The following is a 112,840-nucleotide window of genomic DNA, read 5'->3' as shown; positions in this document are numbered from 1 at the left end:
AGCCCAGAGCCTTCTTGACGATAGCGCTCACAGCAGCCAGTGCCTCGTCGATCTTGGTCTCGTCCTTCAGACCGGCCATTGCAAAGTCCGGCTTGCCGCCGCCCTTGCCGCCTGCGATAGCGGACAGTTCCTTGACCAGCACACCGGCCTTGAGGCCCTTTTCCTGTGCCAGCTTGTTCACGGTAACGGCCATGGTGATCTTATCCTCAGCCTTGCCCACCAGAACAGCCACCACGGGGTTCACGGCCTTGTCGCGGATGCTGTCGCACATACCGCGCAGGGTGTCGCCGGTGGTACCGGTAAAGTATGCAGAAGCGATCTTCACGCCGTCTGCTTCCTCAGCATTGTCGAACAGGCTGTCCACCTTGGAGGCGGCGATCTTGGCCTTCATCTCCTCCAGCTCGCGGCTCATGGCCTTGTTCTCAGCCATCACAGCCTCGGCGCGGGCGGGCAGTGCAGCCACGTTGTTGGCCTTGAGGGTGTTGGCCACATCATGCAGCATGGCCTCCTGCAGGTTTGCACGGATCAGCAGGTTGCGGCCGGTGACGGCTTCGATACGGCGGATGCCGGCCGCCACAGAGGACTCGCTGACGATCTTGAAGCCGCCGATCTGGGCGGTGTTCTTGACATGGGTACCGCCGCAGAACTCGGTAGACCAGCCCTCGATATCCACCACGCGGACCACCTTGCCGTACTTTTCGCCAAACAGCGCCATTGCGCCCAGCTTCTTGGCCTCTTCCACCGGCATCTCCTGCACGGTGACATTCATGGAGTCGAAGATCTTATCGTTGACGATCTTCTGCACCCGTGCCAGTTCCTCGGGGGTCACGGCGCTGAAGTGGGTAAAGTCGAAGTGGGTGATGGAGGCATCCTGATAGGAACCAGCCTGATGCACATGGTCGCCCAGCACCTCACGCAGGGCAGCCTGCAGCAGGTGGGTAGCGGTGTGGTTGCGGGCAATGGCCATGCGGTAGCCCTTGTCCACCTGTGCGGTCAGCACATCGCCCACCTTCACGATGCCGCTTTCCAGCACGCAGGTGTGGACGTAGTAGCCCTTGGGGGTCTTTTTCACGTCCAGCACACGCAGGCTGCACTCGGCACCGTTCAGCACGCCGTGGTCGGCAGCCTGACCGCCCATCTCAGCGTAGAAGGGGGTCTTATCCAGCACCACCAGCACGCCGTCCTTTGCCTCCTCGTCGGTGGCAATGGCATCGGTCAGGGTCTCTTCATCGCTCAGCGCCACAACGGTGCCCTTGTCGGTCAGGGTGTCGTAGCCGGTAAAGACGGTGGGCTCGGCCTCCAGTGCGCCGAACAGATCCTCGCTCCAGCCGGAGATGTTCTTCTTCAGACGCTCGGCGCGGGCGCGCTCCTTCTGCTTCTTCATCTCTGCGTGGAAGCCGTTCTCGTCGATCTCCAGACCCTGCTCGGCGGCGATCTCCTTGGTCAAATCCAGCGGGAAGCCGAAGGTATCGTTCAGCTTGAACACGTCCAAGCCGCTCAGCAGCTTCTCGTGTGCCTTCTCCAGACGGTCGATCATGTTGTTCAGGATGTTCATGCCGGCATCGATGGTGCGGGCAAAGTTTGCTTCCTCGGTGCCGATGACCTTCTTGATATAGGCGTCATGCTCGCGCAGTTCGGGGTAAGCGGACTCGCTGGACTGGATGACGGTCTCCACCAGATCCACGAGGAAGGGGTGGTCGATGCCCAGCATCCGGCCGTGGCGGGCGGCGCGGCGCAGCAGACGGCGCAGCACATAGCCGCGGCCTTCATTGGAGGGCAGGATGCCGTCAGACACCATAAAGGTGCAGCTGCGGATATGGTCGGTGATAACGCGGATGGAGATATCGGTCTTGGGGTCCTGCAGGTAGGTCTTGCCAGCGATGTGCTCCACATGGTGCAGCACGCTCTGCACGGTATCCACCTCGAACAGGTTGCCCACGTTCTGCATCACGCAGGCCAGACGCTCCAAGCCCATGCCGGTATCAATGTTGGGGCGTGCCAGACGCTCGTAGTGACCCTTGCCGTCGGCATCGAACTGGCTGAACACGAGGTTCCAGATCTCCATATAGCGGTCGCAGTCGCAGCCCACACCGCAGGTCGGCTTGCCGCAGCCGTACTCGGGGCCGCGGTCAAAGTAGATCTCGGAGCAGGGGCCGCACGGGCCGGAGCCGTGCTCCCAGAAGTTGTCCTCCTTGCCCAGACGCACCATGTGGTCCGGGGCAATGCCGACCTTCTTGGTCCAGATATCGTAGGCCTCGTCGTCCTCCTCATAGACAGAGATGTGCAGACGATCCTTGGGAATAGCCATCCACTCATCGCTGGTCAGGAACTCCCATGCCCAAGGGATGACCTCGTCCTTGAAGTAATCCTGGAAGGAGAAGTTACCCAGCATCTCAAAGAAGGTGCCGTGGCGGGCAGTGATGCCCACGCGCTCGATATCCGGGGTGCGGATGCACTTCTGGCAGGTGGTCACGCGATGACGGGGCGGCTCCTCCTGTGCCAGGAACCACTTCTTCATGGGGGCCATGCCGCTGTTGATCAGCAGCAGGCTGGGGTCGTTCTTGGGTACCAGGGGGAAGCTGTCCAGACGCAGATGACCCTTGCTTTCAAAGAAGCTCAGGTACTTTTCGCGCAGTTCATTCAAACCGGTCCATTGCATAGATCTTTCTCTCCTCAATCGTCTTTGGCGCATGTGCGCCGTTTTTTATGCTGTTATGGCAGAGGGGCGGCACGGTGAAAAAACAAAAAACAGCCCTCATCCCAAAAGGGACGAAGGCTGCTTGTGCATCAAACTCCGTGGTACCACCCAAATTGCAAAGGATAACGTGTCCCCTGCCGCTTTCGGCGCATTAACGCTGCGCAGCGTCCGGTTTACATTCGCCGGAAGCTCCGGGGTGGCGCGAAATGATCCCGACCGGAGCGCCTTACAGCCGTGGGCGCTCTCTCTGGACGGTGGTGTGTGCATTTCTGACCCCATCATTGCCATCTGTCATAATTTTACATTCCGCAAGGCAGGCGAAGTGCCCCTTTGCGTACAGCTAAATTATAGCATACGCAAAACGTTTGTCAACGGTTTTGAGCAAAATTTACGGCACCCAGATGCGGCGCACCTCCAGCACCTTGCCGCCCTGCACCACCAGCGTGGTATTATAGGTGGTCCAGTTATCGGGGTCTGCATTGATCGCTGCTGCCACCGCCTCCGCGCCCGTAGTCTCCACGGCTTCGGCCTGCGGGTCGGCAGAACTGTCCTTCAGCACTACATCCTCTGCCAGCGGCATCGTCTTTTCTCCCATCTCATAGTAGACAGGGTAATCGTCAAAGGTCATCGTCCGGTAGGCATCATCTTCCAGCTTCAGGTCAAGACCGTACTGCTCCTCCATGCCGCCATTGATGGTGACAAGATGGTACTGATCGTTTTTCTCGATACTCTCCACTGCAACGGTCACAAACTGGTTCCATGCAGCCCCCTCTTCGTGGAGGGTGATCTGATCCCCAACGGCAAGTTTTTCAACATCTTCTTTTTTATAAAGGTCATAGCTGAAGATTTTTGCAGTCAGGTTGCCGCCCTGCACACCGGAGGTGATCTCCGCCGGAATAAAGGTGACCGTGTCCTCCCTGTCGAGGTCATCCAGCGTCCACGTCAGCATGTTGATGGGCTCCGTGACCCCTTCCTCTGCCACATGGGACGAGGCCGGCACTGCACTGGATGCGGGGGTGCTGGCGGGGGTGCCGGAGCTGCCGCAGGCCGTCAATGCGATGCCCGCAGCCAGAACAGCCAGAATCTTATATTTCAGGTTCATAAAAATACCTTCTTTCTTGACGCGGTAGATTTATTCCGCTACAATAAAAACGAATCAAGAACCCATTCTATTGCAACTGATTTTAAGATAGAGAGGAATTTCCCGTGAAAATTTTAAAAGTAAAATGTCTTGCCCCCACCCGGCTGGACAATTATCTGACCCAACAGTACCCCGCCCTGACCCCCGGCCGACTGAACAAGGCGCTACGGGAGAACAAGATCAAGCTGAACGGCAAAAAGCAGCCGCTTTCCACCCGCGTGATGGCAGGCGATGAGATCAAGCTGTTCATTCTGGACGATGTGCTGGACGCCGACCGCCGGGTGGAAGGCCCCGCGTGGAAAAACGCCCGCACCCCGGCGCAGGTGGTGTACGACTGCCCGCAGATCCTGATCGTGAACAAGCCCGCCGGCGTTGCGGTGGACGGTCCGGAGGACGATACTCTGCTGAACCGCGCGCTGCTGTACCTGAACAAGCAGGGCGAGTACAAGGAGAACGACCTGTACACCCCCGCCTTGTGCCACCGGCTGGACACCGGCACCAGCGGCCTTGTGATCATTGCCAAGACCCCGGAGGCTGAGGAGCTGTTTCTTTCCGCCATCAAGAACCGCGAGGTGCAAAAGACCTACCTCTGCGTCACCTTTGGCCGTCCCATGCCGCCGGACGCCACCTTGGGCGGCTATCTGCTCAAGGACGCCGACCGCGGCATCGTGAAGATCGTGGAGGACAAGCAGCCCGGCGCAAAAGAGGTGGAGACCCGGTACGAGACCATCGCCGTCTCCGGCCGTCTGGCACTGCTGAAGGTGCAGCTGATCACCGGCCGCACCCACCAGATCCGCGCCCACATGGCAAGCATCGGCTGCCCCATCCTTGGCGATAGCAAGTACGGCAACAACAGCGCCAACCGGGAGCTGAAATTAAAGTATCAGGCGCTGTGCGCATGGGAGCTGACCATGCCCCGCTTCACCCAGCCGGACTTTGCCTTCCTCAGCGGCAAGACCTTCCACGCCCCGAAGCCGTGGTATTACCAGCAGGTGCTGGACGGCACCTTGAAGTAACAAAAAGCTCAGACCCGCACCATATCCGGGGTGATCTCAGCCAGCGTATGGGCACCACACATCTGCATGGTGTCGGCCAGTTCTCCGGCAAGCTTATCGATGTAGCACTTCACGCCCTCTGCGCCGCCGCCGTAGACAGCAGTCACGAAGGGGCGGCAGATCAGCACGCCGTCTGCGCCCAATGCCAGCGCCTTGAACACATCCACGCCAGTGCGGATGCCGCCGTCCACCAGCACCTTCACGCCGGTGCCCTTGAGGGCTGCGGCAATCTCCGGCAACACCTCGGCGGTGGCGGGGCACTGGTCCAACACGCGGCCGCCGTGGTTGGACACCACGATGGCAGCGGCACCGGCCTGCTTTGCCTTCAGTGCACCCTTAACGGTCATCACGCCCTTGACGATGAAGGGACGCTCTGCCAGCTGCACGATCTCGGCCAGCTCCTCCACGCTCTTGCTGCCGGCGGGCGGGGTCATGTTCTTCAGGAAAGGCAGACCCGCTGCGTCCACATCCATGGCCACGGCAAAGCAGCCGCTGGCCTTGGCCTGTGCCATCTTCTCGCGGATGGTGTCGATGTTCCACGGTTTGATGGTGGGCACACCGCAGCCGCCCGCAGCGCCGATGGCGCGGGTAGCCATCTCCATCACGGTGGGGTTGGTGCCGTCGCCGGTAAAGGCCGCAATGCCGTTTTCGGCACAGGCGCGCACCAGCACATCGTTATAGGTCATATCGGTGTAGGTATCGGAGTAGTGCAGGTTCACCGCGCCCACGGGGCCCGCAAAGAAGGGATAGCGGAAGCTTTTGCCAAACAGTTCCAGCGTGGTGTCCGGTGCACCGCCGGGGCACAGGGTGTCCATGTTCACCCGGATGTCTGCCCACTTATTATAATTGCGGATGGCGGTATCGCCCACGCCCTTGGCACCCGGGCCGGGGATCTGGTTTTTACAGGCCACGCCGTTGCACACCGGGCATGCCTTGCAGTATTGACCAATGCAGGTACGGGCATTGGCAAGCACTTCAGGATAAGTCATAAAAGCATCCTCCTTATATTTCCCGCCGCTGCGGCACAAAATGACCCGCCGCAGCGCTCTTTGCCCTCAATATAGACCTATTTTAAAGGTGCGTCAAGGGCTTTTTGTGCTTTTCATCCATGCGGCAGAATACTTTCTCTCGTTTTTTCGTCATTTTTAAAAAAGTCTGATTTTTTTCAAAAAAATCCTTGACAAAAAGCCTGCTTTCAGGTATTATAGTGGAGCGCCAAGGGCACCCGCCCAAAGGCAGAACAGAAGATGTGGAAAGATGGCTGAGTTGGTCTAAGGCGCACGACTGGAAATCGTGTAACGTGTCAAAAGCGTTCTGGGGTTCGAATCCCCATCTTTCCGCCAGAAGCCTGAAACAGAAATGTTTCAGGTTTTTTGTTTTGTCTGCAGTTTGCGGCGCTTGACATTTGCGGGCAGTTCCGTTATGCTGAAGCAAATACGTTTTACCGGAAGGAGAGGTTTTCCCATGGCATCTTCCCACAAAAAGCGCACCGGCCTGCGTGCGGCGCTGATCGTTCTGCTGTGTCTGGTTCTGGTGTGTGTGGTGGCTGCGGCAGTGCTGTACAGCTTCGTCAGCCGCAAGATCAAGGCATTCCAGAGCGGTGCCAGCTTCGCGCTGGACTACACCATCACCTCCACCGAGGCCGAGCCCCCCGCCCTTTACGCCCTGCTGGATAAGTTCGGCGGCACCACCGGCAGTCTGACCGGCCAGTACACCCCCCGTGCGGTGCAGCTGGCACTGTACCCGACGGGCACCAGCACCGTCAACGATGCCCCTCTGACCCGGATGTACATCAGCGAGGAAGAGACCCTGTACGACGCCGGACAGCTGTATAACAAGCTGCGCAGCACGGTCGTGGCCGAGTATCCGCTGGCAAGCCTGCTGCTGCCGGGCTGGTCGCTGGGCAGCTACATCTCCCAGGACCAGCTGGCCACCCTGCTGGGGGTAGACCCCGCCGCCACCAGCTTGCAGCAGGTAAACGACTTTCAGCTGGACCTCAAGCAGCTCAAAACCGTACAGCCCGCCAACGCCAAGGAGGGTTACCTCTACCTGCAGCTGCCAAACCTCGCCGCCGGGGAGGATGCGCCGCAGTTGATTCTTGGCATTGAAAAGCAGGGGTTGCTCAAGACCCTGTCCCCCAAGGTGCACATCCTGCTGGATGTGCCCGCCCACCACATCCATGCAGAGCTGACCGGCACGGTGACTGCCGCCCAGACCGTGGTGACCGCACCCACCTCCCGGATGCAGGATTCTGACGTGGAAAGCCTTGTGCAGCTGCGCCAGACCATCGAGAGCATCATTCAGTTCGTGCAGACCGCCGCCCAGAGCGATGCCGCCTCCCCTGCTGCATAAAGCAGGACTATTTTGAATGGTCTCCGCTTCGCTCTGATCATCTTCAGCGGAAAAATTATTTTAAAAAGCAAAAAATCGGACAGACTGCGGTCTGTCCGATTTTTTATGTTCACAGATGGGGTCGTAACGGAAAACGGCATTTGCAGCGCCTGTTTCCTTCGGAAACATTTGCGCTGCGGGGGAAATCTCTAAAAAGCAGAACAATGATTCTGTTTTTACTTCTTTACAGTCTTTTTGCAGGGTGCACGCTTTGCCTTGGGCTTTGCGGCGGCAGGGGCAGTTTTAGCTTCCGCAGCGGGAGCAGCCTTAGCAGCCGGTTCAGCCTTGGCTTCCACTGCGGGCGCAGCCTTCACCTCTGCAGCGGGAGCAGCAGGCTCTGCCTTTGCCTTAACAGCTTTCTTCGCGGCGGGCTTTTCTGCCTTGACCGGCTCTGCGGCCTTTGCGGCAGGCGCAGCGGGCTTCTCCTCCACCTTCTTGGTGGTGCGGGGCTTGCGGGCTGCGGGCTTCTTGGCGGGAGCCCCTTCCTTGGCCGGAGCGAGTGCTGCCTTGGGCTCGGCAGCGGGTGCTGCTTGCTCAGCCTTAGCGGCGCGCTTTACGCGGTCCTTTACCTCAGAGATGACCCACAGCTGGTCGCCACCGCCGGGCACTTCCTGCCAGATCTGCAGCACTGCGCCCACCTCGGCACCGATGCCCACGGTGTCCACGCACTTGCCGCCTGCCCAGGAGGAGCGCAGACGCACGGTACCCTCCGGGGTGTGCTCCACCTTCCACATCTGGGACGTGCCGCCCACGTCCTCCCACAGGTGCAACCATGTGCCGTTGGCAGTGCCGGTCATGGTCAGATCCAGCAGCTTGCCGGAGGCGCGGTTGCGGATGCGGTACACGCCATCGCCCTCGCGGACAAAGCTCCACTCCTGCTCGGGCTTGTGGTCATACTTGCCCAGACGGACAGTGCCGCCGTCCTTGCTGCCTTCCACTGCCTGAATGACATTGCCGGTGTGAGCGGCAATGGTATAAAAGCGGTCGGCCTCGATCACAGTTTGTGCTACGGATTTCATGTATAAATCCCTCCCAATCATAAAATGCACAGATTTTTCCAATTCCTTCTTATAAAGAATACCACATATCGTGATTTTTCACAAGCAATTCGACAATTCTTTAGCACTTTATATAGAAACCATCCTGTTTTCGCCTGCTTTTTCGCCCCTTCGCAGGGGAGAAATGCCGTTTTTTCTCCCTCTCGACATTTTGCCGAAACTGCGTTATACTGTTTCTATTAGGACTATCTGCCGCTCTGGAAGGGGCGGCTTTCTCGTTTTTGAAGGAGGATATTTGCCCATGACCCAGCAGGACCGCACTGCGGTGCAATATCATAAAATGACCGAGACCCCTATCCCCCGGCTGATCCTCAGTCTGGCCGCGCCCACGATTTTAAGTATGCTGATCACCAGCATCTACAATCTGGCCGATACCTTTTTTGTGGGGCGCATTTCCACCAGCGCTTCCGGTGCGGTGGGCGTCGTTTCCAGCCTGATGGCCATCATTCAGGCGCTGGGCTTTATGCTGGGGCACGGCTCCGGCACCATCATCAGCCGCCGCCTGGGCAGTCAGGATACCCACGCCGCCACCCGCTTTGCTTCCACCAGCTTTTTTACGGCACTGGCCTTTGGCGTAGTGCTGGCGGTAGTCGGCCTTGCAACCCTGCCGGACTTTATGATGCTGTTGGGCAGTACCAAGACCATCCTGCCCCATGCCTGCGCCTACGCCCGCCCCATCCTGCTTGCCGCACCTCTGATGATCTCCAGTCTGGTGATGAACAACATCCTGCGGTATGAGGGCAAGGCGAACCTTGCCATGGTCGGGCTGGTCACCGGCGGGCTTTTGAACATCGCGCTGGACCCGCTGTTCATGTTCGTTTTAGGGCTGGGCACTGCCGGTGCCGGGATTGCCACCGCCCTTAGTCAGACCATCAGCTTTGGCATTCTGCTGTATATGTTCCTGTGGGGCAAAACGGTCAGCCAGTTCCGGCTTTCTGCCATCACCCGGGAACCGCGCGAGTTTTTGCAGATTCTTGCAGGCGGCGCGCCCAGCTTTGGCCGTCAGGGGCTGAACAGCATCGGCGGTATGCTGCTGAACATTGCCGCCCGCAGCTACGGCGATGCCGCCGTGGCGGGCATGAGCATCGTGTCCCGCATTTTTCTGTTCATCCTCTCGGTGGCCATCGGCGTAGGACAGGGCCTGCAGCCGGTGGCGTCCTTCAACTACGGCGCGCGCAAGTACCACCGGGTGCAGCAGGCTGCCGTCTTTACCCTGAAAGCCGCCTTTGTGCTGCTGGTGGTGCTGATCGCGGTGTGCTGGTGGAACGATGAGACTTTGATCCGCCTGTTCCGGGACGACCCGGAAGTCACCGCCGTAGCACTGCCCGCCTTCCGCTACCAGTGCTTTGCCGTCCTTTTGCAGCCGGTGATCGTAGTGGCCAACATGACCTTCCAGAGCGTTGGCAAGGCCGGGCGCGCCACCTTTCTGGCCTGCTGCCGACAGGGCGTGTGCTTTATCCCGCTGATCCTTGTACTGCCCCGGGTGCTGGGACTTGTGGGCGTGGAGCTCTGCCAGCCCATTGCGGACACGCTCACCTGCTTCATTTCTCTGCCCTTTTTGCTGGCCTTTCTGCGGCAGCTGGAGCAGATGGACAAGGGAGAAGCGTCCCATGCCCCGGCACAGCTGTAATGCAATTGTAACCGTTTTTAGCCGCATTTTTCTGCAAACTCTGCAATGAAAAATGCGGCTGTTTCGTATTCTGAGTGAACGGAAAAATTTTCCTCCCTGTTTTTTGCAAAGGAGTGGTTTTTATGAAGCGTGTTGTCTTGCGTATCGGCTGTGGGGCGGTCTGCGCCGCCCTTGCCCTTACTTTAGGCTGCGGTTGCGCCCTGCTGCCGCCCGCTACCGGCGTGCCGGGCGCTGCAAGCTCTGCCGTTTCTGTACCCACGGACGACAGCGGCAAGCCCCTGTACGACCCAGCCGTGCTGAACGATGGCCGTCTGCGGGCGCTGTACTGCTACGGCCGTTCCGGAAGCAGCACCACCATCCTGTGCGGCAGCACCCCGCTGCACCAGTCTACCCGCAGCGAAAACGTCTCACTGGTGCAGGACAGTGCCACCGGCACCGCAGACTACTGGCTGCGCAGCTGGTCCGACTCCACCGGCCGGGGCGGGCGCCGCACCGCCCTGTACGACAAGACCGGCACCGAAGTGCTGTCCTTTGAGGGCGAGCAGAGCGCCACTCTGCAAAACGGCCTGCTGGTACTGCAGGAGAGCCGCCTTGTTGATGGCGGATACGTCCCGGAATCCGGTTATGGCACCTGTCAGGTCATCGACCTTGCCACCGGTGCTGCGCTGCCGGTACCGGAGGGCGCATACAGCTGCACCCTATGCGGCGATAAGCTGGTGTTCAGCTGCTACGCCCGCCCGGAGGGACTGGACAATTACGACTGGGATACCGACTACCAGCAGAACAGCTGGGTGGTGGTGCAGGAGAAGGACGGCACCCCCGTCTACCGCGCCGAGGCCGCCTCGGCCTACCGCCTTTTCTACGACAGCGACACCCTAAGCGACTGGGTGGAACTGGACGTTGCCGCTGGGGCTGAGACCACCGACCAGATTTTGTACAACGTCCTGACCGGCGAGCAGTGCACAGGCTTTTTGCAGGTCTATCCGGGCGGTCTTGCCAGCTTTTCCACCGGTGACGGCCGGTACGAGCTGCGGGATATGACCACCGAGGACCGCGGACTGATCGCCGCCTTTGACGAGCAGCCCAGTCAATATTTCCCGGGCTATGTGGTAACATGGCACAGCGGCGAGGATCACGGCTACGAACTCTATGATCTGGAGACCGGCGCAAAGACCCCGCTGTACGATGTAGACGCCACCGACAGCACCGTAGCTGTCTACGCGCTGGACGGCAGTCTGCGGGTGTACAGTAAGGACAACGGCAAGCTGCTGACCGACACCACCGTAGAACCGGTAGAGCACCAGCAGCGGGTACGGATGAGCAACTGCGGCAGCGGCTATGTCTGGCTGGAATTGCAGGATAACGACCGCTACGAGACCACCGCCACCCGGCTGTACGGCCCGCAGGGGCTTGTCAGCGACCTGACCGCCCTGCAGGGCAAGTACAGTTACATCAACTACCTGACCACCGACCCCAGCGGCAGACCCATGTTCTACGGCAGCCGCGCCGCTGCGGGCAGCGCCTACGGCAACGTATGCGATGTGCTGGATGCAGACGGCAAGGTAGTATTACAGGGGCTTGCCAGCTGCACCGGGTACTATTCCAACAGCCTGAACGCCCTGCCCGACCATGTGTTTGCCGCACAGCGGGGCTTCTATGTGGGCTGGATGGACACGAGCGGCAACTGGCTGTACTGCCAGAGTATTTTCTCGTCTGCCTCTGCGGACGATGAACCGAGTTACGGCTATTGAGTTAGGAGGGCTTTCTTATGAAAAACGCTAAAATTTCCCGCCGCAGCTTTCTGCTGGGGCTGGCTGCCTGCTCCGCTGCCGGGGTACTGACCGCCTGCAAGGGCACGGATGCGCCCTCCGGCAGCACCGCTTCCTCTGCCGCAGAGCAGCCCGCATCCTCTGCTGCTTCCCCGACTGTGCAGCAGCCGGAGCCTTTTCTGACCGTGGAGGAGTTTCCCCCGCTGGACGGCAGCACCGCCTGCATCCCCCTGATGGCGCAGATGCTGGCCGATACCACCGGCATGGACTTGGAAGAAGCCCGCAGCAGCATTACCGTGAGCACCACCGCCTACGCATGGGAAAACTTTGGCCTGTACGACACCACCACCCGGATGCTGGTGGTGTACGAAGCGCCGGACTATGTAAAGGAAGAGCTGCAAGAGGCCAACGTACAGCTGGAACAAAAGCCCATCGGGGTGGACGCGCTGGTGTTCATCGTCAACGAGGACAACCCTGTGCAGGCGCTTAGCCAGCAGCAGCTGCGGGACATCTACGCCGGGAAGATCACCAACTGGAAGGATGTGGGCGGCAAAGATCAGGCTATCGTCGCCTTCCAGCGCGGCGAGGACTCCGGCAGCCAGACCCTGTTCAAAAAGCTGCTCATTCAGGGCGGTGCGCTGATGACCCCGCCCTCTGAGTTGGCTCCCGCCGCCATGGGTGAGCTGGTGGACAGCATTGCCGATTACAACAACAGCGCCAACGCCATCGGTTTTTCCGTGTATTACTACATCGACCAGATGTACTCTAAGCCCGGGCTGCGGCTGCTGGCGGTGGACGGTGTGACCCCCGGCAACGACACCCTTGCCGACGGCAGCTACCCCCTGTGCAACGATTTTTACGCCGTCATCCACCCGGATGCCGCCGCCGACAGCCCGGAGCGCATCCTGTATGACTGGCTGGACACCGACGCCGGGCAGGACTGCATCAAAAAGTCCGGCTATGTGGCCGTCGGCCCGCAGACCACCGTCACCATCGTGGATTGAAATTGACAGACCTTCTCTCGTCTGCTACAATAAAGGTAGGATTTTGTCGATCTTTATGCAGCAGAATGCCGAAAGGAAGGTCTTACTATGGAACATCCCTCTCACCCGGTAGAAAGCCACTGGCGCACCTCCCTGCGCAACCGCATTATTCAGGCTTCCAGTCTGCTGGAAGTGCTGTTGTCCGGGCTGGTGCTGATCGGTCTGCTGCTCAGCGTTGTGCCCCTGATCCGCTGGATGCCCGGTCTGCTGTTCGATGGCAACGAAGCAGAGATCCGCACCTTTCTGGAGCGCAGTCTGGATATCGTGATCGGCATCGAGTTCATCAAGATGCTGGCCAAGCACAGCCCCGGCAGCAGCCTTGAGGTGCTGCTTTACGCCATTGCCCGCCATCTGGTGGTGGGGCACGATTCCGCTGTGGAGAACCTGCTCAGCGTGGGTGCGATCGCGCTGATCTTCATTGTGCGCAAGTTCTTCTTTGTCCCGGCCTTTGGCGCACACCTGCCGGACGGCCACCCCGCGCCGGATCTTACCCCCGCCCAGAGCGGCATCCCCGCCGACTGGTTCCGTCGGCGGCATTCCGAAGCAAAGCCTGAGGAAGAGACCGAGACAAAGGAATAATCATACACAAAAAACCACCCCGCAGTGGCCGGTAAACGGCTGCTACGGGGTGGTTTACTATTTTTTGTTACTTTTTGCCGTGACGGCCAAAGCGGTACTCCTTGCCCTCGCGGATGCGCTGGATGTTGGAGCGGTGCATATAAATGACCATTGCGCCCATGATCACCGAGCCGATGGCGCACACGGTAAGGTCGGCGGCAGAGTAGCCCCGGAACACGCCGTACAGAATGGTGAGCACCGGGTAAAGTGCCGCCATGGTCACGCTGCCCAGAGACACCATGCCGGTGGGCAGCAGGCAGGCCAGAAAGATGACCGCCAGAAAGGGGATCAGCACCGGCTGGATGGCCAGAATGGTGCCGCCCGCCACCAGCACACCCTTGCCGCCCTTGAAGCCGAAATACAGGGGCTTCAAATGGCCGATAATGGCAAAGATGGCAGCAAGGTACACCGCAAGATACGGCGAGAGCGTAGTGCTCTCCGGCATCAGGGTGAACAGCCAGCGGCCGATGCACACCGCCAGCACGCCCTTGAGCACATCACCGAAAGCGGTAAGTGCCGCTGCCTTTTTACCGAAGGTGCGCAGCATATTGGTCATGCCTGCAGCGCCGCTGCCGTACTTGCGTACGTCATCGTGGTACAAAAACTTGCTGACGAGGATACCGGTGTCGATGCTGCCCAGCAGATACGCCTGCACGGCGGACACCGCAGCGATGAGAACAGATTCCATCATCTGAGCCCTCCTGACGTGTTATACGTCCTTGGCACCCACTTCGCCGGAGCCGCGCTCCCGCACGACCAGACGGATGGGCGTGTGCTCCAGACCAAAGTTTTCGCGGATCTGGTTGATGAGATACCGCTGATAGCTGAAGTGGAACAGGTGCTTTGCGTTCACGAAGGCCACGAACGTGGGGGGACGGGTAGAGGCCTGCGTCAGGTAGTAGATCTTCAGGCGGCGGCCCTTGTCGCTGGGGGGCTGCATCCGGGCGGTCGCGCGGGCCAGCATCTCGTTCAGCACGCCGGTGGGCACGCGGGCATCGTTCTCGGCGTCCACATCCCGGATGAGCTGCATCAGCTTGTTCACGTTGTAGCCGGTCTGGGCAGAGATGAAGATAATAGGTGCATAGCCCATAAAGCTGAAGCACTCGGCATAGCCGCGGCGCTGCAGCTCCATGGTGTTGGTCTCCTTGCCTTCCACGGCATCCCACTTGTTCACCACAATGATGCAGGCCTTGCCCTGCTCGTGGGCGTAGCCAGCCACCTTGCTGTCCTGCTCGGTAAAGCCGACGGTGGCATCCACAAGGATCAGCGCCACGCGGCTGCGCTCCACAGCAGCCAGGGCACGCACCACCATGTAGCGCTCCAGACCATCGCTGATGTTGCTGCGCTTGCGCAGACCGGCGGTATCGGTAAAGATGAACTTGCCGTAGGCGTTGTCCACCGGGGTGTCGATGGCATCGCGGGTGGTGCCGGCCTCGTTGGCCACGATCATGCGGTTCTCACCCAGAATGCGGTTGGTCAGGCTGGACTTGCCCACGTTGGGGCGACCGATGATGGCAACAGGGATACGGTCCTCCTCCACCACGGTCTCGCTGAAGTCCAGATGGGCGCACACTGCATCCAGCAGATCGCCTGTGCCGTGACCGTGCACGGAAGAAATGGGCATCACCTCGTCAAAGCCGAGGTTGTAGAACTCGTACAGCTCCATGGGAGCCTCGCCCACCTTGTCGCACTTGTTCACGGCAAGAATGATGGGCTTGTGGCTGCGGCGCAGCATGTGCGCCACGTCCTCGTCGGCTGCGGTCAGGCCGTTGCGCACGTCCGTAACCATGATGATGCAGTCGGCGGTGTCAATAGCGATCTGCGCCTGCTCGCGCATGTGGGCCAGAATGCCCTCGGTGGCCTTGGGCTCGATGCCGCCGGTATCCACCAGCAAAAACTCGTGGCCGTTCCACTCGCAGTTGGCAAAAATGCGGTCGCGGGTAATGCCCGGGGTATCCTCCACAATGGCAAGGCGCTGGCCGCACAGCTTATTGAACAGGGTGGATTTGCCCACGTTGGGGCGGCCCACCACTGCTACGATCGGTTTGCTCATGGGGTCTCCTCCTTTCTTAAAAGGGGTAAAATACTATAAAAATGGCGTTATCAGCTGCCGCTCTTTCTTCTGCGGGCGATGTGCAGGCCGCTGCGCAGCAAGGCGCGGGCTTCGTCCCCGCCTGCCGTAGGCAGTACCTCCACTTTTACGCCCAGCCGCTCCCCCAGCTGCTCCACCGTGATATCGTCAAGGAAGGTATCCTTTTCCTCCCGCAGCATCACAGCCGGGATGCCCAGCGTTTTTGTAGCAAGTTTGCCAGCACACTGGGCAATGATATCGGTGGCGGTGATCAGACCGGTCACACCCACATTGCCGCCGAAAAAGCGGTTCTGGATGGTGTGGACGTGCACGGTGATCATGGGGTACTGGCGGTGCAGCTCCTCCATCATGCGGGTGATGAGGGGTGCTGCCATGGTGCCGGTGACCACGTCCAGCTCCTTGGTGCCGTAGATACGGTGGGGCTTGTCCAGTTCTGCCAGAAATTCTTCCTCAAACAAGCGCATCATGCCCACGCCGTTTTCCAGCTGGTCGTAGTCCTCGTAGAACGCCGCCGCGGGGATGGGGCGGCCCGCCTTGAGGTACCATTCATCACTGGGGTAGATGATGCGCTTGCCGTGGCGGCGCTTACATTCATCGCCGAATTCTTCCATAATGTCGATGACCTCGGCGCTGGTCCTTGCATCGTAGGGCACCTGCGGGTACAGATTTTTGCGGTAATCCGTAATGCCGCAGGGCACGGCTGCAATGCTTTGCACCATGGGGGTCAGCTCCAGCAGGTCGGCAAGGGTGCGGCGCAGCTCGTCGCCGTCGTTGATGCCGCGGCAGAGCACCAGCTGACAGTTGACGGCAATGCCGCCCTCCACCAGACGGGGCAGGTACTTGAGCACCTCGCCGCCGCGCTTATTGGCCAGCATCCGCACCCGCAGCTGGGGGTTGGTGGTGTGCACCGAGATATTGATGGGCGAGATGTGCATCTTGATGATGCGGTCGATCTCGTGATCCTGCATATTGGTCATGGTGATGTAGTTGCCGAACAAAAAGCTCAGCCGCTCGTCATCATCCTTAAAATACAGGCTCTCGCGCATACCCGGGGGCATCTGGTCGATGAAGCAGAACATACAGTGGTTGGAGCAGGTATGTTTTTCATCGCCCAGATAGGTCTTGAACCCGCAGCCAAAGGGGCCGCGCTGCGGCCGCTGCACCTCCCACTCCCGGATGCCGTCTGCCACGCGGGCCTTCAGGTGGAAGCTGCTGCTGTCGGTATAAAAATCGTAGTCCAGCGAGTCGTTCAACTCGTTATCGTCCACGCTCAGCAGTTCGTCGCCGGGGGCAAGGCCAAGAGCCTCGGCCTCGCTGCCGGCATCCACCTGCTCGATCCGTATCGCCATCTGCATCCACCTCCTTTAAAGCACAAGAAGGGGAAGGCTTTGCGCCCTCCCCTTCTGTACATAACACCATTATGCCACCAATTACGCGCAAATTAGGCCTTCTTGATGACTTCCTCGCCCTTGTAGTAACCGCAGTTGCCACATGCCTGGTGGGGGAGCTTCAGAGAGCCGCAGTTGCTGCACTTCACCAGTGCGGGGGCCTCCAGCTTCCAAACATTGCTGCGACGCTTGTCGCGGCGGGCCTTGGAAAGATGTCTCTTAGGTACTGCCATATTTTTGCACCTCCTTGATGGGTTTATCTGTTCAGCAGTGATTTAAGGATCGCGAGCCTAGTGTCTACGGGGTCATCGGTCTGCTCTGCCGGTGGGCAGGTGCATTCCGCCTTTTTCTTACCGCACTGCGGGCAAAGCCCGGCGCAGTCGGGGCTGCAAAGCAGCACCGTGGGGATCTGGAACATGAACTCCTGATTGAGCCATTCGTCCACGTCCAAGTGTCCTTTTTCGTCCAGCGGAAGATCGAAATCCGGGTCATCCAGATCCCGCTCCTTGACGATCCACTCCGTATCGACTGTCTCTTCCCGGGTGACCGGGTCCAGACAGCGGGCGCACTCTCCGTGCACCGATGCCTTTGCCCGCAACGTTATCTGGACCTCGTCGCCATCGGTCTGCGCGTCAAAGACGGCTGTGACCGGCTGCGGGATCCTTGCGCCGGCATAATCATACGCAGATAAATCACACTGAAACTCTGCATGGTACGGTTTTGCGCCGACTGTGATAAACTTTCTCAGGTCAAATTGCATAGTACACCTCTGAAAAGGCTGCTTTGTTAGTATAGCGCCAAAGCAACCCTTTGTCAACACCAAAACAGGCAGAAAACCGAAAAAATTTATTTTTCTCCGGTCTTCTGCCTGTTGGAAAAGCCTTTAGCCCTGTTCTTTTATCAGATCACAGGTACTTCTTCACATCATGGGGCAGTGCGGCCTCGTCTGCGCTGACGGTCACGGTGACCTTGACGCTGTCGCCGGCAATGGCTGCCATCTCGTCCAGCACAACGCCCAGACGGTTGATATCGTGATCCAGCACCTTCAGGATGCCGTCAATGTACAGGTCGGTGATGTCGTAGTTGCTTGCCATCAGGCCGGCCACAAAGCCGTACAGCATTTCGCCGCCGAAGATCTTGTACTCGTCCAGATCGATCAGACGTGCTGCAGGAGCGATGTCGTAGGTGAGCTTCATGCCCTTTTCCACGACGACCACGTTGCCTTTGGAGGTCTTGACCGCGTCGTTGATCTGGTCGATCATAGCCTTGGTCTTGCCGGAGCCCTTGGTACCAACAATCAGTTTAATCATAGTTCAGTCCTCCTGTATTTTCCACGCCTTGCGGCGGGAGATCATTTTTAACGTTCGGCTTTTACTTCAGCTTTGCTTCCAGCTCTGCGGTCAGGCCCTCGTAGCCGGGCTTGCCCAGCAGGGCGAACATATTCTTCTTGTAGCTTTCCACGCCGGGCTGGTTGAAGGGGTTCACGCTCAGCAGGTAGCCGCTGCAAGCGCAGGCACGCCAGAAGAAGTAGATCAGGTAGCCCACATTATAAGCAGACAGGTCGTCCACCTCGATCAGCACCTCGGGCACGCCGCCATCGGTATGTGCCAGAATGGTGCCCTCCATGGCCTTGCGGTTGACCACGCTCATGTTCTGGTTTGCAAGGAAGTTCAGGCCGTCAAAGTTGCCCTCCAGCGGGTCGATGAACAGATCCTGCGCGGGCTTCTTCACGTCCACGATGGTCTCGAACATGATGCGGGCACCTTCCTGAATGAACTGACCCATGGAGTGCAGGTCGGTGGAGAAGATGCAGCTTGCGGGGAACAGGCCCTTGTTGTCCTTGCCCTCGCTCTCGCCGAACAGCTGCTTGTACCACTCGTTCATCAGGGTGAAGTCCGGCTCGTAGCACTCCAGGATCTCCACAGCCTTGCCCTTGCGGTACAGGATGTTACGGATGGCGGCGTACTTATAAGCATCGTTGTCGGGGCTCAGCACGGAGAAGCGCTCCATAGCGTCGGCAGCGCCCTGCATCAGAGCGTCGATGTCGATGCCGGCAGCGGCGATGGGCAGCAGACCCACAGCGCTCAGCACGGAGTAGCGGCCGCCCACGTCATCGGGAACTACAAAGGTGGGCCAGCCCTGTGCGTCAGCCAGCTGCTTCAAGGTGCCCTTGGCACGGTCGGTAGTGGCGTAGATGCGCTTGTTGGCTTCCTCCACGCCCATCTCCTTTTCCAGCAGCTCGCGCAGCACACGGAAGGCCAGAGAGGTCTCGGTGGTGGTGCCGGACTTGGAGATGACGTTGATGGAGAAGCGCTTGCCCTTGCACAGGCTGATGATGTTGTTCAGGTAGGTGGGGCTGATGCTGTTGCCGCAGAAGTAGATCTTCAGACCATCTTCCAGCTCGTTGTGGTACATACCCTTAACGGCCTCCACAACAGCGCGTGCGCCCAGATAGCTGCCGCCGATACCAGCCACCACCAGAACGTCCGAGTCCTCGCGGATCTTGGCAGCGGCTGCCTTGATGCGGGCAAACTCTTCCTTGTCATAATCCCGGGGCAGAGTCATCCAGCCCAGAAAATCGCTGCCGGGGCCGTTCTTGGCTTCCAGCTGCTTATGGGCGGCTTCTACCTGCGGGTAGATGGCTGCATATTCCTCTTCGCTGATGAAGCTGGAGAGGTGTTTCGTGTTCAGTGCGACACTCATTTTATTAAAACCTCCAAACGATCTGCCGGGCCTTTGCCCTGCGAGGAAATATCTTGGTATAAGTGTACCGTTCCCTCCGGGTAAAGTCAAGGTCAAATTCCTTAGATTTCATACAATTTTAATAGTGTTTTTTTGTTTCTTCATCCAGATTTGTTCAGGTATCCAACAGTCCCGCCGGGCGTCCGGCTCACTTTTGTGCGCTGAAGCGCCTTTTTCGGCACAGGGTCAGGCTGCTGTCCCCCGCAGGCTGTCCCACAGCATCTGCAAAGCGGTGTCAAACTCCATGCGGGGCGCATCGGCGGCGGCGCACACCGGGTACTCCCCCTGTACTGCTTCGCCGCACAGCAGCTGCGCCTTGCCTACCGTCTGTCCCCGGGTCACCGGGGCCTCCAGTGTCTCGGGCAGTTCCAGCTGCACGGTCAGCTGACCGGCGCTTTCGGCGGGCAGTAACGCGGTCTGCGGCAGAGCTGCGTAATCCAGCGGCACGGTCTCCTCCGTGCTGCCCTTTACCTTTAATTGCAGCGGACGTTCCTGCGGCAGGGGCACCGGTGCGGCGCGGTAGGCCGCAAAGCCGTAGTCCAGCAGGGTGGTGGCGGCTTCGAACCGTTCCTTGCTGGAGGGTGCCCCCAGCACCACTGCAATAAGGTTCAGCCCGTCCCGGGTGGCGCTGGCGGTAATGCACACCCCCGCTCCGCCGGTGGTGCCGGTCTTGAGCCCGGTGATGCCGTTGTACCGCCGCAGCAGCTTATTGGTGTTCACCAGCTGGGTCTGCCCGCCCCGCAAAGTGTCCGTCCAGATGCCGGTATAGTGCAGCACCTCCGGGCAGGTATTCAGGATGGTGCGGCTCATGATGGCTACATCCCGTGCGGTGGAAAGATGCCCTTCTGTGTCCAGCCCGCAGGCGTTGCGGAAGGTGGTGTGCTCCATGCCCAGCTCTGCGGCGCGGGCGTTCATCTGCTGCACAAAGGCAGGCTCGCTGCCGCCCACCAGCTCCGCCACTGCCACCGCCGCGTCATTGGCCGAGGACACACAGATGGCCTTGAGCATCTCGTCCAGCGTGAACTGCTCCCCGGGCTCCAGCCAGATCTGACTGCCGCCCATGTGGTAGGCGTGCTCGCTAACCGGCACAGCGGTGTCCATGGTCAGCCGCCCGGCGTGTACCGCTTCAAAGGTGAGCAGCAGGGTCATCACCTTGGTAATGGAGGCGATGGGCATGGTCTGGTCGGCGTTCATCTCGTAAAGCACCGTGCCGCTGGTCTGGTCTATGAGCATCGCCGCCCGGCAGGGCAGGGTAAGCTGCGGCGGGGTGACCGTCAGGGTCTGCACAGCCGGTTCCGCCTGCGTTTGCACCGCCGGCTGGATGCGCAGCCCCTTGCCCTGCGCCGTGCCGAAGGCCAGCGCAAACAGCCAGAAGCAGACCACCCCTGCGCACAGCAGCGCCAGATTTCTCCGTTCCATTCCTCATACCTCCCCGCGCAAACTCTCTTTTTGCAGTGTATGCCGCCGCCCGCGCCGGTATGCCGCTGGGCAGTTTGCTCAGTTTTGGCGCGTAAATTCAGCATTTATATACAAAGTATGAACGCATCTGTTGCAAAACGCTTTATTTTGCGGTATGCTATGCTTAACAGGAGATTTCCTGTATTTTGGATGTATTGATTCAATTTTGGAGGGATTTTTATGAGCACGATTTCTCGCCGTTCTTTTCTGAAGCTGGCCGGTGTTACTGCGGTTGCCACCGCCGGTGCTTCCATGCTGACTGGCTGCTCTCTCGTCAAGTATGTCACCATTATCCCCATTCTTAATGGTGAAGTCATTCAGGGGGAGAGCCTTTCGGTTCCTTTGCCCGGCTTCATTGAAAATTACGATTGGGCATTCGATATGGTGATGCCCATTGTAAAAAAGAAGTACGCCAACATTCCCGGCTTCAACGAGGTTCAGTTCGAGTTGGATAAAACCTTCCGCGATGAGAACAACATCCCCGCTTGCCGCGTTTTCACTGATTCCGAGACTGGCAAGGATATGATGTATCTGGCCGTGAAGTGCAACGTGATCAACGGCACCATCGCCATCCGCAGTACCGATGGCAAATACACGAAGTTTATCTCCGATGTTTCCCTGCCGGATACCCTGAGCGAGCTTCCCAAGGAATATGTTCAGAAGCTGCTGGATAAAGAGGCCGCAAATCAGCCTAATTGCACCATCACTCTCGCTGACCGCGCCGACAACTGCAAGGTCGTCAAGAGCTTTGATGGCAAGTCCTTCAACGTTGACATTTATGTTGACATAAAGGCAAAGTAAGTATTTTCTCCACCGTTTCCCGGGGATGGACATTTGTCCATCCCCTTTTTGCTGCCGTTTTTCCACCTTCTGCCGCCGGGCGGTGCAATTCCGGTCTTGCGTGCTGCCGTTGTTTTGTTATATAATAAGGAGTGAACCCTATTTTTATCCCATTTTGTGGAAAGGAACCCCTCTCATGCGAGTTTGTTTTTATACCTTGGGCTGCAAGGTCAACCTGAACGAGACCGGCGCGCTGGAACAGCTGTTCCGCGCCAACGGCTTTACCATTGCGCAGGAAGGCGAAGCAGCGGACGTGTTCATCGTGAACAGCTGCACCGTGACCAACTTCGGCGACCAGAAAAGCCGCAAGTGGCTGCGCCGCAAAAAGCGCGAAAACCCCGGTGCGGTGACAGTGCTGACCGGCTGCTACCCGCAGGCCTTCCCGGAGGAGGCCGCACAGTTCATGGAAGCCGACCTTGTGTGCGGCAACGGCGACCGCAAGGCCATCTTGGAGAACGTACAGAAGCTGCTGGACGGTCACGAGCGCATCGTAGCCATTGCCCCGCACCAGCGCGGCGAGCAATTCGAGGAGCTGCCGGTGGAGCGGTTCGAGACCCACACCCGCGCCTTTATCAAGGTAGAGGACGGCTGCAACCGGCAGTGCGCCTACTGCGTCATCCCCCGCGCCCGTGGGCCGGTGCGCAGCCGCGCCGAGGAGAGCATTCTGGCCGAGCTGCACCAGCTGGCCGCCGCAGGCTACCGCGAGGTGGTGCTCAGCGCCATCTCCCTGCCCAGCTACGGGCTGGACACCGGCACGAACCTTGTGGAGCTTGTGGAAAAGTGCGCACAGGTGCCGGGCATCGAGCGCATCCGTCTGGGCAGTCTTGACCCCGATATGCTCACCCCGGAGTTCATCTCCCGCTTGGCAGCGGTGGACAAGCTTTGTCCGCAGTTCCACCTGAGCCTACAGAGCGGCTGCACCGCCACCCTGCGCCGGATGCGCCGGGTGTACACCGCGCAGGAATATGCACAGGTGGTGGAGCAGATCCGCGCCGCCTACAGCAGCCGCCCGGTCAGCTTTACCACCGACTGCATCTGCGGCTTCCCCGGCGAGACGGCGGACGACTTTGAGGAAAGCTGTGCATTTTTGAAGAAGATCGGCTTTGTCAAAGTGCACGTGTTCCCCTACTCCCGCCGCAGCGGCACCCCGGCCTACGATTTCCCGGATCAGATCCACGAGCGGGAAAAGCAGGAGCGCAGCCGCCGCATGAACGCCGTAGCCGAGCAGGTACGCTGCGAAGCACTGGCTGCCTTTGAGGGCACCGAGGACGAGGTGCTGTTGGAAACGCCCCTGTCCGGTACCCTGTTTACCGGCTACACCCGGCTGTACATCCCGGTGGTGGTCTCTGCCCCCGGCTGCGAGAGCGGACAGATCGTGCGGGTAAAGCTGGGCCGCTACGACGGCGAGCGAGTGCGTGCAGCACTTTGCTGAAAATTTTTCATTTTACTTGTACATTCTGTGCATCCGCATGAATACAATAAATTTTTAACAAATTTTGTATTTTGCCCTTTCCATACGCACGTCTTTATGTTAAAATGAAGATGGATTTATCGGGTCCGGCGTGCTGTAAGCAACCAGCACGGTACCATCCGTGCCCGTATAGCGCCGCTTTTATGCCCTGCACACAGGGCAGGCGGCTCCGTTTTTTGGCTGTTTCTGAGCAAGGAGAGATTGGAATGAGTTTCAGAGGAATCAATACTACGGTCATCCAGATCCGCCGTCAGGTGTTTACCGAGGTCGCCCGCATGGCTTACGCCAACGTCAAGGGCGAGCAGGCCAACCACCTGATGCGCAAGATCCCCTATACCATCATCCCCGGTGAGGAGGGCAAGCTGCGCAAGGACATCTTCCTGGAGCGCGCCATCGTTGAGGAGCGTGTGCGTCTGGCTATGGGTCTGCCCACCCGCCGCATGGACGAGCACAACAGCGTGGTCTCCGGTCTGGAGGATGCTTCCATCGCCGATAAGTACTATGATCCCCCGCTGGTCAACGTGATCAAGTTTGCCTGCAACCGCTGCCCCGAAAAGCTGGTCAAGGTGTCCGACCTGTGCCAGGGTTGCCTTGCACACCCCTGTATGGAAGTGTGCCCCAAGAAAGCCATCACTTGGGAGAGCGGTCGTTCCACCATCGATCAGGACAAGTGCATCAAGTGCGGCCGCTGCGTCACCGTCTGCCCCTACAACGCTATCGTCAAGACCGAGCGCCCCTGCGCCGCTGCCTGCGGCATGGGTGCCATTCACTCTGACGAGCTGGGTCGTGCCGAGATCGATTACAGCAAGTGCGTCTCCTGCGGTCAGTGTCTGGTGAACTGCCCCTTCGGTGCCATTGCCGACAAGGGCCAGATCTATCAGCTCATTCAGGGCTTCAACCGCGGCGACCGCATCTATGCGCTGGTCGCTCCCGCCTTCATCAATCAGTTCCCCGCTCTGGCTTCCACCGGCAAGCTGAAGGCTGCCCTGAAGGCCATCGGCTTCTGTGATGTGGTGGAGGTTGCCATCGGTGCCGACCTGTGCACCGTGGACGAGGCACACGACTTCCTTGAGGAAGTACCCGAGAAGCTGGACTTCATGGCTACCTCCTGCTGCCCGGCATGGAGCATGATGGCAAAGACCGCTTTCCCCGGCCTTGCCAAGAACATCTCCATGACCATGACCCCCATGGTGTTCACCGCCCGCATGATGAAGCAGGCCGATCCCGATGCCCGTATGTGCTTCATCGGACCCTGCGCCGCCAAGAAGCTGGAGGCCTCCCGCCGCACCGTCCGCTCTGACGTGGATTTTGTGCTGACCTTTGAGGAGCTGGCCGGTATCATCGAGGCAAAGGATCTGGATCTGGACAGCTTGGAAGTCGATCCCGCCGAGATGGATCTGTGCTACGCTTCCGCTGCCGGCCGCGGCTTTGCACAATCCGGCGGCGTTGCCAAGGCCGTTGCCGACAAGATCAAGGAATGGCGTCCCGACATGGAGGTGAAGATCGCCTCCGCACAGGGTCTGGCCGACTGCAAGAAGCTGCTGATGCTGGCCAAGGCCGGTAAGTACAACGGCTACCTGCTGGAAGGCATGGGCTGCCCCGGCGGCTGCATCGGTGGTGCCGGTACCATTGCCGACCCCGTGCGCACCGCTGCTGTGCTGAACAAGTATGTGAAGGATGCCGAGTTCACCGACCCCGAGCAGAGCGCCTTTATGTCCAACATTCACATGCTGAAGGATGACCCCAACTTTGAGGTCTGAGCCGCTATAACGTAACCACCCAAAAGGACGCTGCATCGTCGCAGCGTCCTTTTTATCACACTTTCCACATTTTGTGGTGAATTCGCAACATTTTTGTGAAAGGTTGCCAAGGCGCATTGACAAGACCGTCCGGTCATGTTATGTTAGCATTGACAAATCAGTACCTTATGGGGCATCATATACTCTGTTTCGCCATGCCGCAATTGCGGCAGAAAGGATAAAACATGACTACTGCCTTAAAACGTACCGGCGCTGCCCTGCTGACACTGCTGATGTTCTGTGTGCTCACCTTGGGCGCTTCTGCCGCCGCTAACACTCCCGTGGGAGTCAAATTCTGGAAGGAAAAGTCCGATAAGGAATCCATGGCCAACTCCGGCATTGATTCCGACCGCGAGGCCTCCCTTACCCGCCAGTCCAACGGCACCTATACCCTGACGCTGCCCGTCAAGCAGGTGACCAAGCTCAATGTGACCGGCTACCTGTCCGGCCTGACCATCGGCGATGTGACCTACACCGGCACCCTGACCGGCGAGATCGAAAAGGGCACCGGCATTCTGACCATCAAAAACCTGCCCGGCTCAGTGCTGACCGGCAGTGATGTGAACAAGTCGCTGACCGTGACCTGCAACATCCAGATGGATCTGAGCCTGCTGGGCGAGATCAACACCACCGCCCGGATGTGTATCTGGGCAAAATAAGACGCACGATAAAAAGCGCCGTTCCATCCGGGACGGCGCTTTTTGCTGTTCAGCAATCGATGTGCTTTTCCACAAAGTCGGTGGCCATCTTATCCAGCTGCATCACCGCGTTTTCCGCACCTTTCATCACCTTGCGCACGTTGCGGCGCATCTGGCGCTTACTCTGAGTGGCCATCATGGCACCGGCAGCCCCAAGGGCTGCACCGGCGGCCATGCCCACCACCATGCCTGCGGCAGAATTTTCTCGCTGTTTCATCCTGAATTTCTCCTTTCAGCCTGTCATGACAGGGCTTGCAGTGCTATTATTTCCGTAAAAGAATCTGGTATACGCTTTTTTTATGCTGCAATTTGTGGTATACTGTTGCATGATGCTTTTTATAAGCCGCTGCGCGCGGCTTTTCAGCAAGGAGGTTTTCCTATTTGCAAAAACCCGTTGAACCAAAAAAGATCCTTTGCATCCACGATTTGTCCGGCGTAGGCCGGTGCAGCCTTGCGGTGATCCTGCCCGTGCTTTCGGTCATGGGCTTCCAGCCGGTAGCGCTGCCCACGGTGGTGCTTTCCACCCACACCGGCGGTCTGGGCACCCCCGCCCGGATGGACGGCAGCGCCTACGGCATGGCCGCGCTGGAACACTATCAGGCGCTGGAGCTGCAATTTGATTGTATCTATACCGGCTATCTGGGCGGCGAGGCACAGGTAGCGCTGGCTGAAAAAGCCTTTGCCCTGTGGCCTGCCGCCTACAAGGTGGTAGACCCCGTGATGGGCGATAACGGCAAGGCCTATTCCACCGTTACCCCGGCGCTGATCGAGCGCATCCGCAATCTGTGCCGCGCGGCAGACCTGATTTTGCCCAACTACACCGAAGCGCAGCTGCTTTTGCAGCAGCAGCCCGTCACCGATGAGCTGGACGATGCCGCCGCGCAGGCGCTGGCAGATGCCCTGCAACCGCTGGCCCCCAGTGCGGTGGTCACCGGTCTGCCGCTGGGCAAGTACATCGGCTGTGCCGGTACCGGCACCGACCGCTTCGTCATCAAAAAGCTGCATATCAGCCGCAGCTTCCCCGGCACGGGGGATCTGTACGGTGCTGTGCTCATCGGCTCGCTGCTGCAGGGCAACGCCCTGAGCGCCGCCGCCGATAACGCCGCAGAGTTTGTTTCGCTGGCCATTCAGGGCACGCCTTATACGCAGGACACCCGCTTCGGCGTGTGGTTCGAGCCGCTGCTGCCCCGCCTGTGCCCCCTACGGGAGGAACCTGAGGACATTTTATGATGGACAAGCCGACTTTGAATATCGTTTTGGTAGAGCCCCGCATCCCCCAGAACACCGGCAACGTGGCGCGCACCTGTGCCTGCACCGCCTGCCGTCTGCATCTGGTGGGGCCTATGGGCTTTGCCATTGACGACAAAAAGCTCAAACACGCCGGGCTGGACTACTGGCACTATCTGGACATTACCTATTACGATGGCCTTGCGGACTTTTTTGCCCGCAACAACGGCCCCTACTACTACTTTACCACCAAGGCGCCCCAGCGCTACACCGATGTACAGTACCCGGACGGGGCTTATCTGGTGTTCGGGCGCGAGGACGCCGGTCTGCCGGAAGCGCTGCTTGCGGAAAATCAGGAGCACTGCATCCGCATGCCCATGCGGGACACCTGCCGCAGCCTGAACCTTTCCAACAGCGTGGCGGTGGGCGTGTACGAGGTGCTGCGGCAGTGGGATTTCCCGGAGCTGCTGGATCACGGCCACCTACGAGATTATGAATGGAAATGAGGGAAATTATGAGCAAGATCGCAATTCTGACTGACTCCTCCTGCGATATCCCGCAGGAGATGGCCGAAAAATACGGCATTGATATCATGAGTTTCCACATCCTGCTGGATGATGTGGACTATGTTGAGCGTGTGGACTGCACCAACACCGAATTCTACGATAAGATGCGCGCGGCAAAGGGCGTGCCCTCTACCGCCGCCATCACGCCCATCCAGTTCTGTGAAAAATACTGCCAGTATGTGGACGAGGGCTACACGGATGTCATTCATGTGCCCATCAACAAGTCCGGCTCCTCCACCTACAACAACGCCCTGATGGCACAGGGGATGCTGCGGGAGGAGCGCCCGGAGCATCACCTGAACATCCATCTGCTGGATCCCCACACCTATTCTATGGTGTTCGGCTGGTATCTGTGCGAGATGGCACGCAAACTGCAGAACGGCGCAGAGATCCGCCACGTCATCCACGAATTTGAACAGCAGATGAACTGCATGGAGGTCGTGCTGGGGCCTTACAGCCTGAGGCAGATGAAAAAGAGCGGCCGCATCTCCGCCGCAGCAGCCGTCATGGGCGAGCTGATGGGCATCCGTCCCATCATTACCCTGATCGACGGCAAGACCAAGGTAGAGGCCAAGGTGCGCGGCGATGAAAAAGTCGTGCCCGCCATGGTGGAGCTGTGCCAGAAGCGCGCCGGGGATGTGGAGGACTTTGAGTATATGATCGGCCACACCAACATCCCGCAGGCCGCAGATCTGGAAAAGGCCTGCCGCAAGGCCTTCGGCAAGCCGCCGCTGGCCGTGTTTGAGCTGGGCGGCGTGGTCTCTGCCAACACCGGCCCCGACACCATAGCGCTGACATATACCGGCCACCCCAGAGGTTAAAACCATTTGGAATGGCCGCCGCTGCGCTTTGGCCATATTCAGCGGTAATTCTATTTTTATTTTGAGGTTTCGAAAAGCCTGTGGGCTTTTCGAAACCTCTTTTTTACCGGAAGGGTCCAAGCCAAACCCTACATCTGTTCCCAATTCTGCAATAATTCATTGCAATCCGCCCAAAATTATGATATACTCCCTTGTGCTGTGTTTTTTCACGGCTCCTTCAGAGCAACTTAGGATTTTAGGCTCCCCGGCACCACTCGAGCGGCGCCGGGCAAAACCCACAGGAGCTGGCGGTTCCTGTGCGGTCAAAATCAAACCGCTGGAGTATTATCATGAATCAGAATTCTTCCGTCCGTAAGCTGGTGCACTGCGGTGTAGTGGCAGCTATCTATGTAGTGCTGTGTCTGGCATTGCAGCCCCTCTCCTATGGTGCTGTGCAGGTGCGCGTGGCTGAGGCTCTGTGCCTGCTGCCCGTGTTCGGTGCCGAGTACATCGTGGGTGTTGTGCTGGGCTGCTTCCTGGCAAACCTGCTGGGCTCCACCATCGTGGATGTGATCTTTGGCACGCTGGCCACCCTGCTGGCCTGTCTGGTCACCTACAAGCTGCGCAATGTGCGCTTCAAGGGTCTGGCCATTGCCGCCAGCCTGCCCCCGGTGCTGTTCAACGCCGTAATCATCGGCATTGAGATTGCCGTGATGTTCCCGGACCCCACGTCCAGCGCACCCATCTGGCTGGCCTGCATCACCAACGGCATCTCGGTGGGCATCGGCGAGCTGATCAGCTGCACCGTGCTGGGCGTTGTGCTGGTAAAGCTGATCGAGAGCAACGCCGCACTGCGCAAGGTGTTTGTGACGGAATAACACAAGGAGGTTTCCATGCAGCCAAACGGTATGATCTTCTGGGACTGGAACGGTACCCTGATGGACGATGTGGACTTTACCCACAGCTGCCTAAATTGGATGCTGGAGACCCACGGCTACCCCCAGCGGTACGATCTGGCTGCCTACCGGGAGCTGTTCGGCTTTCCCATCGAGGACTACTACCGCTGTGCCGGGTTCGACTTTGCGCGGCACCCCTACCCGGAACTTGCCGCACGCTTTATGAAGCACTACAACGCCGGTGTGTCCGGCTGCGCTGTAACGGCACACGCCGTTGACACCCTGCAAACGCTGGCCCGCATGGGCTGGCAGCAGGCTGTGCTTTCCGCCTCCCGCCGTGATTACCTGATCGAGCAGGTATCCGCCCGGGGTCTGCAAGGCTTTTTTACCGAGTTGCTCGGCCTTGCGGACATTTACGGCGTAAGCAAGGTACAGCTTGGCACCGATTATCTGCGCCGCACCGGCATCGACCCGGCTGCCTGTGTGATGGTCGGTGACACCGACCACGACGCCGCGGTGGCCGCGGCCATTGGTGCGACCTGTGTGCTGTACACCGGCGGGCACCAGTCCCGCGCCCGGCTGGAAAAGGCCAGTCCCTACGTCATCGACGACCTTGCCCAGCTGCCCGCACTGCTGGAGACGATATGATATTTAGTGGCTCAGAAACGCCGACAGGCGTTTCTGAGCCACTTGTTTTACAGCCTGTTCGCGCAAAAGCAAAAAAAGACCAGTACACAAATGTGTACTGGTCTTTTTGGTCGGAGCAGCGGGATTTGAACCCACGGCCTCCTCGTCCCGAACGAGGCGCGCTACCAACTGCGCTATGCCCCGAAAATACCGCAGCTTATTCGGCTGCGGTAACTGGTTGGGGATGAGAGAATCGAACTCCCACAAGTAGAGTCAGAGTCTACCGCACTACCACTATGCAAATCCCCAATATTCGGTTCTGTCAGCCGCGCCGTGCGTTGCTGACAAGGGATATTATACACGCCAGCGGGCTGCTTGTCAACCATTTTTTCAGTTTTTCTGTAAAAGTTTTTACAGCAGCTTTCCGTTGCACACAGGCTTGTAAATTTTTGGTTTTTCTCTTGACAGCACTCCCCTTTCGGAATACTCTAATACTATAAAGAGGTAGGATCCCGGTCAGCCCGGCACCCTTTGCCGGACCGTTCGGCTTTGCCTGAATGATAATGAAAGAGGGTATTTGAATGAAAAAACGTGTTGGTATCCTGACTTCCGGCGGCGATTGCCCGGGCCTGAACGCCACCATCCGCGGCGTTGCAAAAGCACTGTACGCCCGCATGGGGGATAACGTGGAGATCGTGGGCATTGCCAACGGTTACAGCGGCCTGATCAACGGCGACTACCGCGAGATGAACGAAGACGACTTCCGCGGCATCCTGACCTTGGGCGGCACCATTCTGGGCACCAAGCGCACCCCCTTCAAGCTGATGCGTGTGGTGGAGGACGACAACATTGATAAAGTCGCCGCCATGAAAAAGACCTACAAGGCGGCGAAGCTGGACTGCCTGCTGTGTCTGGGCGGCAACGGCACCCACAAGACCGCCAACCTGCTTTCGCAGGAGGGGCTGAACATCATCGGTCTGCCCAAGACCATCGACAACGATATCTACGGCACCGATGTGACCTTCGGCTTCCACACCGCTGTGGATATCGCCACTGACGTCATCGACCGCATCCACACCACCGCCGGCAGCCACAGCCGTGTGATGTGCATCGAGATCATGGGCAACAAGGCCGGCTGGCTTACCCTGTACTCCGGCATTGCCGGCGGCGCGGACATCATTCTGTTGCCTGAGCTGCCCTATGATATCGACCGCGTGTGCGAGGCCGTGGAGCGCCGTGCCAAGAAGGGTTCCAACTTCTCCATTCTTGCCGTGGCCGAGGGTGCCATCAACACCGAGGAAGCCCGCATGAAGCGCAAGGACTGGATGGCCAAACGTGCCGAGGCAGGCCTTGGCACCACCGCCACCAACCGCATTGCACAGGCCGTGCAGAAAAAGACCGGCATGGAGACCCGCGTGTGCATCCCCGGTCACATGCAGCGCGGCGGCAGCCCCAGTGCCTACGACCGTGTGCTGGCCACCCAGTTCGGCAGCTATGCCGCACAGCTGGTGGAGGTGGAGCGCTACGGCGTGACCGTGGCCATGGTGAACCGCCGGGTGACCGAGAACCGTCTGGCAGATATTGCCGGTAAGACCCGCAATGTGCCCGAAAACTGCGAGCTGCTGAGCGTGGCGCGCCGCATGGGCGTCTGTCTGGGCTGAGTTTTTTATCGATCTGTTCAGGACACAGGAGCAGCATAGCTGCCCCTGTGTCCTATTTTACAGGCAGAGGACGGCATTTTTCCTGAAAGCTATTGCCGCCGCTCTGGCTGAGTAAACTGCTGCTTTAGGGCAAAAATCAACGCAAACAAAAATCGGGCAGACCGTGGTCTGTCCGATTTTTGCATTTTATGGTTTCTCAGCGGTCGGTCACATCATGCCGGGTGGGCGAGCCCTCGGCAAAGGCGGCGGCGCTTTCCAGCACGCCGCGCACCATGCTCTTTACGTCTTCGTAGGTGTAGAAGGCTGTGTGGTCGGTCAGGATCACGTTGGGCATGGCGCGCAGAGCAGCCAGCTCCGGATTGGGGATCACATCGCCCATGCGGTCGTAGTAGTACAGGCCGTTCTCGTTTTCCAGCACGTCCAGACCGGCAGCACCCACCTGCCCGCTTTCCAACGCAGCCAGCAGAGCGTCGCTGTCGATCAGCTTGCCGCGGGCGGTGTTCACGATGGTCACGCCGGGCTTCATCTTGGCAAAGGCCTCGGCGTTGAGCAGGTGGTGGTTCTCCTCGGTAGCGTTGGTGTGCAGGGTGATAACATCGCTCTCGGCAAGCAGGGTCTCCAGCGGCACATACTTTGCGATCTTCTTCACCTCGTCGTTCTGGTACAGGTCGTAAGCCAGCAGCTCGCAGCCAAAACCGGACAGGTGCTTCAGCACGGTCTGCCCGATGCGCCCCGTGCCGATAACGCCCACGGTGCAGTTGGAGATGTCACGGCCGATCTTGCCCTTCAGGGAGTAGTCCTGCAGCTCACCGCGCTTGAGGATATGCCCCGCCTTGCGCAGGCTCATCAGCATCAGCATAATGGCAAAGTTCGCCACGCCATTGGGGGGATAATCCACGTTGGACACCTTCATGCCCAGCTCCCGGGCCTTTTCCAGATCCACATGGTCGTAGCCGATGGAGCGGCAGCAGACCGCCTTTACCCCAAGGTCGTGAAAGCGCTGCAGCATGGGTGCGCTCATATCACAGGGGGTCAGCGATACCGCATCGTAGCCTGCGGCCAGCTGGGCGTTCTCCATGGTAGGATACGCCTCGGTATAGCCGTACTCAATGCCCCGCTGCTTTGCCAGATCCTCCAAGATGCCCTGTTCATCGTAGGGGCGCAGAGTATAGAAAAACACTTTGACTGCCATAAAATTCTCCTTCCGATCCTTCTTTACTAAAATGCGTGCCTGTGCAGCGCGTCCTGCACCGAGCGCCTGCACCTTTATAAGTATGCCTTTATTGTAGCACGTTTGCAGCACGCGGACAGCTTTTTTAAGGTGAATTTTGTTCATTTTGTTGTTGAAGCTGCGCTTTCTGTCCCAAGTGCGCAAAAAAGGTTGTCAAAACAGAAAAAACAGGGTATGATAGGAGATGGATCGCAGGCTGTGATCCTTTAATACTGCTAAAGGAGTGTGCTTTGTTATGCGCGCCTATGAACGACTGCTTGATTACGTCAAGGTCTACACCACCTCGGACCCGGAGTCCGGCACCCATCCTTCCGCTGCTCGGGAGTTTGATCTGGCTCACAAGCTGGTGGAGGAACTGAAGGCTCTGGGCGTGGAGGATGCCCGTGTGGACGAGCACTGCTACGTCTACGGCTCCCTGCCCGCCACCCCCGGCTGCGAGGAAAAGCCCGCACTGGGTCTGATCGCCCACATGGACACCGCCCCGGATGCCAGCGGTGAGAACGTGAACCCCATCCTGCACGAGAACTATGACGGCGGCGACGTGGTGCTGCCCGCCACCGGCAAGGTGATGAAGGTCTCCGCCTTCCCCTTCCTTGCCTCCATGAAGGGCGAAACCCTCATCACCACCGATGGCACCACCCTGCTGGGCGCAGACGATAAAGCCGGTGTTGCTGAGATCATGACCGCTGTGGAGACCGTCATCCGCGAGGGCCGCCCCCACGGCAAGCTGTGCATCGGCTTTACCCCGGACGAGGAGATCGGCGAGGGTGCCGACCTGTTCGACATCCCCGGCTTTGGTGCAGACTTTGCCTACACGGTGGACGGCGGCGATGCCGGTGACATCGAGTATGAGAACTTCAACGCCGCTGCTGCCACCGTGACCATCCACGGCTTCTCGGTGCACCCCGGCTCCGCCAAGGACACCATGATCAATGCCTCCAACGTTGCCATGGAGTTCCACGGCGCTCTGCCCGTGATGGCACGTCCCGAGACCACTGAGGGGCGTCAGGGCTTCTACCACCTGTGCCAGATGTACGGCGATGTCACCACCGCAAAGCTGGGCTACATCCTGCGCGACCACGATGCCGCCAAGCTGCAATTCAAAAAGGACAACATGCAGGACATTGCCGATTACCTGAACGGCAAGTACGGTGCAGGCACCGTAGAAGTGGAGATCAAGGACAGCTACCGCAATATGCTGGAAAAGATCAAGCCCCACTTCCACCTCATCGAGACCGCCCGCAAGGCTGTGCGCATGGCCGGTCTGGAGCCGGTGGAGGTGCCCGTGCGCGGCGGCACAGATGGCGCTACCCTGAGCTGGATGGGTCTGCCCTGCCCCAATTTGGGCACCGGCGGCTTCAACTTCCACGGCGTGTGCGAGTGCACTACCGTGGAGCGGATGGACCGCTGCACCGAGATCGTGCTGAATATCATTTCCCTGTACGCAGAGTAATTTTTAGATGCCATAGAACCTTCCGCAAAGAGCAATGCCGGGCAGCCCAAAGGTTGCCCGGCATTGCTTTAGCTAAAATCCTTTCCGTGAAAATGGGCTAATGGAGCGTCCGCGTTTGCGCAGCAATGAAAGCCCCAGTGGGGCTTTTAAGCGGCAGAGCGGTCTGCATTAGCAGATGGAGGGGCTTTGCCCCGACAAGCTCCGCAGACGCACCGTCAGCCCGAAGTAAAAAAATAATCTTCCTTAAAATATGGCCAAAGCGCACGCGGAGGCCATTCAAAATCGTCCCACGCTAAAAAACAGGCGGCTGCACAAAGCACAGTGCCGCCGCCGCTTTTTTATTTAACCTACGTTGATATGCCCCACCGGCATGATCTTGCGCTTGTTGTCGTCCGGTTTGGCGGTCAGGCTCATGGCAAAGGCCACCGGGCCCACACGACCCATGAACATGACCAGCATATACAGGATCTTTGCCCCGTTGTTCAGCTGGCTGGTCACGCCCACGGAAAGTCCCACCGTGCCAAAGGCCGAGCAGGACTCGAAGATGGCGTCCACCACCGACACTGCGTCCGAGGTGTTGTAGTACACCACGATGGCCGAGCCGATCACTGCCGCCGCGCCCAGCACGATAATGGTCAGCGCACGGTAAACGGTCTTGGACTCGATATGATGGTCCGCAATCACGCAGTCGTCGCGCCCCTGCGCCACGCTGCGGATGGTCAGGATGATGACCGCGAAGGTGGTCACCTTCACACCGCCGCCGGTAGAGCCGGGCGCTGCGCCGATGAATTGCAGCACGCTCATAAGCAGCTTACTCAGGGTGCCGCAGGAGGCCAGGTCCACGGTGTTCATGCCGGCGGTACGGGTGGATACCGACTGGAACAGCGAAGCCATCACCTTGCCGGGCACCGACAGTCCGCCCATCGTGGCGGGATTGTTCCATTCCATCAGTCCCAGCCCCAGCGCGCCGCCCAGCCACAAGATCACCGAGAAGGACAGCACCACCTTGGCGTGCAGGGACAGGCGGCGCTTCTGGTACCACTGGCACAGCTCCACCCAGACCATAAAGCCCAGACCGCCGGAGATGATCATGAATATGATCACCGCCTGCACATAGTAGTTGTTGACATAGGGCACCAGCGAGGAGTACGCCCCGAACCGTCCGAACAGGTCAAAGCCCGCATTGCAGAAAGCCGAAATGGCGGTGAACACGCTGATCCAGACACCCTCCAGCCCGAACTGCGGCACAAAGGCGAACAGCAGCAGCAGAATGCCGATGCCCTCAAACATTGCTGCCAGCCCTACCACGATCTTCAGCACGCTTTTGGCCTGATCGTAGCCGTCTGCAGAGACGCTCTCGCCCAGCAGCCGCAGATCCCGGAAGCCCATGCGCCGGCGCATGGCCAGCGCAAAAAAGCTGGTAAGAGTAACAAGGCCAAGGCCGCCCACCTGAATGAGCAGCAGCACCACCGCCTGCCCGAACCATGTGAACTGCGTCCATGTATCCCGCACCACCAGACCGGTCACGCAGGTGGCGCTGGTGGCTGTAAACATGGCATCGAGCACATCCAGCCGCCCGTGCCTGCTGGCAATGGGCAGGGTGAGCAGGAGCGTGCCCAGCGCGATCACGATGATAAAGCTGACGCAGATGATCTGGGTCGGGGTGCTCAGTCCCAGCTTTCTTCGCCGGACCGACCTCTGGTGCCGCAGCTTTTTGCGGATATTTTTTATCTTTTCCATAGCATCCTCCCTGCGCAGCACACGGCCGCTTTACATTCTCTTATAGCATACACCATTTTGTCCGCAGGTTCAACTTGATTTTACAGCCCGGTTGCGGTATTATAATATGGTACTGTGTTTTGGGGGGCGTTCTGCCCCAAGGATGCAGAACTGTGTCTCCGTAGCTCAGCTGGATAGAGCGTCCGCCTCCTAAGCGGAAGGCCGTGTGTTCGAATCACATCGGGGACGCCAGTTTAAGAAAATGCGAAGGTCATTTTTCCATAGGAAAGACGACTTTCGCATTTTTTATTTTGAATCAGGCGCCAGAATCAACCAGCAAATGCCCTTAGCAAAATTTTCGGGTTCAGCTAATAAAGCCCCATGAACCACCCTTTGCGTTCTGTTTCCGGTTCTCTGCCAAAATTGGCAGCCGCTTTCCTGTAAATCCATATAAATACAAGATATACCATAAACAGCGGCAGCGTTCCGATTTGGAAAACTGCCGCTGTTTGTTTTTAAGGATCTCTTGGCTGAATCAAAATCAGGCGGGTTTCTTTGTATCCAGTGCCTTTACTTCTTCAATCGGAAGTTTTGCATAGCGTGCAATCGTTTTATACAGCAAACCATCAGCCAACATAGTTTTTGCACTTTCAATTGCCTGTTCATGCTTTGCTTCCCTTGCACTTTCTTCTCGTACTTCTTCAAATGCTCTGCACATCGTTGCCACTCCCTTCGTATCTTCTTTGAAATAACGCACCCGCTGCGCCAGAACAGGATAGTTCATGCCATCCGGATTCGTACAAGTAAAATCGTGCATCAGTTTTCCCACTACATTTGGACAAACAGCTTGAAATGCGGCACTTATTCAGAACTTCAACCGCTCCTGCAAAAAGCGGCACAATAGCTCCGCACAGGCGTTATGCCGCTTTTGGGGGCGGAGGAACCCGGCACAAATAGGCGGCAGACCGTCCAATACCACATCCCGGACATTGGCCATCTGGTAGTGGGGGGCTTCCTCAAAACGGTTCAGAGATACACAATTCTGCTCCTGCGTGCGGTAGAGTACCTGATAAAATTGCTCGACCAGCTCCAGCTGTGGGTGTGCGCCGCTTTCCTGCAGCGCCTGCCACAGCGGTGCTAGGGCATCCGGGGCAAAGCCGGGCACCAGCAGGGTCTGCCTGTCCAGCTCTGCCGGTGTAATATGCGTCCGCTCCCAGAAAGGGCTGCTGCGGGAGACCATGACGGCGGTGGTATGCTGGGAAAGGGCGGTGCGTGCAAGCCCTGCGGCACAGCCGCCTAGGTCCATCACCAGCCCGGCATCCAGTGCGCCGTTTTGCAGCTGCACCGGCACTTCATCGTTGGACAGGGAAGCAAGCTCCAAGGGGATGCCGGGATACTGCCGCCGGAACGCCTCCAGCACCTCCCCCAGATTGGGCAGATAGTCCGGCACCAGAGCCACGCTGATGCCCAGCCGCAGTGGTGCAGACTGGATATCCAGATATGCCTGCTGGCACAGGGCATCGAACTGCTGCACCACCGGCGCAGCCTGTGCCCGGAACCGCTCACCCTTTTCAGTAAGAGCCAGATGATTGCGGTTGTTGACAAACAGCTTGCCGCAAAGCTCTTCTTCCAGTGCGGCAATGCTCAGCCGCAAGGCCTGCCGGGACAGATACATCCGCCCGGCGGTGTGGGTGTAATTCAAATCTTCGCACAATGCCAGAAAATAGCGCAGCTGCTGAATGGTCATGGTGTGCTCCTTTTTGCAAAACGCAAGTTTTACTTGACACTTATAGGGATATTATATCTTCTTTTTCTTTGTTTGTAAATGTGATACTTTTAACAAGAACGGCAATGGATTTTTGTCGATGCGAAGGATATAGCAAGAAAAGGAAGGAATTATTATGGAAAAGATCTCCCGTAAAGGATTTCTGAAGATCGCAGCAGCAGCTGCCATGAGCGGTGTCACCGCTGCCGGTCTGGCTGCCTGCAATGCAGCCAGTAGCGCCTCCGGCGTTTCCAGTGCAACCGGTATCTACACCCCCGGCACCTACACCGCTACTGCCAAGGGCATGAGCGAGATCACCGCCACTGTCACCTTTGATGCCAACACCATCACCAAGGTGGAGCTGGATCTCTCCGGCGAGACCGAGAGCATCGGCGGCGCTGCCAAGGACAAGCTCATTGAGCAGATCATGAACGCCCAGACCAGCCAGATCGACGGCGTGACCGGTGCCACCGTCACCAGCAAGGCCGTGCAGAACGCTGTGGCAGACTGCATCCAGCAGGCCAGCGGCGGTGCCATCAATCCTGCACAGCAGTCCACCGAGGAGACCTCCTCTACCGCCGACTGGCTGGGCGAGGAGCCGGAGATCGCAGAGAGCGATATCAAGCAGACCGTGGACTGCGAGGTTCTGGTGGTGGGTGCCGGTTCTTCCGGTACCTTTGCCGCCGCCGCTGCCGCCGAGGCGGGCGCCAAGACCATCCTCATCGAGAAGTTCGGTCACGACATGGCCAGCGGCATCCGGGATACGCTGGCAGCCTGCGGCTCCAAGCAGCAGCAGGAGGACGGCGACGACGTGAGCAAGAAGGACGCCGTGCGCTACCTGTGCAACTGGAGTCAGGGCTACACCCGCCGCAGTCTGGCACAGGTCTGGGCCGATAAGAGCGGCGAGACGATGGACTGGTTCACGGATGTTCTGGCCGAAAGCGGCATCGATTTCCGCCACGAGATCGACGAAAAGCACGAGGGCGACAATTACGAGGTTCTGGATGTCGGCCACAGCACCCAGTACGGCGATGAATACAGTGAGCAGCTGACCATGGATGCCGTGCTGAAGCACGCCGAGGCAGACGGCCTTGAAGTGCAGTACGAGATCACCATGGTCAAGCTGGAAAAGGATGGCGACCGCGTCACCGGCCTGATTGCCAAGAATGCCAACGATGAATATGTGCGCTACAACGCTTCTAAGGGCGTGATCCTCGCCTGCGGCGGTTACAGCGGAAACGACGTCATGATGAACGCCCTGCAGCCCCAGAGCGTGGAGCAGACCTGCATCAACTACTCCAAGCCCGGCGCAAAGGGCGACGGCATCAAGGCGTGCCTGTGGGCAGGTGCCATCATGGATACCACTCACACCTCCATGATCTTCGACCGCGGTGCCATCAAGCCGGACCAGACCGGCGAGTACGGCAAGGCCAGCGATGGCGCGCTGTTCTGGATGGGCAGCCAGCCGTTCCTGAAGGTGAACCTGAACGGTGAGCGTTTCATGAACGAGTATATGCCCTACGATCTGGTGCTGCACGCTGCCGCCAGCCAGCCCTACCACACCTACTGCACCGTGTGGGACAGCAAGTATGCCGAGGACTGCGAAAAGTTTGCTACCCACGGCTGCAGCCGTCTGTACCCCCATGTCAACGGCACCAACCCGGTGTTCCCCATGGACTATGTGCAGGCAATGAACGCCGACCTGCAGGATCAGGGCTACATTGTGGAGGCCAATACCATCGAGGAGCTGGCCGACAAGCTGGGTCTGCCGAAGGAGACCTTTACCGCTACGGTGGACCATTACAATGAGCTGGCCGCCAAGGGCGAGGACGAGGACTACGGCAAGGAGAGCTACCGCCTCTCCACCCTGAGCGAGGCACCCTTCTACGGCGTTCGTCAGGCAGGTGGCTACCTGATCTGCACCATGGACGGCATCCAGATCGACGACAATATGCACGCCATCGACCACGACTTCAAGGCCATCCCCGGTCTGTACGTCATCGGCGATATGAGCGGCAACTACTTCTCCGGCAGCTATCCCAGCCTGATGGCAGGTGCCGCCGCAGGCCGCAGTGCCACCTTTGGCCGCCTTGCCGGTCAGAACGCGGCCGCAGGCATCTGATCACAACATTTTCCTTCTCTTCCTAATTTATATCTGCACCAGAAAAGCCGCTCCGGGCAAAACTGAGCCGGAGCGGCACTGATCAGTCCCTCTTCAGCGACAGATACCGGACAACTGAGTCCATAAAACATTGAACGCCTCCCCGGCATTCCTTCCAAAAAGGATGTCGGGGAGGCGTTTTTGTTTAAGTATGTCGCTCACACCAGCCTTGCCCCGGCGTGGGGCAGGCTTTCTGCGCCAAGGCTTTGCAGCTTTTGGGGCAGGGCGGCAAGATCGCCGCCGGTATAGTACCACCCGGCAGCCAGCGCTGCCAGTGCCAGCAGCAGAAGCACCGCCAGCACCCTGCCCAGCCTGCGGCGCTTCGGGCGCGGCGGCGCGGGCGGTGCCGCCGCGAGGGCGGCAGGGGTCAGGGCTGCATCCGGCACGGCTCTGCCGTAAGGCTGCCAGTTTGTGCCCCCAGCCTGCGGCAGACCGCAGGCTGCGCGGCGCAGCATATCCAGCAGCCACAATCCGGGGTTCTCGTCCGGCGATACGCACCGCAGCCAGCAGCCCTTTTTGCCGCCCACCAGCAGCAGGCGACTTTGGGGCAGCTCCGCACAGCCCACCGCCAGCGCGGCGCCGGTCAGCCGCTGCATGACCTGCACCCGCGCCAGTGTGCGGGCAGGCTCTGCCTGCGGGGCTTTGCGCAGCTTCCGGCTGAGCCGGGCGGTAAGCGCGGCGTTGGCGTAGCTCATAGCGCCAAAATCGAACACCTTTTCCGCGCCGGGAAGGTTCTCCAGCCGGGTCTCCAGCAGCGTCCCGGCGGCGGCATCGCTGCACACCAAAAGCTTACGGTGCTGCTCCAGTGCCTGCACTGCGGCAGCGGCAAGAGTCTGCTCTCCTTCCCCGTACAGCGCCGGGGCAAGGCTTGTCCGCAGCAGCTGTACCGCCCGGTGCAGTTGCTGCGGGATGCTGCTTTGCAGCGCCACCAGCGTTTCCGCACCCCGGGTGCGGCAGTGCACCGTGCCCTGCCAAGTGTCCGGCAGGGCTGCCACCGCCTTTTGCACGGTCTGCTCCGGCACACCGAACAGCCGCAGCACGCAGCCTGCCGAGCGCTCTTCCTTATTTGTCATGACGCATCCCCCCTGCGGCCGCAGGGGCCGCACTTACTCTGCCCGCAAGGTCTCGTCCAAGGCGGTCAGGGCGGCGGGGTCATGCTGTGCGCTTTCGGCCAGCACCTGCGTACCGGCCGGGGTCTTGCCCTGTGCCAGCCGCAGCGCCATTTCCAGCGCGGTCTGTGCGGCGCGGGCGCGGATGAGCGCACGGTCCGGGCGGGAGACGAACAGCTTTTTCACATAGACCCTGTCTCCCCGGGCAGCGCCCAGATACACCGTGCCCACAGGCCGGACGGCGTCGCCGCCGCCGGGACCTGCCAGACCGGTAACGCTGACCGCGATATCCGCACCGGCAGCCTTTGCCGCACCCAGCGCCATCTGCGCCGCCACGGGAGCCGACACCACATTATATTGCGCAATGACCGCCGGGTCCACCCCGACAAGCTTCGCCTTGGCCTGCTCCCAGTAGGTCACAAAGCCGTAGCCGAACACCTCGCTTGCGCCGGACACGTTGGTCAGGCGCTGGGCGATCATGCCGCCGGTGCAGCTTTCGGCGGTGGCAATGGTCAGGCCGTTAGCCTGCAACGTATGCACCACCGTCTCTTCCAGTCCGGCGACATCCTCATCATACACCGCATCGCCCAGCAGATCATAGAACTTTTTGGCGTAGGCGCGGCACATCGTCTGTGCTTCGGTGTCGTTCTGCGCCCGGGCGGTGATGCGGATCTCGCACTCGCCGGTCTTGCAGTAGATGGCGGCGGTGGGGTTCTGGTTTTCCAGCAGCGCGCGCACCCGGTATTCCAGATTGCTCTCGCCGCCCAGCACCCGCAGCGTCAGGCTGTGCAGGGCGCAGCTCTGCCGCGCCAGCAGCAGCGGGCGCACGCTTTCCTCCCACATGGCCTTCATCTCGTGGGGCACGCCGGGCATCAGTACGGCGCAGTGGCCGTCCTGCTCGAACCATGCGCCCGGCGCGGTGCCGTGGTGGTTGACCACCTTATGCCCGTGCGTCGGCACCATGGCCTGCTTGCGGTTGTTGGGGGTGGTCTCGCGCCCAGTGCGGGTAAAGAAGTCCACGATCTTCTGCCACTCGTCCGGGTCAAAGGTAAGGGTGTCGCCAAAGCAGGCAGCCACCGTCTCCTTGGTCAGGTCGTCTGCCGTGGGGCCCAGCCCGCCGGTGAACACCAGCAGGTCGCACCGCTGTTTTGCATCGTTGACAAAATCTGCCAGACGTCCATGGTTATCGCCGATGGTGCTCTGCCGCCGGACGGTGATGCCCAGCGCAGCCAGCTCCCGGCTGAGGTACTGGGCATTGGTGTTAAGAATGTTGCCGAGCAGCAACTCGGTACCCACACTGATGATCTCTGCTGTCATGGACAAATCAACCCTCGAATTCTACCTGATCGGTGATGCGCACCCGGATGCGCTCGGTCTGCTCTGCGGCTTCGGCCTCCAGCGCGGCAAGGCCGGGCATGGCGGCTTCGGCGGCAAGGATCTCCTCCAGCTCGGGGCGGATCTTCGGGTGCGGCGGGGTGAAGATGGTGCAGCAGTCCTCGTAGGGCAGGATGCTGGTCTCAAAGGTATTGATATGGCGGGAGGTCTCGATGATCTCGGTCTTGTCCATACCGATGAGCGGGCGCAGGATGGGCAGATCCTGTGCGGCATCGGTGCACTGCAAAGCCTTGACGGTCTGACTTGCCACCTGTGCCAGACTTTCGCCGGTGACCAGTGCCTCGCAGCCCTGCTTTTTGGCGATCACGTTTGCAATGCGCATCATGCTGCGGCGCATCAGCACCGTAAACAGCACATCCGGGGCATTATCCCGGATGTATTCCTGCGGTTTGGTGTAAGGTACCACGAACAGGTTGGCGCTGCCGGTATATACGGTAATAAGCTGCGCCAGAGCCTTTACCTTCAGTTTTGCACGCTCAGAAGTATACGGAGGGGATGCAAAATGGATGTGATCCAGTGCCAGACCGCGCTTTGCCATACGATAGGCCGCCACCGGACTGTCAATACCGCCGGAGAGCATATTCAGGGCACGGCCGCTGGTGCCCACGGGCAGACCGCCCTCACCCGGTATTTTTGGGCCGTGAATATACGCACCGTAATCACGGATCTCCACGATGACCTTGAACTGCGGGTTACGCACATCCACCTTCAGGTAGTTGTGCTTGCCCAGCAGATAAGCGCCCAGCTCCCGCATCAGCTCCGGGCTGGTCATGGGGTAGGTCTTATCAGCGCGGCGGGCTTCCACCTTAAAGGTGCGGATGCCATGCAGCGCGCTGCCCAGATAATCCTCAGCGGTCTGGCAGATGGTATCAAAATCCTTTTCACACACCACGGCGCGGCTGAGCGCGGCAAGGCCGAACACCTTGCTGACCCGCTCAAAGGCCAGATCCATATCCACGTCCTCTTCCTCGGGCTCCATATAGAAGGTGGACTGGGTGCAGTACACCTTGAACTTGCCCACCGTCTTAAGGCGGTAGCGCAGGATCTTCATCATGGCTGCTTCGAACTGGTTGCGATTGAGGCCTTTCAGGGACATCTCGCCCTGATAGCCCATAATAATTTCCTTCATAAATGTTGCATCTCCTGATGTGGGATTTATAATGGCCTCCGCTTTCGCTCTGGCCATATTCAGCGGATGAATTATTTTTATCTGTGAATGGAAAATGACTGCGGTCATTTTCCATTCACCCTTTCACGCATTGGGGTCGCGCAGGCAAACTGCATCTTCCCATAGAACGGCTGACAGTTTCTCTGAGGACCGTCCGCTGGGGTGGGACCCTGTTGCCCGCAGGGCAATAGGGCGGGCGATGGAATGGCCCGATTCGTGTCCGAAGAGAAAGCTGTCAGCCGTTCTGCGGCTTCAGTTTTTACTTTCTGATCTTCTGCAGGTGCTTCATGCCGTTCTCGAAGCGGTTGAGGAAGGCGTCCACATCCTCCGGGGTGTTGTCGGCGCAGAAGGACACCCGGATGGCGGTATCGATGGCAAGCGGGTCGCGCCCCATGGCTGCCAGCGTGTGGCTGGGCTGACCGCGCCCGCAGGCACTGGCGGAGGAAACGTAGATCTGCTCCTCGGCCAGAAAAGCCAGCATCGTCTCGCTCTTGATGCACATCTCGCTGAAGTTCAGCACCTCGGGCACGGCGTTCTCCGGGCTGTTGATGACCACCTCCGGGAAGGCTTTCAGCCCCTCCCTCAGCTGCCGGTTCAGCGCACGCATGGCGGTGTCCCGGCTCTTCATGGTCTTTGCCAGACGGGTGGCCGCTGCGGCCAGACCCATGGCGTAGGGCAGGTTTTCGGTGCCGGGACGCATCTGCCGCTCCTGCTCGCCGCCCAGATAGGGCGGCTGGAAGGCCTGCACCAGCCGGTCGGAAAGGTAGAGCGCACCAATGCCCTTGGGGGCATGGATCTTGTGGCCGCTCACCGAGAGTGTATCGATGTTGTCCAACTTGATGGGCACACGCATCCACGCCTGCACTGCGTCCACATGGACGATGGTGCGGCTGTTGCGGCGCTTTACCTCGGCGGCAAGGCGCTCCACATCGTTGCGGGTGCCGATCTCGTTGTTCACCATCATGCAGGCTACAAGGATGGTGTTTTTGTCCACCCGCTCCAGCATGGCGGCAATGTCCAGCGTGCCGTCTGCCCGGGGTGCTACCACGGTAACGTCGTAGCCCTGCTTTGCCAGCCGCTCCAGCGGCCGCTGCACGCTGGGGTGCTCGAAGCCGGACACCACGATGCCCTTGCCGAAGGTGCGGGTCTGCACCGCGCCCAGCAGCGCCAGATTGTTGCTCTCGCTGCCGCAGGAGGTAAAGTACAGCTCCCGGCTTTTGCAGCCCAGCGTGCGCGCCACGGCGGCGCGGGCGGCGTTCAGGGCTTCTTCACTGCGCGCGCCCGGGCCGTACAGGCTGGAAGGGTTTGCCCAGTGCTCCCGCATGGCCTTGTCGATAACGTCCGCCACCTCCGGCGCTACGATGGTGGTGGCCGCGTTGTCCAGATAATGTAACTGAGGGTTTTGCAGCATAAACGGATTTCCTGCTTTCTGTCGTTGTTTTCATAATAACCCAGAATAAGTATAGCACAAACCCTTGGATAACGCAAAAATTTTCTGCATTTATGGGTGATTTTTGTAACTGTACCTCCTTGACAAACACCCCGGTGGTGTGCTATCTTTACAGCATAGACCGCATCCCTGCTGACGGAACCTTGTGGAGCACCACAGTGCAGGGATGCATGGGATGTCAATGCCGACCGTCTGGGCAGCCTTGCGCAATTGCTGCGCAAAGCTGTCCTTTTTTTGCTATCAAGGAGGATGTCTGTATGAAGACCGATATCGAGATCGCGCAGGAAGCTAAAATGAAGCCGATTACCCAGATCGCAGCCCAGCTGGGTCTGGAGGAGGAAAGTGTGATTCCCTATGGCCGCTACAAGGCCAAGATCGACCACCGGCTGATCCACAACGCCAAAAAGCAGGGCAAGCTGATCCTTGTCACCGCCATCAGCCCCACCCCTGCCGGTGAGGGCAAGACCACCACCAGCGTAGGTCTGGCCGATGCCATGAACGCGCTGGGCAAAAAGACCATGCTCTGCCTGCGCGAGCCCAGCCTTGGCCCCGTGTTCGGCGTAAAGGGCGGCGCTGCCGGCGGCGGCTACGCACAGGTGGTGCCCATGGAGGACATCAACCTGCACTTTACCGGCGACCTGCACGCCATTGGCACCGCCAACAACCTGCTGGCTGCCATGATCGACAACAGCATCCAGCAGGGCAACCCGCTGAACATCGACCCCCGCCGCATCACTTGGAAGCGCTGCATGGACATGAACGACCGGCAGCTGCGGTTCATCGTGGACGGTCTGGGCGGCAAGGTGAACGGCACCCCCCGCGAGGACGGCTTTGACATTACTGTGGCCAGCGAAGTCATGGCCATCTTCTGCCTTGCCACCAGCATCTCCGACCTGAAAGAGCGGCTGTCCCGCATCGTGTGCGCCTACACCTACGATGGCAAGCCGGTGACTGCCGGTGAGATCGGCGCAGCCGGTGCCATGACCGCCCTGCTGAAGGATGCACTGGACCCGAACCTTGTGCAGACACTGGAAAACAACCCCGCCATCATCCACGGCGGCCCCTTTGCCAACATTGCCCACGGCTGCAACAGCGTGCTGGCCACCAAGCTCAGCCTCTCGCTGGCAGACTATACCATTACCGAGGCAGGCTTCGGCGCCGATCTGGGTGCGGAGAAGTTCTTGGATATCAAGTGCCGCTACGCCGGCATTGCCCCCTCTGCCTGTGTGCTGGTGGCTACCGTGCGTGCCCTCAAGAGCCACGGCGGCGTAGCCAAGGCTGACCTGAACCAGCCCAATCTCGAGGCTGTCAAGGCCGGTGCCTCCAACCTGATCCGTCACATCGACAACCTGAAGAATGGCTTCGGTCTGCCGGTGGTGGTTGCCATCAACGCCTTCCCCACCGATACCGCCGAGGAGCAGGCTTATGTGGAGCAGGTCTGCGCCGAGCAGGGCGTGCCCTGCGTGCTGAGCGAGGTGTTCGCCAAGGGCGGCGAGGGCGGCAAGGCACTGGCTGAGAAGGTGCTGGAGATCCTGGAGGATCGTCCCATCCAGTACACCTACCCGCTGGAGATGCCCCTGAAGGACAAGATCAACGCCATTGCCACCAAGATCTACCGCGCCGACGGCGTGAATTACAGCGCCGCCGCCAGCAAGACGCTGGCCGAGCTGACCGAGATGGGCTATGGCAACCTGCCCGTCTGCATTGCCAAGACCCAGTACAGCTTCAGCGACAACGCCAAGCTGACCGGTGCCCCCACCGGCTTTACCATGGAGGTACGCGAGGTGCGTCTGGCCGCCGGTGCTGGCTTCGTGGTCGTCATCTGCGGCAACATCATGACCATGCCCGGCCTGCCCAAAAAGCCCGCCGCCGTGAACATCGATGTGGATGCCGACGGCAAGGTCACCGGTCTGTTCTGAGCTGGCGCTCTCAGCCCTTTTTGCAGCAAAACGATTTTGATGGTCTCCGCTTCGCTCTGACCATAAATCAAGGTATTTTAGTTTTATGATCGTGGTTCAGAAACGTCTGCGGACGTTTCTGAACCACTTTTTTCACGGAAAAAGGTACCACCGGAAACAGCTCCTACTGTGAAAATGCGTTTGTCGCGCCCCGCAGGGCGCGACAAACGCGAAATATAAAATAATTTTTCCGCTGAAGATGCCCAAAGCAACGCAGAGGGCATTCCAAATCGTCCCACACAGCAAGAAAGGCTGCTGCACAAATCCCCGTGCAACAGCCTTTTGTGTTTTTTTACTCCATTGTGTGGCTGCAAAGGTAGTCCACCCATGCGGCGTAGCCCTCCGGCTTGATGTGGTAGCCGTCCGACTGGGCATAGCTTTCGATCAGGTCGCCGTTTTCGTCCGCCAGCACCTCCCACAGGTTGAGGAAATAGCAGTCCTTTTCCAGTGCAATGGCGGCCAGCTCGTTGTTGATGCGGCACAGGCGATCGCGATTCAGTCCCGCGTGGTTTTCCTGTGCGCTCACCTCCGGCCGTACCGGCGTGATAGACTGCACATAGATCTTTGCATCCGGCAGCGCCTGACTGATCATATCCAGCATCAGACGGTAGTAGGTCAAAAAGCTGGTGTAATCGGTGTCCCGCCCCAGCACGTTGCTGCCCAGCAGCACATAAACGGCCTTGGGCTGCTGGGCGGTCAAGGCGTCCAGCGGGATCTCTGCCACGCCGTCCACCCGCTTGCAGCTGGTTCCGTTGACAAAGGCGTTGGGGCCTACCCCTTTATAGGCGCAGAACTGCGCCCCGGGCAGGCCGGTATCGTAGATCTGCAGCCCCTGTGTCAGGCTGTCGCCCACAAAGCTGGCCTGCGCAAACCAGCTTTTTTCCACCGGAGCGCTGGCCGGCAGCGCCGCCATGCGGAAGTCCAGCGCCGTTTCCGTGCTGCCCTCCAGCGTCTGCACCCGGAGCTGCCGCGCCAACGGATAGCTGACCGTGTTCCATGTGTTGTCCGTAGTCACCTGCCGCAGAATGGTGTTCTGGCTCAGGGCGGTATCCACGCGCTCCCGGTGCAGCACCTTCCACAGAATGCCGATGGCGCTCAGCAGAGCCACCAGCGCCAGAAGGGCAACGATGATAAACACCCTGCGCCAGCGCCGGTGCAGGATGCGCCGCCGGTATTCCTGATAATCTGCCATTGTCGTTCCCTCACTTCCGGCCCGGAATGCGGGCTGTTCTATTTATAGTATAGCATAACTGCACCCAACGGCAAGCCCCATTTGCCAAAAATGTGCCGCCGGTTTTGCACGGTGCGGGGCAGTTTTGGTGCAAAACTGACAGTGCACTGCCTCAAACGCTTGCATCCCATAGGCAGGATGTGTTATACTAAGATGAATCAAACGACAGGGAGGCTTTCACGATGGCATTTACACCGAAACTGACTTATAAAGGCAAGCCCCTCGTCCGCAAGGACAACGAGCTGTATTACGGCAGCATGACCGATCCCTATGTGCTGTATCTGCAGATCCTGACCACCACCCCGGTGGGCGAGCAGCAGGTAGCCGACAAGGTGCACCTGATGTTGCTTTCTACCGATACCACCAAGGCTCCGCAGGAGCGCGTAGCGCGTCAGACCACCAAGCACGGCCTGTACAATGCGCTGGACATTGGCGGCATCTGGCTGCAGAAGGCCAACGAGAACCGCTGAAACAAGTTAAAATGAACAATGCCGGACAGTCTGCGGACTGCCCGGCATTGCGTTTTTATAAGGACGATTGGAAATGGCCTCCGCGTACGCTTTGGCCATATTCATAGGAATTTTGTTTTAAATTGCAATTTTGGAAAATCTGCGGATTTTCCAAAATTGCCTTTTCACGGTAGGGTCGTAAAGGAAAACAGCATCAGCAGCAAAAGGCGTTATTTTCTGGATCCCATTTTCACAAGAGAAGCATTTACTCCTCGGTCACCTCAAAGTCCAGCGGCTCGCCGCAGTTGGGGCACTTGGGTGCGCCGTCCAGCAGCTCATCCTCCTCAAATACGGCGGTCTTTCCGCAGGCGGGGCAGGTCACTTCGTACTGCACGGGGGCGTCCTTGGCTTCGTCCTCGTCACCTTCCAGTGCGACCTCAAAGGTCACACCGCAGTGGGCGCAGTTGGCTTCGCCTGCATCCAGATCATCCTCGCTGACGTAGACGGTCTCGCCGCAGGCGGGGCAGGCTACCTCGTAGAAGGGCTCGCTGGCGATGTCGTCATCTCCCGCATCCTCATCCTCGTCGTCCTCGTCCTCGGCATCCTCGTCCTCGTACAGGTCGGCTTCCAGATCCTCCAGCTCCTCGCTCAGATCGTTGATCTGGTCGTAGGCTTGGGTCAGATCCTCGTCCATGGCGGCAATGGCATCGGCCATCTCGCCCAGCAGCGCGGCCATGGCCTTGATGATCTTGCCCTCTTTGGTGCTCTCATCCACGCCCAGACCGTCCACTAAGCCCTGCAGGTAGGCTGCTTTCTTGTTCAGTTCCATCTGAAATGCCCTCCTAACTTATAATACAAAACCGGGCAAACGGTTGCCCGCTGCCCGGTATGCGACAAATGATCAGACGCGCTCCATATACTCGCCGGTGCGGGTATCGATGCGGATGTGATCGCCCTCGTTGATGAACAGAGGCACACGGATCTCGGCGCCAGTCTCAACGGTAGCGGGCTTCAGGGTGTTGGTAGCAGTGTTGCCCTTGACACCCGGCTCGGTCTGGGTGACTTCCAGCTCGATGAAGTTGGGGATCTCGACGCTGAACACCTTGCCCTTGTAACTCAGCAGCTTGCACAGCTCGTTCTCCTTGCAGAACTTGAAGTTATCGGGCACATCGGCTGCGTTGACGGGGATGTCATCGTAGGTCTCGTTGTCCATGAAGTGGTACAGGTCGCCATCCTCGTAGCTGTAAGTCACGTCCTTACGCTCGATGAAAGCCTGCGGGAACTTTGCGGTGGGGTTGTAGCTGGTCTCGACCACAGAGCCGGTGATAACGTTCTTGGTCTTGGTACGGACAAAGGCAGCGCCCTTGCCGGGCTTGACGTGCTGGAACTCAACGACCTGAAGAACCTGGCCGTCCTGCTCAAAGGTCACGCCATTGCGAAACTCGCCTGCAGAAATCATAGGAATTCCTCCATAAATTTAATCTCAGATGCTTAACGCATATCTCTATTTATTTTACCCAATCTGCCCCGGTTTGGCAAGGGGTTTGGGCAAAAAAGACGATAAAAACACAAAATTTTTTACACATTCCGCGCTGCGCGGTACATTTGCTGCATCGTCTGCGCGTCCTCGGCCTGTGTGCCCGCGCTCTCGCAGATGACCACCGGGGTCAGCTGCCGCTGTGCCAGCAGCTCCATCAGGGGCTGGGGCTCCGGGCCGAACTGAGTATCGGCAAAGGTCCAGTGGCGCTTTTCGCCGCCCGCTGAGTACTCAATGCGGGAAAAGTGCACATGGAACTGCCGGGCACGGTCATCCCTCAGCACCTCGGCCATACGGTCCAGAATGGCGGCATAGTCCGCCTTGGTCTGGATACCGCCCAGCGTGCGGGCGTTCAGGTGGCCGAAGTCGATGCAGGGGGTGATGCGGCTGTCCACGCCGCACAGCGCCAGCACCTCGTCCAGCGTGCCCAGCTGCCCCACCTTGCCCATGGTCTCCGGGCACAGGGTCATATCCCCAAAGCCCGCCTCGTCCAGCGCAGCCACAGCGCGGCGCATGGTATCCAGCGCCTTTTCCAGCGCAGCCTCCCGGCTCTGCTTGCCGCAGCTGCCGGAATGGAAGATGATGCGTCTGCCGCCCAGCGCCCGGCACACCGCTGCACTTTGCAGCAGGTACTGGATGCTGTTCAGCCGCTTGTCCTCTTCCAGACTGGACATACTGATATAATAAGGTGCGTGGACGCTGAACAGGATATCCCGCTCCGCGGCAAGGGCAGCCATGCGGGCAGCCTTGTCCAGCCCCAGACGCACCCCGCGCCCGCACTGGTATTCAAAGGCGTTCAGTCCCATTTTTGCGGTGTACTCCGGCACATCCAGACTGCTTTTGTAGCCTTGGGCGGCAAAGCTGTCGCTGGTGCCTGCAGTGCCGAACCGGATCTTCCAAGCTTCACTCATAGGGTCTTACCTCCCCGGTCGTAGTACTTCTGCCAGTGTTTCTTTTCCCACTTGCGCTTGAGGATGACCTGTGCGCCCAAGTCCGGCCCGCGGGGGATGACCATCAGCCCGGGGATGCCGTACAGCGCAGCCACCATACGGTCGGCGTAAAGCTGGTCGCCCACCATGGCCATCTGGCGGTGCTTCACCCCCATGCGGTGCTGTGCCACCATCAGCGCAAAGGGCAGGGGTTTGGCGGCGCGGTACAGGTAGGCAAGGCCCAGCTTTTCCGCAAAGGGGCGTACACGCTTTTCCGCACCGTTGGAGACGATGGTCAGCTTTACCCCGGCTTTGCGCATGGCGGCAAGCCACGCGGCAACCTCTTCCGGCATTTCCTGACTGCGGTCTGCGGTCAGGGTGTTGTCGATATCCAGCACCAGAGCCGTGATGCCCTTGGAAGCCAGCCATTCCGGCGTGATATGGGTAACGTCCTTAAAAACATATTCGGGGGTAATGAGCATAAATAGACCCTCTCAGTCTGCCCTGCGCAAAGCAGCTTTAAAATGAAAATAGGGGAACCTGCATAAACAGGCTCCCCTACATCGGCGTTAGCAACGCGTTTAAAATCTAAAGCAACGTGCGATTCCAAGCAATCAATTACTTGAACTTGCGCTTGCGGGCTGCTTCGGACTTCTTCTTGCGCTTAACAGACGGCTTCTCGTAAGCCTCGCGCTTACGAACCTCTGCGAGCACACCGCTGCGAGCAGTGCTGCGCTTGAAGCGACGCAGTGCGCTTTCCAGCGACTCGCCCTCTTTAACACGAATTTCCGACATCTTATTCCCTCCCTTGGACCGTGAGGCAGGAATTTCGTTGTTACATGGTAACTAACAGTAGACAGTATAGCGCATTTTATCCGGTTCGTCAACCTTTTTTTGAAAGTTTTTGCTCAAAACTTTTGAAAGATTTTTGAACAGACGCTCCCGGGTGTTTCCTGCGCTAAATCCGCCTCTGCGGGTGATGATATGTTCACGCTTATTCAGCGGAGCAGCAGTTCTCAGCCCTTGGCAGCCAGATTGACCAGACGGCCCTTGACGTAGATCTCCTTGACCAGCTGCTTGCCCTCCAGCGCGGCAGCCACAGCGGGGTCTGCCTTGGCGGCGGCAATGGCGTCCTCGGCGGTGATGTCTGCAGGCACCTTCAGGCGTGCCTTCACCTTGCCGTTCACCTGCACGGCGATCTCCACAGCAGCCTCCACGCACTTGGCTTCCTCGTAGGCAGGCCACGGATAGTAGGCCAGCTGCTCGTCGTGGCTGTGCCCCAGCTTCTCCCACAGCTCCTCGGTCATGTGGGGAGCAAAGGGGTTCAGCAGCTGCACCAGCGTCTCAAACTCGGCTTTGGTCGCGCCGCCGTTGTCGTACAGGGCGTTGACCAGCGTCATCAGCTGGGCAATGGCGGTGTTCATCTTCAGGCCCTCGATATCTGCGCTGACCTTCTTGATGGTCTGGTGCATCAGGGTCTCCATGGCGGGGCGGTAGCCCTCGCCCTCCACCAGCTTATCGCTCAGTGCCCACACGCGGTCAAGGAAGCGGTTGCAGCCCGCAATGGCAGAGGTCTGCCACGGTGCAGCCTGCTCAAAGTCGCCCATGAACATCTCGTACAGACGCATGGTGTCGGCACCGTACTGGTCCACCACCTCGTCGGGGTTGATGACGTTGCCAAGGCTCTTGGACATCTTCACGATGGGATGGCGTGCCATCTCGCCGTACTTCTCTTCCAGTGCCTTCTCGGCGGCCTTCTGGCTGCCGTACTCCTTCAGCAGCTTCTCCTGCTCCTCAGCGGGCAGGTTGACAAAGCTGTGGGGGTTCAGGCCAAGGATCATGCCGTGGGCGGTACGCTTCTGGTAGGGCTCTGCCGTGGGCACCACACCGATATCGTACAGGAACTTATGCCAGAAGCGGCTGTACAGCAGGTGCAGGGTGGTGTGCTCCATGCCGCCGTTGTACCAGTCCACCGGAGACCAGTATTCCAGTGCTTCCTTAGAGGCCAGCGCATCCTTGCAGTGGGGGTCCATGTAGCGCAGGAAGTACCAGGAGGAACCAGCCCACTGGGGCATGGTGTCAGTCTCGCGGGTAGCAGGGCCGCCGCAGCAGGGACAGGTGGTCTTGACCCAGTCCTTATGGCGTGCCAGCGGGGACTCGCCGTCCGGGCCCGGCTCAAAGTCGGTGATGTCCGGCAGGGTCAGCGGCAGGCTGCTCTCGGGCAGGGGCTGCCAGCCGCACTTGTCGCAGTGCACCATGGGGATGGGCTCGCCCCAGTAACGCTGACGGCTGAACACCCAGTCGCGCAGCTTGTAGTTGACCTTATCGCGGCCCTTGCCGGTCTCTTCCAGCCAAGTGATCATCTTCTTTTTGGCATCGACCACGGACAGGCCGTTCAGGAAGCCAGAGTTGACCAGCGTACCGGTAGCCACATCGGTAAAGGCAGCTTCGTCCAGATTGGACGGGGTGCTGCCCTTGACCACCTCGATGATGGGCAGGCCGAACTTCTTGGCGAACTCCCAGTCGCGGGTATCGTGAGCGGGCACGGCCATGATGGCGCCGGTGCCGTAGGTGGACAGAACGTAGTCGGAGATGAAGATGGGGATCTCCTTCTCGTTGACCGGGTTGATGCCCATCACGCCGTCCAGTTGCACGCCGGTCTTTTCCTTGTTCAGCTCGCTGCGCTCAAAGTCGCTCTTGCGGGCAGCTTCGGCCTGATAAGCCTTGACGGCATCGGCGTTCTTGATGATGCCCTTTTCCAGCCATGCCTTGAGCAGAGCGTGCTCCGGGGAGATGACCATGTAGGTAGCGCCGAACAGGGTATCGCAGCGGGTGGTGTACACGGTCAGAGTGTCCCCGGCGGTGGTGCCGAAGTTCACCTCTGCGCCGTGGCTGCGGCCGATCCAGTTCTTCTGCTGGGTGGCCACGCGCTCGATGTAATCCAAACCGTCCAGACCGTCGATCAGCTTATCGGCATAAGCGGTGATCTTAAGCATCCACTGGCTCTTGACGCGGTGCACCACCTCGCTGCCACAGCGCTCGCACACGCCGTTGACAACTTCCTCGTTGGCCAGCACGCATTTGCAGCCGGTGCACCAGTTGACATTCATTTCCTTCTTGTAAGCCAGACCATGCTTGTACAGCTGCAGGAAGATCCACTGGGTCCACTTGTAGTACTCGGGGTCGGTGGTGTTGATCTCACGATCCCAGTCAAAAGAGAAGCCCAGCGCCTTGAGCTGGCTGCGGAAATGATCCACGTTGCTCTTGGTGACGATGGCCGGGTGGATGTGGTTCTTCATGGCGAAGTTCTCGGTGGGCAGACCGAAGGCATCCCAGCCCATGGGGTACAGCACATTGTAGCCGTTTTTACGGCGCTTGCGGCTTACCACGTCCAGCGCGGTGTAGCTGCGGGGATGACCGACGTGCAGGCCCGCACCCGAGGGATACGGGAACTCCACAAGGGCATAGAACTTGGGTTTTTTGTGGTCGATCTCAACATGGAAGGTCTTTTCGTCCTCCCACACCTTCTGCCACTTGGCTTCAACAGCCTTGTAATCATACTTCATGTTTGTAATCAGCTCCAGACTTTAACCAAAATACCGTTGCTTAGGGGCGTATGCTTTTAAGGTACTTCCGGTACAAACCCTCTCAGTCAGGGCATTCGCCCTGCCAGCTCCCCCGAGGGGGGAGCTTTTCTGCCAACTTTCCCTATTGCGCCGCAATAACGGAGCGGGTCCTGCCAGAAGCAAACCTTTTTGCCTTAATTATTCAATGCTGCTATCCGGGGTCAGGTACTCCGAGATGTCCACCGGCTCGCCGTCTGCCCACAGGTGCTCCAGATCATAGTAAGCGCGGCTGTTGGGCACAAAGACGTGCACGATGACGTTGGAGTAATCCAGCAGCACCCAGTTCTTGGTGTCGTGACCCTCGGTGCTGTAAGGCTCCAGACCCTTCTGCGAAAGCTCGTACTCCACCTCATCGGCCAGAGATGCCACCTGTGTGGTGGAGGTACCGGAGGCGATGACGAAGTAATCGGTCAGGACGGTCAGGCTTTCCACCTTGAGCACCCGCACATCCTGTGCCTTCTTCTTGTCCAAAATCTTGGCGATCTCAATGGCAAGCGCCTTGCTGTCGTTGAAATTATCCATATGTTTCTCCCTTCTGTCGGAACATCCCTGCACACCATGTGCAGGGCGTTGTTTTCTGTTGTTACTGTCCGGTGCCCGCTGCCTGACCATCGGTGGTCACAGCGCCGGAAAGGTCGGTATCGCCGCTGAGGATGGCATCGTCGGATTCCTTATCGATGCGTCCCATATACTGCACGTTGGCATCGGTGGATGCGCTGCCGTGGGGCCACTGGTCGGTGACCATGTGCAGCTCGCTTACCTCCACCGGGCCGGTGTAGGTGCAGAAATACTGGTTGAGCAGGTTTGCGATGGAGCCTGCATCCGGCACCACGCAGGAGTAGCCGGCAAAGGAGTCGGTCTTGCCCACGTTGGGCACGCCCATGAACACCGGCGTCTGTGCCAGAATGATATTGGAACTGTCAATTTTAAGGAAAGATGCCAGCAGCTTTGCAATGGTGGTGATATCCATATCCGTGTGGATATAGTTCTTAAACACCAGCGGCAGCTGGTTCAGGATATCGGTGATGCCCATAGACCGGGCGCGCTTGAACAGACCGGCGTAGAAGTAGCGCTGCATATTCAAACGGTCGATATCAGAGTTTGCGTAGCCGTCACCGTGGCGGCAGCGCACAAAGAACTCTGCCGAAGCACCATCCAGATTGCGGTAGCCCTTCAGCAGCTTACTGCCGCCGTAGGACATATCCCGGGGGATATACACCTCGATGCCACCGAAGTTATCCACCATTTCCACCAGTGCCTGCATATCAATGGTGACATAGTAATCGATGGGCAGATGGTACTGGTCGTAGATGACATCTGCCAGTGCGGCAATGCTGCCGCCGTTGGAAAGCGCCACCGAGTTGATCTGGTAGTTGGAAACGGCATAGGTCTTGCCGTTAGAGAGGGTAAGCTTGCGGTTCTGGGTGGTCACCAGCGTGTTGCGGGGGATCTGCAGCATCCGCAGCGCACCGCCCTTGATATCGAACTGGCAGTACAGGATCATATCCGTCATACCATCGTTGGAGCTGGTGTCGCTATAGGTGCGGCCCTCTTCAAAGTCGATGCCGCAGACCAGAATGTTGACCACATCACCCTTGTACTCCTCGGCGGTCTGGATCTCCTGTACGATGGAGGGAGCGCTTTCCGCCGGGCGGATGCTGTCCTCTACCTTGTTCACAAGGCTCACACCGTACACCACCACACCGGAGATCACGGCGATCACCCCCATCACGATGGCAAAGGGCAGCCACAGCGGGGTCTTTTTCTTCTTTTTGCGGCGGCGCGGTGCATTATCCCCGCCCATGTCGGGCTGTGCCGGGCGGCGGGGCGGGGCGGCGTGCTGTGCCCCGGCGTTGCTGCGGGTGTTCTGCTCCGGGGCAGCCTGCGGGGCACGCGCCGCCTGATCCGGGCGGCTGAGTGAGCGGTCTGTATTGATATGGCGTGGCGTCTGGCTCATGCTTTTTGTATCCTCCAGCTTTTCACTGCTCTGCAGAGTTTTTTACTTGCAGACCTGTCATATCCTTCAGTATAGCATGGTACGGCAAAATCTGCAATTGTTTTATCCGGGGATGGCCGGAACCATTTTTAACCGGCGTCCGGCTTTTCACCCTTCATTCTGCCCGCTGTGCGCTAAGATATCCTCGTAGGCAGCCTTGCTTTCGGGGTCAAGGGGCTTGCCCTCGGACAGCACAAAGCCGTTCGTCTGCTTGAGCGCCGCAAGCATGGCGGCATCCAAGTCCTTCATTTCCAGCTTGCGCAGCTTTTCCACCCCGGGCCAGTCCCGCTCGGCACTGGTCATATCGGCCAGATACAGGATCTTATCCAGTTGGGTCATGCCCGCCTTGCCTGCGGTATGGCAGGCGATGGCGCTGAGCACGGCTTCGTCCGTAACGCCCCATTCGGTACGCGCCAGAATAGCGGCGCAGATGCCGTGCCACACCGGCGTGGGGCGTGCTTCACCGCCCTGTGCGTATTCCGGGTGCGCCTGCATGATAGCGCGCATCTCATCCTTGGGCAGTTCTTTGGCTGCATCGTGCAAAAGCGCAGCCAGTGCGGCCTGCTCCGGGTCGGTGCCGTAGTGCTTGGCCAGCTTGACGGCCATTTTTTTTACGTTAATGGTATGCTCGTAGCGCTTATCGCTCAAGCGGCCGCGCACAAGCTCCTTTGCCTGTTTCAGATCCATTTATCTGCTACTTCCTTCTGTGTTCCGGTATAGTCCCTCCCGCCGGATAACGCTGCGCACTTCCTCCGGCAGTTCGGCTTCACACTCTTCTCCGTTGGCAAGCCGGGCCCGCAGCTGGCTGCTGGACATGGGCAGCGCCTGCACCGGGGCAAACAGGATGCGTCCGCCCGACGGGTCCAGCAGCTTTGCCTTTGCGTGCAGCGCCGGGGCATCGCCGATATCCCGACTGGTGACCACCACCCGCGCAAGGTGCAGGATATCCTGCCAGCGGTGCCAGCCCTCAAAACTGAGCAGCATATCGCTGCCAATGGCAAGGTACAGCACTGCACCCGGGTTTTCCCGCGCCAGCATTTCCAGCGTGAGCACGGTATAATTGCGGCTGCCCGCTGCGGCCTGCGCCACCTCCCAGCCGCTCACTTGCAGCGGCGGCATCCCGGGCTCCTGCGCCAGCGCCGCAAAGCACCGGCACATTTCCAGCCGCAGCGCACCGGAGGCGTTCGTCCCCTGCTTAAAGGGGGAAGTGCCTGCCGGCATCACCACGATCTTATCCGGGCGCACGCGGTCTGCCGCTGCACGCAGGTTGTTCAGGTGGCCGTTATGGGGCGGGTCAAAGCTGCCGCCATAGAGAAGGATCTTCATCTTACTTCAGCAGGGCAGCGTAGGCGCTGTCCTTTTTCTTCTGCAGATACAGCACGAATTTGGAGCCGATGACCTGCACGCAGTCTGCGCCGGTGGCCTCAGCCAGCTTAGTAGCGGCCTCGCGGGCGTTGTACATGCTGTTTTCCAGCACCTTGAGCTTGATTAGCTCCCGGGCATCCAGACAGTCCTTGACGCCCTGGATCAAAGTCTCGTCGATCTCGCCCTTACCCACGATGTAAACGGGGTCCATGGTATTTGCCTTGCCGCGCAGAATGGCGCGCTGTTTGCTAGTCAGCATAGTTTTTCTCCTTTATTTTCAGGTTGATATTCCGGTAAAACACGATTTAGAATTGTCTCCGCTTACGCTCTGACAATATCAGCGGAATTCTTTTTATATTTTGTAAAATTGAAAAATCTGCAGATTTTTCAATTTTACTTTTTCACGGGAGGTGGCACGGGCGGCTGGTACATTTCTCTTCGGACACGAATCGGGCCATTCCATCGCCCGCCCTATTGCCCTGCGGGCAACAGGGTCCCACCCCAGCGGACGGTCCTCAGAGAAAGTACCAACCGTCCGGGGCAAACGCAGTTGAGTTTGCGTCTCTTCACTCTCCCAGAAAGCTGGGCAGCTGCTTTTCCAGCGCTGCCAGCGCGTTGCCGCGATGGCTGATGGCGTCCTTTTCGTCCGGGGTCAGCTGGGCATAGCTGCGGTTCTCGGTGTTGGGGCGCTTGTCCGTTTTGCCCACGCCGCAGTCGGCTGGGATGAACAGCGGGTCGTATCCAAAGCCGTAGTCGCCGCACAGCCGCGTAAAGGCGATGCTGCCCGGGCATTCGCCCATGCAGGTCAGGTGCCGACCGTCCGGCAGGATGAAACACACCGCCGAGACAAATTTTGCGCCCCGCTGCCCGGCAGGCACCGTCTGCATGGCAGCCAGAAGCTTATCATTGTTGGCCTCGTCGTCACCGTGGTGGCCGCAGTAGCGGGCGCTGTACACGCCGGGTGCGCCGTCCAGCGCGTCCACACACAGGCCGGAGTCATCGGCGATGGTGGGCAGGCCGCTGGCCTTGCAGATGGTCTCGGCCTTGATGAGGGCGTTTTCGGCAAAGGTGGTGCCGGTCTCTTCCGGCTCGATGGTGATGCCCAGTTCTTTCTGGCTGACCACCTCATGTCCCTGCGCTTCCAGAATGCGGCGCAGCTCGCGAAGCTTTCCGGCGTTGCCGGTGGCTGCACAAATTTTCATCTTGTTACTCCTTCCGCTTTCAAAGCTCCCCCTGAGAGGAAAGACTCTCCCCGGCCGGGGAGAGATGGCGCGTCCAGCGCCAGAGAGGGGAATCTCCGTTTCCGCGCCGCTGTAAGCGGACGGAACGGTGAGAGGGTTCTGTTTTAGTGTTTCCATTCCCGGGGGAGCAGCTCTTCCACAAAGCCCTCCGGGGTGAAGGGCAGCAGGTCGTCGATGCCCTCGCCCACGCCGATAAAGCGCACCGGCAGGCCCAGACGCTGCTTGACCGCCACGACGCAGCCGCCCTTGGCGGTGCCGTCCAGCTTGGTCAGGATGATGCCGGTGGCATCGGCAGCCTTGCAGAACTCCTTGGCCTGACTGATGGCGTTCTGCCCGGTGATGGCATCCAGCACCAGCAGGGTCTCAAGGCTGGCCTCGGGGCTGGCCTTTTTGACGCTGCGGCTGATCTTGGAAAGCTCTGCCATCAGGTTTGATTTGTTGTGCAGACGGCCTGCGGTGTCCGCAATGACCATATCGTAGCCGCGTGCGGTGGCAGACTTGACCGTATCAAAGATGACGGCGGCGGGGTCTGCGCCCTCGCCTGCGCTGACGATGGGCACACCGGCGCGGCCTGCCCAGATCTCCAGCTGCTCGCTGGCAGCGGCACGGAAGGTGTCACCGGCGGCCAGCATGACCCGCTTGCCCTGCCGGGTGTAGTAATCGGCCAGCTTTGCAATGCTGGTGGTCTTGCCTACACCGTTGACGCCGATGACCAGAATGACGGCGGGCTTGCCGTCCAGTGCCATCTCGGCCTCCGGGGTCATCTCCTCGGCAATGATGTCGCGCAGGGCATCTGCGGCCTGTTCGCCGGTCTTGAGCCCCTTATCGCGCACACGGTCGCGGAGCTTGTCCACCAGATGCACCGCCACCTCGCCGCCTACATCGGCAAGGATCAGCTGCTCCTCCAGATCATCGTACATCTCATCGTCGATGACGCTGCCGGTCAGGGTGTTCATAATGCTGCCCCAGAAGCCGGTGCGGGTCTTTTCCAGACCCGTTTTCATCTTGTCTTTTTCTTTTTTTCCAAATCCGAAGAACGCCATAGTGGTCCTCCCATCTATTTTCTGTTTATTTTATATCAGGAAACCAGCGTTGCGTCAACCTGTTCCAGATCCAGCTTGAGCAGCTTGGACACGCCGTCCTCCTGCATGGTAACACCATACAGCACGTTGGCGGCCTCCATGGTGCCGCGGCGGTGGGTGATGACGATGAACTGGGTCTTATCGCTGATGCGGCGCAGATACTGAGCAAACCGCACCACGTTGGCATCGTCCAAGGCGGCTTCGATCTCGTCCAGAATGCAGAAGGGCGCGGGGTTCACAGCCAGAATGGCAAAGTAGATGCTGATCGCCACCAGCGCCTGCTCGCCGCCGGAGAGGGCTTCCAGATTTTTGATCACCTTGCCCGGCGGCGCTACCCGGATACCGATGCCGCAGGCCAGCACATCGCTTTCGTCCTCCAGCACAAGGCTGGCTTCGCCGCCGCCGAACAGCTCGGTGAACACGCGGCTGAAGTTTTCGTTGATGGCACGGAAGCTGTCGGTGAAGATCTCCCGCATCTGGGCGGAAAGCTTTGCGATCATGCGTCCCAGCTCGTTGCGGCTCTCCTCCACATCGGTCACCTGACGGGACAGTTCATCGTAGCGGGCTTTGACCTCCTTGTACTCCTCGATAGCGCTCACGTTCACGCTACCAAGGGCACGGATCTTGCCGCGCAGGTCTGCCACCTGTGCCCGCAAGGCGGTCAGGCTGTCGAACTCCACGCACAACTGCTCCGCCTGACTGACCGAGATCTGATACTCGTCCCACAGCTTTGCCACGGTCTGGTCGTACTCGGTCTCGGCAGCGGCCTTGCGCTCGGCAAGGCGTGCCATCTCCCGGCCCACCTCCTCGCGGCTGTCGGAGGCGGTGCGGGCTTTCGCCAGCGCTTCCGTTTCCTTCTGCTGGCAGGCAAGCCGCTTTTCAGTAGCTTCGCGGATGGCCTGCTCCTTTTGGGTAATGGTGGTCTGGCTGTCGGTCTTGGCCTTGCGGATAGCCGCGATCTCGGTGCGGCAGGCTTCGCTGCGGGCGGCAAGGGCGGCAAGGCTTTCTTCCAGTGCAGTGCGGCGGGCAGCGGCGTCCTTGGCGCGCTGTTCCAGCGCAGCGATCTGGCTGTAAGCCAGCTCCGCGTCCTTTCGGCGGGTCACCTGTTCCAGCCGCTTGGCGCTGAGCGCCTGTGCCAGCTGGTTCTGCTGGGTCAGGAAGCTGTCGCTGCCCTCTGCGATGCGGCTCAGCTCGGCAGTCAGCTGCTCGATCTGCGCCGTCAGCTCTGCCTGCTGCAAGGCGGCAGCATCGGCCTTGGCGCGGCTGTCATTCAAGGCAGCCTGCAAGGCGTCCATCTGCTGCTGCGCGTTCTGCACGGCAGTTTCCAGCTGGGCGGCGGCAGCTTCCAGCCGCTTCTGTTCGGCCTCTGCACGCACTCGGTCGTTGGCGGCAGTGATCTGCTCGCTGGCGGTGGCAGTCAGCTCTGCCTGCAATGCGTCCGCCTGTTCTTTACACTGGTCGGTCTTTTCCTGTGCGGCAAAGCAGTCTTTTTGCAGCTTGGCCGCCTTCAGGCGCAGCTCTTCCATCTCCTGCTTGCGGGTAAACAGACCGGCGCTGCGCTGCACGCTGCCGCCGGTAAAGCTGCCGCCTGCATTGATCACCTGTCCGTCCATGGTGACCACCTTGTTGTGGTAGCCGTTGTCCCGCGCCACGCGGGAGGCTTCGTTGATATCCTCCACCACGATGATGCGCCCCAGCAGGTTCGAGACGATATTCTCGTACCGGGGGTCGGCCTGCACCAGCGCAGAGGCCAGCCGCGCCGTGCCGGACAGCCGTCCCCGGAACGCGCCGGGCTGCACGGTGTCCAGCGGCAGGAAGGTGGCGCGGCCTGCATGGTCATTGCGCAGCAGAGCGATAGCGGCTTTCGCGGCGGCTTCGTTTTCCACCACGATGTTCTGCAACGCGCCGCCCAATGCGGTCTCGATAGCCACCTCGCACCCGGGCTCGACTTTCAGGATGGTGGATACCGGCCCCAGAACGCCCCGCAGACGGCGTGCCCCGGCGGCGCGCATGACCGCGCGCACCGAGTTCTGGTAGCCGTCCATGTTCTTTTCCAGCTCCCGCAGCACCGAAAGGCGCTGCCGGGCAGCATCCAGTTCCCTGCCCAGCCGCTGCTCGGCGGCATCGGCTTCGTCCAGCGCGGCCTTGCGGCTGCGCAGCTTGAGTTCCAGACCGGAACGGATGTTGCCCAGTTGCTTTTCATTTTCCTCCAGCGTCTGGCGGTACTTTACGGTATCGGCCAGATCCTGTTTTGTCTTTTCCAGCTGTGCGGCGGCGTCCCGGGCGCTCTGTTCCAGCGCGGGCAGACGCTGCCGGGCGGTGTCTCCGGCAGCTTCGGCGGCTGCCTGTGCCACCTGTGCTTCGGTGCGCTTTGCGGTGCGGTCGGCAAGCTCTGCCCGCAGACTGTCCTTGCGTGCACCGCTGGCGGTGCTGGCATCTGCCAGCCGGGCAAGTTCGGCGTTCAGCGCCTCGATCTCTGCCGCAAGCTTTTCGCCCGCCGCCTCCATGGTCTTTGCCACGGCGCGGTGGCGCTGCAAAGCGGCATCCGCTTCGGCAGTATCCTGCTGCCCAGCGGCGATTTCCTGCTGCAGGGAAGCCGCACTCTCGTCGTTGCGCAGAATATCGTTTTCCAGCACGGCGATGCGGCTTTCGGAGCCGCTGATCTGCTGGGTGATGCTGCGGATATCCCCATTCAGGCGCTCGACAGCAACCGTCAGCTGCTGTGCCTGCATACGGATCTCCTCAGCCTCCTGCTCGGCGGCCTTGGTCTCCCGGTCGAAACGCTCGTAGTCGGTCTGGGCGGTCTCGTAGTCCCGCACCTGCTGGCGCACGGCTTCCCGGGCACGGTGCACTCCATCGGTCCACAGGGTCACTTCCAGCGTTTTGCGCTGGGCGCTCAGTTCCAGAAACTTCTGTGCCTTGGCGCTCTCTTTTTCCAGCGGACCCACCCGGCTTTCCAGCTCTCCAAGGATATCCCGCAACCGCTCCAAGTTCTCGCCCGCCGCAGCCAAACGGCGCTCGGCTTCGGTCTTGCGGTAGCGGTACTTGGCAATGCCGCAGGCTTCTTCAAAGATCTCGCGGCGCTCGCTGCTTTTTGCTGCCACGATCTCCGCAATGCGTCCCTGCCCAATGACCGAATAGCCGTCCCTGCCGATGCCGGTATCCAGCAGCAGCTCGTACACGTCACGCAGGCGGCATACCTGCCCGTTGATGGTGTACTCGCTGTCGCCGGAGCGGTAGTATTTGCGCCCGATGGTCACCTCGTCCGCGTCCACATCCAGCGTGTGGGCGGCGTTGTCCAGCGTCAGCCGCACCTGCGCAAAGCCCATGGGGCTGCGCTTGCGGGTGCCGCCAAAGATGACGTCCTCCATTTTGCCGGCGGCACGCAGCTGGCGGGAGCTGGTCTCGCCCAGCACCCAGCGCACTGCGTCCGAAAGGTTGGACTTACCGGAGCCGTTGGGACCCACCACGCCGGTAACGCCGGTATCAAAACTGATCTTTACCTTATCGGGAAAACTTTTAAAGCCCTGGATCTCCAGTTCCTTGAATACCATTTACTTTTCCTTTATCACGCCCAGCAGCTTGAGCGCTTCCTTGGCGGCGCACTGCTCGGCGGCTTTTTTGCTGCGTCCCTCGCCCCGCGCCACGCGGTCGGAGTTAAAGCGCACCGCCACCACGAAATGCTTGTCGTGATCCGGGCCGGACTCGCTTTCCACCACATAACTCAGGCGCTCTTCCGGGTTCTGCTGCACGATCTCCTGCAGACGGGTCTTGTAGTCCGCCTCGGCGTGCTTGCCCTCGGTGATGAAAGGCAGGATGAACTTGCGCGCCACCTCCATGCCGCCGTCCAGATACAAGGCGGCAATAACGGCCTCAAAGGCGTCCGACACCACGCTGGGACGGGTGCGGCCGCCGCAGCGCTCCTCGCCGCGGCCAAGGCGCAGATACTCGCCAAGGCCGATCTCCTGTGCAAACTGGAACAGCGCACCCTCGCTGACAAGGCTGGCGCGGATGCGGGTCAGATCGCCCTCCGGGCGGTCGGCGTAGGCGTGGAACAGATAGTCTGCGGATACGATCTGCAATACGCTGTCGCCCAGAAACTCCAGCCGCTCGTTGTGCTTGACCGGGGTGCGGCTCTCGTTGGCGTAGCTGGTGTGGGTAAGCGCGATCTCCAGCAGCTCCGGGTTTTTGAATTTGTAACCGATGATAGTTTCCAACTGATGGCTCATGGTCGTTTTTACTCCCTTTTATTCCTCAGTTTTCTGTGCTGCGGCAAGCTCGTCCAGTGCGGACTGCATAGTGCCGCACAGGTCGTTCTCCACGCAGATCTTTGCCTGCCGGATGGCGTTTTTGATGCCCTTTGCCTTGGAGGAGCCGTGTGCCTTGATGACCGGCTGCTTTGCGCCAAGGAAGGGTGCGCCGCCGTACTCCTCGCTGTCCATCTGGTGCTTCAGGTCGGTAATGCCGCTCTTGAGCAGCAGGTAAGCCAGCTTGCCGCCAAGGTTTGCAAGGAACATCTGCTTGAGCATCCCCAGCAGCATTTTTGCCACGCCCTCGGTCAGCTTGAGGATGACGTTGCCGGTAAAGCCGTCGCAGACCACCACGTCCACTTCGCCGTTGGGCACATCACGCGGCTCGATGTTGCCCACAAAGCGGATGCCCGGGGTGGTCTTGAGCAGCTGGTGTGCGTCCCGCAGCACGGGGGTGCCCTTGCTCTCCTCGGCACCGTTGTTGGCCAGTGCCACGCTGGGGCTCTTGCGGCCCTCCACCTTGTTCACATAGCAGCTGCCCATGACCGCAAAGGCTGCCAGCATCTCCGGACGGCACTCCACGTTGGCACCGCAGTCCAGCAGCAGGTAAGCCTGCTGCTTTGCGGGCACCATGGTAGCCAGTGCCGGGCGCTTGACGCCCCGCAAAGTGCGCACGATGAGGCTTGCGCCAACGTGCAGCGCACCGGTGCTGCCGGCAGAGACAAAGGCATCGCCCTTGCCCTCTTTAAGCATATTCAGACCCACCACGATGGAGGAATCCTTCTTCTGGCGGATGGCGCGGGCAGGCTCGTCGCACATCTCGATGGTCTCAGTGCAGTTCACCAGCTCGATGCCGTCCAGCGGGATGTTGTGCTCGGCGGCGGTCTTGCGCACCAGCGCCTCGTTGCCCACACCGATCAGCTGCACGCCGTACTCCTTGACGGCCTGTGCAGCGCCTTCCAGAACAGCCAGCGGGGCGTTGTCGCCGCCCATCATGTCCACAATGATCTTCATACCTGTTTTCTCCTTTCAGGTGGTTTGCCTTACAGAGCAGTTTCCTCCAGCCAGTGCTGGAAGCTGGCAACAGCGCGCTCGGCCTGTGCCATGTAACGCAGCCGCTTGTCCCGGGGACGGGTCTCGGCGGGCAGCGGCGGCAGGATGCCCATGTTTGCGCCCATGGGCTGGAAGTTCTTGTTCTCGGTGGTCAGATACTGCACCAGCGCACCGCACATGGTATCGGCGGGCGGCGGGGGCAGCTGCCTGCCCTGCAAGCGGGCGTAGAGGCTGCGTGCTGCCAGCAGACCGCAGGCGGCGCTTTCCATATAGCCCTCAAAGCCGGTGATCTGACCGGCAAAAAACACGTTGGGGTGCGCTTTCAGGCACAGCTGAGCGCTGAGCACCCGGGGCGCATCCAGAAAGGTGTTGCGGTGCATCACGCCGTAGCGCACAAACTCCGCATTTTCCAGCCCGGGGATCATGCTGAACACCCGCTTCTGCTCGCCCCACTTGAGGTTGGTCTGGAAGCCCACGATGTTATACAGGGTGCGCTCCTTATTTTCTGCGCGCAGCTGCACATTTGCCCAAGGGCGGTGGCCGGTGTTCGGATCTACCAGACCCACCGGGCGCAGCGGGCCGAACCGCATGGTGTCGGCACCCCGGGCAGCCATGATCTCAATGGGCATACAGCCCTCGTACACGGTGACGGTATCGGCCTTTTTGCCGTGGGCGTCCGGGTCGGGCTTTGTGCTCTGCTCTGCACCTGTGTCAAAGTCGTGCAGGGGGGCACGCTCGGCAGCGGCAAGCGCGGCATGGAAAGCCTCATATTCTGCCTTGTTGAAGGGGCAGTTCAGGTAGTCGGCTTCGCCCCGGTCGTAGCGGGAAGCGGCAAACACCTTGCCGTAGTCCAAGCTTTCGGCGGTGACGATGGGCGCAACGGCATCGTAAAAATGCAGCCGCTCGTCCCCGGTCAGGCGTCCGATCTCGTCAGCCAGTGCGCCGTCGGTCAGGGGGCCGGTGGCTACCAGAATAGGCGCAGTTTCGTCGATCTTTTCCACCTGTTCCCGATGGACGGTGATATTCTCACACTGCTCCACCATGCGGGTGACAGCGGCGCTGAAAGCGTCGCGGTCCACCGCCAGCGCACCGCCGGCGGCCACGCGGGTCTCCTCGGCGGCGGTCAGCAGCCGGCTGCCCATGCGGCGCATCTCTTCCTTCAGCAGACCGGAGGCAGAGTCCAGCCGCTCAGCCTTCAGGCTGTTGGAGCAGATCAGCTCCGCAAAGCCCTCGCTTTTGTGGGCGGGAGAAAAGTGGACGGGCTTCTGCTCGTACAGCTCTACCTGCACGCCCTTGCCCGCCAGCCAGAGAGCTGCTTCGCAGCCCGCCAGACCCGCGCCCAGAATGGTTACTTTATATTCGTTCATTTAGTCTTTCCTTTAATCCTTTTTGGGCACCGGCATCTCAAAGCCGCAGCCTTCCTTGGCGCAGTACAGCTTGCCGCCCTTGCGGAACAGGGTGCTGCCGCACTTTTCGCACTTGGTGGCTACCGGCATATCCCAAGTCATAAAATCGCAGTCCGGGTAGCACTCGCAGCCGTAGTAGATGCGTCCCTTGGAGCTTTTGCGCTCCAGCAGACGTCCCTTGCCGCACTTGGGGCAGATGCCGCCGGTGTCCTTGACCAGGCGCTTGGTGCCCCGGCACTCCGGGAAGCCGCTGCACGCCAAGAACTTGCCGTACTTGCCCACCTTGATGACCATGGGGCGGCCGCACAGGTCGCACACCTCGCTGGAAGGCTCGTCCGGTACCTTGACCTTTTTGCCCTCCATGTTCTTTTCGGCCTGTTCCAGACTGGCTTCAAAGCCCTGATAGAAGTCATCCACGGTCTTGCGCCAGTCGGCCTTGCCGCTTTCCACCTTATCCAGATTCTTCTCCATCTGCGCGGAGAAATCCACGTCCACGATGTGGGGGAACTGCTCCAGCATCAGCCCGTCCACAGCCCGGCCCAACAGGGTGGGCTTAAGCTTTTTCTGGTCGCGCTCCACATAGCCGCGGTCGATGATGGTGGTGATGATGGGCGCGTAGGTGGAGGGACGGCCGATGCCGTTTTCTTCCAGCGCCTTGATGAGGGTAGCTTCGGTGTAGCGGGCGGGCGGCTGGGTGAACTTCTGCTCGCTCTTCAGCTCCCGCAGCTTGAGCACCTGTCCCTGCTCCAGCGGGGGAAGGTTCGTTTCCTTCTTTTCCTTTTCGTCGGTGGCTTCCTCGTACAGGGCGGTAAAGCCATCAAAGGTCACGGTGTAGCCGCTGGCCTTGAAGTGGTAATCCGCCGCGCTGACGGTGACCGACACGGTGTCCTGCTGGCAGTCTGCCATCTGGCTGGCCATAAAGCGGCTCCAGATCATGCGGTACAGCTTTGCGGTGTCGCCGCTGATGCTCTTGTCCACCTCGTCCGGGGTCAGGGACGGCACAGAGGGACGGATGGCTTCGTGGGCGTCCTGTGCTGCCGTGGCGCTCTTGGTCTTCCATGTGCGCTTATAGGGGCAGATATACGCCTCGCCGTAAGCACCGGCGATATACTCCTTGGCGGCAGCCACAGCCTCGTCCGAGATGCGCAGGCTGTCGGTACGCATATAGGTGATCAAACCCATCATGCCGTGTCCGGCAATGTCCACGCCTTCGTACAACGTCTGGGCGGCGCGCATGGTGCGGGTGGCCGTAAAGCCCAACCGGCGAGAGGCCTCCTGTTGCAGGGTACTGGTGATAAAGGCCGGGGTGGGCTGCTTTGCGCGCTTGCCGCGCTTGAGCTCGCTCACCACATAGCTTGCGCCCTCCAAGCCCTTTTCAATGGCGCGTGCCTCGGCCTCGCTTTTGGGCAGCAGCTTTTTGCCGTTGGCGTCCGTGGCAAGGCGTGCCACAAAGCTCTTGTGCCCGGCACCCAAGGTGGCGTCCACGTTCCAGTATTCATCGGGCTTGAAGTTTTCGATCTCCTTTTCCCGGTCGTCGATCAGCCGCACCGCCACGCTCTGCACACGGCCTGCGGACAGACCGCGGCGCACCTTGCGCCACAGGAATGGGCTGAGCTTATAGCCCACCAGACGGTCCAGCACGCGGCGTGCCTGCTGGGCGTTGAACAGATCCTCGTCGATGGCGCGGGGGTGGGACATGCCCTCCTTCACACCCTTTTTGGTGATCTCGTCAAAGGTGACGCGGTTGGGCTCGTGGGGATCCAGCCCCAGAATATTTGCCAGATGCCAGCTGATGGCTTCGCCCTCGCGGTCCGGGTCGGTCGCCAGCAGCACGCCGTCGGCGTGTTTGGCTTTGCTCTTCAGTTCCTTGATGAGCTTTTCCTTGCCCTTGATGCTGATGTATTGCGGGGTATAGCCATGCTCCACATCAATGCCCAGCTGAGATGCGGGCAGATCGCGGATATGACCCATGCTGGCGGTGACCTCGTAGTCATCGCCCAGATATTTGCCGATGGTTTTCGCCTTTGCAGGCGACTCCACGATAACCAGTTTCGCCATTTCTTCTTTTCTCCTCTATCTGCAACGTGCCCCCAAGGGGATGCACGGTCATTCGCTCATATTATTGTACCACAGCTGTTGTGTGCTTTACCAGCGGAAATATTCCACAATTTTACCGCAGCACATACCGCTGCCCCGGCTGCTTGTACACCCGGCCGGTGAGTTCCAGCTTCATCAGGGTGCCCAGCAGCGCGGACATGGGCAGGCCGGTGCTCACGCACAATTCCTCGATGCCCACGGGCTTTGGCCCGATGCCCGCCAGCACCCGGCGCTCGGTATCGCTCAGGGGTGCAGGCTGCTTTACAGCCGCCGGTGCTGCCTGCCGGGTGTGCAGGCCCAGCGCCGCCAGCAGGTCGGCTGCACCCGCCACGGCCCGGGCGCGTTCGTCCCGCAGCAGGCCGTTCGTGCCTGCCGAATTGGAGGAGTAGATGCTCCCCGGCACGGCGTACACAGGCTTGCCGTAGCGCTCGGCGTGGGCAACTGTGGACATGGTGCCGCTTTTTTCCCGCGCCTCCACCACCAGTACAGCCGAGGAAAGCGCCGCGATGAGCCGGTTGCGCTGCAAAAAGCCGTTAGGGCCTACGCCCTCGCCGCAGGGCGGGTACTCGCTGATAACGCAGCCCTTGTGCTCGATTTTCTGCCGCAGAGCGGCATTGGCTGCCGGATAGGTGCGGTCGATGGGTACGCCCATCACCGCAATGGTGGGGCAGTCGTTCTTTACCGCTGCCCGGTGTCCGGCGCTGTCCAGCCCATCGGCCAGACCACTGACGATGATGGCTCCGTTTTTTGCCAGTTCCCCGCCGATATCTGCCGCCGCGTTCAGGCCGTATTCCGTGGGCTTGCGGCTGCCCACGATGCCCACCGCCCCGGGCTCGTTGAGCCAGCGGGGGTCGCCGGTGCAGTAGAGCACCAGCGGCATATCCGGGATGCGGGAAAAGGCCAGTGGGTAGTCCGGATCGTCAAAAGGCAGAATGCGCACCCGCAGGGCATCGCACTGCATCACCAGCGTGTGGAAACTTTCTGCATCCAGCTGTGCTGCCCGCTTAAAGGCCGTATCCCCTGCCGCCTGCCGGAATTCCTCGGTCTCCCGCGCTTCCCACGCCTCCTGTGCGCCGCCAAAGGCGTCCAGCACCTTTCCGGCGTGGAGACTGGCAGGCCCCAGCACCTGTGACAGCCACAGCCAGCACAGCAGCGGGTCAGGTGCAGGCTCCGGCGGGAACAGGCTGGTCTGCCCGGTCACAGGCTCTCCTCCCGGAAGTGCCACAGCAGGATGCTGCCCGCGATGCCGGCGTTCAGGCTTTCCACCCGGTCGGTCATGGGGATGCGCACCGTGCTGTTGCAGGCAGCGATGGTCTCCTCGGTCAGGCCCTGACCCTCGCTGCCGATGACCACGCAGACGCCGCCGGGATGCCCGGCCTTTGCCGCACTGAGCGGCTGGGACTGGTACAGCGCCGCCGCAAGGCAGGTGATGCCTTTTTCCCGCAGCAGGGCGATGGCCTGCGGCATGGCACCGGTCTCGATGACCGGGATGCGCACCGCCGCGCCCATGGAGGCGCGCAGGGTCTTGGGGGCATAGACACTGGCGCAGCCCTCGCTCAGGATGACGCCGTCAAAGCCAAAGGCCGCCGCGCTGCGCAGCAAAGTGCCCACGTTGCCGGGGTCCTGCACCCGTTCCAGTGCCAGATACCGCCCGCCGGGGCGCACCTCCTCCAAGGTATGCACCGGGGTGCGGAACACCCCGAACACCCCCTGATGGGTGCCCACGTCTGCCAGCTTGTCCGCCACATGATCCTCTACCAGATAATGCTCGCCCGGCAAAGCGGCAAGCTCCGGGCACTTTTCCAGCGCATTTTCGGTATAAAACAGGGTCTCCAGCTCTGCGCCGCGGGCAAGCTCCGGGCACAATTTGCGCCCCTCGGCCAGAAAGCGCCCCTCGGTGCGGCGGAATGCCGCACTGGAAGCAAGGCGGCAGGCGTATTTTACTTTTGCGTTTTCCCGGCTGGTGATCTTTTCGTCCATGAGTCCCTCCCGAACAGGTGTGTATGCTTTTGCTTTGGATACAATAGAAAAAGGGCAGCGTCTGCCGCAGGTTTCTGCGGCAGGGCGCTGCCCCGTTGCCTTGTTTCCCTGGCCGCAAAAAATGCCCGGATACAAAACGGACGCCCGCGTATACGCGCGGGCGTCACGATGCAAGGTCTTTATCAGGCGTTCTTCACGGTCTCGACCAGAGCGGCAAAGCTCTGAGGATCGTTGATGGCCATCTCAGACAGCATCTTGCGGTTCAGCTCGATGCCTGCCTTCTTCAGGCCAGCCATAAAGGTGGAGTAGTTCATGCCCAGAGGACGAACTGCATTGTTGATACGGCAGATCCACAGGTTGCGGAACTGACGCTTCTTCATGCGGCGGCCAGCCAGAGCGTAGTTGCCGCTCTTCATGACCTGCTGCTTGGCCATCTTAAAGTGCTTGCTCTTGCAGCCGTAGAAGCCCTTGGCCAGCTTCAGCATCTTCTTACGACGTTTGTGGGTCATGGTTGCGCCTTTGATACGTGCCATTTTTTATATCTCCTTTAGTATCTCGTAGAAAGTTTTGTGTACCTGCGGCTCGCTCTTAGGCGTAGGGCAGCATGCTCTTGATGGTAGCTGCGTTGGTCTTATCAACGTAGCTGGGCTGACGATAGCCACGGGTCAGCTTGGTGGTCTTCTTGGTCAGGATGTGGCTGCGGAATGCATGACCGCGCTTGATCTTGCCGTTCTTGGTCAGCTTAAAGCGCTTCTTAGCGCCGGAGTGCGTCTTCAGTTTCATCTTAGCCATTTTAGTTTCCTCCTAAAATTAGTCCTTATTGGGTTTCGGGATCAGCAGAATGGACATCGTGCGGCCCTCGAGCACGGGCGGCTTATCGGTGGATGCCTGAGGCAGAGCCTCGGCAAACCGCTTCAGCACGTCTGCGCCCAGAGCACTGTGCGCCATTTCGCGGCCGCGGAAACGGATCGAAACCTTTACCTTGTGTCCGGCTGCCAGGAATTTGGCAGTCTGGTTGAGCTTGGTGTTGAAGTCGTTGGTGTCAATATTGAGCGAAAGGCGGGTCTCCTTGACCTCGACCACCTTCTGGTTCTTCTTGGCTTCCTTCTCCTTCTTCTGCTGTTCAAAACGGTATTTGCCGTAGTCCAGCACCTTGCACACAGGCGGCACAGCCTGCGGTGCGATCTTTACCAGATCGAGCCCGGCTTCTTCTGCAGCGCGCATGGCCACCTGAATGGACACAACGCCCTTCTGCTCGCCGTCAGCACCGATCAGGCGAACCTCACGATCACGGATCTGGCCGTTGATCTCCAGTTCCTTCGACTTTCCAGCGGTAGCGATAATGAATGCACCTCCAAACAAAATCCATAGTGTTGCAATATTTGGCATAGAAAACGCGGCCGCCCATATTCTGGACAGCCGCGCGAAATTTCACACAAAGCCGCAGCATTCGCAAAGGAATAAGCTGCTGTTTCGGGTATAGCCCGGGGACGTTCTCCCACAAGGCGAGCGCGGCACAGGCCGTAGCTGCTTTCTTTACTCGGCTATTTTACCACGCTTTATCTGCCCTGTCAAGCACTTTTTATGCGTTCTTTGGAAAAAATATGACTTTCCGGCCAACGGGACGATTTTGAATGGCCTCCGCTTGCGCTCTGGCCATATTCAGCGGAATGGTTATTTTAATTTCGGGTTTCAGGAAAGTCTGCGGACTTTCCTGAAACCCATTTTCACAGGAGGGGTCGTAAATCAAAACAGCATCTGCAACGCCTGTTTCCTTTGGAAACAGGCGTTGCGGGTAAAGCCACTTGTTTTCCTCTACGACCTTTCCCGTGAAAATAGCGTTTGTCGCGCTCCGCAGAGCGCGACAAACGCGAAAATATAAATAATTCTTCCGCTATTCATGGCCAGAGCGCAGCGGAGGCCATTTTCAATCGTTTTACGCCTCGATCAGTTTGCCCAGTGCAAAGGAGTAGATGCCCTTATAAGTCACCTTTTTAGGCGCAAAGCGCTTTTCGATGGCAATGGCGTAGAGGTTCAGCTGGGCGCGGTAGGCGCGCAAAAAGTCGCTCTCGGCTTTGCGGCGGTCGGTCTTGTAGTCCAGCAGTTCCAGATGGTCGGGGTACACCAGCACAAGGTCGGCGATGCCCTGTACCAGCACCTGCGCGTCTGCGGCGGCGGGCAGCGTCTCGTGCCCCTGCGCCGCCAGCACCGCACCGGCGGGCAGCGCGGTGATAAAGGGCAGCTCCCGCAGCACCTGCTCGGCGGCGCAGATCCTTGCAAAGGCTTCGCTTTCCACAAAACGGCGGATGCACACCGCATCCAGCTTTTCCGCGATCTCCGGGGCGGTCAGCTGCACCGCCACCTGACGGTCCCGCTCTGCCGGAATGGCTTCGTCCAGCGTGCCCGCAGCCTTGGCCGCAGCCAGCCGGGCAAAGTCCGCGTGCTCCAAAAAGGCGTGCAGCGCGGTGCCCATCTCGGCGGCGGTCAGGCCGTCCTTGGAAAGGAAGCCCGGGCGCTCCAGCGTGGTCTGTTCGGCCTTGTGCACGATGCTGGTCACGCTGACCTTGGCGGGCACCTGTGCAAGGGCTGCCGCCGGGTACTGCCATGCAAAGTTCTGCCGCAGGGTCTCTACCAGTGCCGGGTCGGTCTCCGGCGTTTCGTCCGGCGTGGCTGCATCCGGTTTCTCGGACAGCTGCACGGCATCGTCACACACCTTGATAGCCATCACGCTTTCGGTCTGTACAAACAGCAGCTCCCGGTTGCCGGAAAGCTGCCGCAGCACCCCGCCGTTCGGGTGCACCAGCAGCGCCGCCCGCAGCCAGTCGGCAAAGCTGTTGGCCTGCTGATGCAGCGTGGCCCCTGCCCCGGCAGCCAGAAAAGCCGCTGCCTTGGCAAAGGGCTTTGCGCTCTTGCCGCTGCTCAGGGGCACGGTGAGGATGAGCTTATCCTGCGCACGGGTGAGCGCCACATACAAAAGGCGCATCTGCTCGCTGCGCAGCTCCCTGGCGTGGACATTAGCCAGCGCGGTGTAGGCGGCGGTCTTGTAAGCGCCCTCGCCGTTCTCCGGCCGCAGCCGCAGCCCCGCGCCGTAGCTGCGGTGCACCAGCACCGGCTGACGGATATCCGAAGCATTGAACTTGCGGGCTGTATCCCCCACGAACACCACAGGGAACTGCAAGCCTTTGGAGCGGTGGATGGTCATAATGGACACGCACCCCGGGTGTACCCCGCTGGGTACGGTGTCCTGTCCGGTGCTGCCGGCCTGCGCAGCGGCATCAATGGCGCGCACCAGTGCCGAAATGCCGCCTGTGCCGGAAGTAGCACAGAAGTTGGCAAACCGGCGGGCATCCTCCCGGCGGCGGGCACCGTTTTCCAGCACGCCCAGCACCGCCAGATAGCCGGTGGAGGCAAAAATTTCTTCCAGCAGCTGCTCCGCCGGGGCGCTGCGGGCCATCTGCCGCAGGGCGGTAAGGTGGGCGTAGAAGTCCTTGACCTTCTCGGTAAAGGGATCATCTGCCGGGTCCTCCAGCGCCAGCAGCAGCGCGCCGTACAGGCTGATGCGGGCGGGCTTTTTGTCCGGCTCTGCCGACACCTGACGGCTGCGGGCGCGCAGTCGCACAAGGTCGTCCTCGGTAAAGCCGAACATGGGGCCCAGCATGGCAGCGGCCAGATAGATGTCCTGCGAGGGGTCGTCGATGACCTTGAGCAGGGCGATGAGGGGGCGGATGTGGGGCGCAAGCATCAGGTTCTCCCGGGCATCGGCGTATACTGGGATGCCCCGGGCGGTCAGTGCCTCCACATACGCCGGGAACTCGGTGCGCGCTGCCAGCAGCACGCAGCAGTCCTCGTACCGCACCGGGCGGGTGGTGCTGCCCTCCCGCACCGGCTCTCCGGCAGAAACCAGCTGCGCGATGCGTTCCGCGATCCAGCCCGCATCGGTTTCCGTCTCATCGTCCGGCAAAAACTGCACTTCCACGCTGCCCTGATATTCCCCGGGTGCACCGCAGACCAGACGCTGCCCGTCGCCGTAGGCGGTATCGCCCAGCTCCGGGGTCATGAGCTGCTCAAAGAGGTAGTTGATGCCCGCCACCACCTGCGGTGCGGAGCGGAAGTTTGCATCCAGCGCCAGCAAAGCGTCTGTGCCCGGGGTGCCCTCCGGCGGGCGGGGACGGGCTTTTGCGCCCGGCAGCAGCGGCCAGCTGTCCAGCTTTTGCCGGAAGATGCCGGGCTCTGCCTGCCGGAAGCGGTAGATGCTCTGCTTCAGGTCGCCCACAAGAAAGAGGTTATCCCCCGCCGGGGCGGCAAGGCAGCGGTAAAGGGCATCCTGCAAGGCGTTCGTGTCCTGATATTCGTCCACCATCACGGCGGCGTAGTCCTGCCGGATATTCTCGCACAAGGGGGTAGGCGTGCCCTCCGGGGTGCGCAGCAGCCGCAGGGCAAGGTGTTCAAAATCGCTGAATTCCAGCAGCTTGCGCTCCCGCTTTCTGGCCGTGAATCGGGCATCGAAGTCCCGCACGGCGGCGAACAGTGCCCGCAGCCGGGGCAGGGTGATCTGCCGGTCAGTCTCGGCCTCAGCTGCACTGCAACAAATAAGCTGGGTCATCTGCTCGAACAGGGCGGCGGCTTCGTCCGAGCGGGTCTTGATCTCGGCCTTGTGATCGCCGCCCAGACGCTTTTTCATGCCCTTCAGGCCGGGGGCTTCCTCCATGCCCAGCACATAGGGGGTGAGCAGATCGTACAGCGGGTCCCACTGTCCGGCAGCAGCCAGCTGCTCTGCCTGTGCAAAGAGGGCGGCGGCTTTTTCCAGCCTTGTACCGGCTTCCTCGTATTTTTCCGCTACCGTGGCCTGTGCCTTTGCCCGGGCAGAGGGGGTCTTTTTTTCCTCAGCAGCTGCCAGTTCCTGATCAAAATCCGCATGGCAGTCGGCCAGCGCTGCCGTCAGCAGCTCCCGCGCGGCCTTGGCGCAGCGGGCAGCTTCGGCCAGCAGCAGATCATGCCAGCAGGTACTGGCAAAGCCGTTTTCCTGCTCGTAAGGGGCAAGAAATTCATCCAGCTTGCGGTCGTAGTCCGGCAGTGCCCGCAAAAAATCGTAGATCTGCAAAATGGCATCGCCTGCCGGTTTATCCGTGCGTCCCTTGCCGTACAGGTCTGCAAAGGCGCAGAAATCCGGGTCGCGGTAGGCGTTTTCCAGCGTTTCAGCCAGTGCAGCCGCCCGCAGCAGCTGCACAGTGCCGGGGTCTGCCGGGGCAAAATCCGGCGGGATATCCAGCGCCTGAAAGTGCTTGTGCAGCAGGTTCAGACAAAAAGCGTCAATGGTGCAGATGGGTGCGCGCTGCAGCAGCATCCGCTGGCGGCGCAGCATGGCATTGCCGGGCTGCAGCTGGCTGCGGTGCAGCAGCGCCTGCCCGATGCGGGCGCGCAGCTCTGCCGCCGCCGCATTGGTAAAGGTGACGATGAGCAGCCGGTCGGCGTTGACCGGCTGCTCCGGGTCGGTGATCAATTGCACCGCCCGCTCGGTCAGCACGGCGGTCTTGCCGCTGCCTGCGGCTGCGCTTACCAGCAGCGCACCGCCCCGGTCTGCAATAGCGGCCTGCTGCGCCGGGGTCCATTTGGGTCCGCTCACGGCTGTTCCTCCTCTTCTTCGTTTTCTTCCTCGGGTTCAAAGGGCTTTGCAGGGGCTTCCAGCGCACGCTCGTGCAGCCCGGTCTCGTGGCAGCAGATAAAGCTGTAATCGCACCAAGTACAGGGGCTTTTGCTGCTGCTCACCACCAGCGGCTCGGCATCGATCTGCCCGCCGTAAAGCTGCTCGCCCATCTGGGTGACAAGATCGTCCAGATGCAGCTGAATGCGGCTGAGCTTGGCGCTGTCCGCCCGCTTGTCCTTCTGGTAGGGGCTGGGTGCGCCATTGCGGTAGCCAAAGGGCAGATACTTGCCGGTTTCGTCCGCGTCCATCGCGTCAAAGATCTTCTGCTCGTCCCGCACAAGGCCGTCCAGTTGGTACTCCACCGCCCGGGCAGCCTGTCCGCGGGGCAAGGTCTGGGGGGCGGGGTCGGCCAGCAGATACAACACGCCCGCCGGCTGTGCGCCGGTAAAGCGCCCGCCGGAATCCCGGGTCAGGCTGAACAGATACAGCAGCATCTGGCAGTCCAGCCCGCAGTAGACTTCTTTCAAGTCCAGCTTTTTGCTGCCGGTCTTGTAGTCCACCACCCGCACCCAGCGGGTGCCGTTGTCCTCGATCCACTCGTCCGCGCGGTCCACCGTGCCCACCAGCTGCACCGTGCGCCCATCTGACAGGCGGTACACCTGCCCGGGCACGGCATCCTCGCCCCGGCCTATTTTCAGCTCACAGGCCACGGGCTTAAATTGGGACTGGTTCTGCTCGTCCCGCAGATAGCACAACAGGCTGGTCATGCTCTTTTTCAGCCGGGAGAGCAGATAGGCAAAGCGTGCGGTATCTTCTGGCAGATAGCGCCGCGCATACTCGTCCACCAGCGCGGCGGCAAGGTCAGCCATGGCGGCATCGTCCAGTTCCAAAAAGGGGCGCAGCCCGGCACAGGGGTTGTCTGCCCCGGGGTGAGGGTCCAGTGCCATCTGCAAGACCCAGTGCATCAGGGTACCGCTCTGGTCTGCCGAAAGCTCCGCACGGCGGCGGGGTTTGAGCCCCAGCACATACTGCAAAAAGTAGCCGTAGCGGCAGGTATAGTATTTTTCCAGCTGGCTGGGCGAGATGTGCAGCCGCCTGCCCAGCAGCATTTCCAGCGTGGGCAGATCCTGCACCTGCCGGGGCGGATCCTGCTCCATGCGCTGTAACAGTGCCAGCCCCCGGGGCGCCTGTACCCCTTCGCCGGGGGCGCGCAGCGCCTCGGTCAGGCTGGCACGCTCCAGCTCGGTCAGCGGCCAGCCGCCGCCCAGCACGTCCAAGCCGTCTGCGGGGGTGGCGGCAAGGTCGATCAGTTCCAGCTGCGGCGCGGCGGGCTGCAACGCCTCCACGATGGGCTCCAGCGCGGCGCACAGGGTCTGCCCCTGCCCCTTTGGCCAGCTCATCCACAGCCCCTTTGCCGGGGCAGTAAGTGCCTTATAAAAACAGACCTGTTCCCGCACCACACGGTTTTCAAAACAGTCCGGCAGATCGATCTGTTTTGCCATCAGCAGGTCGCGGTCGGCGTGGGTCAGCAGGCCGCTTTCCGCCGGGGTGCAGGGGAATTCCCCCTCCGCAAGCCCCAGCACGAACACATAGTCCGGCGCATCCAGACGCATTTTACCGGCGCTTGCCAGCACCACCGCGTCCAAGGTCTGCGGGATATGCCCAAGGTCAGACGAACGCAGCAGCAGACAGAAAAGATCCTCGTACTCCGGCACGGTGATGCCCTGACTGCCCAGCAGCCGCGCCATCTCGTCCAGCAGCTGCATCACCACGTTCCACTCGCGGGCGGCTTCCTCTGCTGCCGGGATGCCCCGGGCGGCGCGGATATCCTCCACCTGCGCGGCCTGCTGTCCCTCTGCGCCCAGCTCCTTCAGACAGAAATACAGCGCCCGGCTGATCTGCTCGGCGTTGGCGCTGCGCACCTTACTGCGCAAAGTATCCACCGCCGTCACCAGCTTTTTGCGGGCGTTTTCGGCGCGGGTCAGGTTCAGCGTATCTTCCTCGGTCAGCTCGGCGTCACCGAAGCCCCGGGGGCTTTTGGTAAATTCTGCCCGCCACGCCGCCGCATTAGGCGACCATGTGTAGGCGTAGTTTTCCAGCGCGCAGACCTCCGGCTCGGTCAGGTCACACAGGCCTGTCTTGGCCAGCACGGTCAGCTGCTCGGTCATGTCCGCGCCCCGCAGCAATGCCAGCAGCGCCCGCACCGCCGTGGCGGGGGCGCTGAACTCCGGGGTGGTGGGCTCATCGCAGTACAGAGGGATCTCTGCCATGCGGAACTCGTACCGCACCGCAGCCCGGTACAGGCTGATATCGCGGCAGACCACCGCAATTTTTCCGCAGCGCACCCCCTGCCGCATCAGGCGGCGGATGGCGGCAGCGGCGCAGCGGGCTTCCTCTTCCCGGCTGGCGGCGGCAAACAGCCGCAGCTCCGGGGCGCTTTCCGGCGGGGTGCAGCTGCCGGTCTCCAGCAGTTCGGTCAGGGCGGCAAGGCCCGGGGCGTCTTTGTGGCGCAGGTCCCGCCGCAGCAGCTCCGGCGCGGCCACCTGTGCGCCGTTTTTGCGCGCCAGCTGGCGCAGCTGCGCCGCCACCTGCTTTGCGCCGGAGAACAGCTCCAGATCACCGGGCTGCATAGGTGCGCCGTCCTCGCACAGCGCCACCGTCACGGCAGGCAATGCAGCCAGCATGGCACCCATCAGCCGCTTTTTGGGCGCGTTGAAGGTATCGAACTCGTCAATAAACACCTCGCGCTCGCGCAGAAAGTCCGGCAGCTCGTCCCGGGCAAGCGCAGCTTCCAGACGGTCGGCCGCCAGTTCCAGACGGTCGGCGGGGTCCATGCCGGTGCCCGCCAGCAGGCTTTCGTAGCCCTGAAAGATGAGTGCCAGCTCGCCCAGCTTTGCGCTCTCGGTACCGCAGTCCCGGGCAAGCTCCTGCAATTGCTGCCCGGAAAGCCCGGCGCTTTTCAGCTCGTCGATGGTCTCGGCAGCCATCTGGCAAAAGGCTGCGCTGCGCCGGTGGCGGTAGTAGTAGTGCACGTTATCCTGCAATTCTTCCAGCGCACGGCGCACCAACACCGCCCGCCCGGCATCGGTCAGGGTCTGCACCGCCGCACCGCCAAGAGCCGCAAGGATATGCTCCGCCAGACTGGTGAAGGAATAACTTTCCACCATACCGGAAAGGGCATCTCCCAGCTCCCGGTAGATGCGTGCCTCGGTGCTGGAAGTGAACTGCTCCGGCACCAGCAGGATGCTGCGCTTGCCCGCCTCGGCGCGGGCGCGGATACGGGCATACAGCAGGGTGGTCTTGCCGCTGCCGGAAGCGCCCAGAACCAGTTTCAGCATTTCGGTTTCCTCCCGCTCGTTGATTTTTGCCTTTATTGTAACACGAAACCGGTGATAAAACCACCGCTTTTCTTTGCAATCCCGCCGCCGCTGTGGTACACTGAAAAAAACACTCTGCACACCGGAAAGGGACTTTGTATGAAGATTTTAGCCGTTGACTACGGGGACAGCCGCACCGGGCTTGCCACCTGTGACCGCACCGAATTTCTTACCACCGCCATCACGCCCCAGATCACCTTAAAGGCCCGCAACAAAGTAGCCGCCCGGGTATGCGAGGTGGCGAAGGAGATCGAAGCCGAGATGATCCTGATCGGTCTGCCGCTGAATATGGACGGCACCGAGGGCGAACGCGCCGCCAAGAGCCGCAAGCTGGCAAAGACCGTGGAGCTTTGGAGCGGCCTGCCGGTGCGGATGTGGGACGAGCGCCAGACTACCTGCGCCGCCGCCGACCTTCTGGACGAAAGCGGCACCTACGGCAGCCGCCGCAAGGAGATCCTGGATTCGGTCAGCGCCACGGTGATTCTGGAGGACTACCTTGCATGGCGCAAGGAACACCCCGGGGAGATATGAAAAATGATGCCTGTGCTCACGCACAGGCATCATTTTTTGACTTTACTATTATCCCTGATAGGTCTCGATGCTCACGCTGTTGATGGTGATCTCGGTGGTGGGCTTCTGGCTTTCGTCCACAGCGGTCTGGGCGATGGCGTCCACGATGTCCATGCCCTCGTACACCTGCCCGAACACGGTATCGGTGTAGTCCAGATAGGGCGCACCGCCCGCCGTCTGGTAAGCGGATACCACCTCGGCGCGGTAACCGGCGGCATTCATCTGGTCCACCAGCTCCTGCGTCACCGACTGCTCTCCCGGCAGCGATTCCACTACATAGAACACGCTGGCACACGCGCCGGAGGCGTCCACGCCCATGCACAGCGCCCCGGCGTAATGGTGCAGGCCGTCCGATGCTTCCACCGGGTAGCGGCTGCCCTTCCAGATGGTAGAGCCTTTGCCGTCTGCGCCCTGCCCGGCTTCCACCACGAACTGGTTCTCCACCCGGCTCACGGTAAGGCCGTTGTAGTAGCCCTGCTGTACAAGACCAATAAAGTTATCGCAGGCCTGCGGAGCCTTTTCCGGGAAGAGCACCGCCCGGAAAACACCCGCAGAGGTATCGAACACCGCAACCGTGTCTCCCGCCGCCGGGTGGGTGAACTGCAACTCGGCCGATTCCACCGCCGGGCGGCTGATGCTCTGGACTTTGCTGCCGTTTTCCTGCGGCCGCAGCGTGCAGCCGGTAAGCAGCAGCACCGCCACAAGACAGACTGCCCCGAATTTTTTCAACATATTCCCGCTCCCTGTTCCATATACTGTACTACAACGCTGCACGGTGCAGCGCAAAAGATTCAACCAGTAGTATACCATATTCTGCGCGGCAGTGCGAGAGGAAATTGCGTGAAAATTTATCCAATGATTTCTGTGCGAAAAAGCATCTTGACGAACCGGGCAAAACACGCTACACTATAAGCAGACCAAGCGGGGCACAGCCCGCGGCATCAACTGCTTTTTGTGATAAAGCAATACAGGAGCGTATTATGTCTGACGAGATCAAGAACCCCAATACTGAGGAAGAATATCAGCCTGACCTGATGACCCTTGAGGACGAGGACGGCAACGAGGTCACCTTTGAGGTGATCGATGCGCTGGACCACAAGGGCGTGCATTATCTGGCTGTTGTGGAATACGCCGAGAACGAAGAGGACCTGAACGAGGACGCCCAGCTGGTGATCCTGAGTGTCGGGGAAGATGACGAAGGCGAATATCTGGACGTTGTAGAGGACGACGAGGTGCTGATGGAAGTCAGCAAGCTGTTCGAACAGCGTCTGAGCGAGGACTACGATATCGAGTAAGTCCTTTGACGGATTGACCCGTGCAAGACTTCCTGCCCGGCTCGATTTGTTGCGGTTTGTATGATCCTACTAATCATTCAACGGGAGCCCGGAGTTCTCCGGTGGATTGCAGACCTCCCCGCCATGGGTCGACCATGGAGGCTCGATGAGGAAGCGTGATTCCGGAGACAGGGCACCCACCTGTCCGTAAGGGTAGGTTTGATTGACCGCAGACGACCGGGCGGGATCTTTATAGTAATCCAATCCACCGCTTGTGCCCCTGCAAACACAGGGCACGGCTGTGGATTTTTTTATCACCATTTGAAAGGATGTGCAATTGCGGCATGAGTTCTGAGCATCTGGTTGGTACTTCCATTCCCCGGTTCACCTTTGACACCCCCACCACCCCGGGCAACGATTTTTACGCCCTGTGTGCGGGCACCGAGCCCCTGTGCATGATCTTTCTGCCCGGGTTCGACCACCCGGTCACCCGGGAATACCTTGCCCGCTACTTAAAGACCCTGCCGCGGCTGCGGGGTGTGCGGCTGGCGTGCGTGGTGCGCTCAGTGCCCCGCGCGGTGGCCGAGGCTACGCAGGGCAAGGAGTTTCCTTTCCCCATCATCTGCGATGCGCCGGGCGTGCTGTACAGCTATCTGGGGGTGGAACAGGCACGCGGACTTTTAAGCTGGAGCTTTTCTGCCCAGCGCATCTACAAAAGTGCCCGGGATGCCGGTTATCATTACGATCGCAATGCTCCGCAGATTTTGCCCATGACCCTGATCGTCGGCCACGAGGGGCAGATTCTGTTCACCCACTCCGGCCGCAGCCAGACCGACCTGCCGGAGGACTGCATTGCCATCCGGGAGCTTGCCCGCGAGGTTATCCATACGAAGGCCACCGACCAGCGCCGTACAAGCCACCACTGCTCGGACGAAACGCTGACCCTGCCCGACCTTATCGGCTGGGACGATGTGGATAACGACCGATAACACAAGCACAAAACGGCTGCCGCACTGTTAAGTGCAGCAGCCGTTTTGTTATTCTTCCTCCGGTTCCTCGCTGAACAGATTCGGAATGCAGCCAAGGGCGGCCAAGCCCACCAGCGCAAACACGATACGGGACCACACCGAGGTACTGCCGCCCAGCAGCCAGCCCACAAGGTCGAACTGAAAAAGCCCCACGAGCCCCCAGTTCACACCGCCCACAATGAGCAGCAGCAGGCAGATTTTGTAAAAGGTCTGCATAAAAAGACCTCCTTCCTTTGGGGCCAGTATGCCCTGCGGGAAGGAGGTTTATACTTTTTTAGCGGATCACCCGTGCACCGCCGCGGTCGGGCTGCGCAACGTAGACCTGCGGCCACTGCCGCTTTGCTGCCGCTGCGGCGGCTCTGGCGGCAGCTTCGTCCCGGAACACGCCGAACACCGCCGCACCGCTGCCGGTCATCAGCGCGGTGACAGCGCCGTGCGCCCGGAGCAGGGCTTTGATTTTTTCGTTATCCTTTGCGCCGCTGCACTCTTCCAGCGCGTTACCGGCGGCAGCGCATACAGCATCCAAGTCTCCGGCGCGGATAGCCTTTTCCTGCGCCTCACAGTCCGGGTGGGTGCTGCTGCCCACGGTATCATAGGCGGCAAAGGCCTCCGGGGTGGACACGCCGTAATCCGGCATTACCACCGTGAACCAGCAGTCCGGCACGGGCGGCAGCGCCTTGAGCAGGTCGCCCACGCCCTGCACCCGGCAGGTGCCGCCCATCAGGGCAAAGGGCACGTCCGCACCGATGCCTGCGCCCAGCGCGCACAATTCGCTCATGGAAAGTTTTGCGCCGTACAACGCGTTCAGTCCCACCAGCACGGCGGCGGCGTCTGCGCTGCCGCCCGCCATGCCCGCCCGCACCGGGGTGTTTTTGTAGATGGTGATATCCACCCCCGCCAGCAGGCCGGTGTAGTGGAAGAACTCCAGCGCCGCCTTGATGGCGGTATTTTTATCGTTGGGCTGCACAAGGCTGCCCGGCAGACGCAGACTGAGCCCGGTGCTGCGGCGCAGCATCACCCGCTCGTACAGGGTGATGGTCTGCATGGTCATGTCCAGCGCATGGTAGCCGTTGGGCAGCAAGCCTACTACATCCAGTGCCAGATTGAGCTTGGCCGGTGCCAGCACGGTCACCGCGTTTCTCCGCTCTCGCCGTTCCATCTGTGTTCCTCCTCAGTTGCCGTGGTAGATGTTGTTTTCCACCAAAAACTCCCGGATACGCTTCAGCGCCTCGGTCAGGTGCTCCACGCTGTAAGCGTAGGAAACGCGGCAATAGCCCTCGCCGGAAGCGCCAAAGGCATCGCCGGGGATGATGGCAACGTGCTTTTGCTCCAAAAGTTTTGTGCAGAACTCCTGACTGCTCATGCCGGTGCTCTTGATGCAGGGGAAGGCGTAGAACGCACCCCGGGGCTCGAAGCAGGTCAGACCCATATCGTTGAAGCTGCGCACCACCAGACGGCGGCGCATATTGTACTCGTCCCGCATCCGGTCGATCTCGCCATCGCACTCCTTCAGGGCGGTGATGGCGGCGTACTGGCTGGTGGTAGGGGCGCTCATGATGGCACTCTGGTGGATCTTGGTCATAATTTTAATGACCGCCTCCGGGCCGCAGGCGTAGCCCAGCCGCCAGCCGGTCATGGCGTAGCTCTTGGAAAAGCCATTCACCACAATCGTGCGCTCTGCCATGCCGGGCAGGGTGGCAATGGAAACGTGCGGCCGCAGGCCGTAGTTCAGCTCGGCGTAGATCTCGTCGGACAACACCATGATGTCGGTGCCGCGCAGCACCTCGGCAACAGCTTCCAGATCTTCCCGCTCCATCACTGCACCGGTGGGGTTGTTGGGGAAGGGCATGATGACCAGCTTGGTCTTGGGGGTGATGGCGGCCTTCAGCGCATCGGCACGCAGACGGAACTCGTCCTCCTGACGGCAGGCAACGTGCACCGGCACGCCGCCGGACAGGGTGGTGATGGGCTCGTAGCACACAAAGCAGGGCTCCGGGATGATCACCTCGTCCCCGGGCTTTACCAGTGTGCGGATGCACATATCAATGGCTTCGCTGCCGCCCACGGTCACTAAAATCTGCCGCATGGGGTCGTAGCGCAGGTTCATGCGCCGCTCCAGATACCGGCTGATCTCGGCGCGCAGCTCTTTTAAGCCGGCGTTGGAGGTATAGCGGGTGCGGCCATGCTCAAGGCTTTCGATGCCGGCCTCGCGCACAGCCCATGGGGTCTTGAAGTCCGGCTCGCCCACGCCAAGGCTGATGCACTCGGGCATTTCGGCGGCCAGATCGAAAAATTTGCGGATGCCGGAGGGGCGCATGGCCTTGGCGGCAGGCGCGATCAGTTTATCATAATCCATCACAGCACCGTGCACTCTCTTTCATCAATTTCTTCATCCTGATACAGCCGCCCCTCTTTTTTGTAGGTGCGCAGCACAAAATGAGTGGCGGTGGACAGCACATCGTCCAGCGGCGAAAGCCGCTTTGCCACAAACAGGGCGATCTCCTGGAAGGTCTGTCCCTTGATCACCAGCTGCAGGTCGTAGCCGCCGCTCATCAGCAGCACACTCTCCACCTCGTCAAAGGCGGCGATGGTGGCGGCGATCTCATCAAATCCGCGGCTCTTTTTGGGGCTGACGTTCAGCTCGATGACCGCCTCCACGCGGTTCACCTTGGCCTTTTCCCAGTCCACAAGGGTCTTGTAGCCCTTGATGATGCCCTGCGCCCGGGCAAGATCCATCATCGCCGCCACCTCGGCGGGGGATTTGTTCAGCATGGTGGCAATGTCCTCCACGGGCAGACGGGCGTTGTTTTCCAGAATCTTCAAAAGCTGTTCCATTGTCATATACTCCTTATCAACCCTCTACACGGAAATCCGCGGGAAATTAAGGCAATACCGCATAATTCTAAGTGCCGATACGGCGAGTGAGGTGCGGCAGCTGCTAAGCCAAAAGCACAGATAATACTTTGTGTATTATCGAGCATTTTGGCAACGCAGATGCCGTACCGCAGCCGCCGGAGTGGTGCTTAAGCCGTAAGACGGGAATTATGCGGTGTTGCCTTAAGTATAAGTATAGCACAAGCCCCGGCAGATTGCACTTGATTTTTATATAGAATGTCTTTTGCCCCTGTATTCTGCTCTTTTTTACAAAAAGTGTGTTCAAAATTTGCTAAATCTGCTATACTGGAAGGGTAAGCGTGTGCCGGGCCTTTTGCGGCACCAATCAATATAAGGAAAACGAGGGTGGAAACCATGAAAGCTTTCATTACCGTCATTGGACACGATACCGTGGGCGTTGTCGCAAAGGTGGCCGGTCTGTGCACCGAACTGAACATCAACATCGAGGATGTGACCCAGAGCATCCTGCAGGGAATGTTTGCCATGATCATGCTGGTGGACCTTTCCAACTGCAATGTTGACCACGACCAGCTGCACAAGCGCACCGATGCGCTTGCCGCCGAGATGGGGATGCAGATCAACGTGACCCGTCAGGAAGTTTTTGACGCCATGCACACCATCTGAGCCGGAAAGGAGCCCGCAACCGCTATGAGTATGTTTAACACCGGGGATATCCTGGAGACCATCGAGATGTTCACGCAGGATAATCTGGACGTGCGCACCGTGACCATGGGCATCAGCCTGCTGGACTGCATCGACCCGGACCCCAAGAAGGCCTGCGAGAATATCTACAACAAAATCACCACCAAGGCCGCAAACCTTGTCTCCACCGTGGAGCACATCAGTGCCGAGTACGGTATCCCCATCATCAACAAGCGCATCAGCGTTACCCCCATTGCCATGCTGCTGGGTGCCTGCCCGGAGGCAGACCCCGTGGACTTTGCAAAGACGCTGGACGCTGCCGGCAAAAAGGTGGGCGTGAACTTTGTGGGTGGTTACAGCGCACTGGTGCACAAGGGCTTTTCTGCCGGTGACCGCCGCCTGATCGAGTCCATCCCCCGCGCACTGGCCGAGACCGACATCGTGTGCAGCTCGGTGAACATCGGCGCCACCAAGGCCGGTCTGAACATGGACGCCATCAAGCTGATGGGCGAGGCCGTGAAGAAGGCCAGCGAGCTGACCGCCGACCGTCAGTGCATCGGCGCTGCCAAGCTGGTGGTGTTCTGCAACGCCCCGGAGGATAACCCCTTCATGGCCGGTGCCTTCCACGGCCCCGGCGAGCCGGACTGCGAGATCCATGTGGGCGTTTCCGGCCCGGGCGCTGTACGCGCCGCGCTGGCACGCCTGCCCAAGGACGCCCCCATTGACGAGGTGGCAGAACTTGTAAAGCGCACCGCCTTCAAGATCACCCGCGTAGGTCAGCTGGTGGCAAACCTTGCCTCCAAGGCACTGGGCGTGCCCGCCGGTATCATCGACCTTTCGCTGGCTCCCACCCCTGCCATCGGCGACAGCGTGGCCAACATTCTGGAAGAGATGGGTCTGGAGACCTGTGGCTGCTGCGGCACCACCGCCTGCCTTGCCCTGCTGAACGATGCCGTGAAGAAGGGCGGTGTGATGGCCTCCAACCACGTCGGCGGCCTGTCCGGTGCCTTTATCCCGGTCAGTGAGGATGCCGGTATGATCCACGCTGCCGAGATCGGCTGCCTGACGATTGAAAAGCTGGAAGCCATGACCGCCGTCTGCTCTGTGGGCATCGACATGGTCATCATCCCCGGCGACACCACCCCTGCCGTCATCAGCGCCCTGATCGCGGACGAGGCTGCCATTGGTATGGTGAACAGCAAGACCACCGCCGTGCGCGTCATCCCTGCCATCGGCCGCAAGGCCGGTGAGGTGCTGGACTTCGGCGGTCTGCTGGGCTACGGTCCCATCATGCCGGTGAACAGCCACGACCCCTCGGTGTTCATCAACCGCGGCGGCCGCCTGCCCGCACCCATGCAGTCTTTGAAGAACTAAAATGAACTTCCTCTCCGTCATTGTGCAGTAATGACGGAAAGTTTTTTGTATAACCCCGCTGCAACAGACCCATTCTCTGGTTATCATTTCCAGAAGAGGGGTCTGTTTTTTATGCTTCGCTGTTTTTCAAAACCGCTTCCCGTCCGGCAGATGCGACTGCTGTGCGCCAGCTTGCTAGCGGGCTTTGCGCTGTGCGGCGCTTTGCAGGGGCTATGCTGGGGGCGCACTCAGCTGGATGCAGGGGCTGCGCTGTGCGCCGACACCCTGCGGCTGCACATCCGGGCAGCCAGCAACGCTGTAACCGACCAGAGCGCCAAGCTCCGGGTGCGGGACGCGGTGCTTGCCGTGATGCAGCAGTGCCCGGCGCAGAGCGCACCGGAGGCACGGGCATGGGCAGCAGGGCAGCTTTTGCAGTTTCAGCTGTCGGCGCAGCGTGCACTGGCGGCACAGGGCATCCATGCGCCAGTGCGGGTGTACCTTGTAAATATGTACTTCCCTGCCCGGCGCTACCCCACCGGTCAGCTGCCCGCCGGGCGGTACGATGCCGTGCGCATTGATATTGGCAGCGGTAGCGGACGCAACTGGTGGTGTGTGCTGTACCCGGGGCTGTGCAGCTTTGCGCAGGGCGGCTACGCTCTGCCTGCCGAAAACGACCTTGTCTGCGGGCAGTACATCCTACGGTTCCGGCTGGTGGACTGGGCGCACCGGCTGACCGCCCGGCGGCAGACGGTGCTGCTGGCAGGGTGACGCCGCACCCCGCCGGAGCATAGCATGGAGGGAAAGGAGGGATCCCTCTATGGCGATTCCCGGTTATTATTCCCTGCTCCAGCGCGGCTCCTCCGGGCCGGACGTGGCACTTGTTCAGACATGGCTCAACGGCGTGCGTGATGCGTGCACATGGTATGACGAGCTGAAGGCGGACGGCAAGTTCGGCGTCGGCACCCAGCGTGCCGTGCAGGAGTTCCAGCTGAAGAACAAAATGAACATGGACGGCAAGGTGGGACAGAACACATGGAACGTGCTCTACACCCGCTACACCGCAAAGCACGGGCTGAAGGTGCCCTACCCCGGCATTGTGCTGCACACCGGCGATTCCGGCGGCACAGTGCGGCTGGTGCAGCAAAAGCTCAACTCTCTGGGCGAGCGGCTGAAGGATGACGGCAGATACGGTGCAGCCACCGCTGCCGCCGTGCAGCGGTTCCAACGCCGCAACGGCCTGACGGCAGACGGCAGCGTGGGCTACGCTACTTGGGAGAAAATGTTCTGATATACGCAGACCGTAAAACGATTTGGAATGGCCTCCGCGTGCGCTTTGGCCATATTCAGCGGAAAAATCATTTTAAATTTTGGGACACCGGAGCGTCTGCGGACGCTCCGGTGTCCCATTTTCACAGAAGGGGTCGCAACGGCAAACAGCAGTTGTCCGTTTTTCTGTTCTCCTTGGTTGCGCGTGCAGCGGCGGCTGCGTTATAATAGGACAAAGCGTTTTTTGAAAGGCGGTGTTCCTGTTTGCGTTTTCTGCATTTATCCGACCTGCATCTGGGCAAGCGGGTGTGCGAGTTTTCCATGCTGGAAGATCAGCGGTATATTCTGGAACAAATTCTAGCCATGCTGGATGAGACCCCTGTGGACGGCGTGCTGCTGGCCGGCGACCTTTACGACAAGCCCGTTCCCCCTGCCGAAGCGGTGCGGCTGCTGGACTGGTTCCTTACCCAACTGGCGGCGCGGAAGCTGCCGGTGTTCGCCATCAGCGGCAACCACGATTCTGCCGACCGAGTGGCCTTTGGCTCGGCCCTGCTGGCTGACAGCCGGGTCTACGTCAGCCCGGTGTTCACCGGTGCGCCGCAGCCCATCCCCCTGCAGGATGCACACGGCACGGTGGATGTGTACTTACTGCCCTTTTTGAAGCCCGCCATGGTGCGGCATGTCTGGCCGGACGAGCCTATTGAGAGCTACAACGACGCCCTTGCCTGCGTGCTGCGGCACTGCACCCCGGACCCCGGCCACCGCAGCGTGCTGGTGGCGCACCAGTTTGTGGCGGGTGCTGCCGCCTGCGAGAGCGAGGAACCCTCGGTGGGCGGGGTGGATAGCGTGGACGCCGCCCTGTTCGATGCCTTTGACTATGTGGCGCTGGGGCATCTGCACAGCCCGCAAAAGGTGGGGCGAGAGACCTTGCGCTACTGCGGCACGCCGCTGAAATATTCCTTTTCGGAAGTGGGGCAGCGCAAAAGCGCCACCTTTGTGGAGCTGGGCGCAAAGGGCGAGGTGCACATCACCACCGCGCCCCTGACCCCCCGGCACGATCTGCGCGGGCTGCGCGGCAGCTACATGGAACTGACCGACCGCCGCCGCTACGAGGGCACCGCCGTGGACGATTACCTGCACATCACCCTGACCGACGAGCAGGATGTACCGGACGCGCTGGCGCGGCTGCGGGTCATCTACCCCAACCTGATGCAGCTGGACTACGACAACCAGCGCACCCGCCAGCAGCAGGAGATCTGCGCCCCGGAGCGCACCGAGAGCATCTCCCCGCTGGAACATCTGGCAGCCTTTTACCAGCTGCAAAACAACCAGCCCCTGACCGCCGAGCAGACGGCATTCTGCCAAGAACTGATCGAGGAGATCTGGAAGGAGGGCGACACTGTATGAGACCGCTGCGACTGACCCTTTCGGCCTTTGGCCCCTATGCCGCCCAGACTACCCTTGACCTTGAAAAGCTGGGCAAGGGCGGGCTGTACCTCATTACCGGCGACACCGGCGCGGGCAAGACTACCCTTTTTGATGCCATCACCTACGCGCTGTACGATCATTCCAGCAGCGGCATCCGGGAAGGCTCCATGCTGCGCTGCAAGTACGCGGACGACAAGACCCCCACCTTTGTGGAGCTGGAATTTGAGGTGCACGGCGTGCGCTACACGGTGCGCCGCAACCCGGAGTATCAGCGTCCCAAGGCCCGGGGCGAGGGCATGACCACCGAAAAGGCGGATGCCACCCTGACCTACCCGGACGGCCGTCCGCCGGTGACCAAAGCCAAAGACGTGACCGCCGCCGTGCAGGAGATCATCGGGCTGGACTATAACCAGTTTTCCCAGATCGTACTCATCGCGCAGGGGCAGTTCACAAAGCTGCTCAATGCCTCTACCGAGGAGCGCAGCCGCATCTTCCGCAAGCTGTTCCGCACCCAGCGCTACGCCCAGCTGCAGGAGCGCTTACAAGCCGAAGCATCCGCGCTGAACCAGCAGCGCACCGCCCAGAACGCCAAGCTGGACAGCCTGCTGGGTGGGCTGCAATTCAGCCCGGAGGACCCGGATGCCGAGGCGCTGCGCGCCCTGTGCGCCCAGACTGTACCGGAAACGGCGCTTACCTTGCTGGACGCCCTGACCGCACGGCAGGCTGCGGCACTGGAGAAAGCCGGCACCGCCCTGCACATCACCGAAGCCCAGCTGAACAAAGTACAGCAGCAGCTGGGTGCCGCCGCACAGGTGCAGCGGCTGGCGCAGCAGCTGGCTGCCCGGCAGGCTGAGCTTGCCGCCGCAAAGCCCGCACTGGATGCTGCCCGTGCCGAGGCCGACCGTCACGCCGGGGATGCCGCGCAGCTGGATGCCCTGACCGCACAGGTAACGCAGGCGCAGAGTGCCCTTGCGGCCTATGATGCGCTGGACGCGGTCTGCCGCCAGCAGACCGAAGCGCGGGACGCCGCCCGGCTGGCGGCGGCACAGGCGCAAAAGCGGCGCACCCAGCTGGATAACCTGAACGCTGCCCTTGCCGCCGCCGAAGCCGAACTTGCCGCACTGGCAGACGCGGACACCCGGCTGTTGGCGCTGCAAAACCGCAGCGCCCAGTTGACACAGCGCGGCGAAGCACTGACAAAGCTGGAGCAGCGCCTTACGGAATGCCAGCGACGGGCAAAACGCGCCCACAAGGCGCAGGAGAATTACCGCGCCGCTGCCGCCGCACAGGACGAAGCCCGCGCCCGGCGGGACGCGCTGGAACGGGCATTTCTGGACGCACAGGCCGGGCTGCTGGCCGAAAGCCTTGTCGAGGGCGTCCCCTGCCCGGTGTGCGGCAGTACCCATCACCCTGCCCGCGCCCTGCTGCCCCATACCGCGCCCACGCAGGCACAGGTGGAAGCCGCACGGCAGGCCGCTGCGGAAGCTGACCGGCAGGCACAGACTGCCAGCGCTGCCGCCCAGAGCGCACTGGCTGCTGTCAACGAAGCCAAAACTTCCCTCCGGCGGGATGCCGAGACCCTGCTGCCGGAGCGCTTTACCGCCCCGGAGGGCACCGTCCCCCTCACCTTTGCCCTGATGACCAACGTTCTGGCCGAGGAAGCCGCCGCCTTGCAGACGGAACAGGCAGACTGTGCCGCACAGTGCCGACAGGCTGAGGCCAACTGCCGCCGCAAGGCGCAGCTGGAAGCCGACCGGCAGGCCAAGACCCGCCAGCGCCCGGCGCTGGAGCAGGCCGCTGCCGAGGCCGACCGCAGCGCCGCCGCCCAGAATGCAAGTGCAGACGCGCTGGAGAGTCAAATCGCAGAGCGGCGCGCCGCTCTGCCCTACCCCCGGCGCGCGGACGCACAGGCGGCACTGGACAAGCTGGAAGCCGACCGCCGCACCCTGCGCACCGGTATGGAGACGGCGCAGCGCAAGCTGAAACAGGCCGAGCAGAGCGTTGCCGCCGCTGAAGCTGCTGTGGAGGCGCTGACCGCACAGCAGACCGCTGCCCAAAAGGAACTGCCCGCCCGCAGCGCCGAGGAGCTTACCGCACAGCAGACCGCGCTGACCGCCGCGCGTGAGGCTTTGCGCAGCCGGGAAAAGCAGCTTTCGGCACAGTTGCTGCCCAACCGCAAAACGGCGGCACAGTACCGCGCTGCCGCCGAGGCGCGGCAGGCGCTGGAAAGCCGGTGGCAATGGGTCAGCGCACTGGCCGCCACGGCGGGCGGCACCCTGACCAGCAAGCAAAAAATCAAGCTGGAAGCCTACATCCAAATGAACTATCTGGACCGCATTTTGCGCTACGCCAACACCCGCCTGATGCAGATGACCGCCGGGCAGTACGAGCTGGAGCGCATCGGCGCAGAGAACCAGCGCAGCCAGTCCGGGCTGGACCTTGGCGTCATCGACCACTACAACGGCACCCGCCGCAGCGTAAAGACCCTTTCCGGCGGCGAGAGCTTCAAGGCTTCGCTGGCGCTGGCGCTGGGCCTTTCGGACGAGGTGCAGAGCAGCGCCGGCGGTATCCGGCTGGATACTTTGTTTCTGGACGAGGGCTTCGGCTCTTTGGACGAGGAATCGTTGGAGCTTGCCATCCGGGTGCTCTCCGGCCTGACCGAGGGCGACCGGCTGGTGGGCATCATCTCCCATGTGGGGGCGCTCAAGGACCGCATCGACCGGCAGGTGGTGGTGCACAAGGCCCGCACCGGCGGCTCCACCGTAGAGCTGCGGGTGTAAAACGCCGCCGACGGGGCACACTAGAGGCGGAGGTGAATTTTGATGAATTCTCTGGAGCCCTTCATCCGCCACGAACTGGAAAACCAGCCCGGCACCGCTGCCGCCCCGCAGGCAAACAGCACCCGCAATGCCCCGCCGCTGGGCAGGATGCCCCTGCAGCCCCCTGCTGCGCCGGACACGCCCGGCACCCAGCTGCCCCCGCCGGAGCTGCCGCAGCCGGAAAAGCCCGGCGTCCCCATGACAGACGGCACCCCCATGGCCTGCCGTCAGAAGAATGCCGCCGCCTTTCTGGCCGGGGACGTGCAGACCAGCGTGATGGCGCACTACGCGCCCGAGCTGTTCAGCACAAAGCAGAAGCTGCACAGCCGTCACCCCGCCCCGGACGAGGACACTGCCGCTGTTTTGGAGCTGGTGGAATGGCGCGAGGACGCCCCTTACGGCTGAATGTCATAAAAATTTTTTGAAATATTTCAGTTTACCTGTTGAAATCTCGCCGTACTTCCCTTATTATGGTAGCATACAAACATAAAGGCAGGTTTTGCAATATGGCAGAGATCAAATACGAAGTTGTCCAGCGTGTAGCCGTGCTGAGCCAGCGTCCCCGCGGCTGGGAGCGTCAGCTGAACCTTATCAGCTGGAATGACGGCGAGCCCAAGTACGACATCCGCGACTGGTCCCCGGACGGCACCCGCATGGGCAAGGGTATCTCCCTGAGCCACGACGAGCTGGCCATCCTCAAGGGCATTCTGGAGGACATGGAGCTGTGAGCGGGGGCGACCGCGCAGAGTTTCTGGAGGTCTGGCAGCAGCACGTCACCCGCCCGGGCAGTGAAAAGCTGCTGGACTGGCTGGACAAAAAGACGGATTTTTTCACCGCACCGGCGTCCACCCGTTTTCACGGAGCCTGTGAGGGCGGGCTGTGTATGCACAGTCTGAACGTCTACCACGCGCTGCACGACAGCTTTTTCACCGAGGGCGAAAGCGAGGAAAGCTACGCTATCTGTGCCCTGCTGCACGATCTGTGCAAGGCTAACTACTACAAGCTGGGCACCCGCAACGTGAAGAACGAAGCCACCGGGCAGTGGGAGAAAGCGCCCTTTTACAGTGTGGACGACCTGTTTCCCTACGGTCACGGCGAAAAGAGCGTGTTCCTCATCGAGCGGTTCATGAAGCTGAAGGTGGAGGAAGCGGTTGCCATCCGCTGGCACATGGGCGGCTTTGACGATGCGGCCCGAGGCGGCTGTTTTGCCATTTCGGAAGCCTACGACAAGTACCCGCTGGCGGTCAAACTGCACATCGCAGACCTGCAGGCTACCTATCTGATGGAGCACCGTACCAGCAATATGCGCTGAATAAACTAAACAGGCGGCTGTACAGCATTTTGTACAGCCGCCTGTTTTGTTACGACCCCTCTTGTGAAAATGGGGGACAGGAAAGTCCGCGTTTGCGCAGCAATGAAAGCCCCAGTGGGGCTTTTAAGCGGCAAAGCGGTCTGCGCAAGCAGATGGAAGGGCTTCGCCCTGACAAGCTCCGCAGACTTTCCTGTCCCCCGAAATTCAAAATATTCTTCCGCTGAATATGGCCAGAGCACACGCGGCGGCCATTTTGGATGGTCTTGCCTGCCCTGTGCACAAGGTCTGCAAAAGCAGCACCTTTCAGCAACCTTCCCCGGCGCAGAGGGCTTTCACCTTCTGCACGGCGGCAGCTACAAGGCTGCCGATGGGCTGGTCGGGCACGCCGACGATATAGTTTTCGCAGTGGTTCACCGGGATCAGCACCCGGGTGGCGCTGCTCTGGCACACTGCCGTGGCCATGGCGGGCGTGATCTCCCCCAGCAGCGCGTCTGCAATAACGATGCCGATGGGCCCCACGATGATATCCGCATTGCGGCAGTTCACCACCACAGCGTTCTCGCCGGTAGCGGCGCGCTGCGCACCGGCCTTGTGCATGGCCTGCGCGGCGACACTGTTGGTGCCCACGGCCACCAGCCGGATGTCCGGGCACTGGGCACTGAGGGCGGCCACCAGCTGGCGCCCCAGTCCCCCGCCCTGCCCGTCAATGACAAGCACGTTCATGCCGTACCTCAGAAGTCGATCTCTTCCAGCCGCAGCAGCGCCAGAATGTAGATCTTGACGGCCTCCAGCAGCTTGTCGATGGGGGCAGCCTCGTTGGCACCGTGCATCGGGCCGCCGAACTCCGGCAGCTTCACATCCTCATGCTCCGGGCCGAAGCTGACGGCATAGGGGAAGTGGCGGGCATAGGTGCCGCCGCCCATGGTAAAGGGGGTGGCATTCTCGCCGGTCACCTCGTTGTAGGTGTCGATGCAGGCGCGGATGGCGGGGCTGTCGGCCTCGATATAGAAAGGCTCGGCTGCGTCCACATCCTCCAGCTTTGCGCCATCGCCCAGCGCAGCAGTGACCTGTGCGGTCAGCTTTTCGCCGTTGGTGCAGGTGGGGAAGCGGCTGTCGATGGTCTGCACCAGCTTGCCGTCCTCCATATAGATGCGGCCGCCAATGATGGTCAGCGGGCCAAAGGGGCCGTCGGCGCAGTCGATGCCAAGGCCGGTGCCTGCGGTGGAGCTGTGCAGCTTGCGCAGCGCTTCCAGATATGCGCGCTCGGTGTCGTTGCACAGACCGTTGTCCAGCAGGTAATCCACCACCAGACCAATGGCGTTCACCGTGCCCTCCGGCATAGCGGCGTGGCCGGATTTGCCCCAGCCGCGCACCCGCACGCCGTCCCCTTCCGGTTCCAGCGTGATGTTGGGGGCGTTCTTCAGCTTGCGGATATCGGTCTTGACCAGAGCGCTGGCGCGATCCGGCACCGCATTGTTGGCCACACCGCCCTCAAACTCTGCAATGACGCCGTTGCACACCGGGCTGACGATCTTGCCGCCAAAGTGGCCTTTTTCGCCGTTGCACACCGGGAACTCGGCATCCGGGGTAAAGCAGAACACCGGAGCGGGGTAGTTTTCCAGATAGTACTTCACATCGTTCATGTGGGTCTCCTCGTTGTCGCCCACAATGGCACGGATGGGGTAGCGCAGCTGGTAACCCTGCTCCTTGAGGAACTTCAGCGCGTACAGGGTAACGATCATCGGGCCCTTGTCGTCCGAAACGCCGCGGCCCAGCAGCCAGCCGTCCTGAATGCGCATCTTAAAGGGGTCTGCCGTCCAGCCGTTGCCCACGGGCACAACGTCCACATGGCAGATGGTAGCCAGATATTTTTCCGGGTCTGCACCGGCCAGTTCGGCATAGCCGATGTAGTTTTCGCAGTTGCGGGTGGCAAAGCCCATGCCTGCTGCCAGTTCCAGCGTCTTGTCCAGCGCCGCCCGGGGGCCTGCGCCGAAGGGTGCGCCCTCCTCCGGGGTACCCTCTACGCTGTCGATGGCGACCAGCGCTGCAATGTCCTGCAGCAGCTGCTCTTTGTTTTCCGCAATGTATGCGTCAATTTTCTGATTCAGTGCCTGATCCATGTTCTATAACGTCCTTTCTGGCCGGAAGCAGATTCCGGTTTTCACAACTATTATCCAGTGTAACACACTCCGGGCGGAAAAGCTACCGGCATTTTTCACGACAAAAGCGTCCGCGTTTTGTCAGCCTGCCGCAAACAGCCCGCTGAGCGCACCCAGCAGCCCGGCGCTTGCCAAGCCCATGATGATGCCCGCCAGCAGCACACCGCCCATGCAGGCGATCAATACATCCTTGAACTTCATATCCAGAATGGAGGCCGCCAGCGTGCCCGTCCACGCACCGGTGCCCGGCAGCGGGATGCCCACGAACAGCAGCAGCGCCACGGTCAGGCCCTTACCGGCCTTGGCTTCCAGTGCGCGGCCACCCTTTTCGCCCTTATTGATGCAAAAGCGGCAGATGGGGCCGATGAGGGGCTTGTGGTAGCCCCAGATAAGGAACTTGCGGGCGAACAGGTAGATGAAGGGCACCGGGATCATGTTGCCCAGCACGCACAAAAGGTAGGTGGGCAGCACCGGCAGCCCCATGCCCAGCCCGATGGGGATCGCGCCGCGCAGCTCGATGATGGGCACCATGGAGATAAGGAAGATCAGAAGATAATTTTTCAGCATTGGCTTCTCCTTATATTACAGGTCGATCTGCAGCTCCACCGGGCAATGGTCGGAGCCGAAGATCTCGTTGTGGATCTCGGCGGCGCGGATGCGGTCAGCAATGCGCCGGGAAACGATAAAATAGTCGATGCGCCAGCCCGCGTTCTTTTCCCGCGCGTGGAAGCGGTAGCTCCACCAGCTGTACTTCACCTCGTCCGGGTGCACCACCCGGAAGCTGTCCGCAAAACCCGCCGCCAGCAGCTCGGTCATCTTGGCGCGCTCCTGATCGGTAAAGCCTGCGCTCATGCGGTTGGTCTTGGCATTTTTGATGTCCATCTCGGTGTGTGCCACGTTCAGGTCTCCGCACAGGATCACCGGCTTTTTTGCGTCCAGCGCCAGCAGGTAAGCCCGGAAAGCGTCCTCCCACTCCATGCGGTAGTCCAGCCGCTTCAGCCCGTCCTGACTGTTGGGGGTGTAGCAGTTCACCAGATAAAAGCCGGGATATTCCAGCGTCAGCACCCGCCCCTCGTGGTCGTGCTGCTCCAGCCCGATGCCGGTAGTCACTGCCAGCGGCGCCGTTTTGCACCAGCAGGCCGTGCCGGAGTAGCCCTTTTTCTCGGCTGAATAGGTGTATTCGGTGTAACCCTCCGGTGCAAAATCTGCCTGTCCCGGCTGCATCTTGGTCTCCTGCACCGAGAAGATGTCTGCGTCCAGCGCGGCAAAGCTCTCGGCAAAGCCGTGGGTCAGGCAGGCGCGCAGGCCGTTCACGTTCCAGCTGATCAGTTTCATGCTTTTCTCCTTATTGTTATGCCTGATATTTTGTTTTCCATGCGCCGCTGCGGAAGCGCAGCACAAAGCAGGTCACGCGGCAGGTCCAGTCGATGACCATGGCCACCCACACACCCACAGCGCCCCAGCCCATGCGGACGCACAGCAGATAGCTGAAGCCCAGCCGCCAGCACGCCATGCTGAGGATGGACACCACCATGGTGAATTTCACGTCGTTTGCCGCGCGCAGGGCGTTGGGCAGCACGAAGGACAGCGGCCAGAAGATGATGGCGCAGCCCGCATGGATGGTGACCAGCGTGATGGCCAGCTCCATCGTCTCGCCGGAAAGGGCGTAGATGCCCACCAGCTGCCGGAGGAACAGCAGGATCGCGCCGTTGGAAAGCCCCATGGTAATGTAAGCCCACAGCAGCAGCTTGCGGGTGTAGTAAACGGTCTGCTCGTGGTCGCCGGCACCGATGCAGCGCCCCACCACCGTGATCATGGCCAGACTGATAGCCTTGCCCGGGATGACGCCCATGCCGTCCAGATTGTTGGCCACTGCGTTGGCTGCGATCTGCACCGTGCCAAAGGTGGAGATCATGCTCACCACCAGAATGCGCCCGGCCTCGAACAGGCTGTTTTCAAAGGCCGAGGGGATACCGATACCCAGAATGCGCTTTGCCATGCCGCCGTCCAGCCGCAGGGTCTTGGGCACGGTAAGCACTGCATCCTCCCGGTAGCACTTGCGCAGGATCAGCGCCGCAGCCACCACGCGAGACACCACACTGGGCCATGCAACGCCGTCCACTCCCATTTTGAAGCCGAAGATACACACCGCGTTGCCCACGATGTTGATGATGTTCATCAGAAAGCTGATCTGCATGGAGATTTTAGAATTGCCGATGCTGCGGAACAGTGCCGCACCGCCGTTGTACAGTGCCAGAAACGGGTAGCTGAGGGCGATGATCTGCAAGTATTTCACGCCCGCATCCAGCACGTCGGCGTCAATAGAGCCGTAGAACAGCCGGATCATGGGACGGGCCAGTACAAAGCATACCGCCCCGATCACCATACCGGACAAGCCGCTGAGCAGCAGCAGCTGACCGGCGCTTTTGTTGGCATCCGGGCGGTCCTTTGCGCCCAGATACTGGCTTACCACCACCGCGCCGCCGGTAGCCAGCGCCGCAAACAGCACGATGATAAGGTTGTTGATCATGTCCACCAGACTGACGCCGGAGATGGCCGCCTCGCCGCAGCGGGACACCATCATAGTGTCGGCCATGCCCACCGTCACTTCCAGCAGCTGCTCCACCAGCAGCGGGATGGCCAGCACCAGCAGCTCCTTCTGGCTGAATAGCGGCTCGCGCCCGCCGTTCAGGCTGTTTTTTTCATTGCCATGCAGTAGCTTTGTCATCCGTTTCTCCCCTCCCGGCACCGGACACTTTTCCGGTACGCCGCCGCTGCCCGGTATGGGTATTTTTCCGGTTGCAGCAGATGTGTCCATCTTAACACACCACCGGCTGCTTGTAAAGCGGTGCAAGCCACATCCCACGAAAATCAGCTTTCCATGCCTATCTCCCATTGCCCGCCGGTTTTATAAAGGTGTCCCGGTGCGGTTTTGCAACTGCTGTTCTGTTTTATGCTTGTTCGTCAGTTTGCCGGGAACTTTCCGTAAAATTTGTGCGTTTCTACAAAAATGCGATTTCCCGCGCAATTTTGAGTAAAATTTTTAAAAAACCTCTTGCAATTTCTGTTCTAAAGTGGTATGTTGTATCCAACAAAAGCGAAACTTGGATACATCTTCACTTTGGAGCAGTAACTTCGGCTCCGCACACGCCTTTGTTTTTACCTTGCTATTTTCTTCATTTACCTTCTTATCATTTACCCTGCCTGTCCCGCAAGGGACGAGAAAAGCGATGACCCACCTGCACGGGTCGTCGCTTTTTCTTTTGTCTGCGGCTGCCCTTTGGGCTGGGACGCGCCTGAATGCTCCCCGCTATGCTCTGGGTATTTAAATCTCTTAAAGCAAAGCAGGGCGCTCCCGCATGGGGAACGCCCTGCTGGATGCACCCGTTATGCAAGGTGGAACAGATCGATCAGCACGACCATGGCAAGGCCATAGTAGACCACGACCGCCACCAGATCGTTGATCGTAGTGATCAGCGGGCCGGAGGCAACCGCCGGGTCGATATGGATCTTGTGGAACAGCATCGGGATCAGCGTGCCCACCAGACTGGAAATGACCATGGACACGATCAGCGACAGGCCAACACAGCCGGACAGCAAAAACGCCGAGGTCCAGACGTAGCCCTTGAAAAAGTGGATGTAGCAGCCCAGAAAGCCCAAGGCCATCACGGCCAGAATGGCACCGTTCAAAAGCCCCACGCGGGTCTCCTTCCAGAGCAGCTGCAATTTTTTGGAAAGGGTCAGGTTTTCGTCCACCAGCACACGGATGGTCACGGCCAGCGACTGGGTGCCGACGTTACCGGCCATATCCAGCACCATCGACTGGAAGCAGATGACCACCGGCAGTACCGCCACCACCGATTCAAACGCGCCGACGACCGAGGAGACCAGCATCCCGAGGAACAGCAGCGCGATCAGCCACGGGAGACGCTTTTTCACACTTTCAAAAACGCTTTCGTTCAGATCTTCCTCGCCGGTCAAGCCGCCCAGCTTTGCGTAGTCATCGCCCATCTCATCATCGACCAGCTCGACCACATCGGACGAGGTGATGATGCCCACCAGCTTACCGGCATCGTTCAGCACCGGCAGGCTGCGCTCCGCGTAGTCCACGATACGGTCGATACAATCGCTGATCTGCTCCCGGTCGGTGACATAGGGATAGGAGCGGACGATCAGGCTTTCCAAGCTCTCCTCTGCCCGGGCAATGATGAGGTCTTTCAGGTCGATGGCACCGTAGAAGTGCTCGTTTTCGTCCACTACATACAGGGTGGAGATATTGTCGTTTTCTCCAGCCTGTTTCACCAGCTCGCTCATCGCCTGCCGGATGGTCATATCGTTTTTGATGGAGATGTAGTTGGTGGTCATTCTGCTGCCGATCTCATCCTCGTCATAGGAGAGCAGCATCTTCACATCTTCCACCGAGTCTTTGTCCAGCTTATTGACGATCTCGTTCTTATCGGTATCGTCAAGGTCCTCCAGTGCATCCACCGCATCGTCCGAGTCCATGTTGGAAATGACCTTTGCGGCTTCGTGGCTGGGCAGCTCCTTCAGGTACGGCTCGGCATCGTCCAGGTAGGTAAAGATCTCGGCAACGGTATCCACACCCAGAATGGAATAGAGTGACTGCCGTTCAGCGGGGGTCAGCGCCTCCAACGCATCTGCCAGATCCTTTTCATGGTAATCAGACAGTTTTTCGGCCAGCTCTGCCTTGGGCAGACCGCTGTGAATGATGCTCAGAATTTCCTGTACATAATTCTTCTGCATGGGTAGTTCCTCCTGATTCCGCGAGCTCGACAAACCAAGATTCATCGCTCCGCTTCAAATTTTGCACCTCATCATAGCACATCCGGTATGCAGCGGCAACCCTGCCAGCGTGAATTTTTTGTAAAAAATCGGGCACAAAAATCCCCGTCAAAGCAAAAAAGACCAAAGCAGCAGTCCTTACGGTGCCCACCGCTTTGGTCAAAAAGCTATTTATCCTTGTTTCTGGATGGTAAATGCAAAGGTCATGCCCTTTTCCACCGCAGTAAAGCAATCCAAATCCGAACCATTTTCCTCGGATGCTGCTTCCGTTGCTTCTCCAGAGGTGACGGTCTGTGTTCCTTCTTTATAGTTGAAGGTAATGAGAACTTTATATACCACATTTTGCAGAAGATTACAAAGCCTTTTCCAAATAAATTTTGCACGCCTTCTCAGATCGTCCAGTTCTGGCTTGCCGACTGCTCTGCAGTTCTTTTGGGACAAAGCCCGCCGCCGGGCCGAAAACGCTCCGGGTGGATTTGACGAAAACGCCGGGAACAAGGCGGTAAAGCCCCGGTATGTGCAGCAGGGCGGCAAGCTGTTTGTGGCTCGTTCTCGCCAAGCGCTCCACATAGCCGTGAACGGTTTGCAGTGCCTCCTCTTTCGGCATGACCCGCTGCAAGGTCTCGTAGGCCGCAATGCCCGGCAAGATCTGCCGCTTGAGGTGGTATTGCTTTTCCTTGCTTGCATCTGCATTTTCAGCCAGCAGCGCATTCAGGCGCATATCAAAAGCGGTGTTCAGTTCCTTTGTCTGCGTAGGAAAGCGTTGCGCCGCAGTCTCCCGAAAGTCACGGGAAAGATAGGTTTCCTTCGCCTTCATCGTCCGTCACCCCTTTCTTTTGTACCCGCAGTCGCAGTAGGGTCCGCCGGAAGCAAGGGTATACTGCCGCACAAAATTTGTCACACCGCCTGCTTCGCTCATGGTGTAGTCCAGATGGCACAAAGCGGGGGTCAGGTCGTACAGACCCAGCTCCTTCATCAGCACGCAGATGCCGCATTTTGTAAAGCGTCCCTCGTAGCCGCTGCCATCCGGGTATTCGTAAAAGTCCATGTTCCACGAGTAGGGGTTGCGGTCGGCAGCTTTCAGGGCGGCAGTGGCTTTCATGGCGGCAATGTCCTTTGCGGTAAATTTGCTTTTTCCGCTCTTGCGGCAGAACCACTGCATGGGCGCTGTCATCATCGCCTTTGCGTAGTAATCTGTCAGGCGGTCCACCGCCGGGCGCTGCGGCATGGAGAGGATGAACGCGCCGAGCATTGCGCAGTTGACGATGTTCATCTTGAAGCGGTCCGCTTTTTCAAACTCCGGCAGCCTGCGAATGATCTGCCGGTATTGCGGCTTTGCCTTTTTCGTGATGGCTCTTGCGGTGGCTGCATCATAGCCCAGCACAGCGGTCAGCTGCTTTTGAAAAGAACCAACAAACAGCACCCACATTCCCATAGGCATACCCATGTATTTCATTGCACGGTCTCCTTACATTCTCCGCATTTTGCCATCTCCCGCAGCAAAACCAGCCCCAATACCAAAACCAGCAGGTGTCCGGCGGATTCCGTGCCGTGATCGATCTGATCCAACGGCCACGGCAGAAGCGTGAAGAGATTTCCCACAATCCCCGTAAAAACGATGGGGTTGCAGAAGGATGCCAATATCCGCTGTGCTGTGTTTTTCAGCGGGAGCATCCTTTTCCAGACCATCACGATCATCACGGCAGAAAGCAGCACATCGCAGAGCAAATACGCCGCCAGCAGCGGCGCGGCGTTGCAGTAAAACACCTTGTTGGCGATTTCAGCCGCAGCCTGCATATCGCAGTATTTCTCAAAGGTAAACTTGAAAATCAACGCCATGTTCGTAAACATAGCATGAACATAGCCCCAGCAGACCGTGCCGGTAAGATAGGCAATCTGAAACAGCTTGACCCATTTCTGCTGCTTCGGTTGGGTGAGATGCATCTTCAGGAGCTTCCACATCTGGTGAAATCCGATGTAATAGAGTGCTGTTCCCAGCACGCCGCAGATGACGCTGACCACCATGCGCCAGGTCGCCATATCAAGATAGGCGACTTTGACCATCAACCCGATGGATTCGGTGCTTTGTGTTTCCCCTGTCGCCGCAAACAAAAAGTCGCCGATCACATAGAGCAAGCATCCAATCACGCCCGCAATAAGCGCTCGTTTTTCTTTGCTCAGTTTCATTGCTTGCCTCCAAATCCGATTTTCACGATCTGCATTTTCATCCCGTTGTCCCCGACCTTGGCGAGGAAGCGGAAAAAGCCGCTGACAGAAGGGTCTTTCAAATCGTTGTAGCCCAGCATATAGCCCCTGCTGGATACCCGTAACCGGCTGTCCCACTCGCCAATCTCCTTGGGAGCATCCGAAACCGCGAAATATGCTCCCACATCCTTGATTTTTGCCGTCCTGAGCCACGTTTTGGCGATCATCTTCACCGCCGTACGGTTGGCAGCATCAAAGACCAGCACCCCGCCGGGAAAAGCATCTGCCATCCCCTGCACCAGCGCCCTGACCTGTTCCGTCAGAAAGTAATAGAACACCCCGGAGGCAAAGAACACTGCCCCGCCGGAGGCATCGATCTTGTCAAACCATGCGGGGTCTTTCAGATCGCAGGGGATGTTTTGCTCCCGCTCCCCGGCGGGCAGCAGCTGCTGACGCAAGGCAATCACATCCGGGAAGTCCAGATTGTATAACTTGCATCTGCCGTTGTCGCAGGCTCTGCCGGTGTTATCCAGCCCGCAGCCCAGATTGACCACTGCCGCACAGGGGTGCGTTTTCAGGTACGCCTGCACCTCAAAGGTAAGGTCGTTCTGCCGCATGGCCACCTCCAGCGCACCGAACCGCTGCATCAGACTGCGGGAGCTTTTCTCCGCCCCTGAAAAATCGTAGTCGATCTGGTCGAGCAGACGAACCGCGGTTTCATCCCGGTAAAGGTTCGGGTACAGCTCCGTACACAGCTTCCGGGAATACAGCGGGAGGATCAGCGTCTCCTGCACGGTGTTTTTCTCGATTTTGTATTTCATGGGTATCCTCTTTTCAGCGAATAAATGTCATCATGATGGTCGCCAGCACTACTGAAATGACCGCCATCCCCACCGTGCCGAACAGCCACTTTTTCTGCTTGTCTTTTGCAGTAATGTAGGGCTTTAAGTCCTCGCACAGGGCGGGCATAATGTCCGCAAATCCGAACTGCTTGGCAAATTCTGCCGCCGGACACGCCGTAAATTCATAATAGATGGGCTTGCTGTTTTCGTAAGGCGCAACCGACATCTCGTAATCACGCCATGTGTCACAGTGCTTTTGGGCGGTGCTGAATGCCCGGTACATCCGGCTCATTGCTTTTCTTTGAAATTCCGTTGCCTTTTTCGACATGATCGCACCTTATTTCTGTGCTGTGATGCAAAGCCAGCCCTTTTTGTTTTTGTGGCTTTGAATCTGACAAAATCCCGCTTGTTCCAGATACTCTTTCAGTGCAGTATCCGTATAGATGATCATGCCATCGATGATCTGTGTCCATTTATCGTCTTTTGTCGTTTCGCCGTTTGCTTCGTTACAGATGAAAAAAGTCCCGCCGGGCTTCAGCACCCGATAGACCTCTCTGAAATTCTGCGCAAGCTCCGGCCAGAAATAGACTGTTTCAAAGGCGGTCGCCACATCAAACTGCTCCGCTTCAAACGGCAGCTCTGCCACACTTGCCTGCTGCACGGTACACCGTCCTGCCGCAATGGCTCTGGCATTGACTTTTCGCGTTTTTTCCACGCTGACGGCTGAGTAGTCGATGCCCTGCACCTTGCCTTTGGGACACAGTTTCAACAGTGTCTTAATGTTCGCTCCACCGCCGCAGCCGCAGTCCAGCACCATGGCATTCGGGGCAAGCTGTAAAAAGCGCAGCCCCCATTCTGCCATTGCGCTGTGTCCAAAGTTCATCATGACAACCATGATCTTCCCGCCAAGTCCTACGGGCTTTCGGGTGTTTTCAAAAAAGGACATAACCCTACCTTCTTTCTGTTTATCGTTCACAATGCAATGCTTTTTACCAGCTGCGCCCACTGCTCCGGGTGACAGGCCAGCAATTCCTCGTGCGTAAGTTAGATATAGCTAACTTTCAGTCTTGTAAAAAGCCGCTTCTCAGCGGTCCTTCTGCCAAAATAATACGCCCTGCTGTTGCCTCTGTCAAGGATTTTAGGCATTTTCGGAGATTTTGAAAAAGATTTCGTTATTGGAGCTTTCTCTGCGGCATAAAAAATGCAGATCGTATCCCACATCAAAAAATTCACCTCTGTAAACTTGTCGGTTTCTGCTTGACAATGCCCTGTGGGCGTGCTATTTTAGTTTTGTCAATTAGCCCAACCTAACTATCTGAGGGATACTTCTCCCGCAGTTTTTTCTTTGCGCGCATTGTTAGGACAGGCTAACTAGATGTTTTTAGAAATAAAGATAGAGGTGTGTTACGATGAGATTGAAAAAAGTATTTGCAGGTGCACTTGCGGCCGCTATGCTGGTATGTGCCGTGGCGGTTCCGGCCTTCGCTGCGGAAGATGTGGAGCAGGAGAACTGCCTGACCTCCAGCTATGTTCAGATGAACATTCCCTACGCCGACTTCTACAAGGCTGCCGGTGTGGACAACGCATCTGAGATCGACGCTGTGACCAGCGCCACCAAGAACAAGACCCGTGCGGGCAAGCTTGCCGCCGGTTCCTACCACGTCAACGCAGATGGCACCGACATCACCGGCGTTTCCTTCCCGGTCAAGGTGCTGACCCCGTGGGCGCTCAAGAACGCAAAACAGGTTACCGATGCCGACAGCTACGACATTACCGTTACCCTGAAGGGCAAGGAATCCACCACCACCTACACCGGCGCAGATGCCTTGTTTGAGAACGAGAGCTACGCTTACTACAAGCTCAGCGAGACCCCTGCCTACTATATCACCGCATGGTATAACCTGCTGAGCGGCAAGTGGGAGTTTGGCAAGGTCCATGCCACTGAGACCACCGTAGAGGGCACCACTGTGGAGCTGAATACCAACGGTCACCACACCACCTACGAAATGAAGATCTCCGGTTTTGATCTGGACTACAAGGCCAACAAGGTCTACGGCGTAGTGCTGACCACCGCCGATGGCAGTGAGTACGGCCTGCATCATGTGACCAACATCTGGCATGGTACCAAGCTGGGCTTCAATGCCGATGACCCTTATTTTGCATCCATCATCGGCAAGACTGTTACTCAGATCACCTTCTACACCGCCGACGGTGTGTATGTTCTGCCGGTCAGCGTGGCGCTGTAAGTTTGCAGAAAGCCGCCTGATTCAGCCAACATATAGCACAAAACGGCAAGGTTTCTTGATTGCGGGAGACCTTGCCGTTTTATAGCAGCTTGCCTATGGCAGGCGGAGCAGGCTCATCTTGCAGGAAAAGAAAAACAGGAAGTTCCCGCTGGGGAACTCCCTGCTGTACATATCGTTATCGTCTGTGGATTTTTCAGGGTGCGTCCTATTCAGGGGCGCACCCTGTTTTTGTTTTGCCTTTAATTTTCTAACCCATGACTTCCAGCCACATTCCTCAGATATTCCTTCGGATTGCCATTCAGAATCAAATCGGCATAGCCAAGCGGGTCATTGTAGATGAGATAATCCAGTTCTGACCTCTGCGCCATGGTCACGTCCAGTGCATCCTCGACACCGGTGCAGTCAATGGAGATCATTCTCCCATCCCGGAGCAGCAGCTCCACGCAGCCGGTGTCCATGAGGATGACTATAAGTTTTCGGACACACAGCCGTCAGGAAGGAGCCGGAGCTTGTCGGGGCAAGGCCCCTCCATCTTGCTTGCGCAAGACCGCTCTGCCGCTTAAAAGCCCCACTGGGGCTTTCATTGCTGCGCAACCGCGGCATTCTGCTTTCCGAAGAAAACAAAAAATCCGAACCCTTCTCCTATCGAGAAAAGGTTCGGATTTTCATTGTTTGGTGCGGATAAGAGGACTTGAACCTCCACCGAGTTGCCCCGATTAGAACCTGAATCTAACGCGTCTGCCAATTCCGCCATATCCGCATATTCTGTTGTGTTCGTGAGCCGTGACGCTCGGAACGATAGTTATTATACCAGATGCGGCAAAATTGTCAAGCACTTTTTTGAAAAACTTTTCATCTTTTTGGAAAGGATCATACTTTCGCATTTTTTGCAAGCCGTGCGGCTGCGCTGTGCGCTGCGCAGGCGTTTTTGCGGTATTCGCAGACGCTCTGCAACGCATTGTGTGTGCCGTGCGCCGTTTTGGGTTTGACAGGGTTTACACGGCGATGTAGAATAGAGGTACTGTTTTCTTACAATTATATAGAGGAGCGTTTTGCCATGCTGTATTTTGAAAACGACTACTGCGAGGGTGCACACCCCGCCATTCTGCAAAAGCTGACCGAGACCAACTTTGAAAAGGTCTCCGGCTACGGCACCGACCCCTACTGTGCCAGCGCCCGGGAGAAGATCCGCGCCGCCTGCGCCTGCCCGGAGGCCGATGTGCAGTTCATCTCCGGCGGTACCCAGAGCAACGCCATCGTCATTGCGTCCATGCTGCAGCGGTGGCAGGGCGTGGTGGCTGCTGCCACCGGCCATGTGGCCGGGCACGAAGCCGGTGCCATCGAGTACACCGGCCACAAGGTCATCACCCTGCCGCAGCACAACGGCAAGATGGACGCCGCCGAGCTGCGGGCGCTGGTGGCCACCTTCTACGCCGACGACAACCACGACCACATGGTGTTCCCCGGCATGGTGTACATCTCCCACCCCACCGAATACGGCACCCTGTACACCAAGGCGGAGCTGGAAGCCCTGCACGCTGTGTGTCAGGAGTACAAGATGCCGCTGTTCTTAGACGGTGCACGGCTGGGCTACGGTCTGGCTGCCGAGGGCACGGACGTGACACTGGCCGACCTTGCCCGGCTGACCGATGTGTTCTACATCGGCGGCACCAAGGTGGGTGCGCTGTGCGGCGAGGCTGTGGTGTTCCCCCACGGCGCACCGGCGCACTTTATGACCATGGTCAAGCAGCAGGGTGCACTGCTGGCAAAGGGACGGCTGCTGGGCATCCAGTTCGACGTGCTGTTCACCGATGACCTGTACTTCTCCATCAGCAAAAACGCCATTGCCACCGCCAACCGCCTGAAGGCCGGTTTTGCGGAAAAGGGCTACCGTTTCTTCATGGATTCTCCCACGAATCAGATCTTCCTTGTGCTGGAAAATGCCCAGCTGGCTGCGCTGGAAGGCAAGGCAAAGTTCGGCTTCTGGGAGAAGTTCGACGACACCCACACCGTGGTGCGTATCGCCACCAGCTGGGCCACCCGCATGGACGAGGTGGAAGCACTGATCGACCTGATGTGATCCTGTGCCCCTTTCGGGGGTATAACGATTTGAATGGCCGCCGCTTTCGCTCTGGCCATGATCAGCGGAATTTCATTTTTATAACTGGGCTTCAGAAACGCCTGCGGGCGTTTCTGAAGCCCTTTTTTCACGGTTGGAGCCCTGACGGCAAACAGCCAGTTCCCCGCAACATCCCTTTCTGTGAAAACGGAACACCGGAGCGTCCGCAGACGCTCCGCTGTCCCAAAATTAGAAATAATCTTTCCGCTAAAAATGCCCAGCAACGACGACGACCGCCGCCAGTGGCGGAAACAGGGAGGAGTTGTTGGGGCAGCGGCCAGCAAGACGCAAGTGCCGTCTAAGGCACGATGCGGATGCTGGGTGCCGCAACCCGTAAGGCGCGGAGGGCATTCAAAATCGTCCTGCGGCTATCTCAGAAGCCGTCAGCCGTGTTCCACGGCTGCGGGGTGCTTTCCACCGGCTGGCCGGGGGCGGCAAGGGCGCGCTCCATCAGCAGGGCAAGGTAGGCGTCCTGCAAGGCGTCTGCCAGCGGATACACCTCTGCCCCGCCCGCAAGATAGCCCTGCATCCTGTCCAGAAAACAGGCGATGGCGGTCTCGTCCTCGTTCAGCCCTGCCTGCGCGGCGGCAGCTGCCAGCGGGTCGGGCAGCGGGGTCAACAGACGGCACACAGGCTCCCCGGCGGCATCCAGACAGCGCAGGGTGTCGTCGAACACTTCGCCCCGCTCCCCCTGCACACTGGTGTGGGTGCTGCGCAGATAGGAGTGGTACTGCACGCCGTTAAAATCCAGAAACGCCGTGCCGCCGCCCGCAAATTCCAGCGTGTGCTGCTGCAAGGTCTTTTCCACCAGAGCGCCGTTATGCACCGCACCCCAGCGGGAATCCGTTTCGATGATCTTTTCCGTCCAGCTGCGTCCGGTCACCCGCACCGGCTGCTGCCCGGCATTCAAAAACTGCCGCGCCAGACTGACCGCGTGGTAGCCGTGCGCCACCGACAGCCGGGCAAACTGCGGCGTGCCCAGTGCGCCGCTGCGCACCGCCGCCAGCCGTTTTGCCAGCGTGGGGTACAGCCAGTACTGTTCTGCAACCTGCAGCTTTGCGCCCTGCCGGTGCAGCTGCCAAAGGGCGCGCAGCGCGTCCTCTTCCAGTGCCGCCGGGGTCTCGCTCAGCACGGCAAAGCCCCGGGCGAGCCATTCGGTGCTGACGGCGGCGATGGACGCTTTATTCACCGCCACCACCACAAGGTCTGGGTGCAGGACAGTGCACTGCTCCACCGAGGTGCTTACCGGCACGCCGTACTCCCGGTGCATTTTTTCGGCCTTTTCCTCGGTGCGGCAAAGCATGGCGCACAGCTCGAACCGTTCCGGCAGTGCCTGCGCGATACGCCAGTAAAACAGCGACCGCCAACCGGAACCTACCACGATAAACCGCAGCTTAGCCATTTGCCTGTTCCTCCTGAATATGTTTTTGCAGTTCCTGTTCAAAGCGGTCTGCGTCCAGCGGCAGGGTGATCTTCTCCCCCAGCCATGCGGACAGGTAAGCCGCGTCGGTCAACTCCAGCGCCCGCACGCCCTCCACGCCGGGGGCGGTCAGGGGCGTGCCGTACAGGATGGCATCCGCAAAGTTTGCCAGCATCTCCGGGTAAGGCTCTGCCTGCGGCGCGAACTGCTCGGTGGTGGTGGTCACGGTAAGCTGCTGGCGCTCGGTGCAATCGGCGGTGCGGCGGTAGGTCTCGGTGTCCGGCGTGTAGGTGCGCAGGGTGAGGGTGTCCTCTTCCAGCAGGGCGGTGCCCTTGGTACCCACGATCTCCAACCGCTCGGTGTAGCTGCCCTCGCCGGTGGAGAGGATAAAGGTTGCCGTGCGCTGCTGCGGGTACTCCATCAGCAGGGTGGCTTCGTCGTCCACCATGAAATCGTTATACTTGCCGTAGGGGATCACGGCATAAATGCTGGTCGGCATCCCGAACAGCCACTGCCAGATGTCCAGAATGTGCTGGCCCTGATTGAGCAGCGCACCGCCGCCCTCCCCTGCCCAGCTGGAACGCCAGCTGCCGGAGCGGTGGTACATCCATGTGCGGAAATAACGGCTGTTTTCCAGCTGCACCCGCTTGATCTCGCCCAATGCCCCATCATCCAGTAATTTTTTGAGCCGCATATACTTTTTGTAGCGGCGCTGATGGAACATCATGGCAAAAACAAGGCCGCTTTCCTCGGCGGCGCGGTTCATTTCCAGCGCCGGTGCCAGCGCGTTTGCGCTGGGCTTGTCGCACAGGACATGCTTGCCGTGGGCAAAGGCCTGCATCACCAGCGCCGGGTGGGTCTTGTGCGGGGTGACCACCAGCACGGCGTCAAACTCTTCTGCATAATCGTACAGCTGGTCGGCGCTGGGGCACACCCGTACCGTATCCGGCAGGGTGTCTTTTGCCCACTGCTGCGCCCCGGCGCTGCGGCAGACCACGGCGGTCAGGCGCAATGCGCCCGCCTTTCCTTCTGCGATCATCTGGGCATACTTGCGCCCCATGACCCCGGTGCCAATAACGGCTGCGCGTACTTCCTGCATGGTGTTCCCTCCTGTTTTTCCACAAGGTGTTTTGTTCTGGGGGAAAACTGCCTTTCACCCCTTCAGGTTTGCTTCAATGGCGGCTTTATCCAGCCCCTCGCCGATGACAATGACTACCTCCTGCCCCTGCGGGATGGGCGCAAGGGTGCAGCCGGCGGCGGTGGCGTTCAGCTCCAGCCAGCCGCCTGCCGGGGCGGGCGCAAAGCCCTTGACCCGCAGCACCTGCCCGCACTCGGGCGCTGCGAACAGCCTCTGTGCGGCGGCTTGCAGCTGCTGTGGGGTGAGGTGCAGTTCCAGAAAGCAAAGGGAGGTAAAGGCTGCGTGCTCATCAAAATGCAGCTTTTCGCAGCTGGCCTGCCGGTAGCCGCAGGCGGCAAGGGCAGCAAGGTCGGCATCGGTCAGGGCATCCCAGTCCTTGGCAAGGATCTCCCCCGGTGCAAAGCGGCGGGAAGATTTTGCGGTTTCCAGTGCACGCTCCAAGTGGGCAGCGGCGGCGGCGCACTGAGCGGGCGCTGCCAGCTGGGCGCGGCTCAGCAGCACACAGCCCGCGTTCATGGTCTCGGACGCCAGCAGGTACTCTGCCTGCGGCGAAAGTGTTTCCGGCAGCAGGGCGTCCACAATGGCAATCACGCTGCCCAGCTGATACCACCGGTCCAGCGGGTCGTCCCGCAGGATATCGAAAAACTCGTCCACGTCAAAAATGCCGCTGGGCTCCACCACCACACGGTCAAAGCCGCGCATGGCCATGGCGATGAGTTTGGTGCGCATCCGGCGCTGGTGGGTGTCGCAGTCGCAGCCGCCGCTGATGGTCTCCACATCGCAGCCGGGGCCCAGCACCTCCTGCACCAGCATGGCGTCCACGTTCACCGCGCCAAAGTCGTTTTCCAGAATGCACACCTTATGCCCCTGCTGTACCAGATACCGCACATACCGGCGCAGAAAAGTGGTCTTGCCTGCACCCAGAAAGCCGGTGATCAGGTCTACCTGTACCATACCTTTTTACCTCCGTTGCAAAAACCC

At 59.9% G+C, this 112,840-nt stretch carries 102 protein-coding genes, 5 tRNA genes, 1 other RNA gene and 2 riboswitches (1 of these 110 only partly in view); of the genes, 37 read left to right on the top strand and 71 right to left on the bottom strand.

Annotated features, from left to right (window positions below):
* Together alaS and MTP39_RS04000 are read right to left on the bottom strand one after the other, a co-directional pair.
* Nucleotides 1–2,659 carry the 5' portion of an alanine--tRNA ligase gene (gene alaS, locus MTP39_RS04005; protein ID WP_249241534.1) on the bottom strand. It extends 2 nt beyond the left edge of the window, so only the first 2,659 of its 2,661 coding nucleotides appear in the window; it begins with the start codon at nt 2,657–2,659; the stop codon is cut by the window's left edge — 1 of its three bases falls inside, at nt 1.
* Between the two features lie 427 nt (nt 2,660–3,086).
* Nucleotides 3,087–3,800, bottom strand: a complete 714-nt coding sequence (locus MTP39_RS04000; protein WP_249241533.1) for a hypothetical protein — start codon at nt 3,798–3,800, stop codon at nt 3,087–3,089.
* A gap of 104 nt (nt 3,801–3,904) precedes the next feature.
* On the opposite strand from MTP39_RS04000, the gene MTP39_RS03995 reads away from it, so the two are divergent.
* Entirely contained in the window at nt 3,905–4,855 is a 951-nt protein-coding gene (locus tag MTP39_RS03995; protein ID WP_097782507.1) for an RluA family pseudouridine synthase, read from the top strand.
* 8 nt (nt 4,856–4,863) lie between these two features.
* On the opposite strand, the gene MTP39_RS03990 is transcribed toward MTP39_RS03995, so the two are convergent.
* Entirely contained in the window at nt 4,864–5,883 is a 1,020-nt protein-coding gene (locus tag MTP39_RS03990) for an alpha-hydroxy-acid oxidizing protein (protein WP_112090524.1), read from the bottom strand.
* Nucleotides 5,884–6,145: 262 nt separating this feature from the next.
* Between MTP39_RS03990 and MTP39_RS03985 the strand changes: the two genes are divergently transcribed.
* Together MTP39_RS03985 and MTP39_RS03980 are read left to right on the top strand one after the other, a co-directional pair.
* Nucleotides 6,146–6,237 (top strand) — tRNA-Ser (locus MTP39_RS03985).
* Between the two features lie 121 nt (nt 6,238–6,358).
* Nucleotides 6,359–7,246, top strand: a complete 888-nt coding sequence (locus tag MTP39_RS03980; protein WP_249241532.1) for a hypothetical protein — start codon at nt 6,359–6,361, stop codon at nt 7,244–7,246.
* A gap of 215 nt (nt 7,247–7,461) precedes the next feature.
* Here the strand turns inward: MTP39_RS03980 and MTP39_RS03975 are convergent, their stop codons facing one another.
* Complete coding sequence (locus MTP39_RS03975; RefSeq protein WP_249241531.1) at nt 7,462–8,304, bottom strand: RICIN domain-containing protein; 843 nt, start codon at nt 8,302–8,304, stop codon at nt 7,462–7,464.
* A 280-nt stretch (nt 8,305–8,584) separates the two neighbouring features.
* Here MTP39_RS03975 and MTP39_RS03970 point away from each other — a divergent pair, with 280 nt between their 5' ends.
* The 4 genes from MTP39_RS03970 (at nt 8,585) to MTP39_RS03955 (ending at nt 13,364) form a co-directional block, all read left to right on the top strand.
* Nucleotides 8,585–9,973, top strand: coding sequence for an MATE family efflux transporter (locus tag MTP39_RS03970; RefSeq protein WP_249241530.1), 1,389 nt, complete (start codon nt 8,585–8,587; stop codon nt 9,971–9,973).
* 122 nt (nt 9,974–10,095) lie between these two features.
* Nucleotides 10,096–11,724 (top strand): DUF5046 domain-containing protein, encoded by a 1,629-nt coding sequence (locus MTP39_RS03965; protein ID WP_249241529.1) that lies wholly within the window; start codon nt 10,096–10,098, stop codon nt 11,722–11,724.
* A gap of 17 nt (nt 11,725–11,741) precedes the next feature.
* Nucleotides 11,742–12,746: a substrate-binding domain-containing protein gene (locus MTP39_RS03960; RefSeq protein WP_249241528.1), complete on the top strand. Its 1,005-nt coding sequence runs from the start codon at nt 11,742–11,744 to the stop codon at nt 12,744–12,746.
* Nucleotides 12,747–12,833: 87 nt separating this feature from the next.
* Nucleotides 12,834–13,364 (top strand): hypothetical protein, encoded by a 531-nt coding sequence (locus tag MTP39_RS03955; protein WP_005920240.1) that lies wholly within the window; start codon nt 12,834–12,836, stop codon nt 13,362–13,364.
* A 67-nt stretch (nt 13,365–13,431) separates the two neighbouring features.
* On the opposite strand, the gene plsY is transcribed toward MTP39_RS03955, so the two are convergent.
* The 8 genes from plsY to MTP39_RS03915 all read right to left on the bottom strand — a co-directional run bounded on the left by plsY (nt 13,432) and on the right by MTP39_RS03915 (nt 21,044).
* Nucleotides 13,432–14,094 (bottom strand): glycerol-3-phosphate 1-O-acyltransferase PlsY, encoded by a 663-nt coding sequence (gene plsY, locus MTP39_RS03950; RefSeq protein WP_112090658.1) that lies wholly within the window; start codon nt 14,092–14,094, stop codon nt 13,432–13,434.
* An 18-nt stretch (nt 14,095–14,112) separates the two neighbouring features.
* Nucleotides 14,113–15,456, bottom strand: coding sequence for a ribosome biogenesis GTPase Der (der, locus tag MTP39_RS03945; protein ID WP_249241527.1), 1,344 nt, complete (start codon nt 15,454–15,456; stop codon nt 14,113–14,115).
* A 50-nt stretch (nt 15,457–15,506) separates the two neighbouring features.
* Nucleotides 15,507–16,844, bottom strand: coding sequence for a DUF512 domain-containing protein (locus MTP39_RS03940; RefSeq protein ID WP_249241526.1), 1,338 nt, complete (start codon nt 16,842–16,844; stop codon nt 15,507–15,509).
* 92 nt (nt 16,845–16,936) lie between these two features.
* A complete protein-coding gene (gene rpmF, locus MTP39_RS03935; RefSeq protein ID WP_005920250.1) occupies nt 16,937–17,116 on the bottom strand; it encodes a 50S ribosomal protein L32 in 180 nt (59 codons plus the stop codon).
* 23 nt (nt 17,117–17,139) lie between these two features.
* On the bottom strand, nt 17,140–17,643 hold the full coding sequence (locus MTP39_RS03930) for a YceD family protein (RefSeq protein WP_249241525.1): 504 nt from the start codon (nt 17,641–17,643) through the stop codon (nt 17,140–17,142).
* A gap of 145 nt (nt 17,644–17,788) precedes the next feature.
* Nucleotides 17,789–18,193, bottom strand: a complete 405-nt coding sequence (locus MTP39_RS03925; RefSeq protein WP_249241524.1) for a hypothetical protein — start codon at nt 18,191–18,193, stop codon at nt 17,789–17,791.
* A gap of 61 nt (nt 18,194–18,254) precedes the next feature.
* Nucleotides 18,255–19,586 (bottom strand): glucose-6-phosphate isomerase, encoded by a 1,332-nt coding sequence (locus MTP39_RS03920; RefSeq protein WP_005920256.1) that lies wholly within the window; start codon nt 19,584–19,586, stop codon nt 18,255–18,257.
* A 225-nt stretch (nt 19,587–19,811) separates the two neighbouring features.
* A complete protein-coding gene (locus MTP39_RS03915) occupies nt 19,812–21,044 on the bottom strand; it encodes a D-alanyl-D-alanine carboxypeptidase family protein (RefSeq protein WP_249241523.1) in 1,233 nt (410 codons plus the stop codon).
* Nucleotides 21,045–21,263: 219 nt separating this feature from the next.
* On the opposite strand from MTP39_RS03915, the gene MTP39_RS03910 reads away from it, so the two are divergent.
* From MTP39_RS03910 to MTP39_RS03895, 4 genes are all read left to right on the top strand, one after another.
* Nucleotides 21,264–21,884: a twin-arginine translocation signal domain-containing protein gene (locus tag MTP39_RS03910; protein WP_249241522.1), complete on the top strand. Its 621-nt coding sequence runs from the start codon at nt 21,264–21,266 to the stop codon at nt 21,882–21,884.
* Nucleotides 21,885–22,059: 175 nt separating this feature from the next.
* Complete coding sequence (gene mtaB, locus MTP39_RS03905; RefSeq protein ID WP_249241521.1) at nt 22,060–23,355, top strand: tRNA (N(6)-L-threonylcarbamoyladenosine(37)-C(2))-methylthiotransferase MtaB; 1,296 nt, start codon at nt 22,060–22,062, stop codon at nt 23,353–23,355.
* 245 nt (nt 23,356–23,600) lie between these two features.
* Complete coding sequence (locus tag MTP39_RS03900; protein ID WP_249241520.1) at nt 23,601–25,154, top strand: 4Fe-4S dicluster domain-containing protein; 1,554 nt, start codon at nt 23,601–23,603, stop codon at nt 25,152–25,154.
* Between the two features lie 224 nt (nt 25,155–25,378).
* Nucleotides 25,379–25,852, top strand: coding sequence for a pilin (locus tag MTP39_RS03895; RefSeq protein WP_249241519.1), 474 nt, complete (start codon nt 25,379–25,381; stop codon nt 25,850–25,852).
* Nucleotides 25,853–25,901: 49 nt separating this feature from the next.
* Here the strand turns inward: MTP39_RS03895 and MTP39_RS03890 are convergent, their stop codons facing one another.
* On the bottom strand, nt 25,902–26,108 hold the full coding sequence (locus tag MTP39_RS03890) for a hypothetical protein (RefSeq protein WP_097779496.1): 207 nt from the start codon (nt 26,106–26,108) through the stop codon (nt 25,902–25,904).
* A 164-nt stretch (nt 26,109–26,272) separates the two neighbouring features.
* On the opposite strand from MTP39_RS03890, the gene MTP39_RS03885 reads away from it, so the two are divergent.
* From MTP39_RS03885 to MTP39_RS03865, 5 genes are all read left to right on the top strand, one after another.
* The gene (locus MTP39_RS03885; protein WP_249241518.1) at nt 26,273–27,121 is read left to right on the top strand and encodes a bifunctional hydroxymethylpyrimidine kinase/phosphomethylpyrimidine kinase; all 849 of its coding nucleotides are present in this window, start codon (nt 26,273–26,275) and stop codon (nt 27,119–27,121) included.
* Nucleotides 27,118–27,624: a tRNA (cytidine(34)-2'-O)-methyltransferase gene (locus MTP39_RS03880; protein WP_015536909.1), complete on the top strand. Its 507-nt coding sequence runs from the start codon at nt 27,118–27,120 to the stop codon at nt 27,622–27,624. The genes MTP39_RS03885 and MTP39_RS03880 overlap by 4 nt, the downstream gene beginning before the upstream one ends.
* A complete protein-coding gene (locus tag MTP39_RS03875) occupies nt 27,615–28,505 on the top strand; it encodes a DegV family protein (protein ID WP_249241517.1) in 891 nt (296 codons plus the stop codon). The genes MTP39_RS03880 and MTP39_RS03875 overlap by 10 nt, the downstream gene beginning before the upstream one ends.
* 220 nt (nt 28,506–28,725) lie before the next feature.
* A riboswitch (PreQ1-III riboswitch) is annotated at nt 28,726–28,827 on the top strand.
* Between the two features lie 7 nt (nt 28,828–28,834).
* On the top strand, nt 28,835–29,362 hold the full coding sequence (locus tag MTP39_RS03870) for a QueT transporter family protein (protein ID WP_005924938.1): 528 nt from the start codon (nt 28,835–28,837) through the stop codon (nt 29,360–29,362).
* Between the two features lie 15 nt (nt 29,363–29,377).
* On the top strand, nt 29,378–30,028 hold the full coding sequence (locus tag MTP39_RS03865) for an HAD family hydrolase (protein ID WP_249241516.1): 651 nt from the start codon (nt 29,378–29,380) through the stop codon (nt 30,026–30,028).
* Nucleotides 30,029–30,135: 107 nt separating this feature from the next.
* On the opposite strand, the gene MTP39_RS03860 is transcribed toward MTP39_RS03865, so the two are convergent.
* Nucleotides 30,136–30,211 (bottom strand) — tRNA-Pro (locus MTP39_RS03860).
* A 31-nt stretch (nt 30,212–30,242) separates the two neighbouring features.
* Nucleotides 30,243–30,316 (bottom strand) — tRNA-Gln (locus tag MTP39_RS03855).
* 272 nt (nt 30,317–30,588) lie between these two features.
* Between MTP39_RS03855 and MTP39_RS03850 the strand changes: the two genes are divergently transcribed.
* A complete protein-coding gene (locus MTP39_RS03850; protein ID WP_005924931.1) occupies nt 30,589–31,668 on the top strand; it encodes a 6-phosphofructokinase in 1,080 nt (359 codons plus the stop codon).
* A gap of 196 nt (nt 31,669–31,864) precedes the next feature.
* Here MTP39_RS03850 and MTP39_RS03845 read toward each other — a convergent pair whose 3' ends face one another.
* Nucleotides 31,865–32,860, bottom strand: a complete 996-nt coding sequence (locus MTP39_RS03845) for a D-isomer specific 2-hydroxyacid dehydrogenase family protein (protein ID WP_249241515.1) — start codon at nt 32,858–32,860, stop codon at nt 31,865–31,867.
* Between the two features lie 274 nt (nt 32,861–33,134).
* Between MTP39_RS03845 and pepT the strand changes: the two genes are divergently transcribed.
* The gene (gene pepT / locus MTP39_RS03840) at nt 33,135–34,352 is read left to right on the top strand and encodes a peptidase T (protein WP_015536845.1); all 1,218 of its coding nucleotides are present in this window, start codon (nt 33,135–33,137) and stop codon (nt 34,350–34,352) included.
* A 342-nt stretch (nt 34,353–34,694) separates the two neighbouring features.
* On the opposite strand, the gene MTP39_RS03835 is transcribed toward pepT, so the two are convergent.
* Entirely contained in the window at nt 34,695–36,092 is a 1,398-nt protein-coding gene (locus tag MTP39_RS03835) for a TrkH family potassium uptake protein (RefSeq protein ID WP_249241514.1), read from the bottom strand.
* 154 nt (nt 36,093–36,246) lie between these two features.
* On the opposite strand from MTP39_RS03835, the gene MTP39_RS03830 reads away from it, so the two are divergent.
* A tRNA-Arg gene (locus tag MTP39_RS03830) sits at nt 36,247–36,323 on the top strand.
* Between the two features lie 289 nt (nt 36,324–36,612).
* Here the strand turns inward: MTP39_RS03830 and MTP39_RS03825 are convergent.
* Both MTP39_RS03825 and MTP39_RS03820 read right to left on the bottom strand, forming a co-directional pair.
* Nucleotides 36,613–36,855, bottom strand: a complete 243-nt coding sequence (locus MTP39_RS03825; protein WP_249241513.1) for a hypothetical protein — start codon at nt 36,853–36,855, stop codon at nt 36,613–36,615.
* Between the two features lie 81 nt (nt 36,856–36,936).
* Nucleotides 36,937–37,818, bottom strand: coding sequence for a LysR family transcriptional regulator (locus MTP39_RS03820; RefSeq protein ID WP_249241512.1), 882 nt, complete (start codon nt 37,816–37,818; stop codon nt 36,937–36,939).
* Nucleotides 37,819–37,972: 154 nt separating this feature from the next.
* Between MTP39_RS03820 and MTP39_RS03815 the strand changes: the two genes are divergently transcribed.
* The gene (locus MTP39_RS03815; protein ID WP_249241511.1) at nt 37,973–39,958 is read left to right on the top strand and encodes an FAD-dependent oxidoreductase; all 1,986 of its coding nucleotides are present in this window, start codon (nt 37,973–37,975) and stop codon (nt 39,956–39,958) included.
* Between the two features lie 197 nt (nt 39,959–40,155).
* Here MTP39_RS03815 and MTP39_RS03810 read toward each other — a convergent pair whose 3' ends face one another.
* The 4 genes from MTP39_RS03810 to MTP39_RS03795 all read right to left on the bottom strand — a co-directional run bounded on the left by MTP39_RS03810 (nt 40,156) and on the right by MTP39_RS03795 (nt 45,080).
* Nucleotides 40,156–41,070 (bottom strand): CinA family protein, encoded by a 915-nt coding sequence (locus tag MTP39_RS03810; protein ID WP_249241510.1) that lies wholly within the window; start codon nt 41,068–41,070, stop codon nt 40,156–40,158.
* Between the two features lie 33 nt (nt 41,071–41,103).
* Nucleotides 41,104–42,423, bottom strand: a complete 1,320-nt coding sequence (locus MTP39_RS03805; protein WP_249242029.1) for a competence/damage-inducible protein A — start codon at nt 42,421–42,423, stop codon at nt 41,104–41,106.
* Nucleotides 42,424–42,430: 7 nt separating this feature from the next.
* On the bottom strand, nt 42,431–43,630 hold the full coding sequence (gene thiI, locus MTP39_RS03800) for a tRNA uracil 4-sulfurtransferase ThiI (protein ID WP_249241509.1): 1,200 nt from the start codon (nt 43,628–43,630) through the stop codon (nt 42,431–42,433).
* A 298-nt stretch (nt 43,631–43,928) separates the two neighbouring features.
* On the bottom strand, nt 43,929–45,080 hold the full coding sequence (locus MTP39_RS03795) for a cysteine desulfurase family protein (RefSeq protein ID WP_249241508.1): 1,152 nt from the start codon (nt 45,078–45,080) through the stop codon (nt 43,929–43,931).
* A gap of 157 nt (nt 45,081–45,237) precedes the next feature.
* A riboswitch (ZMP/ZTP riboswitch) is annotated at nt 45,238–45,324 on the top strand.
* Between the two features lie 52 nt (nt 45,325–45,376).
* Here MTP39_RS03795 and MTP39_RS03790 point away from each other — a divergent pair.
* Nucleotides 45,377–47,038 carry a formate--tetrahydrofolate ligase gene (locus MTP39_RS03790; RefSeq protein WP_249241507.1) on the top strand — a complete coding sequence of 554 codons (1,662 nt, stop codon included), beginning with the start codon at nt 45,377–45,379 and terminating at the stop codon, nt 47,036–47,038.
* A gap of 331 nt (nt 47,039–47,369) precedes the next feature.
* On the opposite strand, the gene MTP39_RS03785 is transcribed toward MTP39_RS03790, so the two are convergent.
* Entirely contained in the window at nt 47,370–48,269 is a 900-nt protein-coding gene (locus MTP39_RS03785; RefSeq protein ID WP_249241506.1) for a GDSL-type esterase/lipase family protein, read from the bottom strand.
* A gap of 221 nt (nt 48,270–48,490) precedes the next feature.
* Here MTP39_RS03785 and MTP39_RS03780 point away from each other — a divergent pair, with 221 nt between their 5' ends.
* Nucleotides 48,491–48,778, top strand: a complete 288-nt coding sequence (locus tag MTP39_RS03780; RefSeq protein ID WP_249241505.1) for a hypothetical protein — start codon at nt 48,491–48,493, stop codon at nt 48,776–48,778.
* Between the two features lie 244 nt (nt 48,779–49,022).
* Here the strand turns inward: MTP39_RS03780 and MTP39_RS03775 are convergent, their stop codons facing one another.
* From MTP39_RS03775 to MTP39_RS03655, 25 genes are all read right to left on the bottom strand, one after another.
* Nucleotides 49,023–49,586, bottom strand: a complete 564-nt coding sequence (locus MTP39_RS03775; protein ID WP_249241504.1) for a CD1247 N-terminal domain-containing protein — start codon at nt 49,584–49,586, stop codon at nt 49,023–49,025.
* A 72-nt stretch (nt 49,587–49,658) separates the two neighbouring features.
* Nucleotides 49,659–50,216, bottom strand: coding sequence for an elongation factor P (gene efp / locus MTP39_RS03770; protein ID WP_005928281.1), 558 nt, complete (start codon nt 50,214–50,216; stop codon nt 49,659–49,661).
* Nucleotides 50,217–50,335: 119 nt separating this feature from the next.
* Nucleotides 50,336–51,205, bottom strand: coding sequence for a TIM barrel protein (locus MTP39_RS03765; protein ID WP_249241503.1), 870 nt, complete (start codon nt 51,203–51,205; stop codon nt 50,336–50,338).
* Nucleotides 51,202–51,705, bottom strand: coding sequence for a YqeG family HAD IIIA-type phosphatase (locus tag MTP39_RS03760; RefSeq protein WP_249241502.1), 504 nt, complete (start codon nt 51,703–51,705; stop codon nt 51,202–51,204). The genes MTP39_RS03765 and MTP39_RS03760 overlap by 4 nt, the downstream gene beginning before the upstream one ends.
* Nucleotides 51,706–51,841: 136 nt before the next feature.
* Nucleotides 51,842–52,018, bottom strand: coding sequence for a 30S ribosomal protein S21 (rpsU, locus tag MTP39_RS03755; RefSeq protein ID WP_005928271.1), 177 nt, complete (start codon nt 52,016–52,018; stop codon nt 51,842–51,844).
* Between the two features lie 221 nt (nt 52,019–52,239).
* Nucleotides 52,240–54,789 carry a leucine--tRNA ligase gene (gene leuS / locus MTP39_RS03750; RefSeq protein ID WP_249241501.1) on the bottom strand — a complete coding sequence of 850 codons (2,550 nt, stop codon included), beginning with the start codon at nt 54,787–54,789 and terminating at the stop codon, nt 52,240–52,242.
* Nucleotides 54,790–54,987: 198 nt separating this feature from the next.
* Complete coding sequence (rsfS, locus tag MTP39_RS03745) at nt 54,988–55,371, bottom strand: ribosome silencing factor (RefSeq protein WP_015536738.1); 384 nt, start codon at nt 55,369–55,371, stop codon at nt 54,988–54,990.
* A gap of 61 nt (nt 55,372–55,432) precedes the next feature.
* Entirely contained in the window at nt 55,433–56,806 is a 1,374-nt protein-coding gene (locus MTP39_RS03740) for an LCP family protein (protein ID WP_249241500.1), read from the bottom strand.
* 147 nt (nt 56,807–56,953) lie between these two features.
* Entirely contained in the window at nt 56,954–57,532 is a 579-nt protein-coding gene (yqeK, locus tag MTP39_RS03735; protein ID WP_249241499.1) for a bis(5'-nucleosyl)-tetraphosphatase (symmetrical) YqeK, read from the bottom strand.
* Nucleotides 57,533–58,171, bottom strand: a complete 639-nt coding sequence (gene nadD, locus MTP39_RS03730) for a nicotinate (nicotinamide) nucleotide adenylyltransferase (protein WP_249241498.1) — start codon at nt 58,169–58,171, stop codon at nt 57,533–57,535. It abuts the gene before it with no gap.
* Nucleotide 58,172: 1 nt separating this feature from the next.
* Nucleotides 58,173–58,469: a YhbY family RNA-binding protein gene (locus MTP39_RS03725; protein WP_097778714.1), complete on the bottom strand. Its 297-nt coding sequence runs from the start codon at nt 58,467–58,469 to the stop codon at nt 58,173–58,175.
* Nucleotides 58,470–58,776: 307 nt separating this feature from the next.
* Nucleotides 58,777–59,412: an RdgB/HAM1 family non-canonical purine NTP pyrophosphatase gene (rdgB, locus tag MTP39_RS03720; protein ID WP_249241497.1), complete on the bottom strand. Its 636-nt coding sequence runs from the start codon at nt 59,410–59,412 to the stop codon at nt 58,777–58,779.
* Between the two features lie 143 nt (nt 59,413–59,555).
* Nucleotides 59,556–60,494, bottom strand: a complete 939-nt coding sequence (gene ftsY, locus MTP39_RS03715) for a signal recognition particle-docking protein FtsY (RefSeq protein WP_249241496.1) — start codon at nt 60,492–60,494, stop codon at nt 59,556–59,558.
* Nucleotides 60,495–60,529: 35 nt separating this feature from the next.
* The gene (gene smc / locus MTP39_RS03710) at nt 60,530–64,087 is read right to left on the bottom strand and encodes a chromosome segregation protein SMC (RefSeq protein ID WP_249241495.1); all 3,558 of its coding nucleotides are present in this window, start codon (nt 64,085–64,087) and stop codon (nt 60,530–60,532) included.
* On the bottom strand, nt 64,088–64,762 hold the full coding sequence (gene rnc, locus MTP39_RS03705) for a ribonuclease III (protein ID WP_249241494.1): 675 nt from the start codon (nt 64,760–64,762) through the stop codon (nt 64,088–64,090).
* Nucleotides 64,763–64,780: 18 nt separating this feature from the next.
* Nucleotides 64,781–65,797, bottom strand: coding sequence for a phosphate acyltransferase PlsX (gene plsX / locus MTP39_RS03700; RefSeq protein WP_249241493.1), 1,017 nt, complete (start codon nt 65,795–65,797; stop codon nt 64,781–64,783).
* Nucleotides 65,798–65,826: 29 nt separating this feature from the next.
* On the bottom strand, nt 65,827–67,203 hold the full coding sequence (trmFO, locus tag MTP39_RS03695) for a methylenetetrahydrofolate--tRNA-(uracil(54)-C(5))-methyltransferase (FADH(2)-oxidizing) TrmFO (RefSeq protein WP_249241492.1): 1,377 nt from the start codon (nt 67,201–67,203) through the stop codon (nt 65,827–65,829).
* 12 nt (nt 67,204–67,215) lie between these two features.
* On the bottom strand, nt 67,216–69,300 hold the full coding sequence (topA, locus tag MTP39_RS03690; RefSeq protein ID WP_249241491.1) for a type I DNA topoisomerase: 2,085 nt from the start codon (nt 69,298–69,300) through the stop codon (nt 67,216–67,218).
* 112 nt (nt 69,301–69,412) lie between these two features.
* Complete coding sequence (gene dprA, locus MTP39_RS03685; RefSeq protein WP_249241490.1) at nt 69,413–70,540, bottom strand: DNA-processing protein DprA; 1,128 nt, start codon at nt 70,538–70,540, stop codon at nt 69,413–69,415.
* The gene (locus MTP39_RS03680) at nt 70,537–71,319 is read right to left on the bottom strand and encodes a TrmH family RNA methyltransferase (RefSeq protein WP_249241489.1); all 783 of its coding nucleotides are present in this window, start codon (nt 71,317–71,319) and stop codon (nt 70,537–70,539) included. Before MTP39_RS03680 ends, dprA begins: the two co-directional genes overlap by 4 nt.
* A 182-nt stretch (nt 71,320–71,501) precedes the next feature.
* Nucleotides 71,502–71,852, bottom strand: coding sequence for a 50S ribosomal protein L20 (rplT, locus tag MTP39_RS03675; RefSeq protein ID WP_005935552.1), 351 nt, complete (start codon nt 71,850–71,852; stop codon nt 71,502–71,504).
* A gap of 55 nt (nt 71,853–71,907) precedes the next feature.
* Nucleotides 71,908–72,111, bottom strand: coding sequence for a 50S ribosomal protein L35 (gene rpmI / locus MTP39_RS03670; RefSeq protein WP_005928215.1), 204 nt, complete (start codon nt 72,109–72,111; stop codon nt 71,908–71,910).
* Nucleotides 72,112–72,129: 18 nt separating this feature from the next.
* Entirely contained in the window at nt 72,130–72,708 is a 579-nt protein-coding gene (infC, locus tag MTP39_RS03665) for a translation initiation factor IF-3 (RefSeq protein ID WP_055185860.1), read from the bottom strand.
* A gap of 547 nt (nt 72,709–73,255) precedes the next feature.
* Nucleotides 73,256–76,942: a UvrD-helicase domain-containing protein gene (locus tag MTP39_RS03660; protein WP_249241488.1), complete on the bottom strand. Its 3,687-nt coding sequence runs from the start codon at nt 76,940–76,942 to the stop codon at nt 73,256–73,258.
* Complete coding sequence (locus MTP39_RS03655) at nt 76,939–80,301, bottom strand: PD-(D/E)XK nuclease family protein (RefSeq protein ID WP_249241487.1); 3,363 nt, start codon at nt 80,299–80,301, stop codon at nt 76,939–76,941. The genes MTP39_RS03660 and MTP39_RS03655 overlap by 4 nt, the downstream gene beginning before the upstream one ends.
* 138 nt (nt 80,302–80,439) lie before the next feature.
* Here MTP39_RS03655 and ruvX point away from each other — a divergent pair, with 138 nt between their 5' ends.
* Complete coding sequence (gene ruvX / locus MTP39_RS03650) at nt 80,440–80,871, top strand: Holliday junction resolvase RuvX (protein ID WP_015536729.1); 432 nt, start codon at nt 80,440–80,442, stop codon at nt 80,869–80,871.
* Nucleotides 80,872–80,919: 48 nt separating this feature from the next.
* Here the strand turns inward: ruvX and MTP39_RS03645 are convergent, their stop codons facing one another.
* The gene (locus MTP39_RS03645; RefSeq protein ID WP_249241486.1) at nt 80,920–81,642 is read right to left on the bottom strand and encodes a peptidylprolyl isomerase; all 723 of its coding nucleotides are present in this window, start codon (nt 81,640–81,642) and stop codon (nt 80,920–80,922) included.
* A gap of 248 nt (nt 81,643–81,890) precedes the next feature.
* Between MTP39_RS03645 and MTP39_RS03640 the strand changes: the two genes are divergently transcribed.
* The 3 genes from MTP39_RS03640 to MTP39_RS03630 all read left to right on the top strand — a co-directional run bounded on the left by MTP39_RS03640 (nt 81,891) and on the right by MTP39_RS03630 (nt 83,173).
* Nucleotides 81,891–82,205 (top strand): DUF1292 domain-containing protein, encoded by a 315-nt coding sequence (locus MTP39_RS03640; protein ID WP_005928201.1) that lies wholly within the window; start codon nt 81,891–81,893, stop codon nt 82,203–82,205.
* A gap of 26 nt (nt 82,206–82,231) precedes the next feature.
* A non-coding RNA gene (gene ssrS / locus MTP39_RS03635) (6S RNA) lies at nt 82,232–82,436 on the top strand.
* 92 nt (nt 82,437–82,528) lie between these two features.
* Nucleotides 82,529–83,173: a hypothetical protein gene (locus tag MTP39_RS03630; protein ID WP_249241485.1), complete on the top strand. Its 645-nt coding sequence runs from the start codon at nt 82,529–82,531 to the stop codon at nt 83,171–83,173.
* Between the two features lie 48 nt (nt 83,174–83,221).
* Here MTP39_RS03630 and MTP39_RS03625 read toward each other — a convergent pair whose 3' ends face one another.
* The 4 genes from MTP39_RS03625 to MTP39_RS03610 are packed head-to-tail and all read right to left on the bottom strand — an operon-like array spanning nt 83,222 to nt 86,047.
* Complete coding sequence (locus MTP39_RS03625) at nt 83,222–83,428, bottom strand: DUF378 domain-containing protein (protein ID WP_055185854.1); 207 nt, start codon at nt 83,426–83,428, stop codon at nt 83,222–83,224.
* A gap of 58 nt (nt 83,429–83,486) precedes the next feature.
* Nucleotides 83,487–84,371: a 4-(cytidine 5'-diphospho)-2-C-methyl-D-erythritol kinase gene (ispE, locus tag MTP39_RS03620; RefSeq protein ID WP_249241484.1), complete on the bottom strand. Its 885-nt coding sequence runs from the start codon at nt 84,369–84,371 to the stop codon at nt 83,487–83,489.
* Between the two features lie 12 nt (nt 84,372–84,383).
* A complete protein-coding gene (locus tag MTP39_RS03615) occupies nt 84,384–85,568 on the bottom strand; it encodes a pyridoxal phosphate-dependent aminotransferase (protein ID WP_097778699.1) in 1,185 nt (394 codons plus the stop codon).
* On the bottom strand, nt 85,568–86,047 hold the full coding sequence (locus MTP39_RS03610; protein ID WP_015536725.1) for an Lrp/AsnC family transcriptional regulator: 480 nt from the start codon (nt 86,045–86,047) through the stop codon (nt 85,568–85,570). Before MTP39_RS03610 ends, MTP39_RS03615 begins: the two co-directional genes overlap by 1 nt.
* Before the next feature lie 414 nt (nt 86,048–86,461).
* Here MTP39_RS03610 and MTP39_RS03605 point away from each other — a divergent pair, with 414 nt between their 5' ends.
* The 9 genes from MTP39_RS03605 to MTP39_RS03565 all read left to right on the top strand — a co-directional run bounded on the left by MTP39_RS03605 (nt 86,462) and on the right by MTP39_RS03565 (nt 94,927).
* On the top strand, nt 86,462–86,731 hold the full coding sequence (locus tag MTP39_RS03605; protein WP_005928182.1) for an ACT domain-containing protein: 270 nt from the start codon (nt 86,462–86,464) through the stop codon (nt 86,729–86,731).
* 30 nt (nt 86,732–86,761) lie between these two features.
* Nucleotides 86,762–88,123, top strand: coding sequence for a PFL family protein (locus MTP39_RS03600; RefSeq protein WP_044960914.1), 1,362 nt, complete (start codon nt 86,762–86,764; stop codon nt 88,121–88,123).
* A 111-nt stretch (nt 88,124–88,234) separates the two neighbouring features.
* Nucleotides 88,235–88,870 (top strand): stage II sporulation protein R, encoded by a 636-nt coding sequence (locus MTP39_RS03595; RefSeq protein ID WP_249241483.1) that lies wholly within the window; start codon nt 88,235–88,237, stop codon nt 88,868–88,870.
* A gap of 49 nt (nt 88,871–88,919) precedes the next feature.
* Entirely contained in the window at nt 88,920–89,390 is a 471-nt protein-coding gene (locus tag MTP39_RS03590; protein ID WP_249241482.1) for a peptidoglycan-binding domain-containing protein, read from the top strand.
* Nucleotides 89,391–89,632: 242 nt separating this feature from the next.
* Nucleotides 89,633–90,775 carry an exonuclease SbcCD subunit D gene (locus MTP39_RS03585; protein ID WP_249241481.1) on the top strand — a complete coding sequence of 381 codons (1,143 nt, stop codon included), beginning with the start codon at nt 89,633–89,635 and terminating at the stop codon, nt 90,773–90,775.
* Entirely contained in the window at nt 90,772–93,576 is a 2,805-nt protein-coding gene (locus tag MTP39_RS03580) for an AAA family ATPase (protein ID WP_249241480.1), read from the top strand. The genes MTP39_RS03585 and MTP39_RS03580 overlap by 4 nt, the downstream gene beginning before the upstream one ends.
* Before the next feature lie 42 nt (nt 93,577–93,618).
* The gene (locus tag MTP39_RS03575) at nt 93,619–94,020 is read left to right on the top strand and encodes a hypothetical protein (RefSeq protein ID WP_249241479.1); all 402 of its coding nucleotides are present in this window, start codon (nt 93,619–93,621) and stop codon (nt 94,018–94,020) included.
* A 101-nt stretch (nt 94,021–94,121) separates the two neighbouring features.
* Entirely contained in the window at nt 94,122–94,343 is a 222-nt protein-coding gene (locus tag MTP39_RS03570; RefSeq protein ID WP_015536721.1) for a YdbC family protein, read from the top strand.
* Nucleotides 94,340–94,927: a hydrolase gene (locus MTP39_RS03565; protein WP_097778690.1), complete on the top strand. Its 588-nt coding sequence runs from the start codon at nt 94,340–94,342 to the stop codon at nt 94,925–94,927. The genes MTP39_RS03570 and MTP39_RS03565 overlap by 4 nt, the downstream gene beginning before the upstream one ends.
* Before the next feature lie 303 nt (nt 94,928–95,230).
* Here the strand turns inward: MTP39_RS03565 and MTP39_RS03560 are convergent, their stop codons facing one another.
* The 12 genes from MTP39_RS03560 to MTP39_RS03505 all read right to left on the bottom strand — a co-directional run bounded on the left by MTP39_RS03560 (nt 95,231) and on the right by MTP39_RS03505 (nt 105,882).
* Nucleotides 95,231–95,650, bottom strand: coding sequence for a DUF3842 family protein (locus MTP39_RS03560; protein WP_117554360.1), 420 nt, complete (start codon nt 95,648–95,650; stop codon nt 95,231–95,233).
* 8 nt (nt 95,651–95,658) lie between these two features.
* Nucleotides 95,659–97,047, bottom strand: coding sequence for a Sapep family Mn(2+)-dependent dipeptidase (locus MTP39_RS03555; RefSeq protein ID WP_249241478.1), 1,389 nt, complete (start codon nt 97,045–97,047; stop codon nt 95,659–95,661).
* A gap of 120 nt (nt 97,048–97,167) precedes the next feature.
* Nucleotides 97,168–97,653 (bottom strand): COG2426 family protein, encoded by a 486-nt coding sequence (locus MTP39_RS03550; protein WP_112121676.1) that lies wholly within the window; start codon nt 97,651–97,653, stop codon nt 97,168–97,170.
* A 15-nt stretch (nt 97,654–97,668) separates the two neighbouring features.
* A complete protein-coding gene (locus MTP39_RS03545) occupies nt 97,669–98,421 on the bottom strand; it encodes an exodeoxyribonuclease III (RefSeq protein WP_005928145.1) in 753 nt (250 codons plus the stop codon).
* Between the two features lie 16 nt (nt 98,422–98,437).
* A complete protein-coding gene (locus tag MTP39_RS03540) occupies nt 98,438–99,814 on the bottom strand; it encodes an MATE family efflux transporter (protein WP_249241477.1) in 1,377 nt (458 codons plus the stop codon).
* A gap of 659 nt (nt 99,815–100,473) precedes the next feature.
* Nucleotides 100,474–101,850, bottom strand: a complete 1,377-nt coding sequence (gene mgtE, locus MTP39_RS03535; protein WP_249241476.1) for a magnesium transporter — start codon at nt 101,848–101,850, stop codon at nt 100,474–100,476.
* Between the two features lie 391 nt (nt 101,851–102,241).
* Nucleotides 102,242–102,706, bottom strand: coding sequence for an L-2-amino-thiazoline-4-carboxylic acid hydrolase (locus MTP39_RS03530; RefSeq protein ID WP_249241475.1), 465 nt, complete (start codon nt 102,704–102,706; stop codon nt 102,242–102,244).
* Nucleotides 102,707–102,712: 6 nt separating this feature from the next.
* Nucleotides 102,713–103,345, bottom strand: coding sequence for an L-2-amino-thiazoline-4-carboxylic acid hydrolase (locus MTP39_RS03525; protein ID WP_249241474.1), 633 nt, complete (start codon nt 103,343–103,345; stop codon nt 102,713–102,715).
* Entirely contained in the window at nt 103,342–104,076 is a 735-nt protein-coding gene (locus MTP39_RS03520; RefSeq protein ID WP_249241473.1) for a DUF6796 family protein, read from the bottom strand. Before MTP39_RS03520 ends, MTP39_RS03525 begins: the two co-directional genes overlap by 4 nt.
* The gene (locus tag MTP39_RS03515; RefSeq protein WP_249241472.1) at nt 104,073–104,915 is read right to left on the bottom strand and encodes a class I SAM-dependent methyltransferase; all 843 of its coding nucleotides are present in this window, start codon (nt 104,913–104,915) and stop codon (nt 104,073–104,075) included. Before MTP39_RS03515 ends, MTP39_RS03520 begins: the two co-directional genes overlap by 4 nt.
* Before the next feature lie 13 nt (nt 104,916–104,928).
* The gene (locus tag MTP39_RS03510; RefSeq protein ID WP_249241471.1) at nt 104,929–105,264 is read right to left on the bottom strand and encodes a hypothetical protein; all 336 of its coding nucleotides are present in this window, start codon (nt 105,262–105,264) and stop codon (nt 104,929–104,931) included.
* A 9-nt stretch (nt 105,265–105,273) separates the two neighbouring features.
* Complete coding sequence (locus MTP39_RS03505) at nt 105,274–105,882, bottom strand: class I SAM-dependent methyltransferase (protein ID WP_249241470.1); 609 nt, start codon at nt 105,880–105,882, stop codon at nt 105,274–105,276.
* 463 nt (nt 105,883–106,345) lie between these two features.
* Here MTP39_RS03505 and MTP39_RS03500 point away from each other — a divergent pair, with 463 nt between their 5' ends.
* Entirely contained in the window at nt 106,346–107,182 is an 837-nt protein-coding gene (locus MTP39_RS03500; RefSeq protein ID WP_249241469.1) for a hypothetical protein, read from the top strand.
* A gap of 239 nt (nt 107,183–107,421) precedes the next feature.
* Here MTP39_RS03500 and MTP39_RS03495 read toward each other — a convergent pair whose 3' ends face one another.
* Together MTP39_RS03495 and MTP39_RS03490 are read right to left on the bottom strand one after the other, a co-directional pair.
* Nucleotides 107,422–107,640, bottom strand: a complete 219-nt coding sequence (locus tag MTP39_RS03495) for a DUF6061 family protein (RefSeq protein WP_249241468.1) — start codon at nt 107,638–107,640, stop codon at nt 107,422–107,424.
* Nucleotides 107,641–107,855: 215 nt separating this feature from the next.
* A tRNA-Leu gene (locus tag MTP39_RS03490) sits at nt 107,856–107,942 on the bottom strand.
* Between the two features lie 297 nt (nt 107,943–108,239).
* On the opposite strand from MTP39_RS03490, the gene MTP39_RS03485 reads away from it, so the two are divergent.
* Nucleotides 108,240–109,262, top strand: a complete 1,023-nt coding sequence (locus MTP39_RS03485) for a threonine aldolase family protein (protein WP_249241467.1) — start codon at nt 108,240–108,242, stop codon at nt 109,260–109,262.
* Nucleotides 109,263–109,674: 412 nt separating this feature from the next.
* Here MTP39_RS03485 and MTP39_RS03480 read toward each other — a convergent pair whose 3' ends face one another.
* Genes MTP39_RS03480 through MTP39_RS03470 form a run of 3 tightly spaced genes read right to left on the bottom strand, consistent with a single transcriptional unit; the run spans nt 109,675 to nt 112,813 of the window.
* Complete coding sequence (locus tag MTP39_RS03480; RefSeq protein WP_249241466.1) at nt 109,675–110,703, bottom strand: Gfo/Idh/MocA family protein; 1,029 nt, start codon at nt 110,701–110,703, stop codon at nt 109,675–109,677.
* Nucleotides 110,696–111,820, bottom strand: a complete 1,125-nt coding sequence (locus MTP39_RS03475) for a Gfo/Idh/MocA family protein (RefSeq protein ID WP_249241465.1) — start codon at nt 111,818–111,820, stop codon at nt 110,696–110,698. Before MTP39_RS03475 ends, MTP39_RS03480 begins: the two co-directional genes overlap by 8 nt.
* A gap of 54 nt (nt 111,821–111,874) precedes the next feature.
* Entirely contained in the window at nt 111,875–112,813 is a 939-nt protein-coding gene (locus MTP39_RS03470) for a GTP-binding protein (protein WP_249241464.1), read from the bottom strand.
* Nucleotides 112,814–112,840 lie beyond the last annotated feature (27 nt).

The sequence above is a fragment of the Faecalibacterium sp. I3-3-33 genome, from assembly GCF_023347295.1.
Taxonomy (GTDB): Bacteria; Bacillota; Clostridia; order Oscillospirales; family Ruminococcaceae; genus Faecalibacterium.
Note: the sequence above shows the minus strand (reverse complement) of the source record. Positions and strands in the feature narration are given on the sequence as shown.

Excerpts from the sequence above, each read along its gene's own strand:
- MTP39_RS04000 (WP_249241533.1), bottom strand. The coding sequence starts at position 3,800 with ATGAACCTGAAATATAAGATTCTGGCTGTTCTGGCTGCGGGCATCGCA.
- MTP39_RS03990 (WP_112090524.1), bottom strand. The coding sequence starts at position 5,883 with ATGACTTATCCTGAAGTGCTTGCCAATGCCCGTACCTGCATTGGTCAA.
- MTP39_RS03980 (WP_249241532.1), top strand. The coding sequence starts at position 6,359 with ATGGCATCTTCCCACAAAAAGCGCACCGGCCTGCGTGCGGCGCTGATC.
- MTP39_RS03975 (WP_249241531.1), bottom strand. The coding sequence starts at position 8,304 with ATGAAATCCGTAGCACAAACTGTGATCGAGGCCGACCGCTTTTATACC.
- MTP39_RS03970 (WP_249241530.1), top strand. The coding sequence starts at position 8,585 with ATGACCCAGCAGGACCGCACTGCGGTGCAATATCATAAAATGACCGAG.
- MTP39_RS03965 (WP_249241529.1), top strand. The coding sequence starts at position 10,096 with ATGAAGCGTGTTGTCTTGCGTATCGGCTGTGGGGCGGTCTGCGCCGCC.
- MTP39_RS03960 (WP_249241528.1), top strand. The coding sequence starts at position 11,742 with ATGAAAAACGCTAAAATTTCCCGCCGCAGCTTTCTGCTGGGGCTGGCT.
- MTP39_RS03955 (WP_005920240.1), top strand. The coding sequence starts at position 12,834 with ATGGAACATCCCTCTCACCCGGTAGAAAGCCACTGGCGCACCTCCCTG.
- plsY (WP_112090658.1), bottom strand. The coding sequence starts at position 14,094 with ATGATGGAATCTGTTCTCATCGCTGCGGTGTCCGCCGTGCAGGCGTAT.
- der (WP_249241527.1), bottom strand. The coding sequence starts at position 15,456 with ATGAGCAAACCGATCGTAGCAGTGGTGGGCCGCCCCAACGTGGGCAAA.
- MTP39_RS03940 (WP_249241526.1), bottom strand. The coding sequence starts at position 16,844 with ATGGCGATACGGATCGAGCAGGTGGATGCCGGCAGCGAGGCCGAGGCT.
- rpmF (WP_005920250.1), bottom strand. The coding sequence starts at position 17,116 with ATGGCAGTACCTAAGAGACATCTTTCCAAGGCCCGCCGCGACAAGCGT.
- MTP39_RS03930 (WP_249241525.1), bottom strand. The coding sequence starts at position 17,643 with ATGCAATTTGACCTGAGAAAGTTTATCACAGTCGGCGCAAAACCGTAC.
- MTP39_RS03925 (WP_249241524.1), bottom strand. The coding sequence starts at position 18,193 with ATGATTAAACTGATTGTTGGTACCAAGGGCTCCGGCAAGACCAAGGCT.
- MTP39_RS03920 (WP_005920256.1), bottom strand. The coding sequence starts at position 19,586 with ATGAGTGTCGCACTGAACACGAAACACCTCTCCAGCTTCATCAGCGAA.
- MTP39_RS03915 (WP_249241523.1), bottom strand. The coding sequence starts at position 21,044 with ATGGAACGGAGAAATCTGGCGCTGCTGTGCGCAGGGGTGGTCTGCTTC.
- MTP39_RS03910 (WP_249241522.1), top strand. The coding sequence starts at position 21,264 with ATGAGCACGATTTCTCGCCGTTCTTTTCTGAAGCTGGCCGGTGTTACT.
- mtaB (WP_249241521.1), top strand. The coding sequence starts at position 22,060 with ATGCGAGTTTGTTTTTATACCTTGGGCTGCAAGGTCAACCTGAACGAG.
- MTP39_RS03900 (WP_249241520.1), top strand. The coding sequence starts at position 23,601 with ATGAGTTTCAGAGGAATCAATACTACGGTCATCCAGATCCGCCGTCAG.
- MTP39_RS03895 (WP_249241519.1), top strand. The coding sequence starts at position 25,379 with ATGACTACTGCCTTAAAACGTACCGGCGCTGCCCTGCTGACACTGCTG.
- MTP39_RS03890 (WP_097779496.1), bottom strand. The coding sequence starts at position 26,108 with ATGAAACAGCGAGAAAATTCTGCCGCAGGCATGGTGGTGGGCATGGCC.
- MTP39_RS03880 (WP_015536909.1), top strand. The coding sequence starts at position 27,118 with ATGATGGACAAGCCGACTTTGAATATCGTTTTGGTAGAGCCCCGCATC.
- MTP39_RS03875 (WP_249241517.1), top strand. The coding sequence starts at position 27,615 with ATGGAAATGAGGGAAATTATGAGCAAGATCGCAATTCTGACTGACTCC.
- MTP39_RS03870 (WP_005924938.1), top strand. The coding sequence starts at position 28,835 with ATGAATCAGAATTCTTCCGTCCGTAAGCTGGTGCACTGCGGTGTAGTG.
- MTP39_RS03865 (WP_249241516.1), top strand. The coding sequence starts at position 29,378 with ATGCAGCCAAACGGTATGATCTTCTGGGACTGGAACGGTACCCTGATG.
- MTP39_RS03850 (WP_005924931.1), top strand. The coding sequence starts at position 30,589 with ATGAAAAAACGTGTTGGTATCCTGACTTCCGGCGGCGATTGCCCGGGC.
- MTP39_RS03845 (WP_249241515.1), bottom strand. The coding sequence starts at position 32,860 with ATGGCAGTCAAAGTGTTTTTCTATACTCTGCGCCCCTACGATGAACAG.
- pepT (WP_015536845.1), top strand. The coding sequence starts at position 33,135 with ATGCGCGCCTATGAACGACTGCTTGATTACGTCAAGGTCTACACCACC.
- MTP39_RS03835 (WP_249241514.1), bottom strand. The coding sequence starts at position 36,092 with ATGGAAAAGATAAAAAATATCCGCAAAAAGCTGCGGCACCAGAGGTCG.
- MTP39_RS03825 (WP_249241513.1), bottom strand. The coding sequence starts at position 36,855 with ATGAACTATCCTGTTCTGGCGCAGCGGGTGCGTTATTTCAAAGAAGAT.
- MTP39_RS03820 (WP_249241512.1), bottom strand. The coding sequence starts at position 37,818 with ATGACCATTCAGCAGCTGCGCTATTTTCTGGCATTGTGCGAAGATTTG.
- MTP39_RS03815 (WP_249241511.1), top strand. The coding sequence starts at position 37,973 with ATGGAAAAGATCTCCCGTAAAGGATTTCTGAAGATCGCAGCAGCAGCT.
- MTP39_RS03810 (WP_249241510.1), bottom strand. The coding sequence starts at position 41,070 with ATGACAAATAAGGAAGAGCGCTCGGCAGGCTGCGTGCTGCGGCTGTTC.
- MTP39_RS03805 (WP_249242029.1), bottom strand. The coding sequence starts at position 42,423 with ATGACAGCAGAGATCATCAGTGTGGGTACCGAGTTGCTGCTCGGCAAC.
- thiI (WP_249241509.1), bottom strand. The coding sequence starts at position 43,630 with ATGAAGGAAATTATTATGGGCTATCAGGGCGAGATGTCCCTGAAAGGC.
- MTP39_RS03795 (WP_249241508.1), bottom strand. The coding sequence starts at position 45,080 with ATGCTGCAAAACCCTCAGTTACATTATCTGGACAACGCGGCCACCACC.
- MTP39_RS03790 (WP_249241507.1), top strand. The coding sequence starts at position 45,377 with ATGAAGACCGATATCGAGATCGCGCAGGAAGCTAAAATGAAGCCGATT.
- MTP39_RS03785 (WP_249241506.1), bottom strand. The coding sequence starts at position 48,269 with ATGGCAGATTATCAGGAATACCGGCGGCGCATCCTGCACCGGCGCTGG.
- MTP39_RS03780 (WP_249241505.1), top strand. The coding sequence starts at position 48,491 with ATGGCATTTACACCGAAACTGACTTATAAAGGCAAGCCCCTCGTCCGC.
- MTP39_RS03775 (WP_249241504.1), bottom strand. The coding sequence starts at position 49,586 with ATGGAACTGAACAAGAAAGCAGCCTACCTGCAGGGCTTAGTGGACGGT.
- efp (WP_005928281.1), bottom strand. The coding sequence starts at position 50,216 with ATGATTTCTGCAGGCGAGTTTCGCAATGGCGTGACCTTTGAGCAGGAC.
- MTP39_RS03765 (WP_249241503.1), bottom strand. The coding sequence starts at position 51,205 with ATGAGTGAAGCTTGGAAGATCCGGTTCGGCACTGCAGGCACCAGCGAC.
- MTP39_RS03760 (WP_249241502.1), bottom strand. The coding sequence starts at position 51,705 with ATGCTCATTACCCCCGAATATGTTTTTAAGGACGTTACCCATATCACG.
- rpsU (WP_005928271.1), bottom strand. The coding sequence starts at position 52,018 with ATGTCGGAAATTCGTGTTAAAGAGGGCGAGTCGCTGGAAAGCGCACTG.
- leuS (WP_249241501.1), bottom strand. The coding sequence starts at position 54,789 with ATGAAGTATGATTACAAGGCTGTTGAAGCCAAGTGGCAGAAGGTGTGG.
- rsfS (WP_015536738.1), bottom strand. The coding sequence starts at position 55,371 with ATGGATAATTTCAACGACAGCAAGGCGCTTGCCATTGAGATCGCCAAG.
- MTP39_RS03740 (WP_249241500.1), bottom strand. The coding sequence starts at position 56,806 with ATGAGCCAGACGCCACGCCATATCAATACAGACCGCTCACTCAGCCGC.
- yqeK (WP_249241499.1), bottom strand. The coding sequence starts at position 57,532 with ATGGATCTGAAACAGGCAAAGGAGCTTGTGCGCGGCCGCTTGAGCGAT.
- nadD (WP_249241498.1), bottom strand. The coding sequence starts at position 58,171 with ATGAAGATCCTTCTCTATGGCGGCAGCTTTGACCCGCCCCATAACGGC.
- MTP39_RS03725 (WP_097778714.1), bottom strand. The coding sequence starts at position 58,469 with ATGCTGACTAGCAAACAGCGCGCCATTCTGCGCGGCAAGGCAAATACC.
- rdgB (WP_249241497.1), bottom strand. The coding sequence starts at position 59,412 with ATGAAAATTTGTGCAGCCACCGGCAACGCCGGAAAGCTTCGCGAGCTG.
- ftsY (WP_249241496.1), bottom strand. The coding sequence starts at position 60,494 with ATGGCGTTCTTCGGATTTGGAAAAAAAGAAAAAGACAAGATGAAAACG.
- smc (WP_249241495.1), bottom strand. The coding sequence starts at position 64,087 with ATGGTATTCAAGGAACTGGAGATCCAGGGCTTTAAAAGTTTTCCCGAT.
- rnc (WP_249241494.1), bottom strand. The coding sequence starts at position 64,762 with ATGAGCCATCAGTTGGAAACTATCATCGGTTACAAATTCAAAAACCCG.
- plsX (WP_249241493.1), bottom strand. The coding sequence starts at position 65,797 with ATGAAGATCATTGTGGACATGATGGGCGGCGACAACGCCCCGCTGGCT.
- trmFO (WP_249241492.1), bottom strand. The coding sequence starts at position 67,203 with ATGAACGAATATAAAGTAACCATTCTGGGCGCGGGTCTGGCGGGCTGC.
- topA (WP_249241491.1), bottom strand. The coding sequence starts at position 69,300 with ATGGCGAAACTGGTTATCGTGGAGTCGCCTGCAAAGGCGAAAACCATC.
- MTP39_RS03680 (WP_249241489.1), bottom strand. The coding sequence starts at position 71,319 with ATGGACGAAAAGATCACCAGCCGGGAAAACGCAAAAGTAAAATACGCC.
- rplT (WP_005935552.1), bottom strand. The coding sequence starts at position 71,852 with ATGGCACGTATCAAAGGCGCAACCATGACCCACAAACGTCGTAAGAAG.
- rpmI (WP_005928215.1), bottom strand. The coding sequence starts at position 72,111 with ATGGCTAAGATGAAACTGAAGACGCACTCCGGCGCTAAGAAGCGCTTT.
- infC (WP_055185860.1), bottom strand. The coding sequence starts at position 72,708 with ATGCCAAATATTGCAACACTATGGATTTTGTTTGGAGGTGCATTCATT.
- MTP39_RS03655 (WP_249241487.1), bottom strand. The coding sequence starts at position 80,301 with ATGCTGAAACTGGTTCTGGGCGCTTCCGGCAGCGGCAAGACCACCCTG.
- ruvX (WP_015536729.1), top strand. The coding sequence starts at position 80,440 with ATGAAGATTTTAGCCGTTGACTACGGGGACAGCCGCACCGGGCTTGCC.
- MTP39_RS03645 (WP_249241486.1), bottom strand. The coding sequence starts at position 81,642 with ATGTTGAAAAAATTCGGGGCAGTCTGTCTTGTGGCGGTGCTGCTGCTT.
- MTP39_RS03640 (WP_005928201.1), top strand. The coding sequence starts at position 81,891 with ATGTCTGACGAGATCAAGAACCCCAATACTGAGGAAGAATATCAGCCT.
- MTP39_RS03630 (WP_249241485.1), top strand. The coding sequence starts at position 82,529 with ATGAGTTCTGAGCATCTGGTTGGTACTTCCATTCCCCGGTTCACCTTT.
- MTP39_RS03625 (WP_055185854.1), bottom strand. The coding sequence starts at position 83,428 with ATGCAGACCTTTTACAAAATCTGCCTGCTGCTGCTCATTGTGGGCGGT.
- ispE (WP_249241484.1), bottom strand. The coding sequence starts at position 84,371 with ATGGAACGGCGAGAGCGGAGAAACGCGGTGACCGTGCTGGCACCGGCC.
- MTP39_RS03615 (WP_097778699.1), bottom strand. The coding sequence starts at position 85,568 with ATGGATTATGATAAACTGATCGCGCCTGCCGCCAAGGCCATGCGCCCC.
- MTP39_RS03610 (WP_015536725.1), bottom strand. The coding sequence starts at position 86,047 with ATGGAACAGCTTTTGAAGATTCTGGAAAACAACGCCCGTCTGCCCGTG.
- MTP39_RS03605 (WP_005928182.1), top strand. The coding sequence starts at position 86,462 with ATGAAAGCTTTCATTACCGTCATTGGACACGATACCGTGGGCGTTGTC.
- MTP39_RS03600 (WP_044960914.1), top strand. The coding sequence starts at position 86,762 with ATGTTTAACACCGGGGATATCCTGGAGACCATCGAGATGTTCACGCAG.
- MTP39_RS03595 (WP_249241483.1), top strand. The coding sequence starts at position 88,235 with ATGCTTCGCTGTTTTTCAAAACCGCTTCCCGTCCGGCAGATGCGACTG.
- MTP39_RS03590 (WP_249241482.1), top strand. The coding sequence starts at position 88,920 with ATGGCGATTCCCGGTTATTATTCCCTGCTCCAGCGCGGCTCCTCCGGG.
- MTP39_RS03580 (WP_249241480.1), top strand. The coding sequence starts at position 90,772 with ATGAGACCGCTGCGACTGACCCTTTCGGCCTTTGGCCCCTATGCCGCC.
- MTP39_RS03575 (WP_249241479.1), top strand. The coding sequence starts at position 93,619 with ATGAATTCTCTGGAGCCCTTCATCCGCCACGAACTGGAAAACCAGCCC.
- MTP39_RS03570 (WP_015536721.1), top strand. The coding sequence starts at position 94,122 with ATGGCAGAGATCAAATACGAAGTTGTCCAGCGTGTAGCCGTGCTGAGC.
- MTP39_RS03560 (WP_117554360.1), bottom strand. The coding sequence starts at position 95,650 with ATGAACGTGCTTGTCATTGACGGGCAGGGCGGGGGACTGGGGCGCCAG.
- MTP39_RS03555 (WP_249241478.1), bottom strand. The coding sequence starts at position 97,047 with ATGGATCAGGCACTGAATCAGAAAATTGACGCATACATTGCGGAAAAC.
- MTP39_RS03550 (WP_112121676.1), bottom strand. The coding sequence starts at position 97,653 with ATGCTGAAAAATTATCTTCTGATCTTCCTTATCTCCATGGTGCCCATC.
- MTP39_RS03545 (WP_005928145.1), bottom strand. The coding sequence starts at position 98,421 with ATGAAACTGATCAGCTGGAACGTGAACGGCCTGCGCGCCTGCCTGACC.
- MTP39_RS03540 (WP_249241477.1), bottom strand. The coding sequence starts at position 99,814 with ATGACAAAGCTACTGCATGGCAATGAAAAAAACAGCCTGAACGGCGGG.
- mgtE (WP_249241476.1), bottom strand. The coding sequence starts at position 101,850 with ATGCAGAAGAATTATGTACAGGAAATTCTGAGCATCATTCACAGCGGT.
- MTP39_RS03530 (WP_249241475.1), bottom strand. The coding sequence starts at position 102,706 with ATGAAGGCGAAGGAAACCTATCTTTCCCGTGACTTTCGGGAGACTGCG.
- MTP39_RS03525 (WP_249241474.1), bottom strand. The coding sequence starts at position 103,345 with ATGAAATACATGGGTATGCCTATGGGAATGTGGGTGCTGTTTGTTGGT.
- MTP39_RS03520 (WP_249241473.1), bottom strand. The coding sequence starts at position 104,076 with ATGAAACTGAGCAAAGAAAAACGAGCGCTTATTGCGGGCGTGATTGGA.
- MTP39_RS03515 (WP_249241472.1), bottom strand. The coding sequence starts at position 104,915 with ATGAAATACAAAATCGAGAAAAACACCGTGCAGGAGACGCTGATCCTC.
- MTP39_RS03510 (WP_249241471.1), bottom strand. The coding sequence starts at position 105,264 with ATGTCGAAAAAGGCAACGGAATTTCAAAGAAAAGCAATGAGCCGGATG.
- MTP39_RS03505 (WP_249241470.1), bottom strand. The coding sequence starts at position 105,882 with ATGTCCTTTTTTGAAAACACCCGAAAGCCCGTAGGACTTGGCGGGAAG.
- MTP39_RS03500 (WP_249241469.1), top strand. The coding sequence starts at position 106,346 with ATGAGATTGAAAAAAGTATTTGCAGGTGCACTTGCGGCCGCTATGCTG.
- MTP39_RS03495 (WP_249241468.1), bottom strand. The coding sequence starts at position 107,640 with ATGGACACCGGCTGCGTGGAGCTGCTGCTCCGGGATGGGAGAATGATC.
- MTP39_RS03485 (WP_249241467.1), top strand. The coding sequence starts at position 108,240 with ATGCTGTATTTTGAAAACGACTACTGCGAGGGTGCACACCCCGCCATT.
- MTP39_RS03480 (WP_249241466.1), bottom strand. The coding sequence starts at position 110,703 with ATGGCTAAGCTGCGGTTTATCGTGGTAGGTTCCGGTTGGCGGTCGCTG.
- MTP39_RS03475 (WP_249241465.1), bottom strand. The coding sequence starts at position 111,820 with ATGCAGGAAGTACGCGCAGCCGTTATTGGCACCGGGGTCATGGGGCGC.
- MTP39_RS03470 (WP_249241464.1), bottom strand. The coding sequence starts at position 112,813 with ATGGTACAGGTAGACCTGATCACCGGCTTTCTGGGTGCAGGCAAGACC.